The sequence below is a fragment of the Christiangramia crocea genome, assembly GCF_022410465.1.
GTDB classification, from domain to species: Bacteria; Bacteroidota; Bacteroidia; order Flavobacteriales; family Flavobacteriaceae; genus Christiangramia; species Christiangramia crocea.
This window is the reverse complement of sequence record NZ_JAJSON010000016.1, coordinates 115,343-230,685: the sequence shown is the minus strand read 5'-3', so window position 1 is coordinate 230,685 and position 115,343 is coordinate 115,343. Positions and strand designations below refer to the sequence as shown.

General features: G+C 40.3%; 107 protein-coding genes and 1 tRNA gene (2 of these 108 running past the window's edge). 66 read left to right on the top strand and 42 right to left on the bottom strand.

Annotation, left to right across the window (positions count from 1 at the left end; translation table 11 throughout):
• The 17 genes from porW to LU635_RS06955 form a co-directional block, all read left to right on the top strand.
• A protein-coding gene (gene porW, locus LU635_RS07035) for a type IX secretion system periplasmic lipoprotein PorW/SprE (RefSeq protein WP_240097594.1) crosses the window boundary here: on the top strand, positions 1-2,033 show its 3' portion. The gene continues 511 nt to the left of window position 1, outside the view; 2,033 of the gene's 2,544 nt are visible here — the last part of the coding sequence; the start codon falls outside the window, past its left edge; it ends in the stop codon at positions 2,031-2,033.
• A gap of 12 nt (positions 2,034-2,045) precedes the next feature.
• Complete coding sequence (locus LU635_RS07030; protein ID WP_240097592.1) at positions 2,046-2,444, top strand: bactofilin family protein; 399 nt, start codon at positions 2,046-2,048, stop codon at positions 2,442-2,444.
• Positions 2,422-2,640 (top strand): AtpZ/AtpI family protein, encoded by a 219-nt coding sequence (locus LU635_RS07025; RefSeq protein ID WP_341482118.1) that lies wholly within the window; start codon positions 2,422-2,424, stop codon positions 2,638-2,640. Before LU635_RS07030 ends, LU635_RS07025 begins: the two co-directional genes overlap by 23 nt.
• Positions 2,637-3,023, top strand: a complete 387-nt coding sequence (locus LU635_RS07020) for a hypothetical protein (protein ID WP_240097587.1) — start codon at positions 2,637-2,639, stop codon at positions 3,021-3,023. Before LU635_RS07025 ends, LU635_RS07020 begins: the two co-directional genes overlap by 4 nt.
• A 135-nt stretch (positions 3,024-3,158) precedes the next feature.
• Positions 3,159-4,250, top strand: coding sequence for a F0F1 ATP synthase subunit A (atpB, locus tag LU635_RS07015; protein ID WP_240097584.1), 1,092 nt, complete (start codon positions 3,159-3,161; stop codon positions 4,248-4,250).
• Between the two features lie 24 nt (positions 4,251-4,274).
• Positions 4,275-4,496 (top strand): ATP synthase F0 subunit C, encoded by a 222-nt coding sequence (gene atpE / locus LU635_RS07010; RefSeq protein WP_011711113.1) that lies wholly within the window; start codon positions 4,275-4,277, stop codon positions 4,494-4,496.
• A gap of 84 nt (positions 4,497-4,580) precedes the next feature.
• Positions 4,581-5,075 (top strand): F0F1 ATP synthase subunit B, encoded by a 495-nt coding sequence (locus LU635_RS07005; protein ID WP_240097582.1) that lies wholly within the window; start codon positions 4,581-4,583, stop codon positions 5,073-5,075.
• Positions 5,076-5,078: 3 nt separating this feature from the next.
• Entirely contained in the window at positions 5,079-5,633 is a 555-nt protein-coding gene (gene atpH / locus LU635_RS07000; RefSeq protein WP_240097580.1) for an ATP synthase F1 subunit delta, read from the top strand.
• Positions 5,634-5,678: 45 nt separating this feature from the next.
• Positions 5,679-7,259, top strand: coding sequence for a F0F1 ATP synthase subunit alpha (atpA, locus tag LU635_RS06995; protein ID WP_240097578.1), 1,581 nt, complete (start codon positions 5,679-5,681; stop codon positions 7,257-7,259).
• Positions 7,260-7,304: 45 nt separating this feature from the next.
• The gene (atpG, locus tag LU635_RS06990) at positions 7,305-8,165 is read left to right on the top strand and encodes an ATP synthase F1 subunit gamma (RefSeq protein WP_240097576.1); all 861 of its coding nucleotides are present in this window, start codon (positions 7,305-7,307) and stop codon (positions 8,163-8,165) included.
• Between the two features lie 153 nt (positions 8,166-8,318).
• Positions 8,319-8,762, top strand: coding sequence for a hypothetical protein (locus tag LU635_RS06985; RefSeq protein ID WP_240097575.1), 444 nt, complete (start codon positions 8,319-8,321; stop codon positions 8,760-8,762).
• 60 nt (positions 8,763-8,822) lie between these two features.
• Positions 8,823-10,265, top strand: a complete 1,443-nt coding sequence (locus tag LU635_RS06980; RefSeq protein ID WP_240097573.1) for an oligosaccharide flippase family protein — start codon at positions 8,823-8,825, stop codon at positions 10,263-10,265.
• Positions 10,262-10,696, top strand: a complete 435-nt coding sequence (gene dut, locus LU635_RS06975; protein ID WP_240097571.1) for a dUTP diphosphatase — start codon at positions 10,262-10,264, stop codon at positions 10,694-10,696. Before LU635_RS06980 ends, dut begins: the two co-directional genes overlap by 4 nt.
• A gap of 20 nt (positions 10,697-10,716) precedes the next feature.
• Entirely contained in the window at positions 10,717-11,727 is a 1,011-nt protein-coding gene (locus LU635_RS06970; protein WP_240097569.1) for a sugar phosphate nucleotidyltransferase, read from the top strand.
• Between the two features lie 6 nt (positions 11,728-11,733).
• On the top strand, positions 11,734-13,098 hold the full coding sequence (locus LU635_RS06965; protein WP_240097567.1) for a tetratricopeptide repeat protein: 1,365 nt from the start codon (positions 11,734-11,736) through the stop codon (positions 13,096-13,098).
• Positions 13,098-13,868, top strand: a complete 771-nt coding sequence (lolB1, locus tag LU635_RS06960) for a lipoprotein insertase outer membrane protein LolB1 (protein ID WP_240097565.1) — start codon at positions 13,098-13,100, stop codon at positions 13,866-13,868. Before LU635_RS06965 ends, lolB1 begins: the two co-directional genes overlap by 1 nt.
• A complete protein-coding gene (locus LU635_RS06955; protein ID WP_240097563.1) occupies positions 13,865-15,088 on the top strand; it encodes a murein hydrolase activator EnvC family protein in 1,224 nt (407 codons plus the stop codon). The genes lolB1 and LU635_RS06955 overlap by 4 nt, the downstream gene beginning before the upstream one ends.
• 61 nt (positions 15,089-15,149) lie before the next feature.
• Here LU635_RS06955 and LU635_RS06950 read toward each other — a convergent pair whose 3' ends face one another.
• Both LU635_RS06950 and LU635_RS06945 read right to left on the bottom strand, forming a co-directional pair.
• Positions 15,150-15,662 (bottom strand): acyl-CoA thioesterase, encoded by a 513-nt coding sequence (locus tag LU635_RS06950; protein WP_240097561.1) that lies wholly within the window; start codon positions 15,660-15,662, stop codon positions 15,150-15,152.
• Between the two features lie 56 nt (positions 15,663-15,718).
• The gene (locus LU635_RS06945; protein ID WP_240097559.1) at positions 15,719-16,648 is read right to left on the bottom strand and encodes an HU domain-containing protein; all 930 of its coding nucleotides are present in this window, start codon (positions 16,646-16,648) and stop codon (positions 15,719-15,721) included.
• A 98-nt stretch (positions 16,649-16,746) separates the two neighbouring features.
• On the opposite strand from LU635_RS06945, the gene dprA reads away from it, so the two are divergent.
• The gene (gene dprA, locus LU635_RS06940; protein WP_240097557.1) at positions 16,747-17,847 is read left to right on the top strand and encodes a DNA-processing protein DprA; all 1,101 of its coding nucleotides are present in this window, start codon (positions 16,747-16,749) and stop codon (positions 17,845-17,847) included.
• On the opposite strand, the gene trpS is transcribed toward dprA, so the two are convergent.
• Positions 17,844-18,812, bottom strand: a complete 969-nt coding sequence (gene trpS, locus LU635_RS06935) for a tryptophan--tRNA ligase (protein ID WP_240097555.1) — start codon at positions 18,810-18,812, stop codon at positions 17,844-17,846. The two genes, dprA and trpS, sit on opposite strands and share 4 nt — an antisense overlap.
• A 74-nt stretch (positions 18,813-18,886) precedes the next feature.
• On the opposite strand from trpS, the gene LU635_RS06930 reads away from it, so the two are divergent.
• Positions 18,887-19,630, top strand: a complete 744-nt coding sequence (locus LU635_RS06930; protein WP_240097553.1) for a lysophospholipid acyltransferase family protein — start codon at positions 18,887-18,889, stop codon at positions 19,628-19,630.
• Here LU635_RS06930 and LU635_RS06925 read toward each other — a convergent pair.
• The 4 genes from LU635_RS06925 to recA all read right to left on the bottom strand — a co-directional run bounded on the left by LU635_RS06925 (position 19,627) and on the right by recA (position 23,188).
• On the bottom strand, positions 19,627-21,063 hold the full coding sequence (locus LU635_RS06925) for a hypothetical protein (RefSeq protein ID WP_240097551.1): 1,437 nt from the start codon (positions 21,061-21,063) through the stop codon (positions 19,627-19,629). The two genes, LU635_RS06930 and LU635_RS06925, sit on opposite strands and share 4 nt — an antisense overlap.
• Positions 21,060-21,605 carry an RNA polymerase sigma factor gene (locus tag LU635_RS06920; protein WP_240097549.1) on the bottom strand — a complete coding sequence of 182 codons (546 nt, stop codon included), beginning with the start codon at positions 21,603-21,605 and terminating at the stop codon, positions 21,060-21,062. The genes LU635_RS06925 and LU635_RS06920 overlap by 4 nt, the downstream gene beginning before the upstream one ends.
• 43 nt (positions 21,606-21,648) lie before the next feature.
• Positions 21,649-22,086: a hypothetical protein gene (locus LU635_RS06915; protein WP_240097547.1), complete on the bottom strand. Its 438-nt coding sequence runs from the start codon at positions 22,084-22,086 to the stop codon at positions 21,649-21,651.
• Between the two features lie 88 nt (positions 22,087-22,174).
• Positions 22,175-23,188, bottom strand: coding sequence for a recombinase RecA (gene recA, locus LU635_RS06910; RefSeq protein WP_240097545.1), 1,014 nt, complete (start codon positions 23,186-23,188; stop codon positions 22,175-22,177).
• A gap of 191 nt (positions 23,189-23,379) precedes the next feature.
• On the opposite strand from recA, the gene LU635_RS06905 reads away from it, so the two are divergent.
• The 8 genes from LU635_RS06905 to LU635_RS06870 all read left to right on the top strand — a co-directional run bounded on the left by LU635_RS06905 (position 23,380) and on the right by LU635_RS06870 (position 31,581).
• Positions 23,380-24,621 (top strand): peptidase U32 family protein, encoded by a 1,242-nt coding sequence (locus LU635_RS06905; protein WP_240097543.1) that lies wholly within the window; start codon positions 23,380-23,382, stop codon positions 24,619-24,621.
• The gene (locus tag LU635_RS06900) at positions 24,621-24,851 is read left to right on the top strand and encodes a ferredoxin (RefSeq protein WP_240097541.1); all 231 of its coding nucleotides are present in this window, start codon (positions 24,621-24,623) and stop codon (positions 24,849-24,851) included. Before LU635_RS06905 ends, LU635_RS06900 begins: the two co-directional genes overlap by 1 nt.
• A gap of 36 nt (positions 24,852-24,887) precedes the next feature.
• A complete protein-coding gene (gene trhO / locus LU635_RS06895; protein ID WP_240097539.1) occupies positions 24,888-25,919 on the top strand; it encodes an oxygen-dependent tRNA uridine(34) hydroxylase TrhO in 1,032 nt (343 codons plus the stop codon).
• A gap of 209 nt (positions 25,920-26,128) precedes the next feature.
• On the top strand, positions 26,129-27,301 hold the full coding sequence (locus LU635_RS06890) for a PSP1 domain-containing protein (protein ID WP_240097537.1): 1,173 nt from the start codon (positions 26,129-26,131) through the stop codon (positions 27,299-27,301).
• On the top strand, positions 27,294-27,782 hold the full coding sequence (locus LU635_RS06885; RefSeq protein ID WP_240097535.1) for a gliding motility lipoprotein GldH: 489 nt from the start codon (positions 27,294-27,296) through the stop codon (positions 27,780-27,782). The genes LU635_RS06890 and LU635_RS06885 overlap by 8 nt, the downstream gene beginning before the upstream one ends.
• A gap of 14 nt (positions 27,783-27,796) precedes the next feature.
• Positions 27,797-30,109, top strand: coding sequence for a penicillin-binding protein 1A (locus tag LU635_RS06880; RefSeq protein WP_240097533.1), 2,313 nt, complete (start codon positions 27,797-27,799; stop codon positions 30,107-30,109).
• Between the two features lie 108 nt (positions 30,110-30,217).
• Positions 30,218-30,919, top strand: a complete 702-nt coding sequence (locus LU635_RS06875) for a CoA transferase subunit A (protein ID WP_240097531.1) — start codon at positions 30,218-30,220, stop codon at positions 30,917-30,919.
• A 2-nt stretch (positions 30,920-30,921) separates the two neighbouring features.
• Positions 30,922-31,581 carry a CoA transferase subunit B gene (locus LU635_RS06870; RefSeq protein WP_240097530.1) on the top strand — a complete coding sequence of 220 codons (660 nt, stop codon included), beginning with the start codon at positions 30,922-30,924 and terminating at the stop codon, positions 31,579-31,581.
• 31 nt (positions 31,582-31,612) lie between these two features.
• Here LU635_RS06870 and LU635_RS06865 read toward each other — a convergent pair whose 3' ends face one another.
• From LU635_RS06865 to hemA, 12 genes are all read right to left on the bottom strand, one after another.
• A complete protein-coding gene (locus tag LU635_RS06865) occupies positions 31,613-31,972 on the bottom strand; it encodes a DUF6616 family protein (protein ID WP_240097528.1) in 360 nt (119 codons plus the stop codon).
• 97 nt (positions 31,973-32,069) lie between these two features.
• Positions 32,070-32,783: a 3'-5' exonuclease gene (locus LU635_RS06860; RefSeq protein ID WP_240097526.1), complete on the bottom strand. Its 714-nt coding sequence runs from the start codon at positions 32,781-32,783 to the stop codon at positions 32,070-32,072.
• Positions 32,773-33,921, bottom strand: coding sequence for a serine hydrolase domain-containing protein (locus LU635_RS06855; RefSeq protein WP_240097524.1), 1,149 nt, complete (start codon positions 33,919-33,921; stop codon positions 32,773-32,775). Before LU635_RS06855 ends, LU635_RS06860 begins: the two co-directional genes overlap by 11 nt.
• A gap of 19 nt (positions 33,922-33,940) precedes the next feature.
• Positions 33,941-34,414 (bottom strand): methylated-DNA--[protein]-cysteine S-methyltransferase, encoded by a 474-nt coding sequence (locus LU635_RS06850; RefSeq protein WP_240097522.1) that lies wholly within the window; start codon positions 34,412-34,414, stop codon positions 33,941-33,943.
• A complete protein-coding gene (locus LU635_RS06845) occupies positions 34,395-35,510 on the bottom strand; it encodes a CNNM domain-containing protein (RefSeq protein WP_240097520.1) in 1,116 nt (371 codons plus the stop codon). The genes LU635_RS06850 and LU635_RS06845 overlap by 20 nt, the downstream gene beginning before the upstream one ends.
• Before the next feature lie 130 nt (positions 35,511-35,640).
• Entirely contained in the window at positions 35,641-36,630 is a 990-nt protein-coding gene (gene hemB / locus LU635_RS06840) for a porphobilinogen synthase (RefSeq protein WP_240097518.1), read from the bottom strand.
• A 31-nt stretch (positions 36,631-36,661) separates the two neighbouring features.
• Positions 36,662-37,564 carry an oxygen-dependent coproporphyrinogen oxidase gene (gene hemF / locus LU635_RS06835; RefSeq protein WP_240097516.1) on the bottom strand — a complete coding sequence of 301 codons (903 nt, stop codon included), beginning with the start codon at positions 37,562-37,564 and terminating at the stop codon, positions 36,662-36,664.
• A gap of 11 nt (positions 37,565-37,575) precedes the next feature.
• Positions 37,576-38,028 carry a DUF6973 domain-containing protein gene (locus LU635_RS06830; protein WP_240097514.1) on the bottom strand — a complete coding sequence of 151 codons (453 nt, stop codon included), beginning with the start codon at positions 38,026-38,028 and terminating at the stop codon, positions 37,576-37,578.
• Between the two features lie 26 nt (positions 38,029-38,054).
• Complete coding sequence (hemE, locus tag LU635_RS06825; protein WP_240097512.1) at positions 38,055-39,077, bottom strand: uroporphyrinogen decarboxylase; 1,023 nt, start codon at positions 39,075-39,077, stop codon at positions 38,055-38,057.
• Between the two features lie 36 nt (positions 39,078-39,113).
• Positions 39,114-39,761: a uroporphyrinogen-III synthase gene (locus tag LU635_RS06820; RefSeq protein WP_240097510.1), complete on the bottom strand. Its 648-nt coding sequence runs from the start codon at positions 39,759-39,761 to the stop codon at positions 39,114-39,116.
• A 3-nt stretch (positions 39,762-39,764) separates the two neighbouring features.
• Complete coding sequence (gene hemC, locus LU635_RS06815; RefSeq protein WP_240097508.1) at positions 39,765-40,682, bottom strand: hydroxymethylbilane synthase; 918 nt, start codon at positions 40,680-40,682, stop codon at positions 39,765-39,767.
• Complete coding sequence (hemA, locus tag LU635_RS06810; protein WP_240097506.1) at positions 40,679-41,935, bottom strand: glutamyl-tRNA reductase; 1,257 nt, start codon at positions 41,933-41,935, stop codon at positions 40,679-40,681. The genes hemC and hemA overlap by 4 nt, the downstream gene beginning before the upstream one ends.
• Before the next feature lie 201 nt (positions 41,936-42,136).
• On the opposite strand from hemA, the gene LU635_RS06805 reads away from it, so the two are divergent.
• From LU635_RS06805 to LU635_RS06765, 9 genes are all read left to right on the top strand, one after another.
• Positions 42,137-43,027, top strand: coding sequence for an AraC family transcriptional regulator (locus tag LU635_RS06805; protein ID WP_240097504.1), 891 nt, complete (start codon positions 42,137-42,139; stop codon positions 43,025-43,027).
• Between the two features lie 10 nt (positions 43,028-43,037).
• A complete protein-coding gene (locus LU635_RS06800) occupies positions 43,038-43,745 on the top strand; it encodes a ThuA domain-containing protein (RefSeq protein WP_240097502.1) in 708 nt (235 codons plus the stop codon).
• Positions 43,746-43,837: 92 nt separating this feature from the next.
• Positions 43,838-44,872 carry a ferrochelatase gene (gene hemH, locus LU635_RS06795; protein ID WP_240097500.1) on the top strand — a complete coding sequence of 345 codons (1,035 nt, stop codon included), beginning with the start codon at positions 43,838-43,840 and terminating at the stop codon, positions 44,870-44,872.
• Positions 44,872-46,212: an MATE family efflux transporter gene (locus LU635_RS06790; RefSeq protein WP_240097498.1), complete on the top strand. Its 1,341-nt coding sequence runs from the start codon at positions 44,872-44,874 to the stop codon at positions 46,210-46,212. The genes hemH and LU635_RS06790 overlap by 1 nt, the downstream gene beginning before the upstream one ends.
• A gap of 60 nt (positions 46,213-46,272) precedes the next feature.
• Positions 46,273-49,383, top strand: coding sequence for a VPS10 domain-containing protein (locus LU635_RS06785; RefSeq protein WP_240097496.1), 3,111 nt, complete (start codon positions 46,273-46,275; stop codon positions 49,381-49,383).
• Complete coding sequence (locus LU635_RS06780) at positions 49,383-49,931, top strand: CopD family protein (RefSeq protein WP_240097494.1); 549 nt, start codon at positions 49,383-49,385, stop codon at positions 49,929-49,931. Before LU635_RS06785 ends, LU635_RS06780 begins: the two co-directional genes overlap by 1 nt.
• 41 nt (positions 49,932-49,972) lie before the next feature.
• Positions 49,973-51,427: a sensor histidine kinase gene (locus tag LU635_RS06775; RefSeq protein WP_240097492.1), complete on the top strand. Its 1,455-nt coding sequence runs from the start codon at positions 49,973-49,975 to the stop codon at positions 51,425-51,427.
• 5 nt (positions 51,428-51,432) lie between these two features.
• Complete coding sequence (locus tag LU635_RS06770; RefSeq protein ID WP_240097490.1) at positions 51,433-52,215, top strand: enoyl-CoA hydratase/isomerase family protein; 783 nt, start codon at positions 51,433-51,435, stop codon at positions 52,213-52,215.
• Between the two features lie 120 nt (positions 52,216-52,335).
• The gene (locus tag LU635_RS06765) at positions 52,336-53,409 is read left to right on the top strand and encodes a PA0069 family radical SAM protein (protein WP_240097488.1); all 1,074 of its coding nucleotides are present in this window, start codon (positions 52,336-52,338) and stop codon (positions 53,407-53,409) included.
• Here LU635_RS06765 and LU635_RS06760 read toward each other — a convergent pair.
• The 3 genes from LU635_RS06760 to LU635_RS06750 form a co-directional block, all read right to left on the bottom strand.
• On the bottom strand, positions 53,406-54,059 hold the full coding sequence (locus tag LU635_RS06760) for an HD domain-containing protein (protein ID WP_240097486.1): 654 nt from the start codon (positions 54,057-54,059) through the stop codon (positions 53,406-53,408). The genes LU635_RS06765 and LU635_RS06760 overlap by 4 nt on opposite strands.
• A 9-nt stretch (positions 54,060-54,068) precedes the next feature.
• Complete coding sequence (locus LU635_RS06755; RefSeq protein ID WP_240097484.1) at positions 54,069-54,800, bottom strand: lysophospholipid acyltransferase family protein; 732 nt, start codon at positions 54,798-54,800, stop codon at positions 54,069-54,071.
• 96 nt (positions 54,801-54,896) lie between these two features.
• Positions 54,897-55,307: a BrxA/BrxB family bacilliredoxin gene (locus LU635_RS06750; RefSeq protein WP_240097482.1), complete on the bottom strand. Its 411-nt coding sequence runs from the start codon at positions 55,305-55,307 to the stop codon at positions 54,897-54,899.
• Between the two features lie 192 nt (positions 55,308-55,499).
• Between LU635_RS06750 and LU635_RS06745 the strand changes: the two genes are divergently transcribed.
• Positions 55,500-56,237, top strand: coding sequence for a TerB family tellurite resistance protein (locus tag LU635_RS06745; protein WP_240097480.1), 738 nt, complete (start codon positions 55,500-55,502; stop codon positions 56,235-56,237).
• An 85-nt stretch (positions 56,238-56,322) separates the two neighbouring features.
• Here LU635_RS06745 and LU635_RS06740 read toward each other — a convergent pair whose 3' ends face one another.
• Positions 56,323-56,790 (bottom strand): thioredoxin family protein, encoded by a 468-nt coding sequence (locus tag LU635_RS06740; protein WP_240097477.1) that lies wholly within the window; start codon positions 56,788-56,790, stop codon positions 56,323-56,325.
• A gap of 9 nt (positions 56,791-56,799) precedes the next feature.
• Positions 56,800-59,157, bottom strand: coding sequence for a TonB-dependent receptor (locus LU635_RS06735; protein ID WP_240097475.1), 2,358 nt, complete (start codon positions 59,155-59,157; stop codon positions 56,800-56,802).
• Between the two features lie 101 nt (positions 59,158-59,258).
• Here LU635_RS06735 and LU635_RS06730 point away from each other — a divergent pair, with 101 nt between their 5' ends.
• Genes LU635_RS06730 through LU635_RS06720 form a run of 3 tightly spaced genes read left to right on the top strand, consistent with a single transcriptional unit; the run spans position 59,259 to position 61,242 of the window.
• Positions 59,259-59,915, top strand: coding sequence for a metal-dependent transcriptional regulator (locus LU635_RS06730; RefSeq protein ID WP_240097473.1), 657 nt, complete (start codon positions 59,259-59,261; stop codon positions 59,913-59,915).
• A gap of 1 nt (position 59,916) precedes the next feature.
• A complete protein-coding gene (locus tag LU635_RS06725) occupies positions 59,917-60,738 on the top strand; it encodes a ZIP family metal transporter (RefSeq protein WP_240097471.1) in 822 nt (273 codons plus the stop codon).
• A gap of 51 nt (positions 60,739-60,789) precedes the next feature.
• Entirely contained in the window at positions 60,790-61,242 is a 453-nt protein-coding gene (locus LU635_RS06720) for a hypothetical protein (RefSeq protein ID WP_240097469.1), read from the top strand.
• On the opposite strand, the gene LU635_RS06715 is transcribed toward LU635_RS06720, so the two are convergent.
• The 4 genes from LU635_RS06715 to LU635_RS06700 form a co-directional block, all read right to left on the bottom strand.
• Positions 61,243-61,392, bottom strand: a complete 150-nt coding sequence (locus LU635_RS06715; RefSeq protein ID WP_240097467.1) for a hypothetical protein — start codon at positions 61,390-61,392, stop codon at positions 61,243-61,245.
• A gap of 32 nt (positions 61,393-61,424) precedes the next feature.
• Positions 61,425-63,527 carry a ferrous iron transport protein B gene (gene feoB / locus LU635_RS06710; RefSeq protein WP_240097465.1) on the bottom strand — a complete coding sequence of 701 codons (2,103 nt, stop codon included), beginning with the start codon at positions 63,525-63,527 and terminating at the stop codon, positions 61,425-61,427.
• Position 63,528: 1 nt separating this feature from the next.
• Positions 63,529-63,759: a FeoA family protein gene (locus LU635_RS06705; RefSeq protein ID WP_240097463.1), complete on the bottom strand. Its 231-nt coding sequence runs from the start codon at positions 63,757-63,759 to the stop codon at positions 63,529-63,531.
• Positions 63,760-63,840: 81 nt separating this feature from the next.
• Positions 63,841-64,512 (bottom strand): SCO family protein, encoded by a 672-nt coding sequence (locus LU635_RS06700; protein ID WP_240097461.1) that lies wholly within the window; start codon positions 64,510-64,512, stop codon positions 63,841-63,843.
• Between the two features lie 153 nt (positions 64,513-64,665).
• On the opposite strand from LU635_RS06700, the gene rseP reads away from it, so the two are divergent.
• A complete protein-coding gene (gene rseP, locus LU635_RS06695; protein WP_240097459.1) occupies positions 64,666-65,982 on the top strand; it encodes an RIP metalloprotease RseP in 1,317 nt (438 codons plus the stop codon).
• A 99-nt stretch (positions 65,983-66,081) separates the two neighbouring features.
• Positions 66,082-66,155 (top strand) — tRNA-Asn (locus LU635_RS06690).
• 314 nt (positions 66,156-66,469) lie between these two features.
• Here the strand turns inward: LU635_RS06690 and LU635_RS06685 are convergent.
• Together LU635_RS06685 and LU635_RS06680 are read right to left on the bottom strand one after the other, a co-directional pair.
• Entirely contained in the window at positions 66,470-68,800 is a 2,331-nt protein-coding gene (locus LU635_RS06685; protein ID WP_240097457.1) for a fibronectin type III domain-containing protein, read from the bottom strand.
• A 60-nt stretch (positions 68,801-68,860) separates the two neighbouring features.
• The gene (locus LU635_RS06680; RefSeq protein ID WP_240097455.1) at positions 68,861-69,256 is read right to left on the bottom strand and encodes a hypothetical protein; all 396 of its coding nucleotides are present in this window, start codon (positions 69,254-69,256) and stop codon (positions 68,861-68,863) included.
• Between the two features lie 486 nt (positions 69,257-69,742).
• Between LU635_RS06680 and LU635_RS06675 the strand changes: the two genes are divergently transcribed.
• Positions 69,743-70,492, top strand: coding sequence for a PepSY-like domain-containing protein (locus tag LU635_RS06675; RefSeq protein WP_240097452.1), 750 nt, complete (start codon positions 69,743-69,745; stop codon positions 70,490-70,492).
• Positions 70,493-70,746: 254 nt separating this feature from the next.
• On the opposite strand, the gene LU635_RS06670 is transcribed toward LU635_RS06675, so the two are convergent.
• On the bottom strand, positions 70,747-71,736 hold the full coding sequence (locus LU635_RS06670; protein WP_240097450.1) for a 2-hydroxyacid dehydrogenase: 990 nt from the start codon (positions 71,734-71,736) through the stop codon (positions 70,747-70,749).
• Positions 71,737-71,968: 232 nt separating this feature from the next.
• Between LU635_RS06670 and LU635_RS06665 the strand changes: the two genes are divergently transcribed.
• Positions 71,969-74,212 (top strand): inorganic phosphate transporter, encoded by a 2,244-nt coding sequence (locus LU635_RS06665; RefSeq protein ID WP_240097448.1) that lies wholly within the window; start codon positions 71,969-71,971, stop codon positions 74,210-74,212.
• A gap of 50 nt (positions 74,213-74,262) precedes the next feature.
• Here the strand turns inward: LU635_RS06665 and LU635_RS06660 are convergent, their stop codons facing one another.
• Positions 74,263-74,718, bottom strand: a complete 456-nt coding sequence (locus LU635_RS06660; RefSeq protein ID WP_240097446.1) for a hypothetical protein — start codon at positions 74,716-74,718, stop codon at positions 74,263-74,265.
• Complete coding sequence (locus LU635_RS06655) at positions 74,705-75,295, bottom strand: peroxiredoxin family protein (RefSeq protein ID WP_240097444.1); 591 nt, start codon at positions 75,293-75,295, stop codon at positions 74,705-74,707. Before LU635_RS06655 ends, LU635_RS06660 begins: the two co-directional genes overlap by 14 nt.
• Positions 75,296-75,485: 190 nt before the next feature.
• Here LU635_RS06655 and LU635_RS06650 point away from each other — a divergent pair, with 190 nt between their 5' ends.
• From LU635_RS06650 to pncA, 3 genes are read left to right on the top strand one after another with little or no spacing between them, the layout of a single operon-like run.
• Positions 75,486-76,022, top strand: coding sequence for a macro domain-containing protein (locus tag LU635_RS06650; RefSeq protein WP_240097442.1), 537 nt, complete (start codon positions 75,486-75,488; stop codon positions 76,020-76,022).
• Between the two features lie 15 nt (positions 76,023-76,037).
• Positions 76,038-77,450 carry a nicotinate phosphoribosyltransferase gene (locus tag LU635_RS06645; protein WP_240097440.1) on the top strand — a complete coding sequence of 471 codons (1,413 nt, stop codon included), beginning with the start codon at positions 76,038-76,040 and terminating at the stop codon, positions 77,448-77,450.
• A complete protein-coding gene (gene pncA, locus LU635_RS06640) occupies positions 77,447-78,058 on the top strand; it encodes a bifunctional nicotinamidase/pyrazinamidase (protein ID WP_240097438.1) in 612 nt (203 codons plus the stop codon). The genes LU635_RS06645 and pncA overlap by 4 nt, the downstream gene beginning before the upstream one ends.
• Here the strand turns inward: pncA and LU635_RS06635 are convergent.
• The gene (locus LU635_RS06635) at positions 78,055-78,831 is read right to left on the bottom strand and encodes a THC0290_0291 family protein (protein WP_240097436.1); all 777 of its coding nucleotides are present in this window, start codon (positions 78,829-78,831) and stop codon (positions 78,055-78,057) included. The two genes, pncA and LU635_RS06635, sit on opposite strands and share 4 nt — an antisense overlap.
• A 201-nt stretch (positions 78,832-79,032) precedes the next feature.
• On the opposite strand from LU635_RS06635, the gene gdhA reads away from it, so the two are divergent.
• From gdhA to LU635_RS06600, 7 genes are all read left to right on the top strand, one after another.
• A complete protein-coding gene (gdhA, locus tag LU635_RS06630) occupies positions 79,033-80,376 on the top strand; it encodes an NADP-specific glutamate dehydrogenase (RefSeq protein WP_240097434.1) in 1,344 nt (447 codons plus the stop codon).
• Positions 80,377-80,450: 74 nt separating this feature from the next.
• Positions 80,451-81,170, top strand: a complete 720-nt coding sequence (recO, locus tag LU635_RS06625; RefSeq protein WP_240097432.1) for a DNA repair protein RecO — start codon at positions 80,451-80,453, stop codon at positions 81,168-81,170.
• Positions 81,171-83,570, top strand: a complete 2,400-nt coding sequence (locus LU635_RS06620; RefSeq protein ID WP_240097430.1) for a TonB-dependent receptor — start codon at positions 81,171-81,173, stop codon at positions 83,568-83,570.
• A gap of 139 nt (positions 83,571-83,709) precedes the next feature.
• Entirely contained in the window at positions 83,710-87,114 is a 3,405-nt protein-coding gene (gene ileS / locus LU635_RS06615) for an isoleucine--tRNA ligase (RefSeq protein WP_240097428.1), read from the top strand.
• 3 nt (positions 87,115-87,117) lie between these two features.
• Positions 87,118-87,501, top strand: coding sequence for a TraR/DksA family transcriptional regulator (locus tag LU635_RS06610; RefSeq protein WP_131396991.1), 384 nt, complete (start codon positions 87,118-87,120; stop codon positions 87,499-87,501).
• A gap of 102 nt (positions 87,502-87,603) precedes the next feature.
• Positions 87,604-88,197, top strand: a complete 594-nt coding sequence (locus LU635_RS06605) for a DUF4097 family beta strand repeat-containing protein (RefSeq protein WP_240097426.1) — start codon at positions 87,604-87,606, stop codon at positions 88,195-88,197.
• Between the two features lie 43 nt (positions 88,198-88,240).
• A complete protein-coding gene (locus LU635_RS06600; RefSeq protein ID WP_240097424.1) occupies positions 88,241-88,861 on the top strand; it encodes a lipoprotein signal peptidase in 621 nt (206 codons plus the stop codon).
• Here LU635_RS06600 and LU635_RS06595 read toward each other — a convergent pair.
• Genes LU635_RS06595 through LU635_RS06570 form a run of 6 tightly spaced genes read right to left on the bottom strand, consistent with a single transcriptional unit; the run spans position 88,858 to position 93,648 of the window.
• Positions 88,858-89,274: a response regulator gene (locus tag LU635_RS06595; protein WP_240097422.1), complete on the bottom strand. Its 417-nt coding sequence runs from the start codon at positions 89,272-89,274 to the stop codon at positions 88,858-88,860. The two genes, LU635_RS06600 and LU635_RS06595, sit on opposite strands and share 4 nt — an antisense overlap.
• Positions 89,275-89,285: 11 nt before the next feature.
• Entirely contained in the window at positions 89,286-90,743 is a 1,458-nt protein-coding gene (locus LU635_RS06590; protein ID WP_240097420.1) for a PAS domain-containing sensor histidine kinase, read from the bottom strand.
• A gap of 56 nt (positions 90,744-90,799) precedes the next feature.
• The gene (locus LU635_RS06585; protein ID WP_240097418.1) at positions 90,800-91,369 is read right to left on the bottom strand and encodes a 5-formyltetrahydrofolate cyclo-ligase; all 570 of its coding nucleotides are present in this window, start codon (positions 91,367-91,369) and stop codon (positions 90,800-90,802) included.
• A complete protein-coding gene (locus LU635_RS06580; RefSeq protein WP_240097416.1) occupies positions 91,356-92,351 on the bottom strand; it encodes a succinylglutamate desuccinylase/aspartoacylase family protein in 996 nt (331 codons plus the stop codon). Before LU635_RS06580 ends, LU635_RS06585 begins: the two co-directional genes overlap by 14 nt.
• A 3-nt stretch (positions 92,352-92,354) precedes the next feature.
• Positions 92,355-93,227, bottom strand: a complete 873-nt coding sequence (rimK, locus tag LU635_RS06575) for a 30S ribosomal protein S6--L-glutamate ligase (RefSeq protein ID WP_240097414.1) — start codon at positions 93,225-93,227, stop codon at positions 92,355-92,357.
• Complete coding sequence (locus LU635_RS06570; RefSeq protein ID WP_240097412.1) at positions 93,199-93,648, bottom strand: ATP-dependent zinc protease family protein; 450 nt, start codon at positions 93,646-93,648, stop codon at positions 93,199-93,201. Before LU635_RS06570 ends, rimK begins: the two co-directional genes overlap by 29 nt.
• 152 nt (positions 93,649-93,800) lie before the next feature.
• On the opposite strand from LU635_RS06570, the gene uvrC reads away from it, so the two are divergent.
• From uvrC to LU635_RS06520, 10 genes are all read left to right on the top strand, one after another.
• Positions 93,801-95,594: an excinuclease ABC subunit UvrC gene (gene uvrC, locus LU635_RS06565; RefSeq protein WP_240097410.1), complete on the top strand. Its 1,794-nt coding sequence runs from the start codon at positions 93,801-93,803 to the stop codon at positions 95,592-95,594.
• Positions 95,595-97,820 (top strand): patatin-like phospholipase family protein, encoded by a 2,226-nt coding sequence (locus LU635_RS06560; protein WP_240097408.1) that lies wholly within the window; start codon positions 95,595-95,597, stop codon positions 97,818-97,820.
• 182 nt (positions 97,821-98,002) lie between these two features.
• Entirely contained in the window at positions 98,003-99,175 is a 1,173-nt protein-coding gene (locus LU635_RS06555) for a homogentisate 1,2-dioxygenase (protein WP_240097406.1), read from the top strand.
• Positions 99,176-99,277: 102 nt separating this feature from the next.
• Entirely contained in the window at positions 99,278-100,420 is a 1,143-nt protein-coding gene (gene hppD / locus LU635_RS06550) for a 4-hydroxyphenylpyruvate dioxygenase (RefSeq protein WP_240097404.1), read from the top strand.
• A 302-nt stretch (positions 100,421-100,722) separates the two neighbouring features.
• Positions 100,723-101,499 carry a DUF3108 domain-containing protein gene (locus LU635_RS06545; RefSeq protein WP_240097402.1) on the top strand — a complete coding sequence of 259 codons (777 nt, stop codon included), beginning with the start codon at positions 100,723-100,725 and terminating at the stop codon, positions 101,497-101,499.
• A gap of 2 nt (positions 101,500-101,501) precedes the next feature.
• A complete protein-coding gene (locus tag LU635_RS06540) occupies positions 101,502-102,461 on the top strand; it encodes a tryptophan 2,3-dioxygenase family protein (RefSeq protein ID WP_240097400.1) in 960 nt (319 codons plus the stop codon).
• Positions 102,462-102,472: 11 nt separating this feature from the next.
• Entirely contained in the window at positions 102,473-103,705 is a 1,233-nt protein-coding gene (locus LU635_RS06535; RefSeq protein WP_240097398.1) for a peptidoglycan DD-metalloendopeptidase family protein, read from the top strand.
• Positions 103,706-105,337, top strand: a complete 1,632-nt coding sequence (gene pgi / locus LU635_RS06530; RefSeq protein ID WP_240097396.1) for a glucose-6-phosphate isomerase — start codon at positions 103,706-103,708, stop codon at positions 105,335-105,337. It abuts the gene before it with no gap.
• A gap of 303 nt (positions 105,338-105,640) precedes the next feature.
• Positions 105,641-108,403, top strand: a complete 2,763-nt coding sequence (locus LU635_RS06525) for a TonB-dependent receptor (protein ID WP_240097394.1) — start codon at positions 105,641-105,643, stop codon at positions 108,401-108,403.
• Between the two features lie 90 nt (positions 108,404-108,493).
• A complete protein-coding gene (locus LU635_RS06520; protein ID WP_240097392.1) occupies positions 108,494-108,931 on the top strand; it encodes a hypothetical protein in 438 nt (145 codons plus the stop codon).
• Positions 108,932-109,051: 120 nt separating this feature from the next.
• Here LU635_RS06520 and LU635_RS06515 read toward each other — a convergent pair whose 3' ends face one another.
• Positions 109,052-110,128, bottom strand: coding sequence for an endonuclease/exonuclease/phosphatase family protein (locus LU635_RS06515; protein ID WP_240097390.1), 1,077 nt, complete (start codon positions 110,126-110,128; stop codon positions 109,052-109,054).
• 96 nt (positions 110,129-110,224) lie between these two features.
• Here LU635_RS06515 and LU635_RS06510 point away from each other — a divergent pair, with 96 nt between their 5' ends.
• Together LU635_RS06510 and LU635_RS06505 are read left to right on the top strand one after the other, a co-directional pair.
• Positions 110,225-113,050, top strand: coding sequence for a TonB-dependent receptor (locus LU635_RS06510; RefSeq protein WP_240097388.1), 2,826 nt, complete (start codon positions 110,225-110,227; stop codon positions 113,048-113,050).
• Positions 113,051-113,061: 11 nt separating this feature from the next.
• Positions 113,062-114,444, top strand: coding sequence for a DUF5689 domain-containing protein (locus LU635_RS06505; RefSeq protein WP_240097386.1), 1,383 nt, complete (start codon positions 113,062-113,064; stop codon positions 114,442-114,444).
• 96 nt (positions 114,445-114,540) lie between these two features.
• Here the strand turns inward: LU635_RS06505 and mfd are convergent, their stop codons facing one another.
• Positions 114,541-115,343, bottom strand: the end of a protein-coding gene (mfd, locus tag LU635_RS06500) for a transcription-repair coupling factor (RefSeq protein WP_240097384.1). Its footprint extends 2,578 nt past the window's final position; the window shows 803 of its 3,381 coding nt (coding positions 2,579-3,381); the start codon falls outside the window, past its right edge — the gene reads right to left on this strand; the stop codon is at positions 114,541-114,543.

Genomic DNA, 115,343 nt, shown 5'->3' with positions numbered 1-115,343 from the left:
AAAAGCTTGCGATCAAGAACCTTAAGAAGATACTTGATTCAGACCGGCTGGAGGATCAGGATATGGCCGATGCGAGTGCCAGTCTGGCCCAGGCCTATATCAATCTCCACCAGATAGACAGTGCCGTGGCACCTTTATATAATGCTGCCGATTTTACAGATGTAAATGCTGAAAAAGGTCGGTATTTCTATATTCTTGGACAATTGCATAACCGACTTGGAGAAACGGCCACTGCAAATACGGCTTTTGACGAGGTAATCGAGCTGCACAGGAAATCTCCTCGTATCTATTATGTGAATGCTTATGTTCAAAAGGCCCGGAATTTCGATTTCAATTCAGGAAACGAAGAGTATCTCCTAGAACTGCTTACAGAGCTTGAAGAAGACAGGGAGAACCGCCCATACCTTGATAAAATATATTTTCAGTTAGGTGAATATTACACCCGGCTGGATTCTACAAATAAGGCTATCGAATATTATAATAAATCGCTTAGGTCACCATCCAGTGATATTTATTTGAAATCCATCAATTACGAAATACTCGCCAATATCAATTTTGACCGGGCCAAATATCAGGATGCCGGAAAGTACTTTGACAGTACTCTCACCTATATGTCGCCGGAATTGCTGGAGTTCAGAACTATTAAGAAAAAACGTGAGAACCTTGAAGATGTGATTAAGTATGAGAATATGGCAGAGGAAACAGATAGTATACTTTATCTGGCTTCCCTTACTGAAGATGAACAGATCGCTTATTTCACAGATTATACGGATGAACTGAAAGCTAAAGCAGTTAAGGAGATGGAGGCTGGCGAACTTCCCGTTTATACGGCGAGCATAGGCCCGGAGAATAATTTTCCTTCCGCAAATGCCCTTCCGCCAGGTGATGTTTCAGGTTCCGGAAACACCTTTTATTTTTATAATCCGTTACGTGTTTCCAGGGGTGCCCAGGATTTTTTAAGGGTCTGGGGAAGCAGGGAGCTGGCAGATAACTGGAGATGGGGTTCCAATGCTCTTAATCAGAGTTCGATCAATGCCCAGGAGAGAATAATGGACATCAACCTGGATAATAATCCGCTTTATGATCCTATGGAATACGTAAGCAGGATTCCCGGTGAAAGATCAGTTCTTGATAGCCTAGCCACTCAGCGTAATCTGGCTTATTATCAACTTGGGGTTATTTATAATGAGAATTATGGAGAGTACGATCTGGCTGCGGAAAGACTCGAATTTCTTTTAGAAAATGGACCTGAAGAACGTCTAATTCTTCCTGCTAAATACAATTTATATAAGATCTACGGGGCACAGGGAAATTTACAGAAGCAACAACAAATAAAGAATGACATACTTCAGAATCATCCTGATTCCAGATATGCGGCATTCATCATAAATCCTGAGAGTATTCAGAAAGATGAGAATAGCCCCGACCTCCTGTACAAAACTTTGTTTGAAGAGTATGAAGAACAGAATTATGAAGAGGTTATAAGCACGGCGAATGAATATATCTCGAGGTTTACCGGAGACCCCATAATTCCAAAGCTGGAACTATTAAAGGCTCAGGCTAATGCCAGGCTTTTGGGTCTTGATGCCTATGAACAGGCTCTCAATTATGTTGCAACAACATATCCACAAACTGAGGAGGGGCGTAAAGCTCAAAAACTGCTAAATACAAGTATTCCTGAACTGAAGAGCCTTGATTTTAACCGGGATAGCCTTCAGACTAATTACAAGCTTATTTATCCTTATCAGAATACGGAGAATGACCAGGGAATAAAACTTAAAGATTCCATAGAAAAAGCTATTGCTGAACTTGATTATGCAAACTTGTCGGTTTCTATGGATGTTTACAATCCTGAGCAGAATTTTGTTGTTGTTCACGGACTTCAGACTGAATCTAATGCACTGGGATTTCAGGAATTATTGCAAAAAAATAAAAATTACAAAATAGATAGGGAAGCCTTTGTTTTGTCCGCGGAAAATTATAGAATTGTACAAATTAAGAAAAATTTAAGAACTTATATGGACAATAACTAAACCCTACCTACTATGTTTTCAGACCCCAAAAAAACCAAGCCTACAACCGATCAAAACCAACAGAACCGTATTGCCGCGGGTACTTTAATTACCGGAGATATATCTGGAAAAGGATGCTTTAGGATTGAAGGAACTCTTGAAGGAAGTTTAAAAACTCCTGGAAAAGTCGTTATTAGCGAAGGCGGCCTTATTAATGGAACCCTGGAATGCGAAAATGCTGATATTGAAGGCAAATTCAAAGGCAAATTATTTGTAAAGGGAACTTTGAGTTTAAGAAGTCCGGCGAATATCGAAGGAGAGGTAGTTGCAGGAAAACTAGCTGTAGAACCCGGAGCAGTCTTCAATGCTACCTGCGAAATGAATGGCGGAATAAAGCCTCTTAAGAAGGATGATGAAAAAAGATCAGCGTAATAAGTATCTTCAGTTTGTCAATATTGCCTTTCAAATGGGAATTACAATAGCTGCCGGAGTATTTGTTGGGGTATGGCTTGATGGCAAATATCCCAACAAATATTCGGTCTATACCATATCCCTATCTCTTCTGGGGGTTTTTATAGCACTTTACCAGGTTTACAGGGGAGTAAAAAATCTGAACGAAGACGAATGATGAAAGATAAACTGATCCCTTTCCTTCGTTTTTTTATCCCTTTTTCACTGTTGCTTTTCGGTATCCAGTTTGTTCTGGTGGATTACATTTTTGAAACCGATCTGTATTATAATACGATATCTATCTATGGGTTTCATGTAATTGCGACCTTTCTTATTTATGTGTTCCTCATATATGTCCATAATACATTTCGAGATAAAACAGGTTTTGCTTTTATGGGGTGCAGTCTTTTTAAGATGCTGGCAGCCGTACTTTTTTTACTTCCAATGATGCTTAGCGATACACAAAATCCGTTTCAGGATATGATCGCGTTTTTTGTGCCTTATTTTTTATTTCTGATCTTCGAAACCATTTACGCAGTAAGACTTATCAATATTAAATAATCACCTGTATTTCAGCAAAATCGTTAAAATTGAGTAAAGACCTAAAAAATTATAAGAGGCTCTTTCAGATAAAAATTAAAAGTATACCTTTGCACGGAAATTTATAGCCCATAATTTTTAAGTAGAAAAGGTACTATGACAGCATATAAATCTTTAGTGATTAGCGTGTACTTAACATTGGCTTTTGCCATTTTTCCGTTATTTACTTTTGCTCAGGAGCATGAATCTCCTGAAGAAGCTGAAGAGGAGTTTAATGCAACCGAGATGATTATGCATCATATTGGCGATTCACACGGTTGGCATTTTTTTGGAGAAGGTGAGAATTCATGGACTCTTCCATTACCTGTGATACTTTATACTGAAAATGGCCTGGTTACATTTATGTCCAGTGAATTTCACCATGATACCGAAGGTGAGCATGTGGTGGAGAAAGATGGGATGAGATTTGTGAACCTGCATGAAGACATTTACAGGCTGGATGCCGATGCAACAGCAGTGGAGTTTGATGCAGAGCACCACCCGCTAAACGCAAGCAAGCCATGGGACCTTTCTATTACAAAAAATGTAGCTGCGATGTTCCTTACGGTCATTTTGATGATCCTTTTCTTTTCGGTAGGGCTTGCGAGACATCATAAAAAGAATACTCATGCTCCCAAAGGATTTAATAATGTTCTTGAGACCCTGGTACTTTTTGTGAGAGACGAGATTGCTATTCCTCAGCTTGGTGAGAAGAAGTACATGAAGTTCATGCCGTTTCTTTTAACGGTGTTCTTTTTTATCTGGATCACAAATTTGATGGGACTTCTACCAGGTGCGGCTAACGTAACCGGGAATATAGCAGTAACAGTTTCTCTTGGTTTGTTCACACTAGTATTGATTTTGGTGAATGGAAATAAGGACTTCTGGAAGCACACTTTCTGGATGCCAGGTATTCCTACCTGGGTGAAACCAATCCTTGCGATCGTTGAGGGAGCCGGGTTGTTTATTAAGCCAATCGCTCTTATGATTCGTCTTTTTGCGAACATTACGGCTGGACACATCATTATCCTGAGTTTGATCGGGTTGATATTTATATTAGAACATGCAGGCGTTGCAGGGATTTCGGTTCCTTTCGCCTTATTTATAACAGTATTGGAATTGCTGGTAGCATTCCTTCAAGCGTTTATTTTTACGATTCTGTCTGCCCTGTTTATCGGGATGGCAGTTGAGGAACATGAACATCATTAATTTTAATTTTTAATTTTTTCAATTATGGAATTATTGTATGTAGGTCTTGCAGCTTTAGGAGCTGGACTAGCGGTTCTTGGAGCCGGAGTAGGTGTAGGTAAAATCGGTGGTTCTGCCATGGATGCTATCGCACGTCAGCCAGAAGCTTCTGGAAAAATCCAGACAGCTATGATTATTGCTGCTGCACTTGTAGAAGGTGTTGCCCTTTTCGGGGTTGTAGCATCACTTCTAGGTGTACTAAGATAATTAATTCAAAGAGCTCCTTTCGTAACGGTTGGTTACGAAAGGACTTTTTTTAGATGATGTTTTTAACTATTATTTTTTAAAATTATGGAATTAATAACTCCCGAATTTGGCTTGTTTTTCTGGCAAACCATCGTGTTTTTGGTACTATTGTTCATCATGGCCAAATTCGCCTGGAAACCTATTCTTAATTCAGTAAGAAACAGGGAACAGTCGATTAACGACGCATTGGCTTCAGCTGAGAATGCCCGCAAGGAAATGCAAAACCTGAAGGCGGATAACGATCAGTTGTTAAAGGAAGCTCGTGCCGAGAGAGATGCGATCCTTAAAGAAGCCCGTGAGTTAAAAGAAAAGACTATTGCAGATGCATCTGAAGAAGCCAAGGCAAAAGCAGACAAGATCGTTGCCGATGCGAAAAGAAGCATTGAGCTTGAGAAACAATCTGCGATGGCTGAATTGAAGAATCAGGTAGCAGAACTTTCAGTGGAGATAGCCGAGAAAGTGTTACGCAAAGAGTTATCAGGCAAAAAGGAACAACACCAAATGATCGAGAAGATGCTTGGTGAAGCTAAGCTTAACTAGATTATGAGAGGAACCAGAGCTGCACAACGATATGCAAAGGCCATCCTTTCTTTAGCAAAGGATAAGAATTCGGCAGAAGCCGTACATGAGGATATGCACTCCATTTCTCAAACTGTCCTGAACAGTTGGGATCTTGAGAAGATGCTTACGAGTCCTGTTGTTAAGAACAGTATAAAAAAAAGTGCCTTACTTGAGATCTTCAAGGATCTTGATGCTATTACAAAGGGTGCTATAGATATCTTACTGGAAAATGGAAGGATAAACATCCTTCACCTGGTAGCCAGACAATATATCATCCAGTTTAATGAAATGAACAATGTAAGGCAGGCGGTTGTAACTACTGCTGTGCCTCTGGATAAAGATTTGGAATCGACGGTTCTTTCCAAAGTAAGGGAACTAACCGGTTCTGAAGCCACTATCAAGAATATCGTTGATGAGGATATTATTGGTGGTTTCGTGTTAAGAATTGGGGATTTGCAGTATGATGCAAGTGTGGCCCGTAACTTAACCAGACTAAAAAGAGAATTAAAAGACAACACATACGTTTCAAAAATTTAATTAAAACCGGTGCGCCAGCGGCGTACCATTTTATCTTGAATAATTATGGCAGAAGTAAATCCTGCTGAAGTATCAGCAATATTAAAACAACAATTATCAGGTTTTGAATCCAAGGCCTCTTTAGACGAAGTAGGTACCGTTCTAACCGTAGGTGACGGTATTGCTAACGTATATGGGCTTGCTAATGCTCAGTACGGGGAATTAGTTCAGTTTGAGAGTGGTCTTGAAGGAATCGTTCTTAACCTTGAAGAAGACAATGTTGGGGTAGTACTTTTAGGTCCTGCAAAGGAGATCAAAGAAGGCTCTACTGTGAAAAGAACTCAGCGTATCGCTTCTATCAAGGTTGGAGAAGGAATTGTTGGCCGTGTGGTTGATACTCTTGGAAACCCGATTGATGGTAAGGGAGCTATTGAAGGTGAAACATATGAGATGCCTCTTGAGCGTAAGGCTCCGGGTGTAATCTATCGTCAGCCTGTAAGTGAACCGCTTCAAACAGGTATCAAATCTATTGATGCAATGGTCCCTGTTGGAAGAGGACAGCGTGAGCTGGTGATTGGTGACCGTCAAACCGGTAAAACTACCGTTTGTATCGATACCATTCTTAACCAGAAAGAATTTTATGATGCCGGTGAACCGGTATACTGTATATATGTTGCTATAGGGCAGAAAGCTTCTACAGTTGCGGCGATCGCCAAAACACTTGAAGATAAGGGAGCTCTTGCTTATACAACCATTGTTGCTGCAAACGCATCAGATCCTGCGCCAATGCAGGTGTATGCTCCTTTTGCGGGTGCTGCGATAGGTGAATATTTCAGAGATACAGGGCGTCCTGCATTGATCGTTTATGATGATCTTTCAAAGCAGGCAGTTGCGTATCGTGAAGTATCGCTTCTACTTCGTCGTCCACCAGGGCGTGAAGCATATCCAGGGGACGTATTCTTCCTTCACTCAAGACTTCTTGAGCGTTCCGCAAAAGTGATAGCCGATGACAATATCGCAAAACAAATGAACGACCTTCCCGACATTCTTAAAGATAAAGTAAAAGGTGGTGGATCACTTACCGCTCTTCCTATTATCGAGACTCAGGCAGGAGACGTTTCAGCATATATACCTACGAACGTGATTTCGATCACTGACGGACAGATATTCTTAACATCAGACCTTTTCAACTCAGGGGTTCGTCCTGCGATTGATGTGGGTATCTCAGTATCTCGTGTAGGGGGAAATGCTCAGATCAAGTCTATGAAGAAAGTTGCTGGTACGTTGAAGCTAGACCAGGCTCAGTATCGTGAACTTGAAGCATTTGCCAAGTTTGGATCTGACCTTGATGCAGCTACCATGAACGTGATCTCTAAAGGAAAGCGTAACGTGGAGATCCTTAAACAGGGACAAAATGATCCTTATCCGGTGGAGAACCAGATCGCGATCATTTATGCGGGTTCTAAGAACCTTTTAAAAGATGTACCTGTAGATAAGGTTAAAGAATTTGAAGTAGATTTCCTTGAATATCTTAATGCTAAGCACAGAGATGTTCTTGATACTCTTAAAGCAGGAAAACTAACAGATGAAGTTACCGATACTTTAACTTCGGTTGCCAAAGAGCTTTCATCAAAATACAAGAACTAATTTTAAAATTCTGAATTTCAAATTCTGAATTTATAATTATAACAAATGGCAAACTTAAAAGAATTACGTAGCAGGATTACTTCGGTATCATCAACGATGCAGATCACCAGTGCCATGAAGATGGTGTCGGCTGCAAAGTTGAGCAAGGCTCAGGATGCGATCACTTCCATGAGGCCTTATGCTGAAAAGCTAACCCAGTTGCTGCAGGATTTAAGTGCTACTCTTGATGATGATTCCGGAAGCAAGTATGCCGAGGAACGTGAGGTGAAAAAAGTTCTAATTGTTGCTATTTCCTCTAACAAGGGACTGGCAGGAGCTTTTAACACCAATATCATTAAGAAGGTGAAAAGTAAGATCCAGGAGGAATATCAGGGGAAAGATGTTGAAGTTCTTACTTTGGGTAAGAAGGCCAACGATATCCTTAAGAAGTCCTATGATGTTTATAAAAACAACAACGGGATTTTTGACGAGCTTACCTTTGAAAATGTTTCTGAGATCGCTGATGATCTGATGGAGAAGTTCGTTGAGGGCAAATACGATAAAATTGATATCGTTTACAACCAGTTCAAGAATGCAGCTACCCAGATCGTGATGGATGAACAGTTCCTTCCTATCCAGAGGTTCGAGAGCGAAAGCAATAAGCAACTGGATTATATCTTTGAACCTTCAAAACTGGAGATCGTAAAGGATCTTATTCCTAAATCTCTTAAGATGCAACTGTTCAAGGCGCTTAGAGATTCTTTTGCTGCAGAGCATGGTGCCCGTATGACGGCCATGCACAAAGCCACAGATAACGCGAAAGAGCTTAGGGACGACCTTAAACTTTCTTATAACAAAGCAAGACAGGCCTCCATTACCAATGAAATCCTCGAGATCGTTGGTGGTGCAGAAGCTCTTAATGGATAATTTATAATTGTCAGGCTGAACTTGTTTCAGTTTATCCGAGTTCCTGAATCAGGTTCAGGATAAGACATTAAAAACTTAAGCCCTCATAATTGAGGGCTTTTTCTTTGGTACAGGTTTTGTTTTTATAACTTCAGAATCTAAAAAACCGAGATTATGAAAAATGCATTACGATTTATGGCCGGAATACTTATTCTGACAGTATTCGCGTCCTGCGGATCCAATAAAGACCTTCAGGAGCACATCCCCGCACAGTTCAGCGAGGTCTATTATACCTACAATTCGAATGGCATCAGACTTAATATTCCCGTTACAACTATACAGGACCAGAGGATATCCCTGGATGCCGTTTATTTTCACGGGATGAAATCAGATCTTAAGAAGAGTGAGGAAAAATCGAATCTATATGTGGCAGATTTCCGCATGGGCTCTGGAGATATGGTAATGCATAAAGACCCAAAAGAAGAATATGGGAATAAACCACCTCAACTTCCTGAAAAAAGTCCGTTTGACATAGACGATGACGAGGCTATTCTTGTTTTTACCCAGAATGATCAGGTAAAATACTATAAACTCACTGGAATTGTGGAAAAGGAATAAGGGATTACCTTTCATAATTGTGATTTATTCAGATATTTGTAATAAATCAACCCGCTCCTGTTGAGTACTTTAAAAAGATTTTTTCAAGACACTCTTATTTACGGTTTTGCGACGGTATTTCCACGCCTGATGAACTTTGTGCTGGTACCTTTACATACCAATATCCTGCCTGCAGAGGAGTATTCTGTTAATACAGTTTTTTATGTTTGGGCGGCTTTCTTTAATGTCATTCTTACTTATGGTATGGAAACTTCTTTTTTCAGGTTCTTTAGCAGGGAGAAGGAAAAAGGCCGGGTATTTTCGACTGCTTTTATCGCACTAACCGTAACTACCGTTATTTTTGCCGCAGGGGTCTTTATTTTCCAGGATTCACTTATAGCTTTAATGGATCTTGATCCGTTCTACTTCCAGCTGCTGTTTAGCGTCCTGGTACTGGATACCCTGGTGGTTGTACCCTTTGCCTATCTTCGGGCTACGGGTAGACCTGGCAAATTTGCAGGGATCAAGATCATAAATATTCTTATATACGTTATTCTAAATTTCTATTTTCTCTGGTTTGTAAGAGATTATCCTCAGTACGCTCCTCAATTTGTTTTAAATAACTACGGACCTAAGGATATTGTAGGCTATATTTTCATGGCGAATGTGGCAGCCAGCGGAGCTACCTTCCTGTTATTGCTGCCTTATTTCTTTAGGACCAGGATAAGCTTTGAATTCTCTATTTTCAGACAAATGTGGAAATATGGCTGGCCCATTATGGTGGCTGGTATTGCCTTTGTAATAAATGAAAATCTAGACAAACTTCTTATTAAGGATATGATCTCGGAAGAGGTTATGGGAGCTTATTCAGGCTGCTATAAACTGGCAGTTTTTATGACGATCTTCGTACAGGCATTTAAAATGGGGGCCGAACCATTTTTCTTTAACCATTCCCAGAAGGAAAATGCAAGAGAAATCTATGCCGAAATACTGAAATATTTTGTGATCTGCGGAAGTCTCATTTTCCTCGTTCTGGTTAGTTTTATAGATGTTTTCAAGGCACTGGTGATACGTGATTCTGAATACTGGATGGCGATAGGTATTGTACCTATAATCTTACTGGCAAACCTCTTTTTGGGTGTTTATCATAACCTTTCGGTGTGGTACAAGCTCACCGATAGGACCCGAACCGGAATGTATATTTCCATTTTTGGAGCGATCATTACCATTTTACTGAATATTTTTCTCATCCCGGTCATGGGGTTCATGGCAGCCGCCTGGGCTACACTGGTGGCATACGGCAGCATGATGCTTATTTCCTATTTTCTGGGGAAAAAGTACTATCCCGTGCCTTATAACGTTAAAAAAATAAGTTTTTATCTGTTGCTTTCTGTTGGACTTTCAATACTTTCCTTCTCATTTTTCAGAGAAAATTATATTGTAGGGATAGCTATTACAGGAGTATTCCTTCTGACTGTTTTTTCATTGGAACGCAAACAACTTTATAAAATTCTAAGTCAATGATTGTAAAGGTTATTAATAAATCGAAACACAATTTACCAAATTATGAAACCGAGGCATCTGCCGGAATGGACCTTCGGGCGAATATCGATGAACCTGTGGTTCTGAAGCCTCTCGAAAGGGCGATCATAAAAACCGGGCTTTTCATCGAACTGCCAATTGGTTATGAAGCTCAGGTTAGGCCAAGAAGTGGACTGGCTGCCAAGAAAGGTATTACGGTACTTAATTCTCCCGGTACTGTAGATGCTGATTATCGCGGGGAGATTGGTGTAATTCTTGTAAATCTTTCCAATGATGAGTTTACTGTGGAAGATGGCGAACGTGTTGCACAGCTTGTGATCGCTAAACATGAGCAGATCCGGTGGGAAGAAACAGAAATCCTTCAGGAATCTACACGTGGTGCCGGCGGATTTGGTAGTACAGGAAATAAATAATTATTAATTAAAAAATTGAAATGAAAATTATCGTACCCATGGCGGGTCGCGGGTCGCGATTACGTCCACATACTTTAACGGTTCCAAAACCCTTAATTCCTATAGCCGGAAAACCTATTGTACATAGGCTGGTAGAGGATATTGCCAAGGTTCTTGACGAAAAGATAGATGAGGTCGCCTTTGTGATAGGAGAAGATTTTGGTGAGCAGGTTGAAAAAGACCTGATGAAGATAGCCAACAGTCTGGGAGCTAAAGGAACTATCTATTATCAGGATAAACCACTGGGAACCGGTCACGCAATAATGTGTGCCAAGGAATCCTTAAGTGGGCCTGCGGTTATAGCCTATGCAGATACACTTTTTAAGGCCGATTTTAACCTCGATAAATCGGCTGATGCTGTGATGTGGGTTAAAAAAGTTGAAAATCCATCGGCCTTTGGAGTTGTAAAACTGAACCAGAATGGCGAGATCGTAGGTCTTGTTGAAAAACCGGAAGAATTTGTTTCAGATCTTGCAGTTATCGGGATATACTATTTCAAGGATGTGGAAGTGCTAAAAAATGAACTTCAGAATGTACTGGATGCAAAACTTACCCGTGGCGGTGAATATCAGATCAACGACGGGATAGAGGCCATGCGTAAGAATGGCCTGAGGTTTGTGCCTGGAAAAGTAGATGAGTGGATGGACTGTGGTAATAAGGATGTGACCGTGGAAACCAATGGAAGAATGCTTAACTTTCTTCATAAAGACGGCGAAAAACTCATCTCAGATTCTGTGAAGATCAAGGATTCTGAGATTACCGAACCCTGTTATATAGGAGAGAATGTAGAACTGATCAATGCGAAGATAGGACCGAATGTTTCTATAGGCAATGGAACCAGGGTGGAGAATTCCACTATCAAAAACAGTCTTATCCAGAGTGAAGCCGTAATAAAAAATGCGAGTCTGGATAATGCTATGATCGGGAATCATGCTAAATTTAATGGTAACTTTACCCAGATTAGCATTGGAGACTATTCTGTACTGGAATAAAATGATATGAAAAACCTGTTTATCATCCTGATAATGGCCTTTTTGGCATTTCCTGCAAGTTCACAGGAGGCGCCCCAGCCTTTTCAGGATGTTAACCAGGACGATCTGGGAAATGTTACTGATGAATTCCAGGAGTATTTCTTCGAAGCCCTGAAGCAAAAGGGAATTGAGAATTACGAAAAGGCTATCATTGCCCTTGAAAAATGTCTTAATCTGGATTCTGAAAAAGCGGTGGTCTATTTCGAACTGGGAAAGAATTACCGGGAACTTGAGCAGTTTGATAAAGCCATAGAAAATTTCACAAAGGCACATGAACTTCAGCCAAAAAAAGAAGCTATTCTGGTTTATATTTTCCAGACCTATGGAATGACCGAGAATTATGAAGGGGCTATTGCGACTGTAAAAAAGCTTATTCCTTTTAGTTCTGCTTATAAAGAAGACCTTGCCAATCTTTATCTATTGAATGAAGATTATGAGGAGGCATTGGAATTACTGGATGAGCTGGATGAAGAGCTGGGTGCGAACTCTTATCGAAATTCGTTGAGAAGGCAGATCTATGCACGCACCAATAATACCGATGCTCAAATAGACAATTTACAACAAAGCATTTCAGCCAATCCGGAAATTGAACAGAACTATCTTAACCTGATTTATATTTACAGTGAGCAGGGTGATGAAGAGGAAGCCTTCAGGGTGGCTCAGGAGCTCTTAGAGGCAAATCCGGGCTCTTCGGTGGCTCACCTGGCTCTTTATAAGTTCTATCTGAATAAAGGCGAACCAGAGGCTGCTGTGGCTTCTATGAAGATCGTATTTGAAAGTGAGGAGATAGACGCCGAATCAAAATTCAAAGTTCTCAATGATTTTTTGAATTTCGTTCAGGAGAATCCCAAATACGAAGAAGAGCTGATTGAAGTTGCCGGGAAACTAACCGAATGGGAAAATGCTCCTAAACTTTACGAACAATTAGGAGAGTATTATATGAAGAAGAACAATAGGCAAGACGCACTTACGTTCTTTGAACTGGGCCTTCAGGAAAACCCTGATAATTTTGAACTAATCAGGAGCACGCTTCTTTTACAGCTGGAATTTGAAAAATATGAAGCAGCAAGGGATTTAAGTGCCACTGCTCTGGAGAGTTTTCCATCGCAATCGGTTTTTTATCTGCTACATGGGGTGGCACTCAACAAACTTTTAGAATATGAAGCGGCTGAAGAGAGCCTTACAGAAGGGCTGGACTACCTGATAGACGATATGCGAATGGAGGTGGACTTCTATTCTCAGCTTGCGATTAGCTACAATGGTATGAATAATGTTAGTAAAGCTGAAGAGTATCGTCTTAAGGCGCAAAATTTGAAAAAAGAAATTAACTGATGTTGAAGAAAATATTTTTCCTGATCTTATTATCCGGATTTGTAATCTCCTGTGGAAGTAGCAGATCTACATCCGGAATAGTAACCAAGAACGCCGAAGCGGTTTCGGTGATTAAGAAGCATTATACCAGTGAAAGTGATTTTAAGACGGCTTCAGGGAAGTTACGTGCGGTATATCAGGATGCCGATAAAACCCAGTCTGTCAATTTGAGCTTCCGCATGAAAAAAGATGAGGCGATCTGGATGAGCGCGAGTATTCTTGGGTTTCCGGTGGCCAAAGCATATATTACACCTACCAGTGTAAGCTACTATGAGAAAGTAACCCAAACCTATTTTGAAGGAGATTTCAGCCTGGTGAGCGAATTTCTTGGGACTCCCCTGGATTTTCAGAAACTTCAGAATCTCTTGATAGGTCAGGCCATATATGATCTTAGAACTGAGGAATATGATTTTACACAGTCGGCTCGTGGCTTTCAGTTTGTGAATGATGGAGTTAATAATATGAAGAAGATGTTCCTGCTTAAACCCGGCAGTTTTAAGGCAGAGGCTCAGCAGCTGGCTCAGGAACAGGAAAACCGTAGTTTGACGGTAACATATTCAGAATATCAAACAGTCAGCGGATTGATTTTTCCGGAAAATATTAGGATCATTGCAAATGAAGGAGGCTCCAGTACTAATATAGATCTTACCTACAGATCGTTATCTTTTAATGAAGAAGTGAGTTTCCCGTTTGATATCCCATCAGGTTATGAAGAAATCAGTTTAAAATGATCGGAATAAATTATTCTAGACTCACATTTTTTTTATTGGTTCTATTTCTTTGCTTCAATTCTTCCAATGCCCAGAACGACCGTGAGGAACTTGAGAAAAGAAGAATCGAACTTCGAAATGAGATAAGCAGAATCAATGAGCTGCGTATCTCCAATCAGAAAAAACAAAGATCTGTGCTCACCCAGGTGGAAGATCTAAACCAGCAGATCAAAAGTACCGAAGACCTTATTAAACTTACCATTCAGCAGGCAAATCTGCTTACCCGTGAGATCAACACCAACACCAATAAGATTGGTCAGCTTCGGAAGGAGCTGGCGAAGCTGAAAGAGGATTATGCCAAAATGATCCGAAGATCTTATAAAAGTAAATCCCAGCAAAGCCGAATAATGTTCCTGTTATCCTCTAAAAACTTTTTACAGGCCTATAAACGCCTTCAGTATATGAAACAATATACTGAATACAGAAAACAGCAGGGAGAGGAAATAAAGGCAAATACTGAGGAATTGCAGGCCCTTAATGCACAACTGGTAAGGCAGAAGGAGGAAAAAGAGCAGCTGATAGTCGAAAACCGGAAAACAAGGGCTCAGCTGGAGGAAAACAGAAAATCCCAGCAGGACCTAATGGCCACCATTAGGAAGCGGGAAGGTCAGTTTGCAACACAAATACGTCAAAAGCAGGATGAGATAGATGAAATAGACCGTGCCATTGAAAGAATGATTCGGGAGTCGATCGCGAAGAGTAATGAAGAGAGCGGTTCATCTTCCAGGGATACATACGAGCTTACCCCGGCGGCTAAAGCTTTGGCGGCCGACTTTAATAATAACAAAGGGAAACTACCCTGGCCGGTTAGGTCTGGTGTGGTGACCATGAAATTCGGGAAACAGCCACACCCGGTTGTTAGATCTGTTATGATAAATAACAATGGGGTTCGTATAGATACCGAAGAGGGAGGAAAAGCCCGTGCTGTTTTTAGTGGAACCGTTAGTGAGGTTCAGGCGGTGAAGGGAGCCAATAAGGCAGTGATGGTACGGCATGGAGATTATATTACCATCTACAACAACCTTGAAACGGTTTATGTGAAAAGAGGGGATGTGGTAGTTACTGAACAGCAGCTTGGAGAGATTGCCACCAGCAGGACTACTGGCAAAACCACACTTCACTTTTTACTTTATAAGAATAACCAGAAAATGGATCCGGCAGACTGGATCTATAAGATGTAATATCGGTTCACGCGACCTTTTTCAGATTACCTGCATCAACTTTCAAAATCCGGACGGATAATTAATCCTTAAAAAGTGCCTTTAGTTCGGTAGCTTCTCCTGGTTTCATTTTACCTGCAAGTACTAAGCTAAGTTGCTTTCTTCTTAGGGCGGCAGCAAATCGTTCCTTTTCAAGATCAGTCTCAGGTTCTAGGGGTGGAATTTTAACCGGTGTACCCGTCTCATCTACCGCAACAAAGGTGTAAATTGCCTCATTTGCCTTGCTTCTCCTGCCACTTTCCCTGTCTTCGATCCAAACATCGATGAAGATCTCCATGGATGACTTAAAAGCCCGGGAAACGGCTGCTTCCACAGTTACAACACTTCCAAGCGGAATTGCTTTATTAAAGGCAACATGGTTTACAGAGGCCGTTACTACGATCCTGCGGCTGTGCCTTCTTGCAGCGATGCTTGCGGCACGGTCCATACGCGCTAGTAACTCCCCTCCAAAAAGGTTGTTCAGCGGATTTGTTTCACTGGGTAATACCAGGTCAGTTAATGTAGTGCGGGATTCGCTTGGTAGTTTAGCCTCCATATTTATTTTTGTGCAAAAATAAGGAGGATTTTGGAGCTAAGGCCGTTAATGAAGTATTAAAGTTCCTGAACAAGTAGCCAGGCGCCTTCATTGCTTTTCTTTACCTTGTATAGTTCATTGATCGCTTCCCTCCGTGTTTGATGGCTGGAATATACAACCTGGTGAAGCCCATATTTGTTTGCTCCTATGAGTCTTGCTTTATGGCCATCTTCACGAAGTTCCTTTACTTTTTTCTCTGCATTCTCTTCTACTCTGAAGGCCCCGGCAACGATATGGTAATTACCCGATTGCTTTTCCACTTCAAAGGTTACAGCCGGTAGCGGATTGTCAATCACAAATGTGGCCTGCTGGATCTGTTGCTGCAGTTTGCTTTCAGCTTCCTGCTGTTCAGCGATATTGTGTTTTGAAACCTGACTGCTGTAGATATTAAGACCTGCGAAACTTGAGATACCAATTGCTATAATACCAATGGCCGCATATTTAAGAATGGATGATCTTCTTTTTTCTGGTGTGAATAAAAGAGGAACTTTTTCTTCCAGTTCTTCCACCTGTTGTTTATAAACTTCTCTTTGAACCGCTGTTGTCTTAAATGAATCAAGCCCAAAAGACTGGGTTAGGAAATTGATCTGTGTGAAAGGTTCAAACTGAAGCTTATCTTCGCTGTCCAGGTAAAATTTACCAATATTTGCAAGCTCAGCTCTGGATTCATTTTGCAAGGAATTTTCCAGGTCATAAACGAACTCCTGGATCATATTATTTGCCGAATTATACTTTACGCCTTCCACCTCAGCAATGTAATTTGCCAGAAGTCCGTCATTCTTAATCAACTGCCTGTTGAAAGAGATGAGCTTTTTGGGCGGATAGAATTCGTTAGAATCATCATCAATAAAGGCTGATTGCTTTTGCGATAAAAAAGCTCCGAAACCGGGCAAAACTACGCATTCGTATCTGTAAAGTAGATCCTGGATGTGGCTGGTAATATTCATGGGCAGCAAAAATATAAGTTTTGGCAGTGGGTTAAAGTTACCCAAAGAAATTTTATTAACAAATCTTTTTTTCTGTAATTTTAGTCAAATTAGGCTAAATGAATTCTGAGGACTTACTTTATATCCTTGCGTTGCAACACATTCCAAATCTGGGAGATACGACTGCTAAAAAACTTATCAGGCATTTCGGAAATGCAAAAAATATCTTTAAGGAGAAGAAGTCTAATTTGCTTAAACTCGATGGGGTGGGTAGTGTCAGGATAAAGGAAATTAATGATTCCGGACACTTAAAAGCGGCTGAGGATGAATTAAAATTTATAGATAGCAATAATATTGAATGTCATTATTTTCAGGATATTGATTATCCTGAAAAGCTTAAACATTGTATTGACGGTCCAATCCTTTTGTTTTCCAGGGGGAATATTGATCTTAACCGGAAAAGGATCATCAGTATTGTTGGAACCCGACAAATTACCTCTTATGGTATGCAGTTCTGTGAGAAACTAATTGAAGACCTGGCGCCTTTAGATCCGGTGATAGTATCCGGGTTTGCCTACGGGGTTGATATTACAGCCCAGAAAGCAGCGGTAAAGAATGGACTTCAGACCATTGGCTGCCTGGCTCATGGTCTTAATCAGATCTATCCGAAAGTACATAAGAAGTATGTTGGTCAAGTAGAGGAAAATGGTGGATTTTTCACAGATTTCTGGAGTACCGATAAATTTGACCGCAATAATTTTCTAAAACGCAACCGTATCATTGCTGGTCTTAGCGAAGCCACAATAGTAATAGAAAGTGCCGAAAAGGGTGGCGCTTTGGTAACCGCTGATATTGCAGGTTCTTATGACAGGGAAGTATTTGCGGTTCCTGGAAGGCCTGGTGATAAATTCAGCTCGGGCTCTAATAATCTTATAAAAGCACAAAAAGCTCATGTGCTTACATCAGCAGCAGATATTGCCTATATACTTAACTGGGAAATTGAAGTAAAACAGAAGTCTGTTCAGAAACAGTTATTCGTGCAACTGGAAGATGAAGAACAGAAGCTCTATGATTTTCTTAAAAACAGGGGAAAGACAGAACTCGATCTCCTGGCTCTCAACTGTAATTTTCCAACTTTTAAAACTGCTTCCCTTTTACTCAATATGGAACTAAAAGGTGCTATAAGGCCGCTTCCGGGTAAACTTTTTGAAGCTATCTAATATCCGACTTTCTCACGGACCTTTTTCAAGACCTTATTCGCCACTAATCGCGCTTTTTCAGCTCCCTTTTCCAGAGCCTTATCCACTTCGTTCAGGTTATTCATGTAGTATTCATATTTTTCCCTGGGCTCCTGGAACTTTTCTTTTATCAGTTCAAAAAATGCCTGTTTAGCATGACCGTAACCAAAACCACCAGCTTCATATTTTTGTCTCATTTCGGCGATCTGGTCATCCTCTGCAATCAGCTTATATAAAGCAAAGACATTACATGTGTCCGGATTCTTGGGTTCTTCCAGCGGAGTGCTATCGGTCTGTATTCCCATGATCTGCTTCCTGAGCTTTTTATCAGTCTGGAAGATATTGATAGTATTGTTCTTGGATTTACTCATCTTTTCACCATCGGTGCCTGGAACATACATAGTGTTCCTCTGAACCTTAGCTTCGGGAAGCACAAATACCTCTCCCATTTTGGCGTGAAATCTGGAAGCCACATCTCTGGTCATTTCAAGATGCTGCAACTGATCTTTTCCTACCGGAACTATTTCGGCATCATAAAGAAGAATGTCGGCAGCCATCAGCATAGGATAAGAAAACAATCCGGCGTTCACATCTTCCAGCCGATCGGCTTTATCCTTAAAAGAATGAGCCAGGGTAAGTCTTTGGTATGGAAAGAAACAACTCAAATACCAGGTAAGCTCGGTTACCTGGGGAATATCACTCTGACGGTAAAAAACGCTACGCTCAATATCCAAACCACAGGCAAGCCAGGTAGCCGCTACAGAATAGGTGTTTTGCCTGAGCGTTTCTGCGTCTTTTATCTGGGTAAGTGAATGCATGTCTGCAATAAAAATAAAGGACTCATTATCTGGTTTGTTGGCCATCTTTATCGCTGGCATGATCGCTCCTAGAAGGTTACCTAAATGAGGTGTTCCCGTACTTTGTACTCCTGTAAGTATTCTGGACATTGACTTCTCGAATTTTCCTGCAAAGGTAATTTTTTTATAGAATTCGCTCGGTTCATTTTATTACTTTTGGAAACATGAGTTATTTAAAGAAGGCAGCAATACTGTTATGGCGTATCTGGTTCTATATTTTAATGGTGTTGCCAATAGTAATAATGCTTCCTTTTTTGATAATCATTACCTCTTCTGAAAAATTCTATCCTCAGTTTTTTATTTGTGCCCGTATCTGGGCTAAGATCATCATAGTGGGGATGGGTTTCAGCATAAAGGTAAAAGCTGACCAAATCCCGGAAAAACATAAAAGTTATATGCTGGTGGCCAATCACGCCTCCATGCTGGATATTATGTTAATGCTGTCTGTAATTAAACAACCATTTGTATTTATCGGAAAAAAGGAACTGAGTAGGATTCCTATTTTCGGTTTTTTTTATCGCAGAACCTGCATCCTTGTGGATCGCAATAATCAAAGAAGTAAAAAAGACGCTTTTGAGGAAGCTCAAAGAAGACTTAAACAGGAAAACAGCGTATGTATTTTTCCTGAAGGCGGTGTTCCCGAAGATCGGTCAATTATTCTTGATCAGTTTAAGGACGGAGCTTTCAGACTTGCGATAGAACATCAGACACCCATAGTACCCATTACTTTTCACGATACTAAAAAGCGATTCCCTTATAAGTTCTTTACCGGTGGCCCTGGAATATTGAGGGTGCAAATCCATAATTTTATCTGTACGGAAGGCCTGGAATTAAAAGACCGCCGACTTTTGAAAGAAAGGACAAGGGAGGTGATCCTTAATGAACTTCAGAATCCTTCAGTTTCTTAAAACCTAAGGTTAAGCCCCGAATAAATCCCAAAGTTTACCGGTTGAACATTGTCAACATTCTTGAAGGTATTCAGCTGGTATTTGAAAATAGGCTCAAGGCTGATGCTGAACTTATCATTTAGCTTATAATCCATTCCAAGGCCGATATTTGTACTAAAGCTGGTACTGTTAATATTGCTCGCCTCGCCCAGGTTTGTGGAAGTGTTGCCTGAAACAAGGTCAATACGGTTACGGTCAAGGAAAAGGCTGCTTCCGCCTCCAATGATATTCAGACCGAATTTTTTGTCAATAAGAGAATATTCTATTTCCAGGGGCACTTCAATAAATCCGAATTGCTGATTGATCTCTCCCGGTGTAAAGATGGAAGATGCCAGGGAATTCTGGGAAAAAGATTCAGAAGCCATGTTACCGTTAGGTCTGGCATTGCTTCTTATCTGGATGTTATCTTCATTAGACCTGATGTTCTCAAAACTCGCCGTAAGGGCAGTGGGCGAATATGAGATTTCCTGAATGTTGTAACTCATATTCACTTTGCTTATTCCCGTTCTTATCCTGATTTTATCAGAGAGTTCATAGGCTACTTTTATCCCGTATGAAAGAGTGACCTCAGAAGAAGATGCATTGTTGGAGAATTGAGAGGATAGTTCATTCCCGCTTCCCATGTTCTTGTAGAATAGTGGTGCTGCAAAGGTTGATAGTCTTAGCCTTTTGGCACTTGATTCGGCTATTGCCGTTTCTGTTTTGTCATTTTTCTTTTTCTCTTCCACCTGTGCCAGGGCGTTTTCTTCTTCCTTATGAAGGCTTTCCGTTTTTGTTGAATCTTTTTTGGTTTGAGCAATAATGCCGGAAGTATCCATGCTTGTCGCTTCCGGCCTCATCGCCGCTTTTTCTTCTTCATTTTTCTTTTGTGTCCTGATACTCTTTTCGGTTTCCTCTGAAACTATTGCCGGTTCCAGGCGGTTTTCTTTTTCGGAACCGGTGTTTAATGACGGGTCGTTATTTCCTTGATCCTGAGTAGTTGTTTTTGAGGTTATAGTTGAACTGTTTTCGGCGGAAGAAGATGATGCTCCTCCTGAATCTCGAAATTCCTGCGAAGCTACCTGGTTTTCTGAACCTGTGTCTTCATTTTTTGGGTCATTTTGTAGTTCTTTATCAGTTTCAGATTGCTTTGACTCTTCAGGATTTTCAAATACAACGCCTGGTTCATTCTGAATTGTAGGCTGATTTTGAGTAAAAAGCAGGCTTGCAATGATTACGGCAAGCACAGCGGCAACACCTCCTAATTTTACCCACAGGGGAATGATAAGGGGTCTTCTTTTCTCTTTTTTGTCAAGTTTTGAAGCAATATTGTCCCATATCTTTTCCCTGGGTTCCTTTTCAAAATCCTTGAACTTTTCCTGAAAAATCCGGTCTATGGTCTTCTTTTCTTTCATGATGATTGAGCCGAATTTTGAATATTCTGGTGTTTTTCAATTCTGTCTTTCAATGCCATTCTTGCCCTCGCAAGATTGGATTTTGAAGTTCCTTCCGAGATATTCAGCATATCTGCAATTTCCTTGTGTGAATAGCCATCCATGACATAGAGGTTAAATACCTGTCTGTATCGGTCAGGAAGGTTCTGTACACATTCCAGCAGAAAATGTACGGAAAGCTCTTCAGTTTCAACTTTTATCTCTTCTTCGTGCAGGTGGTCCTCATTGGTAATTCCATAGACTTTCTGCTGGCGGTGCTTCTGTAAAGCGGTGTTTATAACGATCCTTTTCATCCATCCTTCAAAAGAACCCGCATCTTTATATTGAGAGATCTTCTCAAAAATGGTTACGAATCCATCTTGCAGATTATCTTCTGCCTGCTGGTGGTTATCTGAATATTTAAGGCACAACCCGAACAGCTTTGGCGCGTATAAGCGATAAAGCTGTTCCTGTGCTTTTCTATCCTTTTTTTTGCACTTATGGATAAGGTCTTTTAACCCCACTTAAAAGATTTATAACTTTTTATCTGGTTTTTTTGAAGGTCTGTTATGATTGAGACTGAGTGACCGGGATCACCACTGTATCATAAACCGGATCACCATTAACTTCCCCAACTAGGAATTTGAAGGTGTAGTCTTCTTCCTCGTCGATGGGGATGGTAAACTTACTGGTGCCCTGATCTCCACCAACAGTATCATCACAATTGTCGTCAAGCCTTATGGCTGAAATTGCGGAAACAAAAATAGTTCTTCGCTCTTCTCCCACATTGCCTTCTCTTCGTGCATCTATTCCTGCAAAATTATGACATGCCGATGGGAGAATATAAGTTACAGTAATTTCGTAGGTTTCACCAAATTCGAATTCATCTGGAAGGTCATTTGCCACGATCTCTGCTAATTCGTATTCTATCCTTGGGCTGTCATCATCTATTGAACAGCTTGTAAACGCTATAAATGTAAATAAGATAAATACTAACTTTTTCATTTTAATAATATTGTTTTGTTAGTAGATGCTTATTTCTGTAAAAGGTTGCGTTATAATTAAAAAAATCCCCAACCGGGGATTTTTTTAATTATTCTTTAGCGATCTTGATCGCATTTTTGATCTTCTCTTCAAGCTCTTCCATTAGATCGGGATTGTCTTTAAGTAAGATCTTAACAGCATCCCGTCCCTGCCCCAGTTTGGTATCTTCATAACTGAACCAGGATCCACTCTTTTTAATGATCTCGTAATCAACGCCTATGTCGATGATCTCCCCGATTTTAGAAACTCCTTCACCATACATTATGTCAAATTCTGCAGTTTTAAATGGTGGTGCAACCTTGTTCTTCACAACCTTAACCCGGGTTTTGTTACCCGTGACATTATTGTTGCTATCCTTTATTTGGGTTGACCTCCTAATGTCCAGCCTAACCGAGGCATAAAATTTAAGAGCATTACCCCCGGTGGTGGTTTCAGGGTTACCGAACATCACACCGATCTTTTCCCTTAACTGGTTAATAAAGATCACGGTACAGTTTGTCTTACTGATTGATGAGGTAAGCTTTCTCAATGCCTGGGACATTAATCTTGCATGAAGTCCCATTTTTGAATCTCCCATCTCACCTTCGATCTCGCTTTTAGGCGTTAGTGCCGCAACCGAGTCGATCACGATAATATCTATCGCCCCTGAGCGAATCAGGTTATCGGTAATTTCAAGGGCCTGCTCCCCATTATCTGGTTGAGAAATAATAAGATTATCGATATCCACATCAAGCTTTTCAGCATAAAACCTGTCAAAGGCATGCTCAGCATCGATAAAGGCAGCAATACCGCCTTTTTTCTGGGCCTCAGCGATCGCGTGAAGTGTAAGTGTAGTTTTACCGGAAGATTCCGGACCATAGATTTCTATCACTCTTCCTCTTGGATATCCTCCAACTCCGAGAGCAAGGTCAAGGCCTAATGACCCCGTGGAGATAGCATCTACATCTACCACGACCTGGTCGCTCATCTTCATTACGGTTCCCTTGCCGTAGGTTTTATCCATTTTATCCAGGGTAAGCTTCAAAGCCTTTAACTTCGCTTCTTTCTCTTTATCGTTGCTCATGTATGAATTTTAAATTGAATAATTAAGGACTGCTAAAATAGTACAAGTTTTTCTGCAATACAATAAAACTTATGCTTCATTTATGGAAATATTCCAAAATTATGGAATAGGATTTTGTTTGTACAGGATGACAATGCTCATAAAATGATTTTTATGAAATCAGTATTTTTGCAAACCCTAAATTTTTAGTTATGACCATGTCTGGAAAAATTGAGCTAATGGCTCCGGCTGGAAACTTTGAGTCACTGCAGGCGGCCCTTGATAACGGAGCTGATTCAGTGTATTTTGGTGTAGAGCAGTTGAATATGCGTGCACGTGCCAGTATGAATTTCACTATTGATGATCTGCCTGAAATAGTTAACAGATGTAATAAAAAAGTAGTAAGGACCTATCTTACCCTTAATACCATTATTTATGATCACGACCTCTCTATTATAAGAACCCTTATAGATGCCGCAAGAAAGGCAAATGTAACTGCGATTATAGCAATGGATCAGGCGGTAATTGCCTATGCCCGACAGGTAGGGATGGAAGTTCATATTTCTACGCAGATAAATATAACCAATATTGAGACGGTTCGGTTTTATTCTATGTTTGCAGATACAATGGTAATGAGTCGGGAGCTGAGCTTACGTCAGGTGAAAAAAATTTGCGATCAGATAGAAAAAGATAAAATTAAGGGTCCATCCGGAAATTTGGTTGAAGTTGAGATCTTCGGGCATGGAGCTTTATGCATGGCTGTATCGGGGAAATGCTATTTAAGTCTCCATTCGCATAATTCTTCGGCAAACAGGGGAGCCTGTAAACAGAACTGTCGTAAGAAATACACGGTAGTGGACCAAGAGTCTGGTTTTGAAATAGAGCTTGATAACGAGTATATGATGTCTCCAAAAGACCTCTGTACCCTCGACTTTCTGGACCAGGTGATCGATACTGGGGCTAAAGTGCTTAAAATAGAAGGAAGAGGAAGGGCGCCCGAGTATGTTGCTACAGTTATTAAAACCTATAGAGAAGCAATTGATGCATACTATGATAATTCCTATTCTGCAGAAAAAGTAGAAGGCTGGATGAAAGACCTTGAAAAGGTATATAATAGGGGTTTTTGGAGCGGCTATTATCTCGGGCAAAAACTAGGAGAATGGAGCGAAGGTTCCGGATCGCATGCGACTCAGAAGAAAGTCTACGTGGGAAAAGGTGCGCATTATTTTCCAAAACCAGGAATTGGAGAATTCAAGATCGAGGCTTATGATATTAAAGTAGGAGACCGAATATTGGTTACAGGTCCCACCACCGGAGTGAAAGAATTTGATCTTGAAGAGCTTATGGTGAATGATGAAAAATCTGAAATAGCCACTAAAGGGGATTCATGCACTATTCCGCTTGATTTTAGGTTACGTCTTTCAGATAAACTCTATAAAATTGTAAAGGTCTAATGGTAGTTGTAACTTTGCAGCGTCAAAAATGCATTGGTTGTAATTATTGTGTGGAAATGGCACCGGGGCAGTTCCGGATGTCTAAAAAAGACGGAAAGGCTGTACTGCTAAATTCGAAGGAAAAAAAAGGATTTTATACGCTTAAGTCTCACGATAACAGTATCTTTGACCCCTGTTTGCAGGCACAGAAAGCCTGCCCGGTACATATAATTACCGCGAAAATTTTATAATTGAAAATACTTTAACTCTTAAAATATTGGTATAGCATGCAACTGTACAATAAATTAAGCGCTAAAGAAAGAGAAGCCCTTTTAGAAGAAGCCGGTGAAGACAGGCTTACGCTTTCTTTCTATGCTTACGCAAAGATCGGAAATCCTGAATTATTCAGAAATCATTTGTTTATTGCCTGGGACCAGATGGACGTTCTTGGAAGAATCTATGTTGCCCATGAAGGTATCAATGCGCAGCTTTCGGTTCCCGCCAAACGTTTCAATGAATTCAAGGCATTTATAGATGATATTTATTTTCTGAAAGATGTTCGGTTGAATATTGCCATAGAACACGATATCAAGTCTTTCCTCAAACTTAAGGTAAAGGTTCGTAATAAGATCGTGGCCGATGGACTGAACGATGAGACTTTCGATGTAACCAATAAAGGTGTACATGTAGATGCTGCTAAATTCAATGAACTTATCAGCGATCCAAACACGGTATTGGTAGATATGAGAAATCACTATGAAAGCGAGATCGGACATTTCCAGGGAGCAATAACCCCTGATGTGGATACTTTCCGTGATTCTTTGCCTATCATAGAAGATGATCTTAAGGAGCATAAGGAAGACAAAAACCTGGTTATGTACTGTACAGGTGGAATTCGTTGCGAAAAAGCGAGCGCCTATTACAAACATCGTGGATTCAAGAACGTCTACCAGCTGGAAGGTGGTATTATTGAATATACGCGACAGGTGCAAAACCAGAACCTTGAAAATAAATTTATCGGAAAGAACTTCGTATTCGATCATCGTAGGGCCGAAAGAATTTCAGAAGATGTGATTGCTCAATGCCACCAGTGTGGTAAACCTTGCGATACGCATGTTAACTGTGCCAATGAAGCCTGTCATTTATTGTTCATTCAGTGTGAGGAATGTGCTAAAAAAATGAATAATTGCTGTTCAGATAATTGCAAGGAAATAGCGGCATTGCCTTACGAGGAGCAGAAGAAACTGCGAAAAGGAAAAGGCGCGAGCAATAAGATTTTCAAAAAAGGCAGGTCCGAGGTTTTGCTGTTTAAGCAATAGGTTTCCTCTCTAAAATGGTGGTGCCAATTAATATTGGTATATTTACTTTTGAAAATTTTTTATGAACCTCAAGAAGGTGCTTTAAAAAAATGCGGTAGGCTGAAGTTTTCAGCCTTTGTGAAGATGAAGGAGATCCTGCAGGAAAATTGATTAAATGACAGGATGATGTTTATACGCGTTAGAGCTTACCTTCTCAATATATATAATATATGGCTTGCAGCAGTTGCTCGACCGGGAAAGACGGTCAGCCTAAAGGATGTAAGAATAATGGAACCTGCGGAACCGACGGATGTAACAAACTCACCGTTTTCGACTGGCTTTCTAATATGTCTCTTCCGGGAGGGGTGGAACCCTTCAATTTTGTCGAAGTCCGTTTTAAAAATGGACGGAAGCATTTCTATAAAAACACCGAAAATTTAAGTCTGAGCATCGGAGACGTTGTCGCTACCGAAGCCAATCCCGGCCACGATGTTGGGATGGTAAGTCTTACTGGCGAGCTGGTAAGGGTTCAGATGAAAAAGAAAAAGGAAGATCCGGAGTCTCCTGAGATCCTGAAGGTCTACCGAAAGGCTTCTCAGAAAGATATTGATGTTTGGCAGGAGGCCCGGGACAGGGAAGAAAAGATCAAACAGCGATCAAGGCAGATAGCGATCAGGCTGAACCTTAGCATGAAGATAAGTGATGTGGAATTCCAGGGAGATGCCTCTAAGGCCACTTTCTATTATACGGCAGAAGATCGTGTGGATTTCCGCCAGCTTATTAAGGAATTTGCTCGCGAATTCAATACGCGCATAGAAATGCGTCAGATAGGGCTCCGCCAGGAAGCAGCAAGGCTTGGAGGAATTGGCTCCTGTGGCCGTGAACTATGTTGTTCTACCTGGCTTACAGATTTCAGATCGGTAAGCACATCGGCCGCAAGGTATCAGCAATTATCCCTCAATCCGCAAAAACTGGCGGGACAGTGCGGAAAATTGAAGTGCTGTTTGAACTACGAACTTGATACTTATCTGGAAGCTTTAAAATCTTTTCCGAAAACCGACGTTAAACTAAAGACCAAAAAAGGAACGGCTGTTTGCCAGAAAATTGACATTTTCAAGGGCCTTTTATGGTATGCTTATGAAGGGGAATGGATGAACTGGCATAAACTCACACCCGAGCAGGCTAATACGATCATCGCCAAAAATAAAAAAGAAGAGGCGGTAGGAAGTCTGGAAGAATATGAGTTAGAGATTCAGATGGAGGAAGGAGATAATAAAGGCTTTAAGGATGCCGTAGGAGAAGATAGTCTGACCCGTTTTGATAAACCCAGGCAACAGAGAAAAAAGAGAAGTAAAAAAAGAAAAAAGCGGAAAGGAAATACTTCAAAGTCTAAAAATGCGTAGTGCAGTTTTTGTTTCTTTTTTGGTTTTAGTGATCATCATGGCCTCATCCTGTGACAGGAAAAGAGTGTATGATGAATATAAACCTGTAAGTGGGTGGCATAAAGACTCGATAGTTTCATTCGATCTTGGAAGTCTTGATTCCACTAAGGTATATGATCTGTTCATCAATATTCGAAATAATAAGGATTATCAGTACAGTAACCTGTTTTTGATCACAGAGATCAAGTTCCCTCAGGGAAAGGTCATAAGCGATACACTGGAATATGAAATGGCAAGACCAAATGGAGAATGGCTCGGCACGGGTTTTGGTGACGTAAAAGAAAACAAGCTGTGGTACAAGGAGAAGGTACAATTTAATGAACCAGGGGATTATATGGTAACCATTCAGCAGGCGATGCGGAAGAATGGGGAAGTAGAAGGGATAGAAGATCTCCAAGGTATCACCCACGTTGGATTGAGGATGGAAAAAAGTGAAAATTAATTTTTAAAAAATAAATGGCCCGCACATCTAAAAAATCGAAGAAACCTGCGCATAGCAATAGAAAATATATACTTGGCTTCTGGACTTTATTCGGAATAGGTTTATTGGTCGCAGTATTTATTTTCCTGCTTGCCGGTTGGGGAGCATTTGGTAAGATGCCCACCTTTGAAGAACTGGAAAATCCTGAAACGAACCTGGCTACGGAAATATTTTCTTCAGATGGGGAGACCCTTGGGAAATACTACAACGAGAACAGAACTCCCATTAAATATGATGATCTTCCAGAACATCTGGTGCAGGCCCTGGTAGCTACTGAAGATGAACGCTTCTACCAGCATGCCGGGATCGACGCTAAGGGAACGGTAAGAGCAGCAGTTTACCTGGGAACACGAGGCGGGGCAAGTACAATTACACAACAGCTGGCCAAACTTCTTTTTACAGAAGATGTTTCCAGTAATCCTTTTGCCCGTGTTTTACAAAAGGTCAAGGAATGGATCATTGCCACCAGGCTTGAGCGCCAGTATACCAAGGAAGAGATCATTACCATGTATTTTAATAAATATGATTTTGTATACCAGGCGGTGGGAATTCGTTCAGCGTCAAAGATTTATTTTGATAAAGAAGCCAAAGATCTGAATATTCAGGAATCTGCGGTTCTTGTCGGAATGTTGAAAAATGCATCTTTATATAATCCGGTTAGAAGACCGGAAATGGTAAAAGCGAGAAGGAATCAGGTTTTTGAGCAGATGGCTAGAAATGGCTACATATCAGAAACTGAAATGGACTCCCTCCAACAATTACCTATGAAGATCGAATTCACTCCTGAAGGTCATGATGAAGGAATGGCGACTTATTTCAGGGCGTATCTTCAGGGATTCATGAAAGAATGGATAGAGGAGAATCCTAAACCAGACGGAAGTGAATATAGTCTTTACCGGGATGGTTTGAAGATATATACCAGTATAGATTCCAAAATGCAGGAATATGCCGAAGAGGCAGTGAAAAAGCATATTTCCCATATTCAGAAGGAATTTGACCGTCAGAATGAGAGTAACCCTACGGCGCCTTTCAGGGATATTGACAATGCTGAAAAGGAGAATATCATCGAAAGTTCTATGAAAAGATCAGAGAGATGGCGCAAGATGAAAGCACAGGGAAAATCTGAAGAAGAGATCAGAAAGTCATTTACTGAAGAGGCGGAAATGCGGGTTTTTAGCTGGAATGGAACCATCGATACCGTAATGACCCCTAGAGACTCCATCCTATATTATAAATCTTTTTTACAGGCAGGAATGATGTCCATGGTTCCGCAAACGGGAGAGGTAAAGGCCTGGGTTGGAGGTGCCAATTTTAAACATTTCAAATATGATCACGTAAAACAGGGGAGAAGGCAGGTAGGTTCTACGTTCAAACCTTTTGTGTATGCTACTGCTATAGATCAGCTTAAGTTTTCACCCTGTGATACTTTACCTAAAACAAGGTTTACCATTGAAGCAGGGAAACACGGAAATCAAAACGACTGGTCTCCCAAAAATGCCGGAGATTCTGATTACGAAGGAATGGTTTCCTTAAAAAGTGCTTTGGCACAGTCAATTAATACAGTTACAGCAAGGTTGATAGATAAAACCGGACCTCAGCCTGTAATAGATCTTGTTGGTAAATTAGGGATCCAAACTGATAATATTCCAGCGGTTCCATCAATAGCGCTTGGTGTCGCCGATATTAGTCTTTTTGAAATGGTTTCTGCTTTCAGCACATTTGCTAATCAGGGAGTTTACGTAAAACCTGTAATTGTTAATAGGATCGAAGATAAGAATGGAACTGTTCTTTATCAGCATGTCCCGGAAACCCGTGATGTGCTCAGTAAGGAAGCTGCCTTTGTAACTGTTAACCTGCTTGAAGGAGTTACACAATATGGTTCTGGTGTACGACTCAGAGGAACCTGGGCGAAAGGGCGGCAGGATTATGAAAGAGCCGTAACGGGATATCCATATGATTTCAAGAATCCTATAGCCGGAAAAACAGGTACCACTCAGAATCAGAGTGACGGCTGGTTTATTGGAATGGTGCCCAATCTTGCTACCGGTGTATGGGTAGGGGCCGAAGACCGTTCGGTTCATTTCCCAACTATCACTTATGGGCAGGGAGCCACCATGGCATTACCTATTTGGGGGATGTATATGAAAGATGTTTACAGCGATGAAGATCTTAAGGTATCCAAGGAGGGATTTGAACGTCCCGAGAACCTTAGTATCGAAGTAAATTGTGAGAATTATGGAGCTTCAAAAGAAACTGATAATTCGGTCCCGGATGAACTTGATTTTTAGACTATTCTCAATAAAAGCATTTAAGATTTCTTAATTATTCAATAAGTCTCCCTTCTAACCGTTGTAGTCAGCTTTTTATTTTCGTATTTTCGGGTAAAATTCTGAAAAATGATCATAAAAACGGTTGATAATGTGCAGGAGGCTCTTAAAGGGGTAAAAGATGGAATGACGTTTATGCTCGGTGGATTCGGTCTATGCGGAATCCCTGAGAATGCGATTTCTGAACTGGTACGCCTGGATGTAAAGAATCTTACCTGTATTTCGAACAATGCCGGGGTAGATGACTTTGGCCTCGGACTTCTACTACATAAAAAGCAAATTGACAAGATGGTCTCCTCCTATGTTGGAGAGAACGAGATCTTCGAGAAGCAGATGCTTAGCGGAGAACTGGATGTTGAACTGATCCCGCAGGGAACGCTTGCGGCCAGATGCCAGGCTGCCCAGCAAGGATTCCCGGCAATATATACACCTGCAGGTTACGGTACCGAAGTAGCCCAGGGAAAGGAAACCCGTGAATTCAATGGGAAAATGTATGTTCTGGAAGAAGCTTTCAAGGCAGATTTTGCTTTTGTAAAGGCCTGGAAAGGGGATAAGGCCGGAAACCTTATTTTCAAGGGAACAGCCAGGAATTTTAATCCGGTAATGTGTGGTTCAGCAAAAATAACCGTCGCTGAGGTAGAAGAACTTGTGGAGCCTGGGAAATTAGATCCTAATCAAATTCACATTCCCGGAATCTTTGTACAAAGGATTTTCCAGGGTGAGGATTACGAGAAAAGAATTGAACAACGCACTGTAAGACAAAAAGTATAAGTATGGCACTTGATAAAAACGGAATAGCACAAAGGATAGCCAAAGAGGTAAAGGATGGTTACTATGTGAACCTTGGAATTGGAATTCCCACTCTCGTTGCCAATTTTGTTCGTGATGATATTCAGGTTGAATTTCAGAGCGAGAATGGTATTTTAGGGATGGGACCCTTTCCTTTCGAAGGAGAAGAGGATGCCGATCTTATAAATGCGGGAAAACAAACCATTACTGCCTTGCCTGGAGCCAGTTTCTTCGACTCCGCTACAAGTTTCGGGATGATAAGAGGGCAGCACGTGGATCTTACAATACTTGGAGCGATGGAAGTTGCAGAGAATGGAGATATTGCTAACTGGAAGATCCCTGGAAAAATGGTAAAAGGTATGGGTGGAGCCATGGACCTGGTGGCCTCAGCTGAGAATATCATCGTAGCCATGATGCATACCAATAAGGCCGGGAAATCAAAACTCCTTAAACGCTGTACCTTACCCTTAACCGGTGTTGGCTGTGTAACGAAGATAGTTACTAATCTGGCTGTTATGGAAGTCACAGTTGATGGCTTTAAACTGCTGGAAAGAGCCCCTGGAGTAAGTGTAGAAGATATAAAGACAGCTACCGAAGGAAGACTGGTAGTAGAAGGAGATATTCCCGAGATGAAACTCGATTAAAAAAAAGGCCGGAAACTTTCCGGCCTTTTTTTTAGGTTAATGAAGTTGAACTTTCTTCAATATCTATAAGAAAATCTATGGCTTCATCCTGAGAAATTAATCTTCCCCTTGAATTTGCCTGGGAGAAATACTCATACCATCCAACATTTTTCAGATTGCTTTCAAGGACCTCTACCTCACTGACCGAGGGCATCTTCCAAACCGTCATATAGCGATAGTCACTACGATAGGGGGTGTGTTCATCGTTTCTTGCCCAACCAAGATTTTCCACGCCACTGGCCTTCATGTTTTTAATTCGGCCTCTCATGTCCTCCATCAGCTTACGTCTCTCCTCATGACCGAGCTTCATCCATTTGGTAGTAACGTTCCACATTTCAATGTATAAATACATAATTTAAGATTTATTGGTTTAGAATAAATTAAAGTTAAACATTTAGGGATTGGAAAGCCAAGTTATAATCTTTGAATAACAGTATTTTAAGAATATTTTATACTGAAACGATCTCAGAGTCTTCCAGAAGGGGCTCCTGTCGTAACTTTAGGATCACCTGGGCTATTGCGAGCACGTCTCTTTCGCAATATTCCACAACCCTGTCCAGTTCACCCTTTTCATAATAAACCTCCCTTACCATAGAGCCATCTATATCTTCTTTTGGAGAAGGTATCCCCAGTACATGGGTAAGTAGTTTGAGCGAAGTGTAGTGTTTGAAATCACCAAATTTCCATAATTCAAGGGTGTCCAGGTGGGGCACTTCCCAGGGCTTTTTTCCGAAGAGGTCCAGCTTTGAAGGCGGGCGCATATTATGGATTAGCATTCGACGCGCGATGTATGGGAAGTCGAATTCCTTTCCATTATGAGCGCAAAGTAAGTGATAGGGCTGAAAGAAATGTTCTTCAAGTAATGCCGTGAAATCCTTTAACAGTTTTTCTTCCTCTCCTTTAAAGCTGGTAAGCCTGAAGTTCCGGCTTCCATTTCTGAAACTAAAAAAGCCAACAGAGATACAGATGATCTTTCCGAATTCACTCCATATTCCGGCTCTTTCATAGAATTCTTCGGCTGTAAAATCTTCCTTGCGCTGATATTTGGATTTTTCCTCCCAAAGCAGCTTTTTCTCTTCACTCAGGTCGGAATAATTTCGGAATTCGGGAACCGTTTCTATATCAAGAAACAGGATATTTTCCAGCTTTAATTTATGAAGCATGATCTAACATGTTATAGGCCTCATCAATATACATATAAAAATCCTTGTAATGCTTTTCCTCTTCACCCTTACGAATAAGTTTTCGTCCAAGCCTTACGATCACCAGATTGTCTTCGGGAATTATTATAACGTACTGGCCTAAAACTCCTCTCATATAGAAGATTTCTTTGCCTTTATAGTCACTTAGCCAGAAACCGAATCCATAATAAGGAGATTCTTCAAATCTAGGCTTGGAAGCCAGAGCGATAAAAGATGAATCCAGGAGTTGTTGGCCTTTCCATGCACCATAATTTTTGAACAGTTTACCAAATTTCCCAAAATTACGGGCATTGCTTGAAATACAGCAATAAGCCTTTTCCATTTCACTTTCCTCACTGTCTAACTGCCAGAGCGCATCATCATTCATACCTAAGGGCTTCCAGAAGCTTTGGCTTAAATAATTGCTGAGGCTGGTTCCGGTTGCTTTTTCAATCACCATTCCCAGTAATTCTGTATTTCCGCTCAGATATTCAAATTCCTGACCTGGTTCTTCAACCACCTCTAACGCCAGGATTTGTTCCCTGATATTTTTGCCAAAATAGGCTCGTGCCGTTGAGCCAAAAGGATTATAATAGTTCTCATCCCAGTTGAGCCCGGTAGACATGGAGGAAAGGTCTCCAACACTAAGACTTTTATCGAACTGAGGATAAAAATCTGCCACTGGCTGATTGATATTTTCGATATAGCCATCCTGAATTGCTTTGAACATTAACGCAGTAACAATACTCTTCGCCATGGAGAAAGAATTTGTTTTAGATTTCTTTCCGTAGCCATCATAATATTTTTCAAACCAGATACTGTCATTCTTAATGATAAGGAAAGCTGCTGTCTCCAGTTCCCGGTTAAGGCTATCCAGGGTTGAAGTTGCCTCAACTTCATTATACGCCCTGTGTAATGGCCATTCCTGGATGCTATCGGAATTCTTGATCACATGATTCTCAAAATAAGGATAGTCGTCTATGAATGCCGTTTTATGGCCTGTAAGATAAGTGGTGCTAACTGCCTTGAAAATATAACCATAACCAAGTACATATAGAATAAGGGAAGCGAAAAGTAAAAATCCTAGGAATATTAGCAGATAGCGAACCAGTTTCTTCATAGGATGAATTTAAGGAATTTTAGAATAGGCTTCGCTGGGCTGGAGGATTTTCCAAATCCAGAAGCCATTTTTTGCGATGCAGGCCTCCGGCGTAACCGGTAAGAGATCCGTCGCTGCCAATCACCCGATGACACGGAATAATGATCCATAAAGGATTTTTCCCATTTGCTGAAGCAACTGCTCTAATGGCTTTTTCATCCCCAAGGGCTCTGGATAACTCCAGATAGGAGGTAGTTTTTCCATAGGGGATCTGGAGTAATTTATTCCATACCATTTTTTGAAAATCGGTGCCTTTTGGATTGAGCTTTAGATCAAAATCCTTCAACTCGCCTATAAAATAAGAAGCGAGCTGATCTGCCGCAGATTTTAATTCTGAAGGTATTTCTTTAGAAACTGGTTCATCCGAATTAAGAATTTTTAAATAGGAAAGTCCGTCTGAATCGCCACCCAATTCAGCAATTCCCAGGGGAGTTTTAATTCTGGCTGTTTTCATTGGTTTCTTCTTCCTGGTCTTCGGTTTCCTGATCCTGTTTTCTCTGGATCAATCCAAGGCGTTTTGCCCTGCGTTCCCAATTCTTCCGGGCAAGCATCTGCATATCTTCCACACTGTCGCTCTCGTCCATTATTTCAAGACCCAGAAGAGTTTCGATGATATCTTCCATAGTAACGATTCCGGTCACGTTCCCATATTCATCAACTATCATGGAGATATGTGCCCTCTTTTGAACAAATATCTCAAAAAGTTCCGGGATAGGGGTGTTGTCTTTAGTGACCAGGATCTCTCTTTTGATACTGCTTAAAGGTTGCCTTCCCTTTTCATCAATCATTTGCTCCAGTACGTCATCTTTCAAGATAAATCCGGTAATATGATTGGATTTGTCCCGGTAAATGGGGATACGGGAGAATTTCAGGTTTCTATGGCTATTATGAAAATCTTCCATCGACATTCGTTCATCTTCAGTAATAGCGACCGAAAATGGCGTCATTACATCCTTGGCTTCTACTGATTTGAACACAAGTAAATTTTTGATCACAGTGGTTTCGCTTTCTTCGAAAACTCCTTCCTCTTCGGCTGCATCAGTTATTGCGGCGAATTCTTCCCTGCTCATGCTGCTAACGTGTGCCGATTTACCTATTAGTTTCGTGGTTAACATCATCAGCCAGAGAATGCCGGTATACTTTAGCGGAAAGATCATTATTGTAAGAGACCTGGCCGTGAAATTACCCAGTCTTTGCCAGTAGGTCGCGCCTATAGTCTTTGGAATGATCTCAGAAAGTACCAGGATAGCCATGGTCATTATCGCTGAAACGATTCCCACCGCATTTCCTCCATCTCCAAAGGTCTTTTCGGCCTGGACCCCCACAAGGATCGCCCCCACCGTATGAGCCACGGTGTTTATAGTGAGTATTGCAATTAATGGCTTATCGATATCCTGCTTTAGGTGAGCAAGAATCTTGGCATACTGCTTTCCTTCTTTTCTCTTTATCTTTATGTAGGATGGAGTAATGCTAAGTAAAGCCGCCTCCAGGATAGAACACATAAATGAAAAGAAGATCGAAAGTGCAGCAAAAATGAATAATAAGCCCATACGCTTAATTAACTGTTTGACTGGCTAATTTAGAGATTCTGAAAACAAATTTTTCAAAAGAAATTATAAAAGCCTAAACTAAGACAGCCTTTTCATTCGAAAAGGCTGTGATAGAAATGTCAATTTATTATCAGGAAATCAGTTTTACTGCTTCTTTGGCGAAATAACTGGCGATTATATCGGCACCGGCACGTTTTATAGCAGTGAGTTGTTCAAGCATCACGGCATCATGATCGAGCCAGCCTTTTTCTGCAGCCGCTTTTATCATGGCATATTCTCCGCTTACCTGGTAGACGGCCACCGGAACATTCACGGCATTTTTGATGTCGCGCACAATGTCAAGGTAACAAAGCCCGGGTTTTACCATCACTATATCAGCTCCTTCCTCGATATCCATTAAGGTTTCCCGGATAGCTTCCTCGCGATTGGCGGGATCCATCTGGTAGGTCTTTTTATTTTTGGGAATATTCTCTGCATCTACGGGAGCCGAATCGAGCGCGTCCCGAAAAGGTCCATAAAATGCCGAAGCATATTTTGCACTATAACTTAAGATACCTGTATCATGAAAACCTTCATCTTCCAGCAGGCTTCTTATCTCGAAAATGCGGCCGTCCATCATATCACTTGGAGCTACGAAATCGGCACCAGCTTTGGCATGTGAAAGTGCCATTTCCGAAAGAACGGCCGTGGTGTCATCGTTCAATACCTTTCCACCATCGATTATTCCGTCATGACCGTATTGAGAATAAGGATCAAGAGCCACATCGGTCATTACCAGCATCTCAGGAACAGCATTCTTTACAGTTTTGATAGCCCTCTGCATTAATCCTTCAGGATTTATGGCTTCTTTTCCTGCATTGTCTTTCAGATTTTCCGGAACTTTCACGAACAGCAATACCGACTTAAGACCTAAATTCCATAATTCCCTTACTTCCTTTTCGATAAGATCAAGGCTATATCTGTAATAACCAGGCATAGAGGCAATCTCTTCCTTTACATTCTTTCCTTCTACGATAAATAGCGGAACTATAAAATCGTTAGGAGAGATTACTGTTTCCCTGACCAGTGACCGTATAGATTCGTTGGTTCTCAGTCTTCGATTACGACGTAATGGATACATATTTTTCAATTATCAGTTATCAATTGTCAATTTAAATCCAATCTACAGGTTTTTCAAGCACTTTTAAAAGTTTTTCCTCATCGCTTCCCGGCTCGGGATGATGATCATATCTCCACTGAACATGCGGTGGCAGACTCATGAGTATGCTTTCAATCCTTCCGTTGGTCTTCAATCCGAAAAGGGTGCCTTTATCGTGAACAAGGTTGAATTCCACATACCGGCCTCTCCTTATTTCCTGCCAGTTGCGGTTCTCTTTAGTATAATCCAGATCTTTCCTTTTTTCAACTATTGGGACGTAGGCTTCAAGGAAGGAATCACCAACTTCGGTCACAAAATCAAACCAATTCTCGATTTTCATGTGGCTGTCTTCTTTCAGGTAGTCAAAGAACAAGCCTCCAATGCCCCTGGCCTCATCTCTGTGTGCATTCCAGAAATACTCATCACACTTTTTCTTGTAGTCTGAATACAATGAAAAGCCATGAGGGTCGCAGGCTTTCTTACACACTTTGTGAAAATGCCTGGTATCTTCCTCAAATAGATAGTAAGGGGTGAGATCCTGACCCCCACCAAACCACTGATCTATTACCTTACCGGTTTTATCATACATTTCAAAATATCTCCAGTTGGCATGGACTGTAGGGACCATTGGATTCCTTGGATGGATCACGAGACTCAGCCCGCAGGCGAAAAAGTCTACATCGCCCACATTGAAATATTTTTGCATTGCAGGTGCCAGCGGACCGTGAACCGCTGAGATATTTACACCGCCCTTTTCAAATACCGCCCCATCTTCGATCACCCTTGTTCGGCCGCCACCGCCTTCTTCACGTCTCCAGATGTCTTCCTGAAATTTTGCCTTTCCGTCTATTTCCTCAAGTTTCGAGGTGATTTTATCCTGAAGGCTTTCAATATATCTGTAAAATCTTTCTTTCATTGTTTCAAATTTCAGTCTTCTATATACACTAAACTATTACCGGCTTCTTTGATATCTTCAACAGAACGGGCTTTTACTGCTTTGCCCATCATATATTCCAGTTTTTCAATTATATCGAGTTCCGGCTCCTTTATAAACAAATTACGGCCAATAAAATTATTATGAAGGTCCATTATTCTGGCAATATCAGCATTCGGGGAAAGCAATTCATGCAGATTGGTTACTTTCTCGCTCCAGTTCGCTGCACTGTTCACAGATTTTAAAACTTCAAAACATTTTCTGCATAAAAGGAAATTCCAGAGCGCATGTCTGAAGGCATTGGCCCTGGTATTTTTATGATGTTCCTTTCCGAATTTTTTATTGCAAATTATTATGGTTTGCTTAGTTGCTTTATAAGTTGGAATAACCAAAAAAGGTTTTGTGATAAACACCTTTATCAGCACCCAGATTTGCCGAAAACCCATGCTTGAAAGTTTCGACCTGATAAGCATTACCTGTATTCTTTAACAGCATCTACAAATGCTCTTGCGTTATCTACAGGAATATCCGGAAGGATGCCGTGACCAAGATTTGCTATGTACCTGTCTTTTCCAAAGGCGTTGATCATATCATGCACCATATGTTTTATTTCCACAGGTTTTGAATATAATCTGGCAGGATCAAAATTACCCTGAAGCGTGATCTGCCCGCCACTTAGGTACCTTGCATTCCTGGCATCGCATGTCCAGTCTACTCCCAATGCAGATGCTCCACTCTGAGACATCTCTTTAAGGGCAAACCAGCAGCCTTTCCCATAAGCGATCACAGGAATCTCGTCTTTAAGAGCATTGATGATCTGCTGCATATATTGCCATGAGAATTCCTGGTAATCTTTTGGTTCCAGAAGTCCACCCCATGAATCGAAAAGCTGTACGGCATCAACACCTGCCTTCACCTTTTCCTTTAGATAAGCGATTGTGGTATCGGTTATTTTCTGAAGCAATCTGTGGGCTGCAATGGGCTCCATAAAACAGAACCTCTTGGCCTTATCAAAATTTTTTGAACCCTGTCCCTGTACCAGGTAGCATAGTATGGTCCATGGAGAACCTGCAAAACCAATCAGTGGAACTTCATCATTCAGCTCCTGCTTTGTAAGTTTAATAGCTTCAAAAACATAATCCAGTTCTTCCTTTACATCCGGTACTATAACGCTATCTACCTTTTCAGGAGTGTTTATCGGGTTAGGAACCCATGGTCCAACACCGGGTTTCATTTCTATTTCAACCTGCATTGCCTGTGGTACTACCAGGATATCGCTGAAAAGGATGGCAGCATCTGTACCAATCTGCCTTATGGGCATCACCGTGATCTCCGTGGCAAGTTCCGGAGTTCGGCAGCGGGTGAAGAAATCGTATTTTTCCTTCAACTTCATGAAATCTGGCAAATATCTTCCTGCCTGTCTCATCATCCATACTGGTGGACGTTCCACGCTCTCTCCTTTCAATGCTTTAAGTAACAGATCGTTTTTTATCATTTGCATATATTTTATTCAGCTGTGCTGATGATTGTATTAATTTTTGAAAAATGCCACAAGCCTGGCAATCACATTTTCGATCCCGGGATGGGAAGCTACGATAATTTTTTTGGTATGTTTTGCTGCTTCTTCAGCCGTGGTAGGCCCTATACAGAATACAGGACTTTTAATCTTATTCTTGTTTGTGAAACTCTTTACCGCACTCGGACTAAAAAACAGGATCCCGTCAAAATCAGACTCGAATTTCCTCAAATTTAAACTAGTTTTATAGACTTTTATTTCTGAAAAATCCACATTGTGTTCTTTCAATATGGTGGGTAATTCGTCCCTTCTTTTATTACCACAGAAAAAATGAAATTGCCTGGTCTGATAAAATTCAACCAGTTTCTGAGCCAGTTTCTCCGAATTTTGAGCCTTTTCAGTAATATGATATCCGTTTTTCTCTAAAAGAGCAGCAGTTTTATCTCCAACACAAAAGTTATTTTCGATTTTAAGGTCTTTTTCCAGAATAGCTTTCACTGCATTCCTGCTGGTGAATATCGCATTTTCGACCTTTTTTGAAGGTAATTCCAAATGTGTGAATTGGATCTGGATCGCATTATATTCTACCAGGCCTATCCCGGCATTGAGAAGCAGTTCCTTTTGGTTTGGAGCTAGTTTTTTTGTGGAAAGCACTGTAGGCATCGATCAATTATTTAGAACCGATTTGATCTTTTTCATCAGTTCTTTTCCGCCATTCTCGAGAATTTCAAGGGCGCACTGCCTACCCATATTTTTTGAGTTTTCTAGGGGTAAAGATTCTTCAACTTCTATCTTTTGTTGCCCATCAATGCTGAAAAGAACTCCTTTAAAATGAACATGATCCTTAATAATTCTGGCAAGAGCTCCTATTGGAGCGGTACACCCACCCTCAAGAACTTTAAGGAAATCCCTTTCTATATGAACGCAGATCTGTGATGCTTCATGGTTTAGCGCTGAAAGCGCTTTGCGGCAATAGTCATCATTTTCCATGGCTACAACAAGCATGGCTCCCTGTGCAGGGGCGGGGATCATCCAGTTAAGATCGATGAAATTTTCCGGCTTTATTTCTATTCTTTCCAGTCCGGCGGCGGCAAAGATTGCCCCATTCCAGTCGCTTTCCTTCAGTTTTTTCATGCGGGTATTTACATTTCCGCGAAGGTCAACCACCTCGTGTTCCGGATATTTATGCAGCCATTGCGCTTTTCGGCGCAGGCTTCCGGTGGCAATTGTTCCACTTTGAGAATCCAGGAAATCAACACCTTTATGAATTAGAATGTCCTTTGTGCTGGCACGTTTCATAACGGCGCCTTCCACAATCCCTTTTGGGAGTGCTGTTGGAACATCCTTCATGGAGTGAACTGCAATATCAACTTCACCTTTGATCATAGCGACATCCAGGGTTTTGGTGAAAATCCCCGTAATGCCCATTTCGTATAGCGGTTGATCAAGATTAAGATCGCCTGTAGATTTTACCGGAACTAGCTCGGTCTTATGTCCGGTAATTTCCAGTGCATGTTGAACAGTTTTGGCCTGCCAAAGAGCTAATTCGCTGTCGCGGGTGCCAATTCTGATGGTGTTGCTCATTTTCTAAGCTCTTCTAGATGAAATACCTTCTGAATAAGTTCCAGGCTCTCATCGGTAGTTTCAGAATCTTCTTTAAGATGATTTGCAAAATGTTTCATGATCTTCTGAATGATCCGGTTGCTAACGATCTCGGCCTGTTCATCATTGAAATCTGAAATTTTCTTACGCTGAAAATCCAGTTCGGCATCTTTCATCATTTTCAGCTTTTTCTTTAAGGCCTTGATGGTTGGAGCGAATTTTCTGGTCTCCAGCCACTGGTTGAAATCATTTTCAACCTCGTCGATAATAGCTTTTGCCTGTGGAATAAACTGTTTTCGTCTTTCAAGGGTCTCATCTGTCATCTGGGAAAGATGATCCAGATGTATAAGTTTTACGTTATCCAATTCCTGAACATCGTCTGAAACATTCTTTGGAATGGAAAGGTCCAGGACAAGTAGTTCTTTCTTTGGGTATATAAGTTCCTTTGAAATTGTAGGATTCTGGGCACCGGTAGCAACAATAAGAATATCACTGTTCCGGATCTCTGCCTGAAGATCTGCATAATCTTTTACTATAAGATTGAATTTTCCAGCGATCTTTTCGGCCTTATCCTTGGTGCGGTTTATCAGGGTGATGTGATTGTTTCTGGTATGTTTTACGAGATTTTCACAGGTATTACGTCCTATTTTCCCCGTTCCGAAAAGCAGAATGTTCTTTTCTGAAACATTTTCGATATTATTCAGAATGTATTGAACGGAAGCGAAGGATACCGAAGTGGCTCCGCTTGAGATCTCTGTTTCATTCTTGATTCTTTTGCTGGCTTGTATAACAGCGTTAACAAGCCTTTCGAAAAATGCATTTACAAGGCCAAGCTTTTTGGATCTGACAAAGGCTATCTTTAACTGACTGATAATCTCAAAATCTCCCAGTATCTGGCTATCCAGACCGGTTCCAACCTTAAAAATATGAGAAATTGCCTGCTTGTTCTTATAGACATAGGCCACCTTTTCGAATTCCTCAACGGTCCCATGAGTATGCTCACAAAGTAACTTTATAAGCTGAAACGGGTGTTGTGCGAATCCGTATATCTCTGTACGATTACAGGTTGATGTTACAAGAATGCCGTCGATGCCTTCATCTTTTGCCTGCTTAAGGAGTCGAAGCTTGGATTCTTCATCCAGACTAAAATGACCCCGAATTTCAGCATCGGCCTTTTTATAACTTAAACCAATCGTATAAAAATGCTTTCCTCTAGAAATATGATAATCTTCCATGTACCGATTTAGATGATACGGCAGCAAATGTAATATAACGAAAAGTTAAAAAGTAACGCTGGAAGCACTAAATATGTCGATATATGATAAATATCATGAAAAAAAGAGTAAAGATCCCAAAATACCCTATTTTTGTAGTAAATACACCATGTTTCATATTATTAGTTTAGATTCATTCTAAATAAAATCAAACCTTGTCCCATGGATGAGCACTTAAAAAATAACGCTGTAAGTATCTCTGAGGAAATAAAAATAGAGGATGGTTTTTTCATTTTGAGATTTCAGAATGACACTACAGAAACCAAGCTAATGACCAGGGAAATAGATAATAGTTTCATTCAGTTTCACTTTAATGTGAAAGGTTTTAGCAAGTTCCTTTTTAATAATGGCTCATATGAATTACCATTAGAGGAAGAGAATTCGCTGCTCCTTTATAACCCCCAACGGGACCTGCCCCTGAATGTTTCTTTGAAAGGCGAATCATGGCTTATATCGCTGGTGATATCCATTAAAAAATTTCATGCTCTTTTTTCTCAGGAGGCTGATTATATCACCTTCCTCAGTGAGGATAACAGGGATAAGAAGTATTACAAGGATGCTCCTGTCTCCCCGTCTATGGCAGTGGTAATGAACCAGATAATGAACTTCAATCTAACGCCCAGTATTAAAAATCTCTATTTTAGAGCCAAAGCCTATGAACTTTTAAGTCTTTACTTTAATAAAGCTGAAAACCCCGATCTTGAACAGTGTCCTTTTCTTAGTGATGAAGAAAATATCAAAAAGATTAGACGAGCCAAGGATATTGTGATCTCCAGAATGGCCGAACCCCCATCATTACAGGAACTTTCAGATGAAATAGGACTGAGCCTTAAAAAACTGAAGGAAGGCTTTAAGCAGATATATGGCGATTCTGTCTATAGTTTTCTATTTGATTATAAGATGGAATATGCAAGGAAATTACTGGAATCCGGGGAATACAATGTAAATGAAGTAGGCCTGAAAGTGGGTTACAGTACGGCCAGCCATTTCATTGCAGGTTTCAAGAAAAAATTTGGTACGACTCCCAAAAAATATACCCTATCAGTCAACTAATATCTATTCTATGAGATTTATTATAGCAATTGCCTTTTTAATTATAAGTAATACTATTTATGCCCAAAAAAAAGTACTTATTTTCCATGAGACCGAAGGATACAGGCATAAGTCTATTGAGACAGGAATACAGGCCATCCAGGAGCTTGGGAACGAGAACGACTTTACTACCGTGGTAAGCAGGGATAGCAGGTTCTTTACTGAAAATGACCTTAGTGATATAGACCTGGTCATTTTTTTAAACACTAGCGGGGATATTCTCAATACCGATGAAGAGGTGGCTTTTCAGAATTATATGGACAACGGGGGAAATTTCTTCGGAATACACGCTGCGGCCGATACAGAATTTGACTGGGCCTGGTATGGCAAACTTGTAGGTGCTTATTTTAAAGGACATCCAGAGATTCAGACTGCGATGGTCAATGTGATAATGCCAGATCATATAACGGTGAACCATTTACCGGAAAAATGGACCCGTACAGATGAGTGGTACAATTATTATGATATCAGGCCCGACCTTAAAGTGCTAATGACCCTTGATGAGAATACCTATGAAGGTGGTGAGAATGGAGATCATCATCCCATTGCCTGGTTTCAGAATTATACGGGAGGTGGTAAATCTATCTACACAGGTGGAGGTCATACTATTGAATCCTATTCTGATCCTGAATTTCTCGAGCATTTAAGACGCTGCATAAGATTCACCCTCTTTGATTAGACGGGATTTTATCAAACCATAGAAAACTCCGATAAGAAACTTGTGGGCAGATTTGATCAGAATATTAATTTTGGACCGAAAAAGAACAATTTATGAGTAAAGGTGTGCTGCTGGTTAATCTGGGTTCTCCAGATAGTACCGACCCCAAAGATGTAAAGAGATATCTTGGTGAATTTCTAATGGACGAACGGGTGATAGATGTTCCTTATTGGGCCCGAACACTGCTGGTGAAAGGGATCATTCTTAATACCAGGCCAAAGAAATCAGCTGAGGCTTATGAAAAGATCTGGTGGAAAGAAGGTTCGCCACTTATAGTACTTTCAGAAAGACTTCAATCCAAGATCGATGAGCATACCGCCGTGCCGATTTCCCTGGCGATGCGCTATGGTAAGCCAGGTATCCTTCAAGGTTTGCAGGAACTACATGATAAAGGAGTAGATGAGGTGTTGCTTTTTCCTCTCTATCCTCAATTTGCAATGGCCACTACCGAAACCATTCTTGTACTCGCCGAAGAACTTCGCCAAAAGCATTTCCCGGGAATGAGCTTTACAACGGTCCCAGCATTTTATAACCATCCGGATTATATAAGGACCCTTGGAAATAGCATAGCTGAAAGTCTGAAGGATGTTGACTATGAGCATCTTCTTTTTTCTTATCATGGCGTTCCTGAAAGGCATATTCGCAAAAGTGATGTGACCAATTCCCATTGTAAGATAGATGGTTCCTGTTGCCAGTCTCCTTCTACTGCACATCAGTTCTGTTACCGTCATCAGTGTTTTGAGACCACAAAATTAACCGCTGAATATCTTGGTTTGAAACCCAATACTTATAGCGTTTCATTTCAGTCCCGACTGGGTTTCGATCCATGGCTGAAACCTTATACAGACCGTACCATAGAGAGATTCGGAAATCAGGGAATGAAGAAGCTGGCTATAGTTACTCCGGCTTTTGTTTCAGACTGCCTGGAAACCCTCGAAGAGATCGCTATGGAAGGAGAGGAGATTTTTCATGAGGTGGGAGGAAAGGAATTTAAAGTTGTACCCTGTTTAAATGACCGGGACGAATGGGTTAAGGTTCTTTCCAGATGGATAGATGAATGGGCTCATCAAAAGCCTGTTGAAGCCTGATGCCCGGCCTTAGGTCTGCAGAACTGGGAGAAAAACCAATAGGGAAACTACTGGTTCAGCAAGCAGTACCGGCATCTATCGGGATACTGGTGATGTCCCTCAATGTTCTTGTAGATACGATTTTCGTCGGAAACTGGATTGGAGCTATAGCCATAGCTGCCATAAACGTGGTTTTACCTGTTTCTTTCTTTATCGCTGCCCTCGGGATGGCAATAGGAATTGGCGGATCTTCAATTATCTCTCGTGCCCTGGGAGCCGATAATACTCAAAAAGCATTAAAGACTTTCGGAAACCAGATCACTTTAACGATCCTTCTTTCCAGTGGCCTTGTAATTCCGGGGCTTATATTTGTTAACGATCTTATACCTGCCTTTGGAGGAAAGGGAGACATCTTTGATCCCGCCAAAATTTATTATATAATCGTCTTATGCGGAGTTCCCTTCCTTGCACTGGCCATGATGGGGAATAGTGTAATAAGGGCTGAAGGCAAACCTCGTTTCGCCATGATCGCCATGATCGTGCCTTCGGTTGGAAACCTTGTACTGGATTATATTCTCATAAACAGGTTGAATATGGGCATGGAAGGCGCTGCGATCGCCACTTCTACTTCCTATATCTTATGTCTGGGATATATTATCTGGTTTTTTCTTTCTAAGAATTCTGAATTGAAGATCAGTTTTTCTCATTTTCGTCTCGATATCCCTATTCTGAAGGAAATGTCAGCCCTCGGCCTGGTAACCCTGGCAAGGCAGGCCGTGGTTAGTATCACTTATCTTTTAATGAACAATATCCTGTTTGATCTGGGGGGAGAAGATTCGGTCACCGTGTATGCAATTATTGCACGGATGCTCATGTTTGCTCTATTTCCGGTACTTGGAATCACCCAGGGGTTTTTGCCGATCGCGGGATATAATTACGGAGCACAGAAATATCCACGGGTGAGAAAAAGTATCAATACCGCCATATTCTATGCCTGTTTAATGGGACTGGTGATCTTCGCCGGGATCATGTTTTTCGCGCCAACGATAGTGAAGGTTTTTACAAGTGAAGCCGGAATTATAGAAAAGACACCTTCAGCAATGAGATGGGTTTTCGCCGCGATACCCATTGTGGCAATTCAGCTTATAGGGGCGGCCTATTTCCAGGCAATAGGCAAGGCGGTGCCGGCATTTTTACTCACTTTGTCCAGACAGGGTTTCATATTTATCCCTATGATCCTTATTCTGCCGCTTTATTATGGAGAGTGGGGGGTATGGATATCATTCCCGCTGGCCGATATAATTTCCACAATTATAACGGCTTACTTCCTGAACAGGGAGATCGTTAAGACCCTGAAATAAGGTTTTCTGAAAATTGACTTAAATCCTTATCTTTAAAACCTCTCAAACAAATCACTTATAATGAATAGATATCTACTTCAATTTGCTATTTGCGTATGCATTTTAGCTTCAGGCTTATTTCACAACGAAATTCATGCCCAGGAATATGACAAAAAACTTTATGAAGCCCTTGAATACCGACTTATAGGACCTTTCCGTGGAGGAAGGAGTGCCGCTGTTACAGGTGTTCCCGGAAAACCTAATCTCTTCTATTTTGGAGCAGCGGGAGGAGGGGTATGGCAAACCAAGAATGGAGGAAGAACCTGGGAGAACATTTCAGATGGATATTTCGGAGGGTCCATAGGAGCGATAGAGGTAGCCAACAGTGATCATAATGTAATGTATGTTGGAGGTGGTGAAAAAACGGTTAGAGGGAATGTTTCTTCCGGATATGGGGTTTGGAAAACCGTAGACGCCGGTAAAACATGGCAACAGGCCGGACTTGAAAAAAGCCGGCACGTTCCCAGGCTTGTGACTCATCCCGATGATTTTAATACGGTATATGCTGCTGTACTTGGAAATATTTATAAGCCTACCGAAGAACGCGGAGTTTATAAATCAATAGACGGAGGAAAGAACTGGAAAAAAGTTTTGTTTTCCAATTCTCAGTCTGGTGCAGTAGACCTGGTTATGGATCCAAATAACCCGAGAATATTGTATGCTTCTACTTGGAATGTACAACGTACTCCATATAGTTTAAGCAGTGGAGGAGAAGGTTCGGCATTATGGAAAAGTACCGATAGCGGGGAGACCTGGAAAGAGATCTCAAAAAACAAGGGTTTTCCAACCGACACTTTGGGAATTATAGGTGTTACGGTTTCTCCGGTGAATAGTGAAAGAGTCTGGGCCATTGTTGAGAACAAGGAAAAAGGAGGTGTTTACAGAAGTGATGATGGAGGAGAAACCTGGGATTATGTAAATGATGACAGGAAGTTGCGCCAGAGAGCTTGGTACTATACAAGGATCTATGCCGATTCAAAAGATGAGGATATAGTATATGTTCTCAATGTTGATTATCATAAAAGTACCGATGGCGGAAAGACCTTTAGTGATCATAATGCACCCCACGGAGATCACCATGATCTGTGGATCGCTCCCGAGAATCCTCAGCGCATGGTTATGGGGGACGATGGTGGAGCTCAGGTTACTTATGACGGAGGCGAGACCTGGACTACATACCATAACCAGCCAACGGCGCAGTTCTACAGGGTGACTACCGATAATGATTTCCCATATAGGATCTATGCGGCACAGCAGGATAATTCAACTGTCAGAATAAAACATCGTACCGAAGGAGGTAGCATAGATGAGGGGGACTGGGAACCTACTGCAGGAGGTGAAAGTGCTCATATTGCAGTGGATCCTGAAAATCCTGATATAGTTTATGGCGGAAGTTACGATGGCTTCTTAACCAGGTACAATCATGAAACCGGTACCGTGAGAAGTGTTAGTGTATGGCCGGATAACCCGATGGGGCATGGAGCAGAAGATTTAAAATACAGGTTCCAGTGGAACTTCCCTATTTTCTTCTCACCCCATGATCCTGATAAGCTTTACACAGCTTCAAACCATTTGCATGTTACTACGAATGAAGGGGAAAGCTGGGAAGAAATAAGCCCGGATCTTACAAGAAATGATAAGTCAAAACAAAAGTCATCGGGTGGGCCGATCACCCAGGATAACACTTCCGTGGAATATTACAGCACGATTTTCGCGGCCGCTGAATCTCCTGTTACCCCTGGAGTTCTCTGGACTGGAAGTGATGATGGTCTCATCCACGTTTCCAGGAATGGAGGTGAAAGCTGGGAAAATGTAACTCCCAAGGGAATGCCTGAGTGGATGATGATCAATAGTATTGAACCTTCTGCCTTTGATGAAGCTACGGCATACGTCGTCGGTACCCGTTATAAACTGGGAGATTTTGCACCTTATTTATATAAGACCGAAGATTATGGGAAGTCATGGAAAAAGATCACCAATGGCATTCCGGAAGAACATTTTACTCGTGTGCTTAGAGAAGATCCTAAAAAGGAAGGACTTCTTTATGCTGGTACCGAGACCGGGATGTATATTTCTTTTAACGATGGTGCGAACTGGAAGCCTTTTCAATTGAACTTGCCCATAGTTCCTATTACAGATCTTGCGATCAAGGAGAACAATCTTATAGTTGCTACCCAGGGTAGAAGTCTTTGGATAATTGATGATCTTACCCTGGTACATCAGCTCTCGGAAGTAGATGATAATTCTTCAAATATCCTCTTCAGGCCAAAGGATTCTTACAGAATGGATGGGCGTTCAAGCGAATCCCTGACTGCTGGAACCAATCATCCTTCAGGAGTGATCACTTATTTTTATCTTCAGGATCCTGAAGATAAAAAGGTTAAGATCAGCTATCTGAATGCCGCCAATGATACTATTCAGAGCTTTAGTACAGAAAACGAAAAGAAGAACAAACTGGAGGTAACCAAAGGCTCCAATATGCATACCTGGAATATGCGCGGTGAAGGTGCTGAAAAACTTGACGGAATGATACTGTGGTGGGCAAGTACTGATGCTCCCCAGGCCGTTCCCGGTGAGTATAAGGTAGTGCTTGAAGTTGGTGATAAGGTGCTCACCGAAAATTTCAAAATCCTGCCGGATAAGAATGCTGAGGTCGATATTGCCGGGATGCAAAGACAGTATGAATTCATCAGCGATGTGAATGAGACGGTTGATAAGGCTCATAAGTCGATTAAAAAAATGCGTAATATCGAAGCACAGTTAAAGGATTTTCAAAAGCAGTATAAGGGCAATGAGAAAGTGGAACCACTTATCGAGAAAGCCAAAGCCTTAAGTGAGGAGCTTTCGGAGATTGAAAATGCACTTTATCAAACCAAGAACAGAAGTCGTCAGGACCCTCTTAATTTTCCGATTAAGCTTACTAACAAACTGGCACATTTGAACAGTCTTGTTGGAATGGATGATTTTCCACCTACTGAACAGGATATTCAGGTAAAGAATGAACTCACCGCAAAAATAAACACAGAACTGGATAAATTTGATCAGTTGCTTTCCGATGAGGTAAAAGAATTCAATCAACAGTTCAATGAGTTAGACCTGAACTATCTTTTCGTTGAAGCTGAAGAGGAATAATGGAATACTATAATTATATAAAAGCCCTGCACCTGATCTTCGTGATCACTTGGTTTGCAGGGCTCTTTTACATCCCTCGACTGTTTGTGTATCAGATCGAAGCTTTTCAAAAGAAGGAGCCTGAAAAGACCATTATCGGGGATCAGTTAAAGCTGATGACCAAACGCCTTTGGTTCATCATCACCTGGCCCTCGGCCATACTGGCAAGCATTTTTGCCTTCATCCTCTTATTCATGATCCCGGAATGGCTTAAGCAGCCATGGATGCATGTAAAACTGGCTTTTGTAGTGCTTTTGTATGCTTATCATACCAAATGTCATTTTATTTTCAAGGAATTACAGAAAGATGTCGTGAAATGGACCTCCAATCAGATGAGGATATGGAACGAAGGTTCCACTCTTATCCTTTTTGCGGTGATCTTCCTGGTAGTGGTAAGGGATGCGATCAACTGGATATATGGAGTGATCGGGATATTTTTGCTGTCTGCAATTCTAATGTTGGGGATAAGACTTTATAAAAGAATCAGAGCAAAGAACCCCAGGGCCTGAAGTGGTGCGATAATTGTAACAATTGGGGCAAGTAAGCTTATATGAAACTGCTTAAATTATCTTTAAGAACCCGTATTTTTATCTCCATGATATTATTGGTGCTAGGGGCATCGATACTCATATTTGGAGTGACGGTCTATCAATATAAGCTGGAAGCTGAAAATTATCATAAAGAGAGGCTTGAGAGGAAGCAAAAGGCCATTCTTGAAAATATAAAATACGTTCTTACCCAGACCACCTATGTGGTGGAAACCGAAAACCTTGAACCGATCTTTAGCGGCCGTAATAAGATCAATGAAATGGCTGAGGTTCATGAAATGCAGATCCATATCTATGATCTTGAAGGAAACCTTATCATAAAATCTGATGAATCTTTCTTTCGCGATACCACGAAAACAAAACTGGATAAAGGGATATTAAAAAAACTTGATGCATCAAGAGACAAGAGGTATCTGAAGAAGACCGAGGTCAATGGCCAGAAGTACCAGTCGGCGTATACCTATATCACCGATAATAAGTTCAAACCCCTGGCAATTTTATATTTGCCCTACCTTCAGGATGACAGTCTGCTTAACAGGGATCTGAATAACTTCCTGATGCGAATGGCTGAGGTTTACCTTTTCATGCTGGTCATAGCCATTATACTTTCTTTCTTCCTTTCAAAATACATTACCAAGTCACTCAAGATCATTTCAGAAAAGATCAATCAGACCCGGCTTGATAAGAGGAACAAAAAGATCGAACTTTCAAACGCGACCGAGGAGATTTATGCACTGGTTTCGGCATATAACAGCATGATTGATGAGCTGGAAGAAAGCGCTGTGAAACTGGCAACAGGTGAGAGGGAGCAGGCCTGGCGGGAAATGGCCAAACAGGTAGCGCATGAGATCAAAAATCCATTGACGCCTATGCGGCTGAGCGTACAGAGCTTTCAGAGAAATTTCGATAAAAACGATCCTGAGATAGAGCAAAAGGTAAATGAATACAGTAATACCCTGATCAACCAAATAGACACGATGAGCTCCATCGCTTCAGCATTTTCCAATTTTGCAAAAATGCCAGCCCAGCAGAATGAAACGCTCAACGTGCCTAAGATTGTAAAACTGGCTCTGGATATCTTCAACGAGAAATACATAGAATTCAAATGTGAGAAAGAAGAGATCCTGGCAAAATTTGACAGGACACAGTTGATTAGGGTAGTGACAAACCTGGTAAAAAATGCGATCCAGGCCCTTAAAGGTGTGGAGAACCCTCATATTCTTGTGATGGTTGAGGAAGAAGAAAATACTGTTTGCGTCTCTGTTTCCGATAATGGTTCCGGTATTTCAGATGAGAATAAAGACAAGGTCTTTGAACCTAAATTCACCACCAAATCCAGCGGAATGGGATTAGGGCTGGCCATGGTTAAAAATATAGTAGAGACCTACGATGGTAGCATCAGTTTTGTTTCAAAACAAAATAAAGGCACTATCTTTAATGTTAGATTTCCAAAATAAACTGTATGAGTTATAAGAATATTCTAGAAGAGATTGAAGATAATATTTTAACGATCACGATAGACAGGCCTAAGAAGCTGAATGCGCTTAACAGGGAGACCATTCAGGAACTGCACAATGCATTTAAGGAGGCCCGATCTAATGAGGAGATAAAAGTGATCATCCTTACCGGAAGTGGGGAAAAAGCTTTTGTGGCTGGAGCCGATATTAGTGAATTTGCCGATTTTTCTCCAAAGGAAGGTAAACGACTGGCCGCCGACGGACAGGAAAAATTGTTTAATTATGTAGCGAACTTCCCTAAACCAGTAATTGCTGCAGTAAATGGTTTTGCACTTGGTGGCGGACTTGAGCTTGCTATGGCGGCTCACTTCAGAATAGCAAGTGATAACGCGAAAATGGGCCTTCCCGAAGTTTCCCTGGGTGTGATCCCGGGATATGGTGGGACTCAAAGATTACCACAACTTGTAGGTAAAGGTAGGGCTATGGAAATGATCATGACTGCGGGGATGATAGACGCGAACCAGGCCCTGCAATATAATTTGGTGAATCATGTAACCGAACAGGAAGAGTTACTGGAATTTGCAGAAGAACTGGCGAATAAGATCATGAAGAACTCCATGGTGGCTATAAGTGCTGCTATTAAATCTATCAATGCTAATTTTGAAGCGGGAGTGAATGGCTTTGAAACCGAAATTCAGGAATTTGGTCGTTCTTTTGGTACTGAAGATTTTAAGGAAGGAACTTCAGCATTTCTAAATAAGAGAAAAGCTGATTTTCCAGGTAAATAATTTAAAGAAGGCTGGCTAAAAAATAAATAGGGTTACACTTTAAATTTTTTTTAGCCATCTTTTTTATAATACTACTAGGAAAAAATCCTTTAAATAGGAAAAAATCCATATTTTTACTTCATGTTTTCTGAAGAATATATTAAAGGTCGTGGAGCTCAGTTGAATGTACCAAACAGGTTCGATCAGCACAGTCATGAAATGAGGGATGATTTTCTCAACTATTGCGCGGTGGAAGGAGATGAAGCCACCGAGTCACGGACCACCATAATAGATACTTTTCCCAAAACCATCGTGAATAAAGTGACGAGTCCCGATGTTGGACTTGAGTATTCCCTTAATCCATACCAGGGTTGTGAACATGGCTGTATCTACTGTTATGCGAGAAATTCGCATGAATACTGGGGTTATAGTGCCGGTCTTGATTTTGAACAGAAGATACTTGTGAAAAGGAATGCAGTGGAGTTACTGGAGGAAAAACTTAAAAGCAAAAGCTGGAAAGCAACTCCCATAGTGCTTTCAGGTAATACCGATTGTTACCAGCCGATAGAGAAAAAATTTCAGATAACCAGAAAACTACTTCAAACATTTCTGAAATACAGGCACCCTGTTGGGATGATCACCAAGAACGCACTGGTACAAAGAGATATTGATGTTCTCAGGGAACTGGCAGCTGAAAATCTGGTGCATGTGAATATTTCAGTTACCTCACTTCAGGAAGAAACCAGAAGGATACTGGAACCCAGAACAGCAAGTATCAAAAGGCGTTTGGAGACCATTGAAAAACTTTCTTCAGTCAGTATTCCAGTAAGTGTAATGATGGCCCCTATAATTCCTTCAATAAATTCTCATGAAATTATGCCTTTGGTTAAGGAGATTTCGGAAAGAGGGGCATTAGGAGTAGGTTATACCATTGTTCGATTAAATGGTGCAATAGGTCAGATATTCTCAGACTGGATAAGAAAAGCAATGCCAGACAGGGCAGATAAGGTTCTTCATCAGATAAAAAACCTTCATGGAGGCAGTTTAAACGATAGTCGTTTTGGCACCAGGATGAAAGGTGAGGGAGAATTCGCTTCGCAGGTGGCCCAGCAGTTCAAAATAGCCCGCAATTTATATCTTAAAGACAGGGAAAGGCCTAAGCTTAATTGTAAATTGCACGAAGAATATAAGGATGGCCAGATGAAGCTTTTTTAGGCTTCCCCATTCCATTCGGCGTAAAACTGATTTAGGTATTCTACCATAAAGGCATGGCGGTCTGCTGCGATCCTTCTTCCTGTTTCGGTATTCATCCTGTCTTTTAATAATAGTAACTTCTCATAGAAGTGATTGATTGTAGGGGCGTTTGAAGCCTTATATTCCTCTTTAGTCATGTTCAGTTTAGGTTCAATTTCCGGATCGTAAAGGGCTCTGCCTTTATAACCTCCATAATTAAAGGTACGGGCTATGCCAATAGCTCCAATAGCATCCAGCCTGTCGGCATCCTGAACTATATCCAGTTCTATAGAAGAGAATTTTTGGTCTGTATTACCTCCTTTAAAAGAAATATTCCTGATTATTTGGATAACATGATCTATAACCTCTTGAGATACTTCCTGAGATTTCAGGAATCTTTCAGCTCTTTCAGGACCTACGCTTTCATCTCCATTGTGAAATTTAGAGTCTGCGATATCATGAAGCAGTACACCGAGTTCAACTACCAACATATCGCAGGTTTCGCCCCTGGCGATTAGTCTGGAATTGTTCAATACTCTTTGAATATGGAACCAGTCATGACCTCCTTCGGCATTTTTCAGGCTGTCTTTTACGAATTGAATGGTGTTTTCTATCACAGAGGTTTTTGACATAAAAATTATTTAGCGTATATCAGCCGTAATGGTTCTCTCAACTTCCGCAGCAAGACTTGCAGGATCATTTGAATTTACCGGGATTGGCTTATGGGTTTTAAGGTGCACGTGTACGCCAAGGTCTATGGGGAAATTACCATGTTTAAAAAGCTTCCACGAGTTGTTAATAGTTATGGGAACCACAACTGCTTCAGGAACTTTTTTAAAGAGCATCATCATTCCGTTGGTCCTGAAGACTTTTGGTTTACCAGTGCGACTTCTCGTCCCTTCCGGAAATATAACTGCCGATCGGTTGGTACTGGCAAGATAATCTCCAAATTGACTCATTTTAAGAAGTGATTCCCTGCGGTTATTCCGGTCTATAAGTACAGAGCCCCCGTGCCTTAAATTAAAAGAGATGCTTGGAATTCCTTTTCCCAATTCTTTCTTACTCACAAATTTGGGATGGTTCTTTCTGAAATACCAGACAATAGGGGGGATGTCATACATTCCCTGATGATTGGCCACGAAGATGCAGGTCTTATCTTCCGGCAGATCGTATTCGTTCTCTACCGTAAATGTCGTACCCAGAATATTCAAACACCTTAAAAGGAAAAAATTAAAAATATCCACGCTTTTTTTATGGGCATCATAGCCACCAAGCTTAAGGCTTAGCCACTGAATTGGATGAAAGATCAGGAGAGTAAGGAAAAAGAAAATATAAAAAACGACCGATAAGGGGTAGGATAAAAATCTCTTCATTTTGGCTTTTAAAACTACAAATTTAGCTATTTCAAATTTTAGGCATAAAAAAACCACGCTGCCAGCGTGGTTTTTCTTTAGCTATCTAAATTGAGATTAGCAAAATTCATTATAGGCTCCTATAAGGTTTTCAGCGATCATGTCTGCCGGACGTCCTTCAATGTGATGACGCTCAAGCATATGAACAAGTTCTCCGTCTTTGAATAAGGCCATAGAAGGAGAAGATGGAGGGAAAGGTACCATATAACCCCTTGCTTTATCTGTAGCCTCTTTATCTACTCCTGCAAATACGGTGAATAAATTATCAGGTTTTTTACTGTTCTGTAGAGATAGTCTGGCTCCCGGACGCGCATTCGCCGCCGCACAACCACAAACTGAATTCACCACTACAAGGGTAGTTCCCTTAGCCGCCATTGCCTTTTCTACATCTTCTACAGTATGTAATTCTTCAAAACCAATGTTCGTAAGGTCTTCTCTCATTGGTTTTACCAATTCTGCTGGATACATATATCTTTGTTTTTGGTATTAAACGTTTATGAACGACAAAGATACCAAATTATGTTTAGGTGGGCATATATCAAATTTCTAATTACTATGTGTAAATAGGTTTGATTTATCGCTTTAAAAAAAGGGATATGAGCGGGCAGATTGCCATTTAAATATTGAAAATGTTATCTTAGCGGCTAAAGAAAATTGCCGATGATTAAATGGCTGGCCGCAATTCTGGGATATATCTACTTCCGGTTTCCCGGAGCTATTCTTGGATTTATTATAGGATCTTTACTGGATAACTATATACGTTCTTCAGGAGGGATGTTCAATTCACTTTTTGGTGAGCAGAAACAAAAGAAGGTCTCTCCGGGAGATTTTGAGCTTAATCTGCTTTCGCTTTGTTCTATTGTGATCAAGGCAGATGGAAATGTTTCTCAGACTGAACTGGATTATGTACGCTCTTATTTTGTACAGGCCTATGGTAAGGAAAGGGCAAATGCGACTTTTAGAACTTTTAATGAGGTGGTGAAGGACCGTCAGGTCTCGGCCTCCAATATAGCACGTTACCTTGCTGCCCGGACAAGATATGCCACCAGGCTTCAAATCATACATTTTTTATTCGGAATTGCCCAGGCCGATGGCAGGGTAAGCGATGCGGAAGCTGAAGTAATAAAAGATATTGCCGGCTATCTGCAAATAGGCCATCGCGATTTCGAAAGTATTAAGGCGATGTTCTTTAAAAAGACCGATTCGGCCTATACCATTCTCGAGATAGACAAAAGTGTCAGCGATGATGAGGTAAAAAAAGCCTTCAGAAAGATGGCCAAGAAATACCATCCCGATAAACTGGGTCATATGGATGAGGCCTATAGAAAGGGAGCCGAAGAGAAATTCAGAAAAGTGCAGGAAGCCTACGACCAGATCAAAAAGGAAAGAGGTATTTAAAAAAGCCTCCCGTTTTCACAGGAGGCCTTTCCAACTAAAACTAGTTATTTAAAAAGCTGTAAATCAAGTGATCAAACTGTATTAACTAGCCTTTAATCAATTCCTTCATTCTTTCTGAAGTCATATACTCAAAACTTCTTTTGCGAATCCTGAAATTTCTGTCCAGCACTAGCAGGGTTGGAAATGAGACCTTCTTATCTTCCCGGCTTGCAAGGATCAGTGGAATTTGATGTACTCCATTCCTTTTTGTCTTCGCCTGTTCATTGATGAAGGTCTGACCCTCAAACTCTATGGAATCCATACTTTCTGCATTCATTTTTACCGCATAATACTTCTCGTTGATGCTTGAGATTATATCCGGATTCTTAAAGGCGTTTCTGTCCATTTTCTTGCAGTAGACGCACCAGTCGGTATAAAAATATACCAGCACGGGTTTGTTTTCGATTTGAAGAGAATCGTCCAGTTGCTCGAAACCTATCCATTCGATCTCAGATTTTTGAGCTACCGATGTATGTAGGCAAAAGAGTAGTGATATGAAAATTATGCGTTTCATAGCCAGGCTTTAATCATGAAGGTTTCCGAATTTGATACCAAAGAAAAAAGTACGGGGCCTGGATGGTCCATAGATGTAATCTGAATCCCGTGTAGGGCCGGAATCAAAATCATCCTGATATGAATTGAACGCATTCTGGACACCCGTACTAAGGTTTATATGAAAGTTTTCTGTAATATCTATGTGCTGGGTCAGTTTTAAATTCACGTCTACAAATGAGGGGGACCTTCTCAATTCCAGAAATCCATTAGCATTCACCACTTTTGGAATGGTCATTTCCCCTGTATAAGTTCCTGTAAGGTCTGCTGAAAATCCCTCGAACGGAGAGGTATTGAAATTAAAATAACCGTAAAAATCAGGATTCCTTACAAATTCAGAGACTATCACATCTTCCTCTGAATCATTCGAAGCGACGGCTTCATATAGAACCTGATCTTCCTTGTATATGGATTTTTGATAAGTCCCTCCTAACTGAAAGGTCAGGTCTGAAGAAGGAGAAATTCCAATTTCAAAATTTGTACCGGTCACATAGGCACCACTACCGTTTCTAACTTCTTTGAGAATAGAACCATTTGGCAGGCTTGCTCCGGTGCTCACCGTTGTAAATGGGTTTTCCAACTCTGTATAGAAACCTTCTAGTAAAAAGTCGGTTTGGAGTTTATTGATACTTTTTGAATAATTGAAGGAGGCTGTATAGGCATTGGAAAATTCGGTTTCCAGGTCGTCAGAAAGTATCACGAATTGGGGTTCACCTCCAACCGAAGAAATATGAAGGTCTTCGTTAAAGGCCTGTGGAGCTCTGAAACCTCGCGCATATCCTCCCCGGAATTGTAATTCTTCAGTGATGTCATATAGCAGGGTTAACCTGGGGCTTAGCACTGTTTGATCTATTTCCGAGTTTCTTTCTATAGTTTCAACACGGTAATCGCCAAGAACATTCACATGGTCCAGTCTGGTCCCCAGCAATGCTGTAAAACTTTCCAGAGGCTTCCATTCGTATTGTGCAAATGCCGAGTAGGAGTTCACTTCCTGGTCTATAAACCTTTTATAACCCGCAATATCATCCCGGGTATTGCTGAGATTATACTCCAGCCCTGTGGTAAGCACATCATTGTTCTCAAAATTCCTGGTGTACTGGAAACCGGAAAGGAATGAGACATCTTTAGTATTTCCATATGCATTGGAAGCCGTGATGCTGTCCTGGGCTGTTCTTCCGCCACCAAGTCCCCCATAATAACTCTTCCTGTCGGTATGCTGTCCCGAGACATAGAAAGAAAAATTATTGGTCATCTCCCGGTTGGAAAGATCATAAGTAAGTCCTCCAATAATAGTATTATGATCGAGTTCTTCGGTAATATCTGTGAGATGAGGGGCTAGCTCCAGCCTGTCACCTCCTCTTCTGTATTCCTTAAGTGCTGTAAGGTCTAGCGTAAGCTTACTGGTCTCATTGGGTTTCATAAATGCCTTCGCACCCAGAGTGTTATTTGTGAGTTCTGTAATCTCGGTAAAGCCGTCTCCATTGGCATCATAAGCTGCACGGTCACGATTCATTCCATAGATGGTAACCCCGCTGTTAAGATCTTCTGTGACTACTGATCCCGTCACGTTAAGAGTTCTATCAGGGATTTTCCCGTCTATAAGGGACATATTTCCGGAAACATTCCATGTGTTAAGGACAGGTTCCTTTGTGATGATATTTACAGTTCCGGCTATGGCATTCGAACCAAAAAGTGCCGAACCCCCGCTCCTAACAACTTCTACACGGTCCAGGATAGAGGTAGGAATCTGCTCGAGTCCGTAAACACTGTTCAAAGCACTAAATACTGCGCGGCTGTTAATAAGTACCTGGGTGTAGCTTCCATCCAGCCCGTTTAATCGAACCTGGGTAAATCCGCAGTTCTGGCAGTTGGTTTCTACTCTTACGCCGGGTTGGAAGTTTAGGGTTTCAGCTACAGAAACAGATTGCGTGGCATTAAACAATTTGGAGTTGAGTACATTGACAATTACCGGGGCCTCCTTCAGGTTGATGCGGTTCCTGGTTGCGCTCACCACTACCTGGTCAAGTCCTAAGGCATCTTCCGTCAGATGTATATTTAACTTTTTCTCAATGTAGTCCTGAGGATCGATACTGATTTTTTTCGTTTTGAATCCTATGGCCTGGATAGTAAGCTCAACTTTTTCTGGCTTCAGGGAAATGGAAAAATTACCTTTTATATCAGCGCTGGTCCCGGTGGAAGTTCCCGAAATGAATATGTTTGCGAATGGTATTGGTCGTTCATCTTCAGTTACCAGGCCTGAAACCTCTATATTTTGTGCTCCCGCTGCCGAAACTACAAGGCTTAAAATAATCTTAATCAAACTCTTCATCAATCAAATTTTTGACAAAGGTATAAAATAATTTAGGTGAATCTAAAAAATTGATTAATCAAATTAAAAAATGTATTTTTGCCAAAAATAAAATTTATTTGATGTTTAGCTTATCTGAAGAAAATTACCTTAAGGCCATATTTCATCTTGAAACTTCATACAAAAGTGGGGTAAGCACTAATGCTTTGGCAGAAGAGATGCAGACGAAGGCCTCATCGGTCACCGATATGATCAAAAGACTTTCGGATAAGGATCTGGTCAACTATAAAAAATATCAGGGTGTTAAACTTAGTGAAGCCGGAAAGAAGGCTGCCATAGAAGTGATACGTAAACATAGGCTCTGGGAGGTTTTTCTGGTAGAAAAACTCGGGTTTAACTGGGATGAGGTTCATGAGGTGGCCGAGCAGCTTGAACATATAAAATCGGAAAAGCTTACTAACGAGCTGGACAAATTTCTGGAATATCCCAAGAAAGATCCACATGGAGATCCAATTCCAGATGCTAATGGTAAGTTTACTGTTGGAGACAGAATACTACTTTCTGCTCTTAGAAAGGGAGAATCGGGAATTTGTGTTGGGGTAAAGGATTCATCAGTAGAGTTCCTGCAATACCTGGATAAGAATGGAATATCCCTGGGTAAGGAAATCAGGGTTTTGGAAAAAGAAGATTTTGATCAGTCTATGCTTATCAAAATGGAAAAGAATGAAATAAGGATATCTCACCAGATATCAACAAATCTATTTATTAAAACATTATAGAATGGACAAGGTATTAGAGTATTTTCAATCGATAGATCCCGTGTTTGCAGCTTTTTTAGCCACCTTATTTACATGGGGGCTTACGGCTCTTGGAGCTTCCCTGGTTTTTATTTTTAGGGGAATGAATCGAGCTTTTTTCGACGGAATGCTGGGGTTTACCGGAGGAGTAATGGTGGCCGCCAGTTTCTGGAGTTTGCTAGCTCCTGGAATTGAAATGAGTCCGGGTGAAGGCTTTGAAAAAGTGGTGCCGGCCGTTGTAGGTTTTGCGATGGGAGCCTTTTTTATTTTTGGACTGGATAAGGTATTGCCCCACCTGCACGTAAATTTTAAAATGAGTGAATCTGAAGGAATAAAAACACCATGGCATAAATCAGTGTTGTTGACTCTGGCTATCACCTTGCATAATATTCCTGAAGGACTTGCAGTGGGGGTCTTATTTGGAGGAGTCGCGGCTGGTTTTGAAGGGGCTAGTATCGGAGGGGCTGTAGCCCTTGCCCTGGGGATCGGGTTACAGAATTTCCCAGAAGGTTTTGCTGTTGCGATGCCGTTGAGAAGACAGGGCCTAAGCCGCTGGAAAAGTTTTAACTACGGACAGCTTTCGGCTATAGTCGAACCGGTTGCTGCCGTACTGGGTGCCTGGGCGGTGTTGACCTTTCAGCCTATCCTGCCATATGCCTTATGTTTTGCAGCAGGGGCAATGATCTTTGTTGTGGTAGAAGAGGTAGTGCCTGAAGCCCAGCAGGGTAATTTCACTGATATCTCTACTATGGGATTCATTGGAGGATTTATGGTCATGATGACACTGGATGTGGGTCTTGGTTAGAATTTCCTGCAACTTTATCAAAAGGCTGTCGTCTTTATAATAAAGACTCTTATGAGAATCACTTTATTTATCCTTATACTATTCCATTCAGTTTTAATGGTAGGCCAGGATAATGTTACGCAAGAATACAATATTAAGGATGCCATACTCTATATGGGGGACTCAATGGCCATGGGTGACAAGTCCATTAAAGTCAAAAAGATTATTTCAGATTCCAGATGCCCAAAAGGGGTAAACTGTATATGGGAGGGTGACGTTAAAGTACTGGTGGAATTCTATGAAGATGGGAAATTCAAAGGGAATAAGGTCGTATCCGGATCTAGTTTCCCGGTAGGTGAATATAAGATCGTTCCCGGATTTAATATTTCAATTTCAGAATTTTTTGATGTCGAGGAACTTAATATTCAGAAGTTAGTCGTGACTCCTTATCCTGAAGCCGGTTATAAGATAAGCCCGGAAGAATATAGTGTGGAACTAACAGTTTCTGAACCTGCAGAAAAATAATCAGTCTCCGCAACCGCAATCTGAAACTCCGCAGGATCCGGTCTTTTTCTTACCACCTAAGAAAGAAGGTTTCCAGATAAATTTGGTAACCAGGTATCCTGAAGCTATTAGAAACGTTATAAAAACCAGTATTTCCTGTAATATTTCCATGTTTTTTAAGTCGTTTTAAAACAGATTCCTTACTATTTAAGCAGTTGAAATGCTATAAGGGCGACCACATATGCAAAGCTACTCATTACAACTAATTGAAGCAAAGGCCATTTCCAGGTATTTGTTTCCCTTTTTACGATAGCCAGGGTACTCATACATTGCATAGCAAATGCATAGAATAACAACAGGCTTACTCCGCTGGCGAATGTAAATAAGGGCCCGCCCAGAACGGGATTGGTCTCTGCGGCCATTCTGTTTTTTATGGTTTCCTCTTCATCGCTCCCCACACTATAAATGGTAGCCAATGTACCCACGAAGACCTCTCTTGCCGCGAAGGAACTTATAATGGCAATTCCTATTTTCCAGTCATATCCTAGGGGAGCAACAGCTGGTTCTATACCCCTTCCCATGATACCTATATAGGAATTCTTCAGCTTATAGGATGCGATCTCTTCTTCTATTTCATCCTGGGAGATGGTACTTTCAGAGTTGTATTTTGAAGAAACTATTTCCTCAGCATTTTCAAAATTTTCTCCAGGACCGTAACTGGCCAGTACCCATAATATCACTGAAATGGCAAGGATAATCTTCCCGGCACCTACAACGAAAGATTTTGTCTTTTCCACTACATTGATAGCTACATTTTTGACCATAGGTACCTTATAGTTAGGCATTTCGATCACAAAATAACTTTTGATCTTGGTCTTCATGATCTTATTAAGCGCCCATGCCGAAAAGATCGCCATGGCAAATCCAAGTAGATAGAGGATCATTAGTGTTAGACCCTGTAAGTTGAAGCCCATAAAGGCTTTGTCTGGAATTACCAGGGCTATAATTATAAGATAAACCGGCAGTCTTGCCGAACATGTGGTGAAAGGAACTACCAGAATGGTGATAAGCCTTTCCTTCCAGTGTTCAATATTTCTTGTGGCCATTACCGCCGGAATGGCACATGCCGTACCCGATACGAGGGGGACCACACTTTTCCCGCTCAGGCCAAAGCGTCTCATGATCCGGTCCATGAGGAATACAACCCGACTCATATATCCCGATTCCTCTAGGATCGAAATAAAAAGGAAGAGGAAAGCAATTTGAGGAATAAAGATCACAATTCCTCCCAGGCCGGGGATGATTCCTTCAGAAATCAAATTGGTGAAGACGCCGTCAGGGAGTGTGTTTTTTGTCCATTCACTGAGGGAGGCGAAAGTGGCATCTATCATATCCATTGGGTAGCTGGACCAGCTGTATATTGCCTGGAAAATAAGTAATAGAATTCCAAAAAAGATAACATATCCCCATACTTTGTGAGTAAGAATGCGGTCCAGTCTGGACCTTAGGTCTGTGGCGGCATTCTTGTCCACTGTCATGGTTTCCTTGAGTACCCCATTGATGAACTGATACCTTAGGATGGTTTCTTTTTGCTGAAGTCTTTTAAGGTCGCTTTTCGATTTGGTATAAAAATCTGAACTGCTGTTTATCTCGCTCCTGTTGATATTTCCGAAGTTCACATCCTGAGTGATGACCAGCCATAATTTGTACAACGACTGGTTTGGGAAAGCCTTGCGAAGATTGTCAAAATAATCCGGATCTATGATTGAAGCATTCACACATGGCTCAACAGGGATGTGCTTGTAATTTATGATGAGCTCCTTTAAATATTCGATTCCCATTCTTTTCCTGGCACTTACCAGAGCAACCTTTGTTTTTAGGCGTTCTTCCAGCAACTCAACATCAAGGGTGATTCCTTTTCGTTCCATCCTGTCGGCCATATTGACTACAAGGATTGTGGGAATACCAAGATCTTTTATCTGGGTAAAAAGTAGAAGGTTTCGTTTTAAATTTTCAACATCGCTAACCACAACGGCTACATCAGGGAAATCTTTATCGTTCTTATTGAGCAGTAGTTCTATTACCACATTTTCGTCAAAAGAAGAGGCATTCAGGCTATAGGTTCCCGGAAGGTCTAGTATATGTGCCTTTAATCCCCGTGGCAGTTTACAGATCCCTTCTTTTTTCTCTACGGTGATCCCGGGGTAATTTCCAACCTTTTGGTTAAGGCCGGTCAATTGATTAAATACTGAGGTCTTGCCGGTGTTGGGATTTCCAATTAAAGCAACATTAATTTGCTTAGCCATATTAGCCTATTAATTCAATTTCTATTAGTAGAGCTGTTTCCTTTCTAATTGCCAGGTGGCTGCCGTTAATGTTTAAATACATAGGGTCTTTGAAGGGTGCGGTTTGTACAAGCTCTACCTCGTTCCCTGGAAGGCAACCCATTTCGAGAAGCTTTAACGGGACCATATCTGCCGAGAACTCCTTGATAATTCCACGCTGGCCCCTTCTAAGATTAGCAACTGTCACCTTCACTTTTATTTAGATTGATTTTAAACAAGGCAAAAGTAATGGAATTTAACCCAATACAAAAGTTAAAGAGAGAAAAAGTAATGTTTAACGGTATTGGTCTTTCAACACCTTTAGATCATGCATTAGGTCTTCAATCGCCTGGGGATCGGTGCCGTCATAAAAACCACGAATCTGTCTGTCCTTATCCACCAGTACAAAGTTTTCGGTATGTATCATATCATACGGTCCGCCATCGCCAGTAGATTTGGTCGCCAGGTAGGATTTTCTTGCCAGGTCGTATATCTCCTTTTTGTCGCCGGTAACCAGATTCCATTTTTCATCGATTACGCCTTTTTCCAGGGCATATTCCTTAAGCACGGGAACGCTATCTGCTACAGGGAAAACGGTATGCGAAAGTAAAAGCACCTCCTTATCATCTTTGATCTCTTCCTGGATTTTGATCATATGATCTGTCATAACAGGGCAGATGGTTAAACAGGTGGTAAAGAAGAAGTCGGCTATATAGATCTTATCCTTATAATATTCCTGTGTAATGGTATCGCCATTCTGATTAATTAGACTGAAATCGGCAATTTTATGATATTTCCTTACATATTGTACGGTAGAATCCACCAGTTCGGCATTTACCATATCGGGCTGGTAAACGGGAAGTCTTTCTTCGGGAACCTTCAGGGTGTAAATTATATAAACTATAATTACTGAAAGGATAAAGAAAACTATGGCAAAGGTTTTATATCGTGCAAAAAACTTGAGCATAGTATTGAAATTTCTGCAAAGTTATGGTCTGATGTTCAAATAGTCGAATTCTCTATTGAAAAATTTCAGCGGTAGGAATTTGGAAAGAATATAAACTTTTATAGGAGTTTATAAAAACTTACTTTTGTGCGATTTTAAATTTGAAGTTAACTGATGGATCCATTTTTAGTAAAAGCCATACAATTAATATTAAGCCTGTCTTTTTTGATCGTTCTTCATGAATTGGGTCATTTTGTTCCGGCGAAACTCTTTAAGACAAGGGTAGAGAAGTTCTTCCTTTTCTTTGATGTGAAGTTCGCCCTTTTCAAAAAGAAGATAGGAGATACGGTGTATGGAATTGGCTGGCTGCCTCTTGGTGGTTATGTGAAGATTTCGGGGATGATAGATGAAAGCATGGACAAGGAGCAGATGGCTCAGCCTCCGAAAGAATGGGAATTCAGAAGTAAGCCAGCCTGGCAGCGACTTATTATAATGCTTGGTGGGGTTACAGTAAATCTTATTCTCGGTTTCCTGATCTATATGATGATCATGTTCGTTTGGGGTAAAGCTTATGTAGGACCCGATGAGATGCCGGAAGGTTTTGCCGTCGTGGATTCTTTTAAGGAATATGGCTTTCAGGATGGTGACAAGATTCTTCAGGTTAATGGAAAGGAATTCGAAAACAGCCTTGATATAAACAAGCATCTCTTTATGAGGGATGTAAGGACCATCACTGTAATTCATGAAAACGGCACGGAGGAAACCATCTCTATTCCTGAGGAGATAGGGGTGAGAATGTTTGAACAGGGAGTGATGCAGCCTTTTGTTCCTATTAACTACCCGGTTCTAGATACGGTAGCGGAAAATATGGCCGCTGCAAAAGCCGGACTTAAGAAAGGAGATAGTATTATTTCTTTGAATAATATCGAAATTGGATACTGGCATGAGATCGCGCCTATTTCTACTGAGAACAAGCAGAAGGAAATCGAAGTTGTCTATAAAAGGGACGGCGAGATATTAAGTACTTCGGTTCAACCAGATGAAGACGGAAAACTGGGAATTGCCCCGGTAACCGGGATCGAGATAAAGAGAAAGAATTTTGGCTTTGCAGAAAGTATTAGCAAAGGCTTTGATTATGGGTACTGGACGCTAAGAGATTATGTGTACCAATTCAAGTATGTGTTCAGCAAAAAAGGAGCTTCACAGCTAGGAGGTTTTGGAGCAATTGGCGGATTGTTCCCTGATACCTGGAATTGGGCCGGATTCTGGCATACCACAGCCTTGCTTTCCATCATTCTTGCATTCATGAATATTCTGCCTATTCCTGCACTGGATGGTGGTCACGTAATGTTCCTGTTGTATGAAATGGTAACGGGAAGAAAACCTAACGACAAGTTCATGGAGATTGCCCAGATGGTAGGCTTCTTTATTCTTATCGCACTGGTATTATTCGCCAACGGAAATGACATATATCGCTGGCTATTTGAATAGTAGAATTTCAAATAAAAATTAGATCAAAAAAATTAAAAAAATCTTTTGACAGCATTTAAAATTTGATTTATATTTGCAACCGCTTTTAAAGCAAAACCTTCCTCAGTAGCTCAGTTGGTTAGAGCATCTGACTGTTAATCAGAGGGTCGTTGGTTCGAGCCCAACCTGAGGAGCCTTTTGAAAACCCACCTCAAAAAAGGTGGGTTTTTTTATTTTTAAATCTTAAGGGAAAAGAAGTCTATCCTTAGCTTTAACCGATGAGGCATACGTTTGGAAAAGGAAATCTGTCTAAATCTTGGGCTTTTTAATTTTATACATAAGGAATAGGAATGAAGTCAATTCCTTACTGAATGGTTCCATTTTTTTAATCAGTGATACACCAGGTATAATTGTTTCTAAGTATCATTAGAAAGTCTATAGGAAATAATTAAAATGGATGCCTTTACAAAAGTCCATTTCATTCTGCCATTTATTTTTGTTTAATCTATTATTCCGGATTAGTCACAAATTGCAGCTCTTCCCCATATGACGTTCCCGCACCATTTTGACCAAAAAACCTAACATAATATTGAGTATTTGGCTCCAGATTTTCTATGGTAAAATCCTTTTTTTCACCATCTCCGGTAATCTTTGAATCATCTATGGTAACATTTGGGTTTTTACTCCAGCATACCCCGGTAATCAAGACAGAGGAGCCTCCATTAGATATTACCGTACCCATAACCCATGCTGAATTAGAAGTAACATCTCGAACTTCCACAGTAGCAACTTCCGGAAGTTTGAGCGATTCAAACTCAATTTCATTGGTGTAGAAAACACCGGATTCATTAAAAGCGTATCCCCTGGCGTAGTAAATTTTACCTGGCTCAAGATCTGGTAGATAGGTGGTGAAATGGCTTTCATTACTTCCAGGATCTGGAATTCGGGTTGCATTGCTATTTTCAAGTGTAAGACCCGGAGATAGGCTGTATAGCAATCCTCTCTCCTGTATGGCCAAGCCTCCATCTTCTTTAATGTTTACATACAGATGAATTTCAGGATCTGAATATGTAGAGTCGTACATTAGTTCACTAAACTTTATAATACCATCCAAGGTCTTGAATATAAGCTCAGATGAATCTTCACCTACATTATTCTTTAAAGTTAACCTAACAAAATAATTTTGATCCATTTCCAAGCCATTAATCTTCTTTAGAAACCCAATGTCTTGGGCTGATGGGCCTAATAAAGTATCCAAATACTTTACTGAATTATCGAACGTATTCGAAGTGCTATATTCCAAAATAAGCTGGGTGGACAAAGTATTTTCACCAATTTCAATATACGTCTCAACACTTTTTGCTTTAGGCTGGCCACCAGCAATATCGAATATTAAAATATTTGGTGCACTTCCCAGGGTATAGATGTCCATTGGATCCCCATAAGTTACTCCAATCTCGTTTTCCAATTTTAATCTTACCCAATAACGAGTACCTGGTTTAAGATCTTCAATCAATGCGGTAATATTTCCGTCCGAATAAGGACTTATAGGACTTTGGTCAACCTTTACAGAGTCTGCTTGTTCAAAATTCTGCTGGTATTCTATAAATTGGATGTGAACTTCGGTTTCCAAATAGTTGGGATTTACCGCTCCCTGAACTTCAATTTTGTGGGTTCCTGCAACTAGAGTTAAGTTGCCTATTTCTTCAGGCAAACCACCTAAGGTGGTAAAACTGTCTACAGGTGAACTAACATTGCCGAATTCGTTGCTTGCCGACACCTGATAGTGGTAAGTTGTGGCGGGCTTCAACCCCGATATATCTAAGCTTAATGATGTGACATTACTACCATTTATTGGGCTCTCGCTAAAAACAACCTTTTCATTCAAACTCTCAGTTACCCCATATTCAAAAATCACCTCGGTTTCGGAGTTGTTGGCCATAACCCTGCTAATTATTGCAATACTATCTGCTGTAATTACGTTAACCTCTACATTCGTTATTTCTGGATTTGTTGCTGTGAAATTTAAATAGCCTTCAACATATTGCTCAAACACGGGAATTGTTACTTCAATCCCTAATGATTCATAACGCTCTACGAGATTATTACGTATTTGGCTGGGATCAAGGTTTAGGGCAGATTGACGCAATTGCTCCAGAATACTGGTATCATCCAAAACCCCATCTTCTGCAATATCTGAAGAAATGCTGGCCAGGAGCTCAGTTAACTCACCAACACTTCTATTGCCCTGAAGGATGGAGGAAATAGTAAGAAGGATGGCATCTTTGGAAATATCAAGTAACTCTGAAGGGGCGAGATCGTCTTCGTGAATATTGAATATTGCCAGTATCTCTTTTTGAGCCATTTTTTTGGCCTCCTCAAAGGAGTGGCCTTCCTCAATAAGATGTTCAACTCTTTGCTTTTCCAAGTGGGTTAGAAGGTTAACATTTACGTCTGAAACAGATTGAACATTTGATAATGCATAAAGATTAAGTTGGGAAGAAGATATTTCACCTTTTACCTCGTCGAAATAGAATCCGTTAGCTGATAATTCAACGTACTCAGAGCTAAGATTAATATCACTAATCTCAAATTTACCGTCATTACTATTAATCTGAGTTGTGAAGCTTTTCCCGGTTTGGGTCATAGTATCATCCAGTTCGTGCATTACTATTCCCGTGCCGTTGACGTAGGGGCCTTTCTGAATATAGCCTGAAATCTTACTTATTTCAATTGATTTGGGATTTTCATTGGTTGGTTTCATAGTCTCATTTTCAGAACTTTTGCTGCAACTTTGAAGCAAGCCAAGACAGAATAGAATAACTATTAATTTTTTCATTATAAGCTAATTTTTGTGGAAGTGATAATTCTAGGAAGGAAGAAGATTCGATTTCATTTTTTAATTCGAAACATCTATAGTTACAATCCAGTATTTCTCTGGGGGAAGTAGTAAAAGATCTCGTTGACCGATTAACTGATATTTTTTGGGACCAATTCTAATCCATTTTTGTTCTCCCTGATATTGGTTGAAAAATATATTATCTGGTATGTAAGGTGTTTCTATGGTTATATCCAACTCTGATTCAGAATCATTTAGTATGAAACTATATCCATCACCATTTCTACATTTTGTTCCATTTTCAAAATCATAGTTTTTATCATGGATCATGATTGAACCAGTCATTGGGTAAGGAATTATCATATACTCCTTCTTTATAGATGGTTCTCTACTACAGGAAATTAAAAAAGGAACGAAAATGAATATTATTTTTAAATAATATTTAAGAGCTTTCATGTTTTGGTTAGTTAAGAAATTGGGTGCAATATTTAATTTGGAGAAATTTGTATTGGTAAAAAAGGCTTTAAGTTGTAACTGTTTGGTGTAAAAATAAATAATAATTAAATATTATATCTATATTATTCAAAAACATTAATTAATTATGAATAATTGGTAGTTTATTTAATGTATTTTAATTAGGTATATTCTCTGTGTTCTAAATTAGGTGACTATTAATGGAGTTAAACTGAGGTGCAAAAAGCAATAAACCAGTCTTGAAAAAGGCTGGTTTTTTTGTTTAATTATTTCAGGTGTAGTCCTGATGATCGGGATATCCTGAGCTTAGTCGAAGGAAGCCCAACCTGAGCAGCCTATTGAAAACCCACAACAGCCAGACACCTTTCCGTAATTTTTCTAAAGGCCATACAATCTAATTAAGCCCCATCCGTTATCTTAAAACCGGTGAAAATTACCCGGTTTTTAAATTAATCTAAACTACTAATTATGAAAGCAAATAGAATTCTTGCGGCAGTTGTTTTTTTCGCACTGCTGCTTCAGTCATGCTCCGATAATGATGACGATAATTCGGCTGGGCCAGATCTTAATGCTGTAGCTTTTTCAGCTGATGCACATGTACAAACTTCAACATTGCCTCAAAATATTCTGGATTATATAACTGAAAATTATCCCGATCTAAGAATAGTTGAGGCAGAAATTGAGGATAATCAGAATTATGAGATCGAGCTTAGCGATGGTACTGAATTGATATTTAATTCTGAAGGTGATTTTCTGGGTATTGATGATGAGGAAAATGAATTTGATGATGAAGAGATAGATCCATCTGATTTACCCCAAGTTATTCTCGATTTTATAAGTAATAACTATCCTGGTGTAAATATAGAAGAAGCTGAGCTGGAGAATAATGGGAATTATGAAGTAGAATTGGAGAATGATGTGGAACTTATTTTTGATGCCAATGGGAATTTTCTGGGTCAGGCACAGGATGAAAACGGTGACGACCAGGGAGAGGATGAAGAAGATATTGATCCAAGTGATTTACCTCAGATAATACTGGATTATATAGCTGAAAATTATCCTGATAATACAATAATTGAGGCCGAAAGTGAAGAAGAAGGATATGAGGTAACCCTTAATAATGGAATAGAACTGGAATTTGACCAGAACGGTAATTTACTTAGTGAAGAAGATGGAAATGGGGATGATGAAGAGGACGAAGAAGATGATAATGATTAATTAAAGCATTCTTTTAGGAACCTAGTAATAGTACTGAAATATATTAAGATATTCCTTATTGGTTCGAGCTCTGCCTGAGGAGCAAAACTAAGTTAAACCAGCCTTGAAAAAGGCTGGTTTTTTTTAGAACTGTGTATGGATAGTAAGATGCTGTTCAGAAGTAAAGGAAGAGGAATAAAAGACTCCAATTTTTGGTTTTTTAGGCCAAACAGCCAGGCCAGGTTTAATATTGATATATCAATTCCTGGCTTTAGTTATGCTATTTCGTTCTTCAATATTTCACCTTTTTCAAAATCCCGGATATTTTCTAAGGTGGTATGGGTTATTTCTTCCATAGCTTCTTTTGTGAAATAGGCCTGATGGGAAGTGATTAAGACATTTGGAAAGCTGATTAATCTTAAGATCATATCATCTTCAATGATACTTTCGGATAAGTCTTTAAAGAATAGATTTTCTTCCTGTTCGTAAACATCAATCCCTAAATATCCAATTTTCTTGTTAGCCAGGCCCTTTATAATATCTGCTGTGTCTATTAATGCTCCCCTGCTGGTGTTAATGATCATAATTCCGTTTTTCATCATAGATAAGGACTGCTCGTTTATCATATGCTTGGTTTCCGGATTAAGTGGGCAGTGCAGGGAAATTATGTCCGACTCTTTAAAAACATCAACCAAGGATTTATATTCTCCACCCAGGTTGATCACTTCATCAGATTCGTATTTATCGAAGGCAATAATCTTACAACCAAAGCCCCTGCTGATCTTACAAAAAGCTGTCCCGATTTTTCCTGTTCCTATAACCCCAACGGTTTTTCCATGAAGATTAAAACCTATAAGCTTATTTAAAGAAAAGTTGCTCTCCCGGATTCTATTATAAGCTTTATGTGTTTTCCTGTTCAATGTTAAAATCAGAGCTATTGCATGTTCTGCAACCGCTTCTGGTGAATAGGCAGGAACCCTTACCACCTTTATTCCGTATTCCTTTGCAGCTTCCATATCAACATTGTTGTATCCGGCGCAACGCAACGCGATTAACCTGACTCCATTTTTAAATAATATCCTTATCGCGTTACTATCAACCTTGTCATTCACAAAAATACACACTGCCTGATATCCTGAAGTAAGATTTGCTGTATGATGATTCAGAGGTGTTTCAAAATAAGTGAATGCAAAATTGGACTTCTCATTGTAACGTTCAAAGTATTCCTGATCGTAAGGTTTTGTACTAAATACTGCTATTTTCATATCATTTTTGGAGTAGATTGTCTGAGGAGCATAAAAACCGCTCATTTTTATTAAGGGCCCTTTCTTTTTTAACAGACTATTCTTGAAAAGGTTTATTATTCTCTAATTTATCATATTTTTGGCCTGAAATTAAAGATTGCTTAAAAAGTTTAGTTCTTTATATTTAGTAAAGAGCATATTGGGACACAATTTAGATTACGATTAATAACTATCTCCCTTAAAATAAAAAGGAATGGAAAATATTTACCTGTTAATGCTAGTGGCTTTGGTAGTGCTTGCTATTGCCGATCTCGTGGTTGGAGTTAGCAACGATGCCGTAAACTTTTTAAATTCGGCTATTGGGTCGAAGGCAATTTCATTTAAAACGATTATGATTGTTGCCAGCCTTGGAATATTTATCGGGGCGGTTTTTTCAAGTGGAATGATGGAGGTTGCCAGGAAAGGGATATTTGTTCCCGGGGAGTTTTATTTCAATGAGATCATGATAATTTTCATGGCCGTCATGATCACCGATATTTTACTCCTGGATTTCTTTAATACGCTGGGGATGCCTACATCAACCACAGTATCCATTGTTTTTGAATTACTGGGTGCGGCCGTGGTAATGGCTCTTATAAAGGTAAGTGCTGATGATGCCGGTACTTTTTCAGATGTATTAAATTATATAAATACAGAAAAAGCCACACAAATCATATCCGGGATTTTTCTTTCTGTAATAATTGCCTTTACTGTTGGTGCTATTATTCAAGCCTTGTCCAGGCTAATTTTTACTTTTGAGTATGAGAAGAAAATCAAGAATTTTGGGGCATTCTTTGGCGGTTTTTGTTTAACAGCGATCGGGTATTTTATCTTCTTTAAAGGCCTTAAAGGAACTCCTTATTATGCTGATTTTAAGGACGTGCTTGAGAGTCAGGCATTAATGATTATCATCGTCAGCTATATTTTCTGGACTATATTTTCTTTTGCCTACACAAAAATATTTAAGAAAAGCATCTTACCTATAGTCATTGCTATAGGAACCTTTGGGTTGGCACTGGCATTCTCAGGTAACGACCTGGTAAACTTCATCGGGGTGCCAATGGCAGCTTATCACTCTTTCCTGGCCTGGTCAGCTTCCGGTGAAGCTGCTACAACATTTTCTATGGAAGTGCTTCAGAATAAAGTGCCTGCACAACCATATTTACTCTTTATTGCAGGGGGAATAATGGTGTTAACCTTGTGGCTCTCTAAAAAAGCCAGAAGCGTAGCCGAAACTGAAATAGGACTTTCCAGACAGGGTTATGGCTCTGAAAAATTCGACCCTAACCTTTTGTCAAGAAGTGTAGTTAAAGGAAGCACAGCGCTTTTTGAAGGAATTAAATCCATTATTCCGATAGGGGCTAAAAGAAAAATGAGGGCGAGTTTTTCTAAACCTGACAAAGACGATTCCTATATAAATTATGAAGACAGACCGGCTTTCGATATGATCAGGGCCTCTATTAACCTAACGGTTGCCGGAGTATTAATTTCTATTGCAACTTCCTATAAACTTCCGCTTTCCACGACCTATGTTACCTTTATGGTGGCTATGGGGACCTCTCTGGCTGATAGAGCCTGGGGACGCGAGAGTGCGGTGTATCGTGTTGCCGGAGTGCTGAATGTAATTGGAGGATGGTTCTTCACAGCTTTTAGTGCATTTGCAGCGGCAGGGATCCTTACCTATATCATTTTCCTTGGAAGGGGGCCGGCAATAGCTATTTTATTACTGGTCGCTATAGGACTTCTGGTAAGAAATTATCTTTCTCATAAAAAGAAACAGGTTGCCAAGTCTGATAAATCCGGATTGCAGAAGTCTGAAAGTAAGACTGTACAGGGGATTATTGGTGAAAGTGCCAATAATGTTGCCAACGTGATCACCAGAACAAATAAGATATATACTGATGTTCTTGAAGGACTGGCATTACAGGATAAGAAAAAGCTTAAAAAGAGTAAAAAAGGAGTGGATAAGCTGGATGCTGAAATTGAGGAATTGAGGGATCATATCTTCTTTTTTATTAAAAGACTTGATGAAAAGAGTGTACGCGGAAGTAGTTTCTATATAACCATACTCGGATACCTTACAGATATTGCCCAGTCTCTGGAATTCATTTCCAAAAAGAGCTATAAGCATGTGAACAATAATCATAAGCCTCTCCGGTACAATCAGATCAATGATTTAAAAGAGATTGACGATAACCTGGAAAAATTGCTTAAGGAAATAGAGGAAGTGTTCAACGCTCATAAGTTTGATAAGATTAAAACTATTATGGCGCATAAGGAGCAAACGCTGTCTTTGCTTTCTGATAAGATCGAGAAGCAGGTTTCAAGAACACGTAATGAAGAATCCAGCCCCAAGAACACAACACTCTATTTTAGTGTGCTGATGGAGACAAAAGATCTGGTAAACAGCATTATGAAATTGATGGAAGAGTATAACGCCAGTTATAAGAAAGGTTAATTCTATCTATCTAAAAATTAAAAAGGCCGCTAATCCAGCGGTCTTTTCTATTATATAAATTCAATTTCAAAACTTAAGTTTCTGGGGTAGAAACACTGCCGGGTATTACAGGCCTGGTATAGAACTTCTCCTCTTAATTTTTTTGTCCGGTTCAGGGCCTTGTCCTTAAGTTTTAAAAAAACAACTATCTCAAATCTACCGCTTAAAACATTATGTGCAGTAGTGTCTAAATATATGGTTTGTTCTCCTTCAGAAGAAAAGGCATGATGGGTTATTTGGTAGAAATCATTTTCCTTAAAGCTTACCTGTGTGGAGATGATATTTTCAGGCACATCGGTTTCTGCCTGAATATAATACCCATCTATAATCTTAAACGGAAGACTGATCCTATATTCCTCCTGGGATTTTTTCACCTCTGTTTCCTCTGCCTGGAATATTACAAATTCGTCCTGTAATGGTGTAAAGGAAAATATTATGGCAAAAAATAAAAGATTAAAGTATTTCATCGAGGCGCTTTTTGAGTTCAACCAGTTCGGCATCAAAGTTTTTGGAGTCTAGAAGCGACATAAACTGGATCTTGCCTTCTCTATCTATAATGAGATTTGAAGCCAGCATCACCTCGTCGCGTGAAAGATCGGGTAACACATCTTGAGGAGCAAAGCTTGCCGCAACTTCACCTTCCGGGTCCAGTAAAATGGGAAAACTAAGGTTATGTTTTTCTTTCAGTTGATTTTTAACCAGTTCTTTAGGTTCCTTTACATCAATTATCAGGACCTCCACGTTCCTGCCTTTATAATCCTGATATAGCTGTTCCAGGTGAGGAGCCTCGGCATTGCAGAAGGGACACCAGGTGGTAGCGATATGGAGCACCAGTATTTTACCTTCATAATCCTTAAGGCTGATTGTTTTCCCATCAAGACTTTCCAGGGAAAATTCAGGTGCCTTTTTATTGTGTATGTTATCAGAGGTGTTCCCGGGATTATCATTCTCCTGTCCAAAAACGGGGTGGTCGAAAGCCGGAATGATCAGCAGGCATAGAAGAAGCATCAAATTCAGCCTCCATAGTTTTTTATTCATCTTCATAACTTCAGTATTTAAAGATTAATCCAGTACTGCATTCATCTGGATGGAGGCAACATCCTGGAAAACAGATTAATATAAAAATAATATTAAAATAGCTAATAAGAAAGCCTTCCTTTTAAAAAGGGTTTTTTACCTGCTTTTGGTAAAATTTGGTTATATTTTAAGTAATCTAAATTTTAATCATTAGGTTATGAAAACCGTAATTCAGAATATAGGGATAGAGGTGGAAAAAGGAGATATCTCGAGGCAGCCGGAACTGGACGCCGTTGTGAATGCGGCTAATGCTGAACTTGCACCCGGCGGTGGGGTAGCTGGAGCAATTCACGGTACCGCAGGTCCCCAACTTTATGAGGAATGCAAGCCCCTGGCACCCATCGCCCCTGGAGAAGCAGTGATCACTAAAGCTTATGGGTTGCCAAATAAACATGTGATTCACTGTCTGGGCCCGGTATATGGCCGTGATAAACCTGAAGATCAGTTACTGGCTTCCTGTTACCGCAATAGTCTGAAACTGGCTGAAGAAAATAAACTGGAGTCAATTGGATTTCCCGGGATTTCAACAGGGATTTTTGGATATCCCAAGGAGCAGGCAGTGGAAGTCGTTTTTAATACACTTTTACCGGAACTACCAAAAATCCGCCATTTAAAAAAGATTAAATTTGTGATGTTCGGTGATCAGGATCTTCAGCTGTATGAATCAAAGCTGAAGGAAATTGCTGTAGGCTAACCAATCTTTCACTTAATGGAAAAATTCTCTGCTATCTATACAGATCTGTACCAGCTTTCGATGGCACAGGTATACTTTGAAAAAGGCCATCAGGATCATGATGCTGTCTTTGATTATTTCTTTAGAAAACTACCTTTTGAAGGGGGTTATGCGGTTTTCGCCGGAATGGAAGATCTGCTCGGGATCATCTCTAATCTGCGGTTTAGTGAAGAAGATCTTGAATATCTGAAAGAACAGGGTTTTAAAGAAGCCTTTCTTGAATACCTGAAGAACTTTAAGTTCAATGGCACTATTTATTCTAGCCGGGAAGGGGATGTTGTTTTTCCAACGCGCCCTGTACTTCAAGTTGAGGCCAACATCATCGAAGCCCAGATCATAGAAACAATTTTATTGAACCTACTCAATTTCCAAACGCTGATAGCTACGAAAGCCAGTCGTATCAGGCTGGTGGCCGGAGACGCGAAACTCCTGGATTTCGGGTTAAGACGGGCACAGGCTACAGGAGGTTATTATGCGAGCCGTGCTGCCATGGTTGGAGGTTTTAACGGGACCAGTAATGTGATCGCCGGGAAGGAATTTGGGATTCCTGTTTCAGGTACTATGGCCCACTCTTTTATTCAGAGTTATGATGATGAGCTGGAAGCTTTCAGGGATTTTGCGGAAGGCAGGCCCAAGAACTGTGTGTTGTTAGTGGATACTTATGACACCCTTAAAAGTGGTGTCCCTAATGCCATTAAAGTGGCCAAAGAGATGGAAGCCCGTGGCGATAAATTGCTTGCCATAAGGCTGGATAGTGGTGACCTGTCTTATTTTGCTAAAAATAGCCGGAAGATGCTGGATGATGCCGGGTTGGAGTATGTTAAAATAGCTGCCTCCAATCAGCTTGATGAAAATGTGATCAAAAGTTTGCTGGAACAGCAGGCTCCCATTGATGTTTTTGGAGTTGGGACCAACCTGGTGACAGGCGATCCCGACGGTGCCTTGGATGGAGTTTATAAACTTTCCTGGTCCAACGGAAAGCCCAGAATTAAAATTTCGGAAAGTATAGTTAAGGTAACGCTTCCGCATAAAAAGCAGGTGTTCAGAATTAAGGATAAAAATAATAGGTGTATTGGAGCGGATGCTGTGGGGCTTCGGGATCAAAATCATATAGGGGAGATGTTCCATCCATTCGAACCTTATAAATCGATGAAAATTGATGATTATGAGCAGGAACCACTGTTAAAGAAAGTGATGGAAAACGGGAAGGTTTTAATTGAAAAAAGATCTCTGGCCGAGATCTCGGAATATAGCCTTAGCCGACTTTCTGAACTGCCTATAGAATACAAGCGCTTTAATAATCCTCATATTTATAAGATAGGGATCAGCACACAGTTGAGAGAAGAAAGGGAAAAACTGATCCAATCACATAAAAATTCTTTAAAATGAGAACCTTGTTAATTATAGATGCACAGAATGATTTTATGCCTGGGGGTGCTTTGGCGGTGCCAGAAGGAGATGAAATACTTCCTTTGGTCAATGAACTGCAACCTAAATTTGAGCTGGTAATAGCGACTCAGGACTGGCATCCGGCAGGACATGCAAGTTTTGCTTCCAGCCATGAGAATGGAAAGGAGTTTGAGGTGATAAAATTAGATGGTCTTGATCAGGTTCTATGGCCAGAACATTGTGTGCAGAATACCAGAGGTGCCGATTTTCATCCAAAGCTGGAAACCTCAGGGATAGAGGCTATCTTTAGAAAAGGTACAAATCCCAAAATTGATAGTTATAGTGGGTTTTATGATAATGCCCATTTGAAATCTACGGGTCTTACGGGTTATTTAAAGGAAAAGGGAGCAACAGAACTTTATTTTGTGGGCCTTGCTGCTGATTATTGTGTTTACTTTTCAATTAAAGATGCTTTAGATGAGGGTTTTGACTGTACGCTTATCGAAGACGGTACAAGAGCTTTAAAGGCTGAAGATTATGAAAAAGCGAAGATCGATATTTTAAGAAAAGGAGGGAAAGTGATAAGATCTACCAATCTGAAGTTTTAGAAATTGAGGTAATAAACATAGCCTACAGTTATCCACAGCACAAAATCATTGAATTTGTTTTGCGCACCCTGCACCTCAAGGCCGTCAAGGCGATCGGTATCGTAATAATGTGCCCGGGCTTCCACCATCAGATCATTATATCTTCCAAGCCGGTATCTAATCCCCCCGCTGCCTACGATGGCAAAGGTGTGGCCTCCTTCCAGAAATAATCCGTCTTCAAAAGTTCGGAATAAAACCTTTGGGCTATCTAAAGGTCCAAGATCTGAATAAGCATGCGGATCATAATATACGTAATGCGCACCCAGGCTGATATAGGGGGCGAACAGAACGGCAAAATCCCGTGCTTCCTTTATCCCGAAAAGGTGATATTCCAGAGCCAGTCCACCCTGGAAAAGCTGGGTGCGTCCATGCATGGCCCTCAGTTGTTTGCCGCTTTCATCATTTCCCGAAGCAACCGGACCGTAATGGTCCAGCTTTGATCGCATATAATCTATTTCGCTTCTTATTCTGAAATGCTTGGTAAAGAATAATTTAGTAGGTCGGCAACTGCATTCAGGTTTGAATGCGAAGTTCATATAATGTACCAGGCCAATTCCAAAACCTTCATTTTCTAGGTTGTTACGAATATTCCAGCGTTCACCATAATCTGTGAAGAATCCCGCCGGTCCGGTAATTACCCCAATTTCATGTGAAACTCTAAGCTGTGCAAAAGCCTTCCCCGACCAAAGCGTGAGAACCAAAAGAATTACTAAGATTGCTCTGGTGTTAATCATGAGAACAGGCTTGGAGTGAAAGCAAATATAACAAAATACCTTAACGAAAAATTAAATGATCCTAGTATAACCGTACCCTCTAAATATAAAAGTTAATTTTATATCAAATAGAAAAATGAAACCACTAATCATTAAAGAATATTTATATTTGCTACATAAAATGGACGTGATTTTTATAATTTAATAACAGCGCCAGTCATTATGGAAAAAAACATCAAAGAATTTCTGGATAAAGTATCAGCCAGAAACCAAAACGAACCCGAATTTATGCAAGCGGTTCATGAAGTTGCCGAAACAGTAATCCCTTTTATAGAAGAAAATAAAAAATACCAGAACAAAATGCTTCTGGAGCGAATGGTAGAGCCAGAGAGAGTTATGATGTTTAGAGTGCCATGGCTGGATGATAAAGGAAATGTGCAGGTTAACCGTGGCTTTAGAATTCAGATGAACTCGGCTATCGGACCTTATAAAGGCGGATTGCGTTTTCACCCTTCCGTAAACCTGAGTATCCTTAAATTCCTGGCTTTCGAACAGGTTTTTAAAAACAGTCTTACTACCCTCCCAATGGGTGGTGGTAAAGGAGGTTCAGATTTTGATCCGAAAGGAAAGTCTGATAACGAAGTGATGAAGTTCTGTCAGAGCTTTATGACCGAGCTAAACCGTCATATAGGTGCAGATTGTGATGTTCCTGCCGGGGATATTGGAGTTGGTAGTCGCGAGATAGGTTATTTATTTGGTCAGTATAAGAGGATTCAAAATGAATTTACCGGCATTTTAACCGGAAAGGGGCTTTCTTATGGTGGATCCTTGATCAGGCCTGAGGCTACGGGTTATGGGAATGTTTATTTCACCCAGAATATGCTTAAGAGAAGAGGCGAAAATATAGAAGGCAAGACCATTTTAATTTCGGGAGCCGGAAACGTTGCTCAGTATGCTGCGGAAAAAGCTATCCAGCTGGGTGCCAGAGTCGTTACCATGTCAGATTCCGGAGGATTCATCTTTGATGAAGATGGAATTGATAATGAGAAACTCCAGTTCATTATGGATCTGAAGAATGTAAGGAGAGGAAGGATTAGCGAATATGTTGAAAAGTATCCTTCAGCTAAATATCATGAAGGTGAGACCCCATGGGGAATTAAATGTGATATCGCTCTGCCATGTGCAACACAGAATGAATTGCATGAAGATGATGCAAAAACCCTTGTCAAAAATGGATGTATATGTGTTGGTGAAGGAGCGAACATGCCATGTACACCAGAAGCCATCGAGGTGTTCCATAAGGAAAAAATACTTTTCTCTCCCGGAAAAGCTTCAAATGCCGGTGGGGTAGCAACTTCGGGACTTGAGATGTCACAAAACTCCATGAGATATAGCTGGACTGCAGAGGATGTGGATAAAAAACTTCATGAGATTATGAATGATATTCATGAAAAGTGTGTTGAATACGGAACCAGAGAAGATGGTTATGTAGATTATGTTAAGGGAGCAAATATTGCCGGTTTCGTGAAAGTGGCCGATGCAATGCTTGCCCAGGGGGTGGTATAAGCCAGTTTCTTAAAAATAAATGAAGCCGCCGTAAAACGCGGCTTTTTTTATAAATTCACTCCAAATTTTCCCGAATGCTCGTTCGTACCAATGCTATTGTGATAAGTGCGCTAAAATATGGGGAGGCCGATCTTATAGTGAAAGCTTATACCCTTAGTGACGGCCTTAAGACCTATATGCTCAAAGGAGTACTTAAATCCAAAAAGGGAAAATTCAAAGCGTCAATGTTCCAAAGTCTTACCAGACTGGAGATCATAGCCAATCACCGAGGAGGGGGCAGGATGGAATATCTTAAAGAGGCCAAGGTGGCCAACAGCTACCAAAGTATCTATACTCATCCCATTAAAATGACGATGGCCATATTCCTGGCAGAAATGCTTAAGAATACTATCAAAGAAGAGGAAGGCAATCCATCCCTTTTCAATTACCTCGAATATAGTTTTGAATTTCTGGATGCTACCGATAAAATTGCAAATTTTCATTTGCTTTTTTTACTAAACCTAACCCGGTACCTGGGATTTCAGCCTGAAATAGAAAAGAATGATCTTCCGGTATTTAACCTTCTGGATGGGGTATTTCAGGACATACCCACCAACGATTACTGTGTAGAAGGAAGGAATGTAGATTTGCTCAAAAACCTCTTAGGCATTGATTTTGATGCCATGCAGCACATAAAAATGAATCAGACCTCTAGAAATGAGTTTCTCAATATGCTGTTATTATATTATGAATTGCATATTGAAGGTTTTCATAAACCCAGGTCCTTAAGTGTACTAAACGAAATTTTTAGTTAAATGCAATTTAAATTACTCGCTCTCTTTTTATTGATTTTCTCGATAAGCAATGCACAGGAAATTACGGTTGTTGACAATACCACTGGAGAACCGTTAACGAATGTTGCGATCTATAATAAAGACAAATCAAAATCTGCCATTACCAATATTAATGGAAAAGCCGATATTTCAGAATTCACTGATACAGAAGTGATCATATTTAAGTCTGTGTTTTATGTAGAGACTTATAGAAGAAAGAGGGAGATTCTTAATAATGACAATACTGTCTTTCTGGAACCGACCGAAAATCAGCTGGAACAGGTCACCATTTCGGTGGTGAGGTTCAAACTTAATAAAGATGAGATCCCACAGAAGATCGTTAGCATTTCGCCTGCTGAAGTGCAGTTGGCCAGTCCGCAAACCTCGGCCGATCTGCTGGAAAGTACCGGACAGGTCTATGTGCAGAAGAGTCAGCTGGGAGGCGGGAGTCCTATGATCCGTGGTTTTGCGACTAACCGCTTGCTGCTTACCGTAGATGGGGTTAGAATGAATTCTGCCATTTTCCGTAGCGGAAACCTTCAGAATATAATTTCCATAGATCCGATGATGGTAGAAAGTACTGAGGTAATCCTTGGGCCGGGCTCGGTTGTCTATGGGAGTGATGCCATTGGGGGAGTAATGAATTTCTTTACCCTCAAGCCGAAATTCAGCTTCGATGAAGCAACCTCTTTTTCTGGAAACATCTATACGAGGTTTGCCACGGCCAATAATGAAAATACGGTTCATGCCGATCTTAATGTAGGCCGGGAAAACTGGGCTTTCAGGACCGGGGTTACCTATTCTGACTTTGGAGATCTTAAAATGGGTGAACATGGCCCCGATGACTATCTCCGTCCGGATTATGCAGTTAGGGGTGAAGGGGAAGATATCATGGTAGAAAATGAGGATCCTCTGGTTCAGAAACCGACGGGCTATGAACAGATCAACCTTTTACAGAAAGTTAAATACATGCCGTCCAAAGACTGGGATCTCAATCTTGGCCTGGTCTATTCGAATACTTCTAATTTTCCAAGATATGACAGGCTGTATAGAAAAAGGGACGGAGTGTTGCGTTCTGCTGAATGGTATTATGGTCCTCAAACCTGGTTTTTGGGAAGCCTGAACATAAACCATAGAAGCAATTCTGAGTTCTATGATAAAGTTCAGTTTACAGGGGCATATCAGTTTTTTGCAGAAAGCAGGAACGACAGAAATTTTGGTGACCCCATACTTTTTACTACCAAAGAAAACGTGGATGCTTACTCGATAAATCTGGACTTCGAAAAAGACTTTTTAAAAAGCAGGTTTTTTTATGGTTTTGAGTATGTGCTCAACAATATAGATTCGAATGGAAGTTTCAGGAATATTGAAACTGCCGAGGCACGAGAGACGGCCAGCAGATATCCTGATGGTTCAAAATGGCAGTCCATGGCGGTATATTCCAGCTATCAGTGGAAGCTCAGTGAGGATTTGTCGCTCCAGTCGGGGGTGAGGTATAATCACATTCTTGTAGATGCTACTTTTGACGATCGTTTTTACGCTTTCCCGTTTGATAAAGCTGATATAAGCACCGGGGCTTTAACAGGAAGTCTTGGGTTCAACTGGAGACAAAATGATTTTGTAGGATGGAGGCTGGGACTTTCCACCGCCTTCCGTGCTCCGAATATAGATGATATTGGAAAGATTTTTGATTCTGAACCCGGTTCTGTGGTGGTTCCTAATCCAGGGTTGAAACCTGAATATGCTTATAATGCGGAGATTGGTGCTGATCTTAATATCTCTGATAATATTAGGCTGGACCTTACCGGATACTATACGTATCTGGATGATGCCATGGTGCGTCGTGATTTTAATCTGAACGGGGTTACCGAGATAGATTATCAGGGAGAGCCCAGCCGTGTACAGGCCATTCAGAATGCAGCCAATGCCTATGTGTATGGAGTTGAAGCAGGACTGGAAGTAGACTTTTCGGTTGCTTTGAGGTTAAAATCCCAGTTCAGCTATACCGAAGGAAAAGAAAATGAAGGTGGAGATTATGTGCCGTTACGGCATGCTGCTCCAATGTTCGGGAACACACATCTTATATGGAATAAAAGAAGGCTGAAGCTGGATCTTTTTACCGAATATAATGGTCAGTTCGATTTTGAGGATCTTGCTCCGGGCGAACAGGATAAACCTTATCTCTACGCCCTTGATGAAAATGGCAATCCTTATTCTCCTTCATGGTATACCGTGAATTTGACCGGGCAGTATGAAGTTAGTTCCAACTGGCTCGCAACGGTATCAGTAGAGAATATTACCGACCAGCGCTACCGGACCTATTCATCTGGGATAGCGGCTGCTGGCAGGAATCTGATCATCGCTTTATCATATACTTTTTAAGTTTATTTTAATAAAATAGCTAAGTTTCAGTATTTTATACGGAGGCTTAAGAATTAATCCTATATGTATTTTACTCTGGAATGAAGGTTTCTTTTCTTAAAAATGATTATTTTCGCAAATCATTTGAAAAATGGAGAAAATGAGTAGAAAATTCCCTGAATATAAAGGTCTTGACCTGCCCAAGCTGGCAGAGGAAATCCTAAACTATTGGGAAGAGAATGATGTTTTTGAAAAAAGTGTAACCACGCGTGAGGGAAAGGAGCCTTTTGTATTCTTTGAAGGCCCGCCTTCAGCAAATGGTCTGCCAGGGATTCATCACGTAATGGCCCGTGCCATTAAGGATATTTTTTGTCGCTATAAGACACAGAAAGGTTTCCAGGTAAAGCGTAAGGCAGGATGGGATACTCACGGCCTTCCCGTGGAATTGGGTGTAGAGAAGGAACTTGGGATCACTAAAGAAGATATCGGGAAGAAGATAAGTATTGAAAAATATAACGAAGCCTGTAAGAATGCGGTGATGCGTTATACCGATGTATGGAATGAGCTTACCCAGAAGATGGGTTACTGGGTGGATATGGATGACCCATATATCACTTACAAGTCTAAATATATGGAGACTGTATGGTGGCTGCTTTCTGAGATCTATAAAAAAGATCTTATTTATAAGGGTTACACTATTCAGCCATACTCTCCAAAAGCCGGAACGGGATTGAGTTCTCATGAGCTTAATCAGCCGGGAACCTATCAGGATGTAACAGATACTACTGTTACCGCAATGTTTAAGGTTAAAAAGGAATCTCTTCCTGAATTTTTGAAGGAATTCGAAGAGAACCTGTTCTTTATCGCATGGACCACAACACCATGGACTCTTCCTTCAAACACTGCTTTAACAGTAGGCCCTAAGATCGATTATGTTACGATTAAAACATATAACCAGTATACTTTTGAGCCCATAACAATAATTGTTGCCAAAGAGCTGGCTGAAAAACAGTTCGATAAAAAATTCAGAAAAGCAGAATCTGAAGAAGACCTGAATTCATATTCCAAAGAGGATAAGAAGATCCCTTATTTGATAGGCAAAAGTTTTAAAGGTTCAGACCTTGTCGGGATGAAATATGAGCAATTATTGCCATATGCCCAGCCAAATGATAATCCAGAGAATGCCTTCAGAATCATTTCTGGAGATTTCGTTACCACTGAAGACGGTACCGGGATAGTGCATACCGCGCCGACCTTTGGTGCAGATGATGCCCTTGTCGCGAAGCAGGCGACACCAGAAGTTCCACCAATGCTGGTGAAAGACGAGAATGGAAATCTTGTTCCTCTTGTTGATCTTCAGGGAAGGTTCAGACCGGAGATGGGTGAGCATGCCGGCAAGTATGTTAAGAATGAATATTATGAAGATGGTGAGGGCCCGGAAAAATCGGTAGATGTTGAGCTTGCCATTAAGCTGAAAGAAGATAACAGGGCCTTCAAAGTAGAAAAATATGTTCACAGCTATCCAAATTGCTGGCGGACTGATAAACCTATATTATACTATCCCCTTGATTCCTGGTTCATTAAAGTGACCGAGTTCAAGGACAGGATGTATGAGCTCAATAATGGGATCAACTGGAAACCAAAATCCACCGGTGAAGGGCGTTTTGGCAACTGGCTAGCCAGCGCGAATGACTGGAACCTAAGCCGAAGCCGTTACTGGGGAATTCCGTTACCTATCTGGAGAACAGAAGATGGAACAGAAGTTAAGGTGATGGGCTCCGTAGCCGAGCTAAAAGCGGAAATGAAAAAGGCCGTTGAAGCCGGATTTATGGATAAAGATATCTTTGAAGGTTTTGACCCTGGAGATATGAGTGAGGAGAACTATGATAAAGTAGACCTCCACAAGAATGTGGTAGATAGTATCACTCTGGTTTCAGATTCTGGAAAACCTATGAAACGGGAGGCAGATCTTATCGATGTCTGGTTCGATTCGGGATCCATGCCTTATGCGCAGTGGCACTATCCATTTGAGAACAAGGAAAAAGTAGAGAATAAATGGCGTAAGGCCGATTTCATTGCAGAAGGAGTGGATCAGACGCGTGGATGGTTCTATACCTTACATGCAATTGCTACCATGATCTTTGATGATGTTGCATATAAAAATGTGGTGTCTAACGGACTCGTATTGGACAAGAATGGTCAAAAGATGTCCAAACGTTTGGGTAACGCGGTAGATCCATTTGAAACACTCGCGGTTTATGGCCCGGATGCTACACGCTGGTATATGATCTCCAATGCGAATCCATGGGATAACCTGAAGTTCGATATAGAAGGTATTGGGGAGGTACAGAGAAAATTCTTTGGAACGCTCTACAACACCTATTCTTTCTTTACGCTCTATGCTAATATCGATGAATTTACCTATTCCGAAGAAGATGTGGCACTTGAAGAAAGACCGGAAATAGACAGATGGATACTTTCAGAATTGCATACACTTATTGAGAAAGTGGATAAGTTCTATGCAGATTATGAACCTACAAAAGCTACCAGGGCGATCTCAGAATTTGTTCAGGAGAACCTGAGTAACTGGTTCGTGAGATTAAGCAGAAGACGCTTCTGGAAAGGCGATTATGAGCAGGATAAGATATCTGCTTATCAAACCTTATATACATGCCTGGAAACGGTCGCTAAACTTAGCGCACCAGTTGCACCGTTCTATATGGACAGATTGTTCAGAGACCTTAATGCCGCTACCGGTAAGGACAAATCAGAATCGGTACATACCGCTGATTTCCCTGTTTATAAACCGGAATTTGTTGATAAATCTTTGGAACGAAAGATGGAAAAGGCTCAAACCATCTCATCATTGGTGCTTTCTCTCAGAAAGAAAGAGATGATAAAGGTCCGACAGCCGTTGCAAAGGGTAATGATTCCGGTGCTTGACGAGGCTCAAAAGAAAGAGATTCAGGCAGTTGAGGATCTGATCAAATCTGAAGTAAATGTTAAAGAAATTGAACTGATCGATGACGCTTCTGGCTTGTTAAAGAAACAAATAAAACCAAATTTCAGGGTTCTTGGTCCAAGATTTGGAAAGGATATAAAGCTGATTGTCAGTAAAATAAATGAATTCGGGCCGGAAGAAATTTCAAAAATCGAAAGGGATGGCGCGATTAAAGTGGAAATTAACAAAAATTTAGTTAATTTGTCACGAGATGAGGTTGAGATAAGCTCACAGGATATCGAAGGTTGGCTGGTTGCCAGTAGTGGTAATCTTACTGTAGCTCTGGATGTTAGCATTAGTCCTGAGTTGAAGAAGGAAGGCGTTGCCAGGGAGCTTGTGAACAGAATCCAGAACCTCCGAAAGGATTCGGGCTACGAAGTGACCGATACAATAGATGTGACCCTACAAAAGGATGGTATTGTCGAGGATGCCGTCCACGATAATATAACCTATATTAAGAACGAAACATTAACTGCAAAACTCGAATTTGCAGAAGTGGTAGATGAAGGTGCCGAGGTAGAATTCGATGATATCGCCACTAAATTGTTTATTAAAAAACATTAAGCTATGTCTACAGAAGTAAAAGAACGTTACAGTGATGCCGATTTGGCAGAATTTAAGGCTTTGATCAAAAAGAAAATAGAGAAAGCCCAGGAACAACTGGAGATCTATAAGAATGCCTATAAGAATGATGGTAACAATGGTACCGATGATACATCGCCAACATTCAAGGCATTTGAAGAAGGAAGCGAAACCATGAGTAAGGAGGCTAACTCCCAGTTGGCAATTCGCCAGGAGAAATTCATCAGAGATCTTAAAAATGCCCTCATGCGTATCGAGAACAAGACATATGGCGTTTGTAGGGTGACCGGAAAACTTATAGCTAAAGAAAGACTTCTTTTGGTACCACATGCTACACTTAGCATCGAAGCTAAGAATATGCAACGATAAGATTACATAATTTCAATATATTAAACGTCCGACCATCACCTGGTACAGGACGTTTTTTGTTTAGGGCGGTATGTTTTGAAAAGTAGTTGGATTATTTTGGTAATGATGTTGGTTTCGTGCCTGGCACTGGCTCAAAGGGATACGGAAGAAAAGATAGATGCCGGGAATATCAAAACTATCCGTATTGATGCTGATGAGGTTTACAGGATACGCCTTACTACTACAGAGGTTTCTACCATAACGCTCCGTACACATTCTGAAGGAGAATATTATGACGATATAATTCTCGACACTTCCCTGAAAGGAGATGAGTTCAGGCTTAGTAGCCGTTACCCGGAAATCCTAAGTGGGGGCTATGATAAACTGAGTGCTCATAAAGTGTTTTCTCTTGAAATCGAACTGGAAGTCCCTAAAGGGATGGAAGTCATTATTAAATCTAACCTGGCCTCTGTGATTGTTAAAGGCGATTATGAATCTGTCTACGCCGACCTTAAGCAGGGATATTGCCATTTATTATCATACTCAGGATCTGCCGTGATCAATACCTATAGCGGGGATATCTACGTAGAAACAACTTCGGGATTAATAGAGGCTAGGAGCAGAAATGGAGAGGTGAACATCCCTGAATTTCTACCAGGCCGGAAGCCTTTGAGACTTACAAGCATAGATGGTGATATTCGGGTGCTTAAAAACTAAATAATATTAGTATTTTTGACCCGTTTTCAACAAATTATTTTTCATGTCCCTTAAAAAAGCCGGAATCATTATTATTCTGATCCTACTTATCGATCAGATTTCAAAGATCTATATAAAAACCAATTTTGCCTTAGGAGATGAAGTAAGGGTCTTAGAATGGTTCAGGATACTTTTCGTGGAAAATGAAGGCATGGCCTGGGGTACTAAAATACCCGGGGAATATGGAAAACTGGCGCTTACACTTTTCCGTCTCGGGGCTATCGTTGGAATTGGATACTGGCTTTGGGATTCCGTACGAAAGGGCGGTTCAAAGATCCTGATAGTTTCAGTAGCGATGATCTTTGCCGGAGCCTTCGGAAATATTATCGACTCTGTGTTCTACGGAATCATCTTTAACGATAGTTACGGGCAGATAGCGAGCTTTTTACCGGCAGAAGGAGGATACAGTTCATTATTTCATGGAAAGGTGGTAGACATGCTCTATTTCCCTCTGTGGAAAGGTTATTTACCTGAGTGGATCCCGTTTTGGGGCGGGAAGTATTTTACTTTCTTCGAACCGGTATTCAATATAGCCGATTCTGCAATAAGTGTTGGGGTGGCAATCTTACTTCTTTTCAATAAGAGGGCTTTTCCTAAGGAGAAGGAAGAGGGAACAAGTAATTAAGCAGCCGTCTTTTCGAATATCTTTTCGAATTTCTTCAGTTCAATGGGCTTGATAAGATAATCTGTCACCAGATTGAAAGACCTGGCTCTTTCAAGGTCACGTGGGTCTATGGAAGAGCTCACCACGTATAAGGTGATCTTTTTGTTGAGCTTGTTCTTGATCTTGATGAATTCGTTCAGGAATTCCCAACCGTCCATAACCGGCATGTTGAGATCGAGAAAAATAATGTCAGGGAGCTTGTTTTCATCGGTAGCGTTCTCCATGATCTCCTTAAAATAATCGAGTGCTTCCTTACCGTTCTTGTAGATAAGTAAATTTTCGGAAAGCTTTTTAATTTCGATGATTTTCTTTACTAAGTTCACGTATATCTTATCATCATCAATGATACACGCTAGCTCTACTTTTTGCCCCATATTAAATAGATCTAGAATTGTATTTTAAAAGTAGTCCCAATATTAACAGTACTACTCACAGATATGGTCCCGCCAAGGGCTTCAACCTGGTTCTTTGTTATGAATAAACCAATTCCTTTTGCTTCCGGATTGTTTTGATGGAAAGATTTGTACATGCCAAACATCTTGTCACCATATTCCTCCAGATCGATCCCCATTCCATTGTCGCTAATTTCAAGATACTCCTTGTCATTTTCAACATAGGTCTGAATAAAAATAACTGGTTTACGTCCCGGTTGTCTGTACCGGATTGCATTCGTGATTAAATTTAATAAAATACTTTCAAGATATTCAGGGATATAGCGAATTTCTTTTAGATCTTGAAATTCAGCGACGATTTTTGCATTTTCCCGATTAATGAGTGAGGAGATGGATGCTAAAACCACTTCCATGGCCTCTTCAAATTTAATGCGTACCCGTTCTTTCTTAAGCGAGGTTTGAATGCTAACAATATCGTTGAGTCTGGAAATGGCGTTGTCCAGATTGCCGGCGACATCTTCCACATTTGCTAAAAGATCGAGTTTATCCCTATCTGTTTTTGACTCTCGCAGCAATTCTACAATCAGGCTTAAATTACTGCTGTGAGATCTAAGATGATGGGAAACGATATGGGCAAAATTGAAAAGTCTTGAATTCTGTGTTGCAATAATGTCCAGTGAATTCTGAAGATTCAGTTCGTTGTTCTTGTTGTCGTCAATATTCTGAAGTACTCCGCGAATGCCAATTACCTCCTGTTCCTCATTGTAAACCGGCTTACCTGTTAACCTTACCCAGAATTCACGATTTTGAAAAGACACCATCTTGATTTCCAGCTTAAACGGAATCCCATAATTCTCGCATTTATCAAAGGCATTTTTCATGCGGTTATGATGTTCTTTTGCGTAGAAATTCATTCGGTCTTCATAGGCAGGCTGAAAATCTTTGGGACAGTCTACGATCTTTCTTGACACATCGTCCCAGTAAATGTTCTTGTGAACGGTGTCTATATACCAGCCGCCGGTAGATGTCATTTCGGCCGTTTCGCGGTAGTAGAAGAAATTCTCCTCGATCGTGTACTGGTCCCGTTTGCTCTGATGGATATTTACAAATAGCAGGACGGCCGTTTCGCGTAAACTACTATGTCCTTTATTTTTCAGGTTTTTACATTCAAACCAGCGATATTTTCCGTTTTCCAGTTTTAACTTTATTTCAAAACTAAAGGCCTCATTTTCTTTAATGAGTTGTTCAAAATGGATACGGAAATCGTAACGATAGTCGGGATGAAGTATATGATTTATGAAAAACTCGAAGCGGTCTTCATGAATCTCAGGATTTCCAACTAGCAAGTTGAAATGCTCAGACCAGGTTATCTCCTTTGAAAACAGGTTTATTTTCCAGTAGGCGATATCAAAATCTTCCAGTATGCTATTTAACTGTAGGTCGCTGAGCATCAAAGTGATTTGTCAGGTTAAAAATAACGTAATAGTATCATCATTACAAATATTATTTAATGACGAAATTCATAAATCTTTTCAGGTGTGACACAGTAATTTAAAGGTACGTCACTGCTTAAAATCTCTTTTATCTCTTCAACAGGCTCAAAAAATGAAAGGCCTATTTTAACCAGGTCAGGCCTGCAGCCTGCCAGAAACCGGTCGTAAAATCCCTTTCCATATCCCACTCTATGCCCCTTTTTATCGAATGCAAGCAGAGGAATGAAAACAACTTCAAGTTTCTCTGTCGAAATCTCTATCCCTTCCAGAGGCTCGGGGATATTCCACCGGCTTTTCTTAATTACGGTTTGATCAGTAAGTAAGTAGTTTACGAGATTTCCTGTTTTATTATCGGCTCTCGGAATCACCACTTCCTTATCCTTTCCCTGAAGAATGTGAAGTAGATATTCCGTATCCACTTCCTTTTGTTCGGCGATACTTAGGAAGATATGATAAAACCGATAATCCCATACAGGCAGTTCCAGGGATTTGTTGGCGATCTCAAGGCTCATTCTTTCGATATCTTCCTCGCTCAATTCAGTTCTTAGCCGCTTATATTTTTTTCTTATCTCACTCTTCTGCATGATCTTCTGTTTTTGGCTGCATGGAAATATGGAAAATGGCGTCTCCCTGATAAACTATAGGCGATTCATTAACATTGATCACATATCCTTCACTGCCAGACTTTATCTTATGCCTGAATTTTCCATAAGGATCGGTAATGGTCGCGATATACTCTCCTTTTTCCACATGTTTTCCGCAGGGAATTTTTATGTGCAGGAGTCCGCTGTATTTTGCCCTAAGCCATGAACTGTTTCCGATGAGTACGGTATCTTTTTTTACATCGGGGTATTCAAACCTGCTATTGAGCATCTCAAGATGGCTAAGAATTCTCATAACCCCTTCCACTCCGTATTTGGCAATATCCTTATTACTGTCCAGTGATTTTCCGCCTTCAAAAAGGAGAACGGGAATTCCAAGTTTTGAACAGGTTTCGCGGTAAGATTTGGTAATGGTTTTGGAATGTATGGTAAAAGGAGCATTGAAAATACGTGCATATTTTATGCTTTGTTCATCTCCTTTTTTAACTCTTATTTGTGGTGCATTAAAGCGGGCCGCTCCTCCTGTATGGAAATCAAGACAAAAATCGGCTATGGGCAATATTTTCTTTACGAACTGATAGGCAAAACGACTGGCCAAAGATCCGTGTTTTGTTCCTGGAAAAACCCGGTTCAGGTCTCTTCCGTCAGGAAATTCCCGTGCCATATTCAAAAATCCGAATATGTTGACTATAGGAATACAGATGATGGTTCCTATTTGCGGTTTATTGATTCCTTTGGAAATGATCTGTCTGACAATCTCTACCCCGTTGATCTCATCTCCGTGTATTCCTGCGGTAAGAAGTACCACTGGCCCCGGTTTTTTGGAGCGTTCTATGATCACGGGAACTTCAACTGAAGTAGTTGTGTAAAGCTTGGCCATATTGAAATTAATGGTAGCTCCCTTTCCCGGAAGTACTTTTTCTCCTAAAATCTCAAGAACATTGTTCTTGTCTATACGAGGCATATATTACACGTTTCTTTCTATATATCGGATTATTGTCTTGGCGATGTCCTTTCCCGTAGCCTCCTCAATTCCTTCAAGCCCCGGTGAGCTGTTCACCTCAAGAATAAGTGGTCCCCGGCTACTTTGAAGCATATCCACTCCGGCAACTCCCAGCGCCATCGCTTTCGCTGCCTTGATGGCAGCGTTTTCTTCATCATCGGTAAGCTGGATCACAGACGCCGATCCGCCGCGATGCAGATTGGATCTGAATTCTCCTTCTTTTCCCTGTCTTTTCATGGCTCCAACAACCTGGCCATCCACTACAAATGCACGAATATCGGCACCACCGGCCTCCTTAATGAATTCCTGTACGATCACCCTCGCCTGTAGACCGTTAAATGCTTCAATAACCGACTCGGCAGCATTCTGAGTTTCGGCAAGTACAACCCCTAGTCCCTGGGTTCCTTCCAGTAATTTAATGATTACGGGAGCGCCCCCCACATGTTCAATTATTTCTTTTACGTCTTTGGAATAGTTAGTAAAAACGGTCTTTGGAAGCCCTAGCCTGGCCCGGGACAGGATCTGGAGGCTTCTTAGTTTATCACGGCTTCGCACCAGTGCCTGTGACTCGGTTGTGGTGAAGGTACCCATCATTTCGAACTGTCTCACTACCGCTGTACCGTAAAAGGTGATGGAAGCACCAATTCTAGGGATAACCGCATCGGTATCTTCCAGAAAGTGGCCTCTATAATAAATGCAGGGATTTTTTTTCTCAATAATAAGATCACACTTTATTGGATCTATCACTTCAACTTCATGATTTCTTTTCTTTGCAGCCTCCACAAGTCTCTTGGTAGAGTAGAGCCTGCTATTTCTTGATAGAATTCTTATCTTCATTTATCTTTTGATTATAGGATACATCGATCAATTCAGTATCCACAATGAACTTTTTGGTTAAAAATTTTCTACCTATCAGCACCGGGTATCTCATTTCCTGCCGGTCTGATAGCGAAAGGGATATTTTAAATGTTTTTCCGAATAAGCGGATGTTCGACTGAACCTGATACCTTTTCTGGATGATGCCATTACTGCTTCTTACGAATACAATATCGTAGTCTTCAAATATGAATTTCTGGCCATCGTACAGAGGATGTTCCTCATCCAGAAACCTGCAGTGGATCTCATTATCCTTCTCAATTATATTTTCACAATGAATAGAGGAAGTATAGGCGCCGGTATCGATCTTTACGGCAATATCGTTAAGGTTTAAGGCAGGAAAATCTGCTTTGTCGAACCTTCCAATCACGATTTTCTCCATAATGCAATATAATAAAAAGCCATCAAAAGTTAAGCTAGCACAAAGTAAAGCAAAGATTATGCATATAATCAAAAGCTTTTTTTAATATCGATAAATTTTTAATCCTGCTTTAAAAATTTATCAGGCTATTAATTATGTTTTAAATTTGAGTAATGGAAAAACCTGCTCTGGAAGTTCAGTTAAAAACTCTGCCCAACAATCCCGGGGTTTATCAGTATTTTGATAAGAATGGGAAGATACTATACGTTGGAAAAGCAAAAAATCTAAAGAAAAGAGTTACTTCTTACTTTAATAAAAAGCATGACAGCCATCGCATAGGGGTGATGGTTAGGAAAATCCATGAGATAAGGCATATAGTGGTTGCTTCTGAAACCGATGCGCTCTTACTGGAAAACAATCTCATAAAAAAACATCAGCCTCGCTTTAATGTGATGTTGAAAGATGATAAAACCTATCCCTGGATCTGCATAAAGAACGAAAGATTTCCCCGTGTCTTCCCTACAAGAAAACTGGTAAAGGACGGAAGCGAGTATTATGGCCCGTTCACGAGTTTTAAAACCGTGAATACCCTGCTGGAGCTCATAAAAGGACTCTATAAATTAAGGACTTGTAATTATGATCTCGCTGAAGATAAGATAAGAGATGGGAAATATAAAGTATGTCTCGAATATCATCTTGGAAATTGCGAAGGGCCCTGTGAAGCTTTGCAGGCAGAAGAAGATTACAACAAGAATATAGAAGCGATCAGGCAGATCGTAAAAGGAAATTTTAAAGATTCGCTTCAGCGTTTCAGGAACCAAATGAAAGAGCATGCTGAAAAGATGGAGTTTGAGGATGCCCAGCGAATTAAGAATAAGATAGATGTACTGGAAAACTATCAGTCTAAATCCACTGTTGTAAACCCGAAGATCAATAATGTGGATGTCTTCTCCATAGTCACCGATGAGGGCTATGGTTATGTAAACTTCCTTCAGTTGTCCCATGGGGCGATTATTAGATCGCATACCATTGAAATGAAAAAGAAACTGGACGAGAGCGACAGGGAATTGCTAGAGCTTGCCATCATTGAGATCAGGCAGCGATTTAACTCGAATTCCAGGGAGATCTATGTTCCGTTTAAGGTGGATGCCGGGGAAGATCTAAAGGTGACCATTCCGAAACTTGGTGATAAAAAGAAAATTGTGGAGCTTTCACAAAGAAATGCGAAGTACTACAGGCAGGAACGCTTCAAACAGATGAAGATCGTGGACCCGGACAGACATGTGAACCGGGTAATGGCGCAAATGAAAGAAGATCTCAGGCTTAGTGAGGAGCCAAGACATATCGAATGTTTTGATAATTCCAATATACAGGGTAGCAATCCTGTGGCGGCCTGTGTTGTTTTTAAGAATGGGAAACCAAGTAAAAAAGATTATCGTAAATTTAATATCAAGACCGTTGAGGGGCCTAACGATTTTGCTTCTATGGAAGAGGTGGTTTTCAGAAGATACCGCAGGTTGCTGAATGAAGGAGAAGAACTGCCCCAGCTTATTATAGTTGATGGGGGTAAGGGTCAGCTTTCTAGCGGGGTGAAGGCTCTCGAAACACTTGGTTTAAGAGGAAAGATTGCGATCATCGGGATAGCGAAGAGATTAGAAGAAATATTCTATCCGGAAGATCCAATACCTTTATATCTGGATAAGAAATCAGAGACTTTAAAGATAATTCAACAGCTCAGGAATGAGGCGCACAGATTCGGGATTACATTTCACCGCAATAAAAGAAGTAAAACAGCGCTTAATACAGAACTGGAAGCTATTGCCGGAATAGGAGAAAAGACCGTGGTGGAATTGCTGACGCATTTCCGGTCTTTAAAAAGGGTAAAGGAGGCTTCCCAGAAAGAACTGGCCGAAGTAATAGGGTCTTCTAAAGCAGGAATTATTTATAATCATTATCACACAGGCTAAATGAGAAGATTTCTTCCTTTGCTATTCTTTATTTTCACATTTTTTGGATATGCTCAGAAAAATGAGGATCCAAAAATAGGCCTTGTGCTGAGTGGAGGGGGCGCAAAGGGACTTGCTCATATAGGGGCGTTAAAAGTGCTTGAAGAAGCCGGGGTACGTGTAGATTACATTGGAGGTACTAGTATGGGGGCTATCATTGGTGGTTTATATGCTGCCGGCTACTCTGCTACCGAGCTGGATTCGATCTTTCATGCTACTAATTTTAATATCCTTATCCAGGATGATATTCCCAGAAGCGCCAAAACCTTTTATGAAAAGGAAGATACCGAGAAATATGCTCTCACCCTTCCTTTTGACGATTTTCAGATAAGCTTTCCTTCAGGTTTATCCAAAGGTCAGAATATTTACAATCTCATGGCCCGGCTTACAATGCATGTAAGTGAGATAGAAGATTTCAGCGATCTTCCAATCCCATTCTTCTGTATCGCTGCCGATATTGAAACTGGGGAGGAGGTGATCCTGGATGAAGGTTCACTTGCTAAAGCTATTTCAGCAAGCGGAGCGATCCCTTCTTTGTTCAGTCCGGTTAAGATCAATGAAAGATTACTTACAGATGGTGGTGTGGCTAATAATTATCCGGTTGAAGAACTTCGGAAAAGAGGCGCGGAGATAATAATTGGCGTGGACGTACAGGATAGTCTTATCGCCCGCGAAGAACTGAGAAGTGTTTTTGATATTCTCACCCAGATAAACAATTTTAGAACTATTGCCGATATGAAGGTGAAGAAACCTTTAACCGATATTTACATCAAACCTGATATTTCTGCTTTTTCAATTTTGTCTTTTGATGAAGGTGCGGCAATAATCGATTCGGGCAGGGTTGCAACCCTGGAAAAGATGGATAAATTAAAGGAACTTGCCGAAGATCAGTCCCCACGGGAAAAGTTTGTGGTTCCAAAGCTCGAAAAATTCAATATCAGTGGCCTCGTGCTGGAAGGCAACAGTAATTATCCGCGGTCTTATATTCTTGGAAAACTGAAACTGGATTATGATGAACCCTACGATCTGGATGATCTGGGAATAGGGATAAACAACCTTTCGGCTACCGGTAATTTCAACAGGATAAATTATCAGCTTATTCCAAATGAGGAACCGAGAGATTATACCCTGGCCATGCAAATTGAGGAGAGTGAGAATAAAACATTTCTCAGGCTGGGGCTGCATTATGATGAGCTCTATCAAAGTGCAGCGCTGGTGAACCTTACGAAAAAAAGTTTAATGTTCACAAACGATGTGGTCTCCCTGGACATGATCGTTGGAGATAAGTTCAGGTATAACTTTGATTATTATATTGATAAGGGTTATTACTGGAGTATCGGACTTAAATCCAGGTATAATAATTTTGATAAGGATGTGAGCTTCGACCTGGCCCGTGAAAATGCTGGTCTTGATGAACTTGGAGGGGTGCGCGAGATAGTAGTGGATTACAAGGATTTTACCAATCAGTTCTACGTTCAAACCCTGTTCAAACAAGTGTTTCTTTTCGGAATGGGAGCCGAGCACAAATACCTGAACATAGCGTCTTCAACTATTAACAATCCGCAGCCTCAAAACAGAAATAATGTTTTTGAGGACACCCATTATTTTAGCACTTTCGGGTATCTTACTTATGATAGTTATGACAACAAATATTTTCCCAGGAAAGGATTGTATTTCAATGGTGATTTCCATGTCTATCTGCTGGCTTCGAATGATGATCCGGATTTCGCCGAATTTTCCATCGCTAAGGGGGAGATAGGTTATGCCACGCCTTTATCGAGCAAATTCGTGATGCGTTTTTCTACCGATACCGGTTTCAAAATAGGTAATGATAACATTAATGTATTCGATTTTTTCCTCGGAGGCTATGGGAACAACCTTATCAATAATTTTATTCCCTTTTATGGCTATGATTTTATTAGTCTTTCTGGAGACAGTTATATAAGAGGCTTGCTAGAGCTCGATTATGAGGCGTTTTCAAATAACCACATCATTGCCAGCGCCAATTTTGCCAATGTAGAAAACCGGTTATATACTACAGGAAGATGGTTTAGCTGGCCGGATTATTCAGGCTATGCGCTGGGTTATGGTCTGGATACTTTTTTAGGTCCTATGGAAGTGAAATATACGTATTCTCCTGAAGTGGAAGAAAGTTACTGGTTCTTCAGCCTTGGCTTCTGGTTTTAGCTGTAAAAATACCTGGAGATCCGGGAGTAAGTTGTTTTCACGTTTCAGTTCCGGTTTTTAGACTTCATTTAAGAATATTTCGCTAAAATTTCATGATATTTGTATAAATCGAAAAATAAAGTAGAAATAATCGGAATCCTTCAAAAATTATAGCTTTTTGATCGATTTTAAAACTGTAAATTATGCCTTTTTATCATAAACTTGGTAAAATCCCACATAAGCGCCATACGGTATTTAGAAAACCTGATGGGGGTCTTTATTATGAACAGCTCTTTGGAACTATAGGATTTGATGGGATGTCATCAAACCTATATCATGAGCACCGTCCCACGCAGGTTAAGGAGATTAAGGGGAGTTATGATGTAAGACCAAAGCTTGCTGTAGAGAATAATCTGAAATCTTACCGTTTTAAGGGATTTCAGATAACTCCGCATCCCGATTACCTGGAAAGTAGAAAGCCTGTTCTAACAAATTCAGATTGTGATATCATTCTGGCTTCTCCGCAACAATCAACTGAAGATTATTTCTATAAGAATGCAGATTCTGATGAACTGATCTTTATACATAAAGGAACGGGGAAACTAAGAACGCATCTTGGTAATCTTGACTTCAAGTATGGTGATTACCTTCTTATTCCGAGAGGAACCATATACAAGATGGATTTTGATGAAGAAGACAACAGGTTGTTCATTGTAGAGTCAAGAAGACCTATTTACACTCCTAAAAGATACAGGAACTGGTTTGGGCAGTTGCTGGAACATTCGCCATTCTGTGAGCGAGATCTAAGGCAGCCATATGAACTGGAGACCAATGACGAGCGTGGAGATTTTCTAATAAAGATCAAAAAACAGGGGAAGATATTTGATATGGTGTATGCTACCCATCCTTTTGATGTGGTGGGTTATGATGGTTATAACTATCCGTATGCTTTCTCTATCCACGATTTTGAACCGATAACCGGTAGAATTCACCAGCCACCACCGGTGCATCAGACCTTTGAGACCGATGCCTTTGTGGTTTGCAGTTTCTGCCCACGTAAGTACGACTATCATCCGGATGCCATTCCCGCTCCATATAGCCATAGCAATATAGATAGTGATGAGGTGTTGTATTATGTAGACGGTGATTTTATGAGTCGAAATGATATTGAAGCAGGCCATATTTCCCTTCATCCTGCCGGAATACCTCATGGGCCTCATCCGGGAGCTGTGGAAAGAAGTATTGGTCAGGTAGAGACCGAAGAACTTGCCGTAATGGTAGATACTTTCAAACCTCTTATGCTTACCGAGGATGCGATGGAAATTGCCGATGAAAGCTATCATAAATCATGGCTGGAAGAAGAGGATAAGGAATAAATATGAAAGAAGATCTTTTAGCTCAGGACAGGGCTATGTGGTAAAGCTTTAAAATTTCCCTAAAAAAATTTATCATTTAGCACATTCAAAATTAAAAATATTATGTCAACAGATAACACATCATTAAAATTGAAAAAAGTAGTACCAGATGCTGAAGATTTCCTTCCTATCCTGGGTACAGATTTTGTTGAACTCTATGTAGGAAATGCCAAGCAGGCGGCCTACTATTATCAGCATGCGTGGGGTTTTCAGCCCGTGGCCTATGCGGGGCTTGAAACCGGAAAAAAAGATACCGTTTCTTATGTACTGCAACAGGGAAAAATAAGACTGGTTTTGACCTCTCCTCTTGTTAGAGATGGAGATATCAATGAGCATATCAACAAGCACGGTGACGGTGTAAAATTCGTAGCTCTTTGGGTAGATGATGCTCGCAAAAGTTACGAGGAGACTACCAAAAGGGGAGCCCAATCCTATGTTGAGCCTTATGAATTGGAGGATGATAACGGTAAAGCCGTGATCTCAGGTATTCACACCTATGGAGAGACAGTGCATTTGTTCGTTGAAAGGAATGAATATGAAGGTCCTTTTCTTCCCGGTTATAGAGCCTGGAACACCAAAGCTGAAACTAAGGATACCGGCCTGAAATTCATAGACCATATGGTAGGAAACGTGGGTTGGAATGAAATGAATAAATGGGTGGAATTTTATGCAAAAGTTATGGGGTTCGCCCAGTTGGTATCATTTGACGATAAAGATATTTCTACTGACTATACTGCTCTTATGAGTAAGGTGATGAGTAACGGAAATGGGCGAATTAAATTCCCCATAAACGAACCCGCTGAAGGAAAGAAAAAATCCCAGATCGAGGAATATATAGATTTTTACAATGGTGCCGGGGTTCAGCATATTGCGCTGGCCACAGATAATATTATAGAAACCGTAACTGCATTACGGGATCGTGGTGTGGAATTCCTGTACGTGCCTGAAACCTATTATGACGATCTTCTGGATAGAGTTGGAGAGATCGATGAAGATCTCGAGCCATTAAAAGAGCTTGGAGTTTTAGTAGACCGGGACGATGAAGGTTATCTATTACAGATCTTTACCAAACCTGTTCTGGACAGGCCAACTATGTTTTTCGAGATCATCCAGCGTAAGGGTGCTCAGTCTTTCGGAAAAGGAAACTTTAAAGCCTTATTTGAGGCAATAGAAAGGGAGCAGGATTTACGAGGTACGTTGAATTAGAATTAAAAAACTACTAAAATTTAAACTGGAAAAATAAAATTCTGATAATCACATAAATTTTTAGTTAAAGTTAATTTAAGTGTTGCGGACAAGGTAGAAATATCAGACTTTTGCATCCGCATTTTTGGAGTGGTTACCAGGAATGATTTAATTTTTTTCATAATTTAAGTTTTAGTTGGTTAATAGAACAAAATTCCCCGTCATTAATTTGATGGGGTTTTTTGTTTTAATACTTTTGGAATAGTAATTGTAAATAGCGTATCAAGCCCCATAAATTACAGTAACTTAGGAAATTTAATGTGATGAAAAGACTTTTTGCAATTACCTTTATATTTGTCTTAATATCTACCACTAAGCTGTTCTCCCAGCAGGCATTTGAAGCAGGAGAATGGTTTAAATTCCGTATTCATTACGGTTTTTTTAATGCAAGTTATGCGACTCTGGAAGTAGATGAGACCTGGCTTAATGATAAATCCGTTTATCATGTTAAGGGCCGGGGTAAATCTACCGGTTTGCTGAGCCTTTTTTTCAAAGTAGATGACGATTACCAAACCTATATAGATCGCAGGACGGGAAAACCCTATAAATTTATCAGGAAAATTTACGAGGGGGGATATACCAAGGATCTGGAAATAGACTTTGATCATCAGTCCAATAAAGCCCACGTACTAAATAAGGAAACCGATATAAGACAGAGCTATTGGGTTCCCAATAATGTACATGATATGTTGTCTGCATTTTATTATATTCGCAACCAGATTAATGGCCAGGATCTGAAACCAGGGGATGAGATGACATTGAAGATGTTCATCGATGATGAAAATACTGATTTTAAGCTTGTTTTCCTTGGACGGGAAGTGATCAAAACCAAATTTGGAAAGGTAGCTACTTTAAAATTCAGGCCTTATGTTTTGGCGGGTCGGGTATTTAAAGAAAAGGAGAGCCTTACATTTTGGGTGAGCGACGATAAGAATAAGATTCCTATCAAGATAGAGGCTGATCTGGCCGTGGGTTCTTTAGATGCTGATCTGGAGGCGTATAAAGGACTTAAACATCAGTTTAGTATTATAATGAATTAAATATGGAAATAAAACCCGAAATCGCCGAACGAATTAATAAGCTTGAAGAAAAATTCAGGAATTCGGGGCAGGATATGGGTTCCTATCTGGACGGTCTGTTATATGACCGTTACCTTTCTTACTGGGACTATATAAGTGTGGATACGCTTCTTAGTCTTCAAAAAACAAACACTCATTTTCCTGATGAAACTATCTTCATCACCTACCACCAGATAACGGAGCTTTATTTTAAGCTCATTATTCATGAGCAGAAGCAGATCATAGAAAGCCCGACACTTACTACCTCTTTTTTCATTGAAAAACTGAAAAGGATTAACCGTTATTTCCGAATCCTGATAGATTCATTTGATGTGATGATCAAGGGAATGGAAAGAGAGCAGTTTCTGAAATTCAGAATGGCACTTTTGCCCGCAAGTGGTTTTCAGTCTGCGCAGTTCAGGATGATAGAGTTATATTCAACTCCTTTGGAGCATTTGGTCTCCACAGAAATTCGTGAGAATTTTTCAGAAGAAGATAGTCTGGAAGAACTTTACGAGAATATATACTGGAAAAAGGGAGGTATCGATCTTAAAACGGGTGAAAAAACGCTTACGTTAAGACAATTTGAAAAACGTTATACCCCCCGGTTTTTACGAATCGCAAATCAGGTGAAAGGCAATACCATTTACCATCGCTATTTGAATATGCATGAAGAAGACAGGAACAATAAAGATCTTATTCAGGCGTTGCGAAACCTGGACGTAAATGTGAATATCAACTGGTTGCTTATGCATATGGGTGCAGCCTATCGTTATCTTAGTAAAGAGAATTCTACTATCAAAGCTACGGGCGGAACTAACTGGAAACAGTTTTTACCTCCTGGCTTTCAGAAAATATCTTTCTTCCCTAATTTATGGAGTAAGGAAGAACAGGATGATTGGGGCAGACAATGGGTTAATCACACTTTTAATACAGAAAAATAAAAAACAAAAAATTGAAGAAACTAGGTTTATTGTTAATGATGATGCTGGCATTTGTTGCCTGCAATGATGATGAAAAAGACCAGGCTGTAAAAGAGGTTAAAGAAAAAAAACTGCCGCCGGTTGAGAAAGAATATGGTTTTGTGCTTAACAATTATGAAGTAGTAAAGGATACTATAAAGTCGGGAGATTTTTTTGGTGCTATAATGGATAAAAGCGGGGTTGATCCTGGAAAAGTTTATGAGATCACGCAGAAAGTAACCGATACTTTTAATCCGGCGCGAATTGTGGCCGGTAAAAAATACATGATCCTAAAGGCCAAAGATTCAGCCAAAACACCGGAGTTTTTCATATACGAGAATGATAAGATCAATTATACGGTGGTGGCCCTGGGAGACAGTATTTATGCAGCACGGCGAAAGCGCCCTGTAACCATAAAGAAAAGAGAGGTTTCCGGAGTTATCACTTCGTCTCTTTCTGAAGCCATGCAGGCACAGGGTCTTAGTAACCTTCTGGTTTATGAACTTTCTAATATTTATCAGTGGAGTATAGATTTCTTTAAACTTCAAAAGGGAGACCAGTTTAAGATGGTCTATCATGAAAAATATATTGAGGACACTATTTTTGCGGGAATCGAAAAAGTGGATGCCGCTGTTTTCAAACATTCAGAAAAACCTTTTTATGCTTTCAGATATCTTACGGATAGCATTTCGGGAAAACCAAGCTTCTATGATTCTGAAGCTAAAGCATTGCAGAGCTTTTTTCTAAAAGCTCCCCTTAATTATTCCCGAATATCTTCAAGATATACCAAAAGACGTTTTCATCCTGTTCAGAAAAGATGGAAAGCTCATTTGGGAACCGATTATGCGGCTCCTTACGGGACACCTATCGTAAGTACTGCGAATGGAAGGGTAATAGCTTCCAGTTATACCTCAGGAAATGGTAATTATGTGAAAGTACAACATAACAGTAAATATACTACCCAGTACCTTCATATGACCAAGCGAGCGGTTAGAACCGGCCAGACTGTAAAACAGGGAGATGTGATAGGTTATGTTGGAAGTACAGGACTGGCAACGGGACCTCATGTGTGCTACAGATTCTGGGTGAATGGAAGACAGGTGGATCCCTACCGTCAAAATCTGCCTTCAGCCAAACATATTGAAGAAGAACTGAAGGATGAGTATTTTGCATATATCGAGCCTTTAAAAGAAGAATTAGATCAAATTCCTTACAAAAATATATAGATGAAAAATATAAATCCAACCACAACCGAAGCCTGGAAGGAGTTAGAAAGTCATTTTAGCGAAATTGAAAGTGAACATATGAGAGATATGTTCAAAAAAGATAAAAATCGTGCTGAAAAGTTCAGTATTCGGTGGGAAGATTTCTATATAGACTATAGCAAGAACAGGATCACGGAAGACACCCGAAACCTTCTGCTGAAACTGGCAGAAGAATGCCGGCTTGAAGAAGCTATCAACAGTTACTTTTCCGGAGAGGCTATTAATCAAACCGAAAACAGACCTGTACTACATACAGCATTGCGGGCCGATAAGAATGCGGAAATAAAAGTGAGGGGAGAAAATGTTCTTCCGGAAGTTGAGGAAGTAAAAGCAAAAATTCGTGATTTCAGCTTTGAAGTAATCAGTGGAGCAAGAAAGGGTTATACCGGTAAAGCCTTTACCGATGTTGTAAATATTGGGATTGGTGGTTCGGATCTTGGACCTAATATGGTAACTGAAAGTCTGAAATTCTATAAGAACCATCTTAATCTTCATTTTATTTCGAATGTGGATGGAGATCATGTTCATGAGACCATAAAGGACCTGAATCCTGAAACCACGCTGTTCCTCATAGTTTCCAAGACCTTTACTACAATGGAAACCCTTAGCAACGCTACTACCGTTCGCGAATGGTTCCTGAAATCGGTACCTGAAGAAGAGGTTTCTAAACATTTCGTGGCGGTTTCTACTAATCTTGAAAAGGTAGCCTCTTTTGGGATAGACCGGAACAATATTTTCCCGATGTGGGACTGGGTAGGTGGTCGTTTCTCGTTATGGAGTGCGGTAGGCCTGTCCATAAGTCTGGCTATTGGCTTTGATAATTTTTCAGCCCTTCTTGATGGAGCCCGTAAAATGGATGAACATTTCAAGAATACTTCATTTGATAAGAATTTACCGGTTCAACTGGCTCTTCTAAGTATCTGGTATAATAACTTTTTTAAAGCCGAGAGCGAAGCGGTGATCCCTTATTCTCAATACCTGGATAAATTTCCTTCTTACCTTCAGCAGGCGATCATGGAGAGTAATGGTAAGAGCGTAGATCGTAATGGGAAGTGGGTTGATTATCAAACGGGAACCATCATTTGGGGGGAACCAGGTACCAATTCTCAACATGCTTTCTTCCAGTTGATCCATCAGGGTACAAAACTGATTCCTGCAGATTTCATCGGATTTAAAAGATCCCTGTTTCAGGATAAGTCACATCATGATAAACTGATGGCTAATTATTTCGCTCAGACTGAAGCCTTGATGAACGGAAAAAATGAGGAAGAAGTTGAAGAAGAGTTAAAATTCAAGAATTTCAGGCAGGAAGAGATAGACAGGATAAAGCCATTCAAGGTCTTTGAAGGGAATAATCCTACTAATACCATCTTAATAGATAAATTGAATCCTGAGAGTATGGGGAAACTCATTGCCCTATACGAACATAAGATCTTTGTTCAGGGAGTTATCTGGAATATTTTCAGCTATGATCAGTGGGGTGTGGAATTAGGTAAACAACTGGCGAGTAAAATTCTGGCTGAGTTTGAAACCCATGATGTGGACAACCACGATTCTTCTACCAGCAATTTATTGAAATATTATATGGAATAAGAATAAATATAATAAAGGCAGATTTATGGGAAGCTCCGGAGAAAATCCGGAGCTTTTTTATGGAATATGCTCAAATTATATTGACATGAAATTAATTATGCGTGCATAGATATTAACAAATTGGTATCTGGTTAAACAAGACGGTAATCTAAGCTATAGCAGTAATTCACAGAGAAAAAATTTTAGGGAGATTTCTGAGGAAGTGGATAAAAAGTTAAAATTCTTAACTTTTGGGTAATGGTAGTTTTGTAGGAAAGTGTTTTTTTTGCAGCGAATTTTAATCAAACACAAACTATTAAACAAATGAGGAAATTATTACTGTTAGCGATGTTTTTAACATCCGCTACCATTTTTGCTCAAGGGATTATTACCGGTACGGTAATAGATTCTGAAATGGATGGACCTCTGCCTGGCGCGAACGTTATGGTGGTAGGAACCCAACAAGGTACAATGACGGACTTTGATGGAAACTTTAGCATTGATGTTGAAGATGCATCTGGAAGGATTCGTATCAGTTTTGTAGGCTACGAAACAAAAACGGTATCTTTCAACGTAACTAACGGGGAGACTCAGGATCTTGGACAGATCGTATTGAGTGCTGATGCGAATGCATTATCTGAAGTAGTGATTACCGGGGTGGTTGACTTAGCTAAAGATCGACAGACTCCAGTTGCTGTTTCAACTATTCGTTCTCAGGAAATCGAGGAAAAACTGGGGAACCAGGAATTTCCGGAAATCCTGAGTACTACTCCTTCTATCTATGCTACCAAGCAAGGAGGTGGATTTGGAGATTCACGTATCACTATTCGTGGTTTTGATACTCAAAACTCTGCGGTGATGATTAACGGTATTCCTGTAAATGATATGGAGAACGGTCAGGTTTATTGGAGTAACTGGGCTGGACTAAGTGATGTGGCTTCTGCTATTCAGGTACAGCGAGGACTTGGTTCTTCTAAACTTGCCGTATCTTCTGTAGGTGGTACTATAAATGTTGTAACAAGATCTGCCGAAAGAAAAGAAGGTGGTTTTGTAAAGGCTAGTGTAGGTAATGATAGCTATCTTAAGACGATCGCTTCTTATAATACCGGTCTTAATGATAATGGCTGGTCTGGTTCTTTTCTTTTAAGCAGAACTTCCGGAGACGGTTATGTGAATGGGACGGAGTTTGAAGGTTATAATTATTTTATTGGTGCAGGTTACAGACTTAATGATGACCATGACTTCAATTTTATTTTAACCGGTGCACCACAACAACATAACCAAAGAAGTTTTTTCACAAGTTTAGGTAGTTATTTGGAATACGGTGAAAATGGTGAGCCGAATGAAAAGTATAATCCGGAATTCGGATATAGAAATGGAAAGGAATTTACATTTGCAGGTAACTTCTATCATAAACCAGTGGCTTCCCTAAGTTGGGATTGGGATATAAATACAGACTCCAAACTTACTACAAGTGCTTACGCATCTTTTGGGCGTGGGGGTTCCATAGGTCCTATAGGAAGAATTAATGGGGATAGGTATTATTCCCTTCCAAAGACAGATGATGGATTATTAAGAATTGATGACATTTTTGCCTATAACTCAGGTCAGAATGTTCCGGATTTTGGTGGTTCAAGAGAAGGATATACCGGTGGAGGTAATGCCTACCAAGGTGCTTTTGTAAACGGAAACGAAACTCCATCTGATTTTGTAAATGATGCAGGCCATATATATGGACCTGAAAATGGTATCACCAGAAGGTCTTCAATTAATTCCCATAACTGGTTTGGACTGATTTCTAATTATCAAAAGGAAATAAATGATCAGCTTACTCTTGATTTTGGAGTTGACTTAAGATCTTATACAGGTTTCCATTATAGAAGAATGGTTGATTTAATGGGGGGTGATATTTATGTAGATAATAACGATAAGACAAACCCTTACAGATTCCTTTCTGAAACTTACGAGCCTACCATTGATAATACTTTGAATGTTTTTAAGAGTATCGATGATGAGGAAAAGATAGATTATTACAGTGAAGGTTATGTAAACTGGCAAGGTGCATTCGCTCAGTTAGAATATGTGGGTGATCAAATTTCCGCTTTTGTTCAGGGAGCGATTTCTAATCAAGGATTTAAGAGAAAAGATTATTTCTTATACGATGAGAATAACGAGGAAACAGATTGGGAAAATATATTAGGTGGAAATATAAAAGGTGGGTTAAATTTTAACATTAACGAACAGCATAATGTTTTTGGTAATATTGGTTATTATTCTAAACAACCACTTTTTGACGCTGTTTACCTAAATGATACAAATGAGAAGAATCCAAATTTAACAAACGAACAAGTATTTGGAATAGAATTGGGCTATGGCTTCCGATCTCAATTTTTCAATGCTAACGTGAATCTTTATAGGACTTCCTGGGCCGATAGATTTGAAACTACCTCGGCTACTTTCTTCGAAGATACTGATGATGAAATCAGAGGTGTGGCTAATATTTTAGGTGTTACACAGGTACATACAGGTATTGAATTTGATTTATATGGTAGAGTAGGAAATAAATTTAGGTGGAATGGAATGCTTTCTATTGGTAACTGGGAATATAAAGATGATGTAAATGTTTCATATCTTGATGAAAACCAAAACCCAATTCCAGGTGCAGAGGATGCCGTTCTAAATCTGGATGGAGTAAAAGTTGGAAATGCCGCCCAGTTTACTGCTAGTTTAGGTGCAGACTACCAGATTATAGATAATCTTAGCGTAGATGCCACTTACCGTTATGCTGATAATTTATATGCTTCTTATGATGCTACTGATGCAGAAGACGCTGATTTTGAGGTGTTTGAATTGCCATCGTATGGCCTTCTGGATCTCGGAGCATCTTATGGTCTTGATCTTGGAGAAAACAGACTCACCTTTAGAGTGAACGTTAATAATGTTACGGATAATATCTACATTTCTGAGTCGCTAACTAACAGGTTAGCAGGTCCTGGCGCTGAAACATGGAATGGTGTGAACACCAGAAATAATGTTTTCTTCGGGTGGGGAAGAACCTGGAACGCAAGTGTAGCTTTTAGATTCTAATTCAATAGGAATAGATGTCATTTTAAAAACGTCCCATAAAAATGGGACGTTTTTTTGTGTTTAATTATATTTAACAAAATTTAAAATATCATGTACGAAACCATTCAGTTTATTCATTCATATTGGGCATATCTGGTGCTTTTTATGTTACTTATTGCAAGTTTTAACGGAATCATTGGCTTTGCCGCGAATAAGGAGTATTCCGCTACCAATTTCAGGATCGCCCTGTTTACCCTTATTGTTTCTCATATTCAGTTACTGATAGGTCTTATCCTGTACTTTACCACACCTTATTTTAAGATGTGGGCCGAAGAAGGAATGGGGGGAGTAATGGCAGATTCTACGCTTAGACTTTATAATGTAGAGCATCCGTTGATGATGATCATTGCGATAGTCCTGGTTACCATAGGGTACTCTCAACATAAAAAGAAACTTACATCAGGACCTAAGTTTAAGAAACTTGCAATATTTTATGGTCTTGCATTTGTAGTAATGCTTTCCCGGATTCCCTGGGCTACATGGTTTTAGATAGTTGAAGAAACTATTTCCACATTGAGCCTGTCGAAATGTGACTATAACAAATCTAAAAAGCTTTGGATTTTCCGAAGCTTTTTTGTTTTTCTGTATTCTTACACCGATAGAAATTCTTTAATTTGAATTTATCTGTCTTATCAAATAAATATAAACCGGGAAATGATCGCTATACCCGCCTTCATAACCCGAGTATCCATAGGTCCTGAAAGGATAGTCTTTAAATTGACCATTTTGAGTGATCAGATAAGGCTTGTTGAAAATTCCAGCCTTGTAAAATTCAAACCCCTGACTTTTCTTATTCAGGAGATTTGAGGTCATAAAGATCTGGTCAAAAAGATTCCATGAGTCGCGATAAGCCAGGCTTCCCTTGCCTTCTTTCAGCATATTTTCCATTGGATTATACAGAGAATTTTCTGAAAGCCTGTTCCTGCCAGCCTCGGTTTTCAAGATCTTTTTAAAACTCTTATTAGTGGGATCATCATTAAAATCTCCCATGCTAATTATTCTGGCATCAGGATTTATCTTCACCAGTGAGTCTATTATCCTTTTATTTAAGGATGCCGCTTTTTCTCTTTTATAGGCACTTCTTTTCTCTCCACCGCCACGGGAAGGCCAGTGATTTACTATAAAATTTACCTCTTCCTTATTCAAAAGTCCGCTCACCACCAGTTGATCCCGGGTATAATCCCTTTTAGTGGGGTTGTCAGCCTCATAGATGACCAGTCTCCGGGTTTTAGAGTCCAGAGGTGTAAAGTGTTGTTTTCTGTACAAAAGAGCTACATCAACGCCTCTTTCGTCCTGTGAATCAAAATGAATTATTCCGTAATTATATTTACGCAAATTAGGATGGATGATAAGGTCTTCCAGTACCTTTCTGTTTTCTATTTCACACACCCCAAGGATCGCTGGAGGTTCTGGATTTACATCGGTACCAATTTCGGAAAGGACCCGACTTATATTTTCAATTTTCTTTTGATATTTCTCTTCTGTCCAGGCATCTTTTCCCGATGCTGTTCGGTCATCATCAAAAGTTTCGGGATTGTCTTCAGTGTCAAAGAGGTTTTCTACATTATAAAATGCAATGGTACTTATTAGGTAATCTTTTTTTTCCTGAGCGGAAAGACTAAAAAAGGTCAGATGAATACTCAGAATAATAAGATTTCTGAATAGACAGATCAGGTATTTCTTCAAATTTTTAAAAATTTATTAGTTTTTTAAAGTACTGAAAATAAGTTTATTATATATTTACTCGCTTAAATTTTATCAAAATTATTTTGGGGCGATTAAATGAACATAAAGGTTATTCCGGCAGTTATGGCCATGCTCATTTGCATGAACATGAATGCCCAGCAAATTACCATCTCAGGTAGATTTGCAGATGCCTTTACCGAAGTGCCCTTACCACAGGTAAAAGTTTCTATCGAAAGTTATTTTACGAATGTATTTTCTGATTCCGATGGTGAATTCCAGCTGGACCTAAGCGGTATTGTGCCTGGTGAATATATTTTGAGAATAGACAAATTGGGATATCTGCTCAAGCGTATTCCGGTAGATATCCAATCTTCTGGAAAGGAACTCGGTACCATCCTGCTCCAGCCAGATCCTGCTTTTGAGCAGAATCAGCAGGCGACCATTAGCCTAACAGAGGCCGAATTGCTTTCGGATGAAAGTGAGTTTGATAATATCTCGGGCATACTGCAATCCAGCCGGGATGTTTTTCTGAATGCGGCCGCCTTCGATTTTAGCCAGACCTTTTTCCGACCTCGCGGTTTGGGTTCCGAATATGGCAGGATTCTTATCAACGGATTAGAAATGAACAAATTCTATGATGGGAGGCCCCAGTGGAGCAATTGGGGCGGACTCAATGACATGCAGCGGAACCAGGTTTTTACAAACGGGATTTCAGCTAATGATTACCAGTTCGGAGGGCTAGGAGGTACCACGAATATTATCATGAGAGCTTCAAAATATCAAAAGGGAGGCCGGCTTTCCTTTGCAGGTTCTAATAGAAGTTACACCGGAAGGTTCATGGCTACCTATGCCTCAGGAGAAGAGAAGAATGGCTGGTATTATGCTATTTCTCTTGGTCGTAGGTTTGCAAAAGATGGCTACATGGACGGAACGGTCTATGATGCAAATTCCTTTTTCATTTCTGCAGAAAAGAAACTGAATGAAGATCATTCTCTTAATTTTAGTGGGATCTATACTCCTAATATCAGGGGACGTTCAGCGGCAATTACTAAAGAGGTTTTTGAACTTAAGGGTAGAACTTATAATCCCTACTGGGGATATCAGAATGGAGAAATAAGGAATTCCCGGATTCGGGAAACCAAAGAACCTATCCTGATGCTTAATCATTTCTGGAAAATGTCAGATAAAGCGTCTATTAACACTAATATTTCCTACCAATTTGGAGAGACAGCGAATTCCAGGATAGATTTCGGTGGGACCACCCTGAATACTACGAATGATCAAACATCTTTTTATGGGGGAGGGGCAAATCCCGATCCTGTCTATTATCAGAAATTGCCTTCTTACTTTTTAAGATTTGAGGACAACCAGAATTTTGAAGCAGCCTATCGCGCACAAAATGAAATAAAAGGCAATGGACAACTGGACTGGACTTCTTTGTATTCAGCCAATCTAACTGCTGTTGAAAATGGGCGTAATACTGTCTATGCACTCTCGGAAGACGTGAATCAGGATTCACGGTTTTCTGCTAATTCTATCCTGGGCATTCAGCTTAACAATAACCTCAAGTTGAACGCTTCAATTAGATATGGTCGTTTAGAAAGTCACAATTATGCACGAATCAAAGACCTTTTAGGTGGGAATCGATTTCTGGATATAGACATTTTTGTGCAGGATGAAATTGGGGAGATATCCGGCCTGGCTGCTCAAAGTGATCTTCAGCATCTCAACCGAATCGTTGCTGAAAACGAACATTATAAATACGACTATGATGTCTCAGCTGAGGAAGCAGAATTATTCAGCCAAATACAATGGACCTGTCGTAAATGGGAAACTTACCTGGCCGGAGATTTTGGATCTGTTAGCTATCAGAGAAATGGGAACTATCAGAATGGTATTTTTCCAGGCAATTCTCTGGATAAAAGTGAAGTTGCCGAATTTTTCAATTTTGGAGTTAAATCAGGAGCGGTTTATAAAATTTCCGGAAGACAGAATATTGAATTAAATACCGGGTATTTTAACAAGGCTCCCGGTTACAGAAATGCTTTTGTCAATCCAAGACAGAACAATCTATTAGTCCCAGGTCTTGAGGAAGAGAAAATTAAAACAGGGGATATTTCATATCGTTATCGTTCTTCGTTTCTCAATTTCAGATTCACCGGCTATTTTACTGAAATATCAGGTGTCACCGAAGTTTCCTATTACTATGCCGATGGGCTCTCTGGACTGGAGCGAGAGAATACAACTGCTTTTGTTCAGGAGGTATTGAGCGGCATGAACAAACATTATTATGGGATAGAAGTTGGTGCCGAATCCCAACTTACTTCCACTATCAAAGTAAAATCTGCTCTGGCTTTAGGCGAATATATTTATACTAATAACCCAAATCTGTCCTTAAGCTCTGCAAGTTTCGATGCTACACTTGATTATGGTAAAGCATATTTGAGGAATTATCACTTGCCAGGCGGACCACAGACCGCGGCACAATTAGGTTTTGAGTATCGCGATCCTGATTTCTGGTGGTTCGGGACCACATTCAATTATTTTTCGAATGCATTTATCGATATAAATCCGTTAACCCGAACCACTAATTTTCAAAAGGATTATGATGGTTTGCCTTTGATTGAATATGATGCGGAGACCGCTTCCAAACTCCTCAAACAGGAAAAATTTAACGATTACTTTCTTTTGAATGCGGTAGGAGGAAAGTCCTGGCGCCTGAAGGATAAATATCTCGGCACTTTTATAAGTCTCAATAATATTTTCAACGTGGTATATAAAAGTGGGGGGTATGAACAGGGGAGAAATGCAAATTACCGGAGTTTAAAAGAAGATATGTATAGAGAAATGCCACTTTTCGCCCCAAAATACTGGTATGGGCAGGGGACAACCTTTTTTGCAAATGTTTATTTAAGATTTTAAGCCGTATGAATATGAAGATTTTAAAAACAGGAATCTTATTGATTTTATTAACGGGCAATAGCTGTGTAACGACCGATGATTTTGAACTCCCTCCGATGGATGCTACTGAAGTGGAAATTGAAGGGAACCTCACTACTAGTATAGAGGCTGTAAAGGGTAATTATAACTTTACCACGGGACAGATATATACTTTTCAGGAAACGAATACGTGGTTAATGGGCTATGTGATCTCTGATGATGCTGGTGGGAATTTCTATAAAGAATTGATCATTCAGGACAAACCTTCGAATCCTACTTCCGGAATTCATCTTCTGCTTGATCATAATTCACTCTTTGAAACCTTCAATTTTGGGAGAAAGATCTATGTAAAACTAGACGGCCTCAGTCTGTGGTATAACAACGGGGTTTTGCAATTAGGAATTCAGAACAGGGGAGATGTGGTCCCAATTCCGAATTCCATGATCGATGACCATGTGATAAGAACGGGGCAAACAGCAGAAGTTATTCCTATGAGTATTAAAATTTCTGATTTTTCTGCTGAAATGAAGAACCTGTATGTAAGGCTTGAAAATGTTCAGTTTGACAGGAATCTGGTAAAGGAAGACCATATTTATTCATTTGCATCAAACCCGGCCGATCAATATGATGGGGAACGTCAGTTGGAAAGTTGCGAGACTGGCGAAACTGTTCTGCTTAGCACCAGTACTTTTTCAAATTTTAAATCGCTTTTGATTCCGGAAGGATCCGGTAGTGTGGAAGGAATTTTAACCAGGGATTTTTATGATGAGCATTATGTAATCGTGGTCAATTCTCCAGATAAATTGAATATGAACGATTCCCGATGTGATCCAGCCTATCTGGAGTGTGGAGAAAATATAAATGAAGGTTCAAAGATATTATTTGAAGAGAATTTTGAAGGAGTGACTTCCAGTACGATACTTACTTCCAGGCGCTGGACCAATTTAAATGTAAGTGGAGGAGAAGTGAAATTCAAACCAACGCTTTCAAGTGGCAACAGGCTTTTGAGAATATCGGCCTACAATACCTTGGAAAGTCCTTTGGAAGCCTGGCTGGTGACCCCAGTGATAAACCTGGATAATTCCATAAATGAAGTCCTGAGCTTTGATATTCTATCCTCTTTTGATAAAGGCCTTATAATGGAGGTTTTCATAAGCGATGATTTCACCGGAGATCCGCGAACAACTGAATGGACATCGTTAGATGCCCATATACCTCTTGGACCCTCCGGCAGTAATTCCAGGATTTTCACAAAATCTAAAATCGATATTTCCTGTCTCGATGGGAAAGTCTGGATTGGGTTCAGATACCTGGGATCGGCACCAGATAAAACCACGACTTACGATCTGGATAATGTTAGGGTAATTGGAGATTAATTTATTCAAAAAGCTCCTTCCCTAAATTTTAGGGAAGGTGTCAGATGTAATCTGACGGAAGGTCCGGGAATTAATTTTGAATTTAGAAGTTTGTTTTTAACTAACTGGTTCTTCCTTCTTTTCCCTGAAATCCAGCGGCTTTAATACCTTTAAGGCTTTTTCTACTGAAGTCACCTTTTCGAAAGTTAGAAGTAAGCGCAAACCGTTTCTGGTTTCCTTCTCTTTCATTTTACAGGTTTGAGGGTGACTTTGAACATACTGAAGGATCTTCGTAAAGTTGTTTGTCTGGTAGAATCTTGATTTTTGATCGGAAATAAAATAACCTACGAATTTACCTTTTTTCATTATGATCTTTTCGAGCCCCATATGTGAAGCAATCCACTTTATCCGTACACTATTCAGAAGGTCTACCGCCTGTACCGGTAATTCGCCAAACCTGTCTATAAGTTCTTCTTCAAATTTCTGAAGTTCTTCTTCGTTCTTAAGCTCGTTCAGCTTGGTGTAAAGATTCAGTCTTTCAGTAATATTATTGATATAATCATCGGGGAATAACAATTCGAAATCAGTATCGATCTGGGTGTCTTTAACAAAATCCTTATGTTCTATATCTTCGGTTTCGGCATACAGATCCCGGAACTCGTTCTCTTTTAATTCTTCTATCGCCTCATTCAGGATCTTCTGATAAGTATCAAAACCGATCTCATTGATGAATCCACTTTGTTCGCCTCCTAAAAGATCTCCTGCTCCCCTAATTTCAAGGTCCTTCATTGCAATATTGAATCCGCTGCCTAACTCTGTAAACTGTTCGAGTGCGGTAATACGCTTTCTGGCATCTTCGGTCATTGCAGAATAAGGCGGAGTGATAAAATAACAGAATGCTTTCTTATTACTTCTTCCTA

Coding starts and splice junctions, on each gene's coding strand:
- LU635_RS06820 (WP_240097510.1), bottom strand. CDS start 39,761: ATGCCTACAGTGCTTTCCACAAAAAAACTAGCTCCAAACCAAAAGGAA.
- trpS (WP_240097555.1), bottom strand. CDS start 18,812: ATGTCCAGAATACTTACAGGAGTACAAAGTACGGGAACACCTCATTTA.
- LU635_RS06735 (WP_240097475.1), bottom strand. CDS start 59,157: ATGAAGAGTTTGATTAAGATTATTTTAAGCCTTGTAGTTTCGGCAGCG.
- LU635_RS06770 (WP_240097490.1), top strand. CDS start 51,433: ATGAGTTATAAGAATATTCTAGAAGAGATTGAAGATAATATTTTAACG.
- LU635_RS06600 (WP_240097424.1), top strand. CDS start 88,241: ATGTCCCTTAAAAAAGCCGGAATCATTATTATTCTGATCCTACTTATC.
- atpB (WP_240097584.1), top strand. CDS start 3,159: ATGACAGCATATAAATCTTTAGTGATTAGCGTGTACTTAACATTGGCT.
- LU635_RS06760 (WP_240097486.1), bottom strand. CDS start 54,059: ATGTCAAAAACCTCTGTGATAGAAAACACCATTCAATTCGTAAAAGAC.
- LU635_RS06775 (WP_240097492.1), top strand. CDS start 49,973: ATGAAACTGCTTAAATTATCTTTAAGAACCCGTATTTTTATCTCCATG.
- LU635_RS06900 (WP_240097541.1), top strand. CDS start 24,621: ATGGTAGTTGTAACTTTGCAGCGTCAAAAATGCATTGGTTGTAATTAT.
- uvrC (WP_240097410.1), top strand. CDS start 93,801: ATGGAAAAACCTGCTCTGGAAGTTCAGTTAAAAACTCTGCCCAACAAT.
- hppD (WP_240097404.1), top strand. CDS start 99,278: ATGTCAACAGATAACACATCATTAAAATTGAAAAAAGTAGTACCAGAT.
- LU635_RS06755 (WP_240097484.1), bottom strand. CDS start 54,800: ATGAAGAGATTTTTATCCTACCCCTTATCGGTCGTTTTTTATATTTTC.
- LU635_RS06655 (WP_240097444.1), bottom strand. CDS start 75,295: ATGAAGATGAATAAAAAACTATGGAGGCTGAATTTGATGCTTCTTCTA.
- LU635_RS06860 (WP_240097526.1), bottom strand. CDS start 32,783: ATGCTTCATAAATTAAAGCTGGAAAATATCCTGTTTCTTGATATAGAA.
- LU635_RS06890 (WP_240097537.1), top strand. CDS start 26,129: ATGGCTTGCAGCAGTTGCTCGACCGGGAAAGACGGTCAGCCTAAAGGA.
- recA (WP_240097545.1), bottom strand. CDS start 23,188: ATGAGCAACGATAAAGAGAAAGAAGCGAAGTTAAAGGCTTTGAAGCTT.
- LU635_RS06950 (WP_240097561.1), bottom strand. CDS start 15,662: ATGGAGGCTAAACTACCAAGCGAATCCCGCACTACATTAACTGACCTG.
- LU635_RS07005 (WP_240097582.1), top strand. CDS start 4,581: ATGGAATTAATAACTCCCGAATTTGGCTTGTTTTTCTGGCAAACCATC.
- LU635_RS06700 (WP_240097461.1), bottom strand. CDS start 64,512: ATGCTCAAGTTTTTTGCACGATATAAAACCTTTGCCATAGTTTTCTTT.
- rseP (WP_240097459.1), top strand. CDS start 64,666: ATGGATCCATTTTTAGTAAAAGCCATACAATTAATATTAAGCCTGTCT.
- LU635_RS06540 (WP_240097400.1), top strand. CDS start 101,502: ATGGAAATAAAACCCGAAATCGCCGAACGAATTAATAAGCTTGAAGAA.
- pncA (WP_240097438.1), top strand. CDS start 77,447: ATGAGAACCTTGTTAATTATAGATGCACAGAATGATTTTATGCCTGGG.
- LU635_RS06805 (WP_240097504.1), top strand. CDS start 42,137: ATGGATGAGCACTTAAAAAATAACGCTGTAAGTATCTCTGAGGAAATA.
- gdhA (WP_240097434.1), top strand. CDS start 79,033: ATGGAAAAAAACATCAAAGAATTTCTGGATAAAGTATCAGCCAGAAAC.
- feoB (WP_240097465.1), bottom strand. CDS start 63,527: ATGGCTAAGCAAATTAATGTTGCTTTAATTGGAAATCCCAACACCGGC.
- LU635_RS06610 (WP_131396991.1), top strand. CDS start 87,118: ATGTCTACAGAAGTAAAAGAACGTTACAGTGATGCCGATTTGGCAGAA.
- rimK (WP_240097414.1), bottom strand. CDS start 93,227: ATGAAGATAAGAATTCTATCAAGAAATAGCAGGCTCTACTCTACCAAG.
- LU635_RS06905 (WP_240097543.1), top strand. CDS start 23,380: ATGACCATGTCTGGAAAAATTGAGCTAATGGCTCCGGCTGGAAACTTT.
- LU635_RS06730 (WP_240097473.1), top strand. CDS start 59,259: ATGTTTAGCTTATCTGAAGAAAATTACCTTAAGGCCATATTTCATCTT.
- LU635_RS06915 (WP_240097547.1), bottom strand. CDS start 22,086: ATGAAAAAGTTAGTATTTATCTTATTTACATTTATAGCGTTTACAAGC.
- LU635_RS06790 (WP_240097498.1), top strand. CDS start 44,872: ATGCCCGGCCTTAGGTCTGCAGAACTGGGAGAAAAACCAATAGGGAAA.
- LU635_RS06635 (WP_240097436.1), bottom strand. CDS start 78,831: ATGATTAACACCAGAGCAATCTTAGTAATTCTTTTGGTTCTCACGCTT.
- hemE (WP_240097512.1), bottom strand. CDS start 39,077: ATGATAAAAAACGATCTGTTACTTAAAGCATTGAAAGGAGAGAGCGTG.
- LU635_RS07030 (WP_240097592.1), top strand. CDS start 2,046: ATGTTTTCAGACCCCAAAAAAACCAAGCCTACAACCGATCAAAACCAA.
- LU635_RS06680 (WP_240097455.1), bottom strand. CDS start 69,256: ATGAAAGCTCTTAAATATTATTTAAAAATAATATTCATTTTCGTTCCT.
- pgi (WP_240097396.1), top strand. CDS start 103,706: ATGAAAAATATAAATCCAACCACAACCGAAGCCTGGAAGGAGTTAGAA.
- LU635_RS06785 (WP_240097496.1), top strand. CDS start 46,273: ATGAATAGATATCTACTTCAATTTGCTATTTGCGTATGCATTTTAGCT.
- LU635_RS06645 (WP_240097440.1), top strand. CDS start 76,038: ATGGAAAAATTCTCTGCTATCTATACAGATCTGTACCAGCTTTCGATG.
- LU635_RS06765 (WP_240097488.1), top strand. CDS start 52,336: ATGTTTTCTGAAGAATATATTAAAGGTCGTGGAGCTCAGTTGAATGTA.
- LU635_RS06585 (WP_240097418.1), bottom strand. CDS start 91,369: ATGCAGAAGAGTGAGATAAGAAAAAAATATAAGCGGCTAAGAACTGAA.
- recO (WP_240097432.1), top strand. CDS start 80,451: ATGCTCGTTCGTACCAATGCTATTGTGATAAGTGCGCTAAAATATGGG.
- LU635_RS06620 (WP_240097430.1), top strand. CDS start 81,171: ATGCAATTTAAATTACTCGCTCTCTTTTTATTGATTTTCTCGATAAGC.
- LU635_RS06685 (WP_240097457.1), bottom strand. CDS start 68,800: ATGAAAAAATTAATAGTTATTCTATTCTGTCTTGGCTTGCTTCAAAGT.
- LU635_RS06855 (WP_240097524.1), bottom strand. CDS start 33,921: ATGAAGAAACTGGTTCGCTATCTGCTAATATTCCTAGGATTTTTACTT.
- LU635_RS06885 (WP_240097535.1), top strand. CDS start 27,294: ATGCGTAGTGCAGTTTTTGTTTCTTTTTTGGTTTTAGTGATCATCATG.
- LU635_RS06780 (WP_240097494.1), top strand. CDS start 49,383: ATGGAATACTATAATTATATAAAAGCCCTGCACCTGATCTTCGTGATC.
- LU635_RS06800 (WP_240097502.1), top strand. CDS start 43,038: ATGAGATTTATTATAGCAATTGCCTTTTTAATTATAAGTAATACTATT.
- LU635_RS06675 (WP_240097452.1), top strand. CDS start 69,743: ATGAAAGCAAATAGAATTCTTGCGGCAGTTGTTTTTTTCGCACTGCTG.
- atpG (WP_240097576.1), top strand. CDS start 7,305: ATGGCAAACTTAAAAGAATTACGTAGCAGGATTACTTCGGTATCATCA.
- LU635_RS06660 (WP_240097446.1), bottom strand. CDS start 74,718: ATGAAATACTTTAATCTTTTATTTTTTGCCATAATATTTTCCTTTACA.
- lolB1 (WP_240097565.1), top strand. CDS start 13,098: ATGTTGAAGAAAATATTTTTCCTGATCTTATTATCCGGATTTGTAATC.
- LU635_RS06750 (WP_240097482.1), bottom strand. CDS start 55,307: ATGTATCCAGCAGAATTGGTAAAACCAATGAGAGAAGACCTTACGAAC.
- LU635_RS06570 (WP_240097412.1), bottom strand. CDS start 93,648: ATGGAGAAAATCGTGATTGGAAGGTTCGACAAAGCAGATTTTCCTGCC.
- LU635_RS06925 (WP_240097551.1), bottom strand. CDS start 21,063: ATGAAAGAAAAGAAGACCATAGACCGGATTTTTCAGGAAAAGTTCAAG.
- dut (WP_240097571.1), top strand. CDS start 10,262: ATGATTGTAAAGGTTATTAATAAATCGAAACACAATTTACCAAATTAT.
- LU635_RS06580 (WP_240097416.1), bottom strand. CDS start 92,351: ATGCCTCGTATAGACAAGAACAATGTTCTTGAGATTTTAGGAGAAAAA.
- LU635_RS06505 (WP_240097386.1), top strand. CDS start 113,062: ATGAAGATTTTAAAAACAGGAATCTTATTGATTTTATTAACGGGCAAT.
- LU635_RS06555 (WP_240097406.1), top strand. CDS start 98,003: ATGCCTTTTTATCATAAACTTGGTAAAATCCCACATAAGCGCCATACG.
- LU635_RS06560 (WP_240097408.1), top strand. CDS start 95,595: ATGAGAAGATTTCTTCCTTTGCTATTCTTTATTTTCACATTTTTTGGA.
- hemB (WP_240097518.1), bottom strand. CDS start 36,630: ATGTATCCATTACGTCGTAATCGAAGACTGAGAACCAACGAATCTATA.
- LU635_RS07020 (WP_240097587.1), top strand. CDS start 2,637: ATGATGAAAGATAAACTGATCCCTTTCCTTCGTTTTTTTATCCCTTTT.
- LU635_RS06945 (WP_240097559.1), bottom strand. CDS start 16,648: ATGAATATTACCAGCCACATCCAGGATCTACTTTACAGATACGAATGC.
- LU635_RS06930 (WP_240097553.1), top strand. CDS start 18,887: ATGAGTTATTTAAAGAAGGCAGCAATACTGTTATGGCGTATCTGGTTC.
- trhO (WP_240097539.1), top strand. CDS start 24,888: ATGCAACTGTACAATAAATTAAGCGCTAAAGAAAGAGAAGCCCTTTTA.
- atpE (WP_011711113.1), top strand. CDS start 4,275: ATGGAATTATTGTATGTAGGTCTTGCAGCTTTAGGAGCTGGACTAGCG.
- LU635_RS06970 (WP_240097569.1), top strand. CDS start 10,717: ATGAAAATTATCGTACCCATGGCGGGTCGCGGGTCGCGATTACGTCCA.
- LU635_RS06830 (WP_240097514.1), bottom strand. CDS start 38,028: ATGGGTTTTCGGCAAATCTGGGTGCTGATAAAGGTGTTTATCACAAAA.
- LU635_RS06955 (WP_240097563.1), top strand. CDS start 13,865: ATGATCGGAATAAATTATTCTAGACTCACATTTTTTTTATTGGTTCTA.
- ileS (WP_240097428.1), top strand. CDS start 83,710: ATGAGTAGAAAATTCCCTGAATATAAAGGTCTTGACCTGCCCAAGCTG.
- LU635_RS06850 (WP_240097522.1), bottom strand. CDS start 34,414: ATGAAAACAGCCAGAATTAAAACTCCCCTGGGAATTGCTGAATTGGGT.
- LU635_RS06870 (WP_240097530.1), top strand. CDS start 30,922: ATGGCACTTGATAAAAACGGAATAGCACAAAGGATAGCCAAAGAGGTA.
- hemA (WP_240097506.1), bottom strand. CDS start 41,935: ATGGAAGATTATCATATTTCTAGAGGAAAGCATTTTTATACGATTGGT.
- LU635_RS06985 (WP_240097575.1), top strand. CDS start 8,319: ATGAAAAATGCATTACGATTTATGGCCGGAATACTTATTCTGACAGTA.
- dprA (WP_240097557.1), top strand. CDS start 16,747: ATGAATTCTGAGGACTTACTTTATATCCTTGCGTTGCAACACATTCCA.
- LU635_RS06880 (WP_240097533.1), top strand. CDS start 27,797: ATGGCCCGCACATCTAAAAAATCGAAGAAACCTGCGCATAGCAATAGA.
- LU635_RS06740 (WP_240097477.1), bottom strand. CDS start 56,790: ATGAAACGCATAATTTTCATATCACTACTCTTTTGCCTACATACATCG.
- LU635_RS06545 (WP_240097402.1), top strand. CDS start 100,723: ATGAAAAGACTTTTTGCAATTACCTTTATATTTGTCTTAATATCTACC.
- LU635_RS06745 (WP_240097480.1), top strand. CDS start 55,500: ATGATTAAATGGCTGGCCGCAATTCTGGGATATATCTACTTCCGGTTT.
- hemC (WP_240097508.1), bottom strand. CDS start 40,682: ATGAGCAACACCATCAGAATTGGCACCCGCGACAGCGAATTAGCTCTT.
- LU635_RS07025 (WP_341482118.1), top strand. CDS start 2,422: ATGATGAAAAAAGATCAGCGTAATAAGTATCTTCAGTTTGTCAATATT.
- LU635_RS06510 (WP_240097388.1), top strand. CDS start 110,225: ATGAACATAAAGGTTATTCCGGCAGTTATGGCCATGCTCATTTGCATG.
- LU635_RS06845 (WP_240097520.1), bottom strand. CDS start 35,510: ATGGGCTTATTATTCATTTTTGCTGCACTTTCGATCTTCTTTTCATTT.
- LU635_RS06670 (WP_240097450.1), bottom strand. CDS start 71,736: ATGAAAATAGCAGTATTTAGTACAAAACCTTACGATCAGGAATACTTT.
- LU635_RS06865 (WP_240097528.1), bottom strand. CDS start 31,972: ATGTATTTATACATTGAAATGTGGAACGTTACTACCAAATGGATGAAG.
- LU635_RS06875 (WP_240097531.1), top strand. CDS start 30,218: ATGATCATAAAAACGGTTGATAATGTGCAGGAGGCTCTTAAAGGGGTA.
- atpA (WP_240097578.1), top strand. CDS start 5,679: ATGGCAGAAGTAAATCCTGCTGAAGTATCAGCAATATTAAAACAACAA.
- LU635_RS06965 (WP_240097567.1), top strand. CDS start 11,734: ATGAAAAACCTGTTTATCATCCTGATAATGGCCTTTTTGGCATTTCCT.
- LU635_RS06595 (WP_240097422.1), bottom strand. CDS start 89,274: ATGGGGCAAAAAGTAGAGCTAGCGTGTATCATTGATGATGATAAGATA.
- hemF (WP_240097516.1), bottom strand. CDS start 37,564: ATGAAAGAAAGATTTTACAGATATATTGAAAGCCTTCAGGATAAAATC.
- LU635_RS06720 (WP_240097469.1), top strand. CDS start 60,790: ATGAGAATCACTTTATTTATCCTTATACTATTCCATTCAGTTTTAATG.
- LU635_RS06520 (WP_240097392.1), top strand. CDS start 108,494: ATGTACGAAACCATTCAGTTTATTCATTCATATTGGGCATATCTGGTG.
- LU635_RS06725 (WP_240097471.1), top strand. CDS start 59,917: ATGGACAAGGTATTAGAGTATTTTCAATCGATAGATCCCGTGTTTGCA.
- LU635_RS06605 (WP_240097426.1), top strand. CDS start 87,604: ATGATGTTGGTTTCGTGCCTGGCACTGGCTCAAAGGGATACGGAAGAA.
- hemH (WP_240097500.1), top strand. CDS start 43,838: ATGAGTAAAGGTGTGCTGCTGGTTAATCTGGGTTCTCCAGATAGTACC.
- LU635_RS06665 (WP_240097448.1), top strand. CDS start 71,969: ATGGAAAATATTTACCTGTTAATGCTAGTGGCTTTGGTAGTGCTTGCT.
- LU635_RS06525 (WP_240097394.1), top strand. CDS start 105,641: ATGAGGAAATTATTACTGTTAGCGATGTTTTTAACATCCGCTACCATT.
- LU635_RS06650 (WP_240097442.1), top strand. CDS start 75,486: ATGAAAACCGTAATTCAGAATATAGGGATAGAGGTGGAAAAAGGAGAT.
- LU635_RS06715 (WP_240097467.1), bottom strand. CDS start 61,392: ATGGAAATATTACAGGAAATACTGGTTTTTATAACGTTTCTAATAGCT.
- atpH (WP_240097580.1), top strand. CDS start 5,079: ATGAGAGGAACCAGAGCTGCACAACGATATGCAAAGGCCATCCTTTCT.
- LU635_RS06590 (WP_240097420.1), bottom strand. CDS start 90,743: ATGCTCAGCGACCTACAGTTAAATAGCATACTGGAAGATTTTGATATC.